Raw genomic sequence first — 87,526 nt, 5'->3', positions numbered from 1 at the left:
CTCTTTCGTGTCCGATTCCCGGCCGAAGCGGGCCCTCTGCGAAGCAGAAGATTTGTTACTGCGCTTTCCAGTTCTTCGCTTTCGCGTTTCCCTTTTCGGCGGTTCCAACCTTACCAGACTCTTTTTCGTTTCCGTTTCCGGTCCGAATTTGATTCCGGCGGCCTTTGGAGTGGCCTTTGCCTTTCGGCGTGTCCACTACTTTAGTCGATTTCCTGGTCAGCTCATAATCGAGCCAATGGGATCGAATTACGGCATGCCGAATTCGCACCCGCCAGGATGAGTCGAAAGTAGTGGTTGGTCGCTTCCGGATGCTCAGCCTCGGTCCGATGGACCGTGCCGACAGCAGTACCCGTTCAAGCGGCTCGGACTACGTTAGGTGTCCAACAGGGGTGAGTCAAGTTGCGCGGCGGCGTGGTGTGTGGGGTCGGTACAGGCTCACCGTGGGGTCTCCGTCGATCCAGAAGCGCCAATGGTGTGTGGCTCCGTCACCGCCCACGCCGGTGCGGGGTCCGTTGCGTACCTGGTCGCGTGGTGGTGGGGTGCCGTGCAGTACGGACAAAGGGGCACCCGGGTGGGCGATGGCGTCGGTGCCGTTCAGGCCTCTGTCGATGTCGAGGGCGGTAGCCAGACGGGCGGGGCCTTTGGCCAGTTCCCGGTCATTGCGGGCCGAGATTCGACGCTTACGGCTGAGCTCGGCACCCACCAGGACCTCGCCCGCCCGGAGCAGTACACCGCTCGCCACGCCTTCGGGGCCGCACACCAGGTTGAGGCAGTGCCACATGCCGTAGGTGAAGTAGACGTAGGCGTGGCCGGGTGGTCCGAACATCACGCTGTTGCGCGCGGTGCGGCCGCGGAAGGCGTGCGAGCCGGGGTCGATCTCGCCGGCGTACGCCTCCACCTCGGTGAGGCGGAGTTCGATGGGGCCGTCGGCCGTGATGCGTACCAGGGTCCGGCCCAGCAGGTCGGGTGCCACCTCCAGCACGGGGCGGTCGAAGAAGTCCCGCGTCAGCGGCGTACGGTCCAGACCCTCGATCATGGCGATCGAGGTTACCGGGAACCGACTACGGTCGTGGCGCGTATGTAGGGGTCAGACCAAGGAGGAGTAAATATGGGCTTCAAGCGGCTGCTCGCGAGCATGGGTGCCGGTGGTGCTTCGGTGGAGACGGAGCTGACCGAGCTCAACGTCGTGCCGGGCGGGGTCGTCCAGGGCGAGGTGCGGATCCAGGGCGGTTCCGTGTCACAGCAGATCGAGGGACTCTCGGTCGGTCTGCAGGCGCGCGTCGAGGTCGAGGGCAACGACCAGGAGATGAAGCAGGACATCGAGTTCACCAAGCTGCAGCTCGGTGGGGCGTTCGAGGTGCAGGCCGGTGCCGTGCACGTCGTTCCGTTCGGGCTCGAGATCCCCTGGGAGACGCCCATCACGATGTTCGCCGGTCAGCACCTGCACGGCATGAACATCGGTGTGACCACCGAACTGGCGATCGCGCGGGCGCTGGACTCCGGCGACCTCGACCCGATCAACGTCCACCCGCTGCCGGCGCAGCAGGCGATCCTGGACGCGTTCGGACAGCTCGGCTTCGGGTTCCGCAGCGCGGACATGGAGCGTGGTCACATCCGCGGCACGCGCCAGCGACTGCCCTTCTACCAGGAGATCGAGTTCTTCGCGCCGCAGCAGTACCGCGGGCTGAACCAGGTCGAGCTGACGTTCATCGCCGACGACCGCGAGATGGATGTCGTGCTGGAGATGGACAAGAAGGCGGGGCTCTTCAGTGAGGGCAGCGACTCCTACCGGGCATTCAAGGTCGATCTGAACGACTTCCGGGGTACCGACTGGGCGGCATACCTCAATCAGTGGCTCGCCCAGGTCGGCGGTCGGCGCAACTGGCTCTAGGGTCGGTGGCGAGACTCCAGAGCCGATCAGGAGAGGTGCTGACGTGACCGAGCCGAAGAGGCCGCCGCTGCCGCATGACTTCCATCCCGAGGTGCCTTCGTTCACGGTGGTGAGCGAGGATCTCGCTCCCGGGGCCGTGTTGGCGGCCGCCCAGGTGTTCGCGGCCGGGAACACTTCGCCGCAGCTGCGGTGGGAAGGGTTCCCCGCGGAGACCAAGAGTTTCGCCGTGACCTGCTTCGATCCGGATGCTCCGACGGGCAGCGGGTTCTGGCACTGGGTCGTGTTCGACATCCCGGCATCGGTCACGGAGCTGCCGGCCGGTGCGGGCAGCGGGAAGTTCGAGGGGTTGCCCGCCGGTGCCGTTCAGGTCCGTAACGACTACGGGTCGAAGGAGTTCGGCGGCGCCGCGCCGCCGGCCGGGGAGAACCACCGTTACGTCTTCACCGTGTATGCGGTGGACAGCGAGAAGCTGGGGCCTGGCAGTGATGTGTCGCCCGCTGTGGTCGGGTTCAATCTGCGGTTCCACACACTGGGTCGTGCTCAGCTGATCGGTGAGTACACCGGTCCCGCGTAGTACCCGGTGAGCTGAGAGTTCTCCTGCTGTTTGCCCTGCCCTGGTCCTGGAGAGATCAGGGCAGGGCATTTTTTTATTGCGTTGTCCATCCCGGCCCGCCCAGACAGAGTTGGTCCGGGCCTGCCAGGGGGCGGGCGGCACACGGGAGGTGGGCGAGATGCGGGACACGCTGGTTCTCAACGCGAGCTTCGAGCCGCTGTCGACGGTGACACTGAACCGTGCGGTGGTGCTGATTCTGCAGGACAAGGCTGTTGTCGAGCAGTCGCATCCCGATCTCCGCATGCGTGGTGCCGCCGTGGACATTCCGGTACCCCGGGTGATCAGGCTCTGCCGGTACGTACGGGTGCCGTTCCGAAGACAGGCACCGTGGTCCAGAAGGGGTGTGCTGATACGGGACCAGCACCGGTGCGCGTACTGCGGGCGAAGGGCGACGACCGTCGACCATGTGGTGCCGCGCGCCCAGGGCGGCCAGGACACCTGGCTCAATACGGTGGCGTCCTGTGCCGAGGACAATCACCGCAAGGCGGCCCGGACGCCGGAGCAGGCGGGAATGCCGCTGCTGCGGCAGCCCTTCGTGCCGTCGCCCGCGGAGGCGATGCTGCTGGCGATGGGGGCCGGTGAGCGGTCGGCGCTGCCGGAGTGGCTGGACCGGACCGCCGCATAGTCGGCGTAGGCCGCCTACGTGGATGTCGTATCGGAAGCCCGTCTCCGTGCGGAGGCGGGCTTCCGGGTTCAGCGGAGCACCAACTGGACGATGGCGGCCGTGCCGACCGCCACGATGAGGCCGCGCAGCACGGTGGCGCTGAGACGGCGCCCGGCCTTCGCGCCGATCTGGCCGCCGAGTGCGGAGCCGACCGCGATCAGTGCGACGGCCGTCCAGTCGAAGTCCGCGACGAAGAGGAAGAAGAGCGCGGCAACGCTGTTGACGACCGCTGCCAGCACGTTCTTGACGGCGTTGAGGCGCTGCATCGTGTCGTCGAGCAGCATGCCCATCAGGGAGAGGTAGATGATCCCCTGGGCGGCGGTGAAGTAGCCGCCGTAGACGCTGGCGAGCATCAGTCCGACGACGAGGAGCGGGCCGCCGTCGGAGCGGGCAGTGGTGCCGTTGAGCTCGCGGCGGCGCTGGACGGCTTTGCTGATGCGAGGTTGCAGAATGACCAGGGTGAGGGCCAGGGCGACCAGGATGGGCACGATGGTCTCGAACGCCGTGGAGGGCAGGGTCAGCAGCAGGGTGGCGCCGGTGAGGCCGCCGATGAGCGCGCCGATGCTCAGCCTGAGGACGCGGCGGCCCTGTCCCGCGAGTTCCTTGCGGTAGCCGATGGCGCCGCTGATGGAGCCGGGGATCAGGCCGAGGGCGTTGGAGACGGTGGCGGTGACCGGGGGCAGGCCGGTGGCGAGCAGGACCGGGAAGGTGATCAGCGTTCCGGAACCGACGACCGTGTTGATCGCGCCCGCGCTGATGCCCGCGCCGAAGACCGCGAGCATTTCCCAGATGGACATTCCGATTCCCCCGTGCATGATCAGTGCTTGGTGCACTGATCATGCACGATGGTATGTACGCGTCAGTCGACCGGGGGTTCCTCGCGGCGCTCCTTGCCGGTGTTGAAGCCGGGGACGCCGGTGCCGAGGTTTCCGAAGGCACCGCTGAGGCCCTTGAGAGCGTCACCGATCTCGCTCGGCACGATCCAGAGCTTGTTGGCGTCGCCCTCGGCGATCTTCGGGAGCATCTGGAGGTACTGGTACGAGAGGAGCTTCTGGTCCGGGTCGCCGGCATGGATGGACTCGAAGACCGTACGGATGGCCTGAGCCTCACCCTCAGCGCGCAGGGCCGCAGCCTTGGCCTCACCCTCGGCGCGCAGGATCGCGGACTGCTTCTCGCCCTCCGCGGTGAGGATCGCGGACTGCCGGGTTCCCTCGGCCTGGAGGATCGCGGCACGCTTGTCACGGTCGGCGCGCATCTGCTTCTCCATCGAGTCCTGGATGGAGGTCGGCGGCTCGATCGCCTTGAGCTCGACGCGGTTGACGCGGATACCCCACTTGCCGGTGGCTTCGTCGAGGACGCCGCGGAGGGCGGCGTTGATCTCCTCGCGGGAGGTCAGGGTCCGCTCCAGGTCCATGCCGCCGATGATGTTGCGGAGGGTGGTGACGGTGAGCTGCTCGATCGCCTGGATGTAGCTGGCGACTTCGTACGTCGCGGCCCGCGCGTCCGTCACCTGGTAGTAGATGACGGTGTCGATATTGACGACCAGGTTGTCCTGGGTGATCACCGGCTGGGGCGGGAACGGGACGACCTGTTCGCGGAGGTCGATCCGGTTGCGGATGGTGTCGATGAACGGAACGACGATGTTCAGGCCTGCGTTGAGCGTGCGGGTGTAGCGGCCGAAGCGCTCCACGATGGCGGCGCTGGCCTGCGGGATGACCTGGATCGTCTTGATCAGGGCGATGAAGACGAGCACCACCAGAATGATCAGGACGATGATGATCGGTTGCATCGTGTTCCTCGTGCCCTTCGGTTGCCAACAGATCGCGATGATCGGGGTCGGATCTCATGAGGTCCGGATCTCATGATGATCGACATCGAGTCTGGCAGACCGCGGTCCGCCGTGTGAGCGGTTCGGTCACATGACGACGGCCGTGGCACCGTCGATGTCCACGACATCCACCTGTCGGCCGGGTTCGAAACTCTGGTCTCCGTCGTAGGCGCGGGCCGACCAGATCTCTCCGGCCAGCTTGATCCGGCCACCGCTGCCGTCGACCCGTTCCAGAACGACAGCCTGACGGCCTTTCAGCGCATCGATGCCGGTGGCGAGTTGGGGTCGGTCGGCGCGGTGCCTGGCGGCGATCGGGCGGACCACCGCGATGAGCGCGACGGAGACGACCACGAAGACCAGGACCTGGGCCACGATGCCGCCGCCGAGTGCCGCGACGACTGCCGCGGCGACCGCTCCGACGGCGAACATCCCGAACTCGGGCATCGCGGTCAGGACGAGCGGAATGCCCAGCCCGACCGCGCCGATCAGCCACCACACCCACGCATCGATGTCCACCCGGTCATGGTAGGACCGCGAGTCCCTCGCCGACAGGGCTTCGATCAGGACATTCGGGGCACAGTGCGTTCAGGACAGCGGGAGGCCGTGTGCGGTGTACCGGTCGCCGGTGTGCTCCACGATGAGCGGCAGACCGAAGCAGAGGGAGAGGTTGCGGGAGCTGAGCTCGGTCTCCATGGGGCCCGCGGCGAGAACCTTGCCCTGGCGGATCATGAGGACGTGGGTGAAGCCCGGGGCGATCTCCTCGACGTGGTGCGTCACCATGATCATGGAGGGGGCGAACGGGTCGCGGGCGAGCCGGCCGAGGCGGCGGACCAGGTCCTCGCGGCCGCCGAGGTCGAGACCGGCGGCGGGCTCGTCGAGGAGCAGCAGCTCGGGGTCGGTCATCATGGCGCGGGCGATCAGGGTGCGCTTGCGCTCGCCCTCGGAGAGGGTGCCGAACCTGCGGTCGAGGAACTCGGTCATGCCGAGCCGGTCGAGGAAGGCGCGGGCCCGGTCCTCGTCGACGGCGTCGTAGTTCTCGTGCCACGTGGCGGTCATGCCGTACGCGGCGGTGAGCACCGTCTGCAGGACGGTCTGGCGCTTGGGCAGCTTCTCCGCCATGGCGACGCCCGCGATACCGATCCGCGGGCGCAGGTCGAAGACGTCGGTGCCGACGCCGCCGAGTTGTTCGCCGAGGATCGTGGCGCTGCCCTTGGTCGGGAAGAGATAGCTGGACGCGATGTTAAGGAGGGTGGTCTTGCCGGCGCCGTTCGGGCCGAGGATGACCCAGCGCTCCCCCTCCTTGACCGACCAGGAGACGTCGTCCACCAGAGCGCGTCCGTCGCGGACCACGGATACGTCCACCAGCTCCAGTACATCGCTCATGAGCGCGTTGTCTCCCCATGCAGTCTCGAGATCGTCGCGTGCCTGTGGGCACAGCTCCCAGGGAAAACCTACGCCACCCCGGGAGCGCTCCGGCTCCTAGGGCGTGGTTCGAAAGCCCCACCTGCCAGGCGGCGTCTGGCCCGCACACTCACCGCGTCGCCGGGTTCGCCCCGATACGCCCAGTATTGGGGCGACCCTTCGCCTTGCGATCGCACGCACCAGACGCCGCCTGGCCCGCCCTACGGGCCGACGGCGCTCCTTTCGAAACACGCCCCAGGTCCGGTTCCCTAGGCTGTTCCCATGCTTTCGGAACCACGCTCGGGGCTGCTGGCCTCATGGGGAAACGCGCTTCTGGCCGGACTTGTCTCACCGGACGACGCTGCGCTCGCGATTGTCGGAGAGGACGCGGTGCACCGCGTCGAGGGGCTGCCGGGTGAGGCGGGACCGGTCGGGCTCACGCTGGCACTGGGGCGGCTGCGCGGATTGGGAGTGACGGGCTTCCGGGTCGCACTGCCGGTGCCGGGGCATCCGCTCGGGCTCAGCGGCCCGCCCGAGTTCAATGCGCGGGCGCTGGAGGCGGAGGAGGCGGTGGTCGCGTCCGGTGCTCCGTACGGGCTGGTGCCCGAGGTGCGGGAGGCGGGGCCTGCCGGTGATCTGCACGTCGAGGTGGTGTGGCACTGCCTGCCGGTGCGGGAGGCGCCGCCGGCCGATGTGCCGTCGCTGAGTGAGGCGGAGCGGGAGCTCGCGGAGGCGTTGCGGGATGCGACGGCGGCGCTGTCGCGGCTCGATGTGGCCGGGTCCGGGCCGGTGGCGGAGGCGGCGCTGGATGCGTACCGGGCGCGGGCGGAGCGGGGGCGGGAGCTGCTCGCTCCGGGATATCCGCCGCGGGCGGTACGGGTGCTGGAGCTGGCGCAGCGGGTGGGGCTGCTGATCTCGCTCGCGTACGAGAACGGGCACGGTGGGGCGGTGAGCGCGTCGGAGATCGCGGCCCGGGGGGCGGCGCTGCGGCCGGTGGAGCGGGTGGCTCGGCGGGCGCAGGTGGCGGCGTACAACGCTTATGTGGAAGGGCGAAAACGGGGGTAAGGGCTGTCCCACGGCGGGGACTGGATCAGGGAGCGGCATCATGCGGCTTCGACCGCAAGGCGTCGGATGGAGTCGACGCGGAGCGGCGGTGACCGACGACAACGCCGCACGCGCAGTCGCAGGGCGTCGGGAGCCCGCCCCCTGTCGCGGGGCAGGCCGTAAGGTGCGGGGACGGGGCGTCCGGTGGCTCGTCCGTCCTCGATCGCCTGGACGGGCTTGATGGTGCCGGGCGGGCATGACTCGACCCGTTGCGGCTCGAGCCTCGGTGATGATGGGCCGTGAGTTGTGGTGTGGGGCAACATGGTTGATGCCGGACGGGTCCCTTTCGGGGCCGTCCGGCATCGGGGGAACCGGGGTGGTCAGCCGTTGTGGCCGACGTTACCGAAGGCCGGGTTGAGCAGGCCGATCACGTTCACCGTGTTGCCGACCACATTCACCGGGATGTGGACCGGGACCTGGATGACGTTGCCACTGACCACGCCCGGGGAGTGGGTCGCCACACCGTGGGCACCCGCACCGTGACCGGTGGCGGAGGCCGCGCCGGCGCCTGCGGCGATGATGCCGCCGGCGATCACGGTGACGGCCGCAGCCTTCTTCAGGTTCTTCACTTCAGGATCCTCCTCGCGTCGCTGCGGCCGGCCGCCGCAGCACGCCATGGAGAACGCCCTCGGACCCGACAGGATGCGCCGTACGGGTGACATACACCCGACAGTATGAATCTCAGTCCGGAGGGAACCGTTCCGCGCCCGCGCCGATCAGCCCGCCACCCCGTGGCGGACAGCCCAGAGCGCCGCCTGGGTGCGGTCCGCCAGATCCAGCTTCATCAAGATGTTCGAGACGTGTGTCTTGACGGTCTTTTCGGAGAGAACCAGGGACCGCGCGATCTCGCGGTTGGAGCGGCCGTCGGCGATCAGGCCGAGGACCTCCCGCTCCCGTTCGGTGAGGGTGCTCCCCCGGCCGGTCCCGGCGCCTGTGTCCTCCTGGGCGAGGAGAGCCCCGGCGACCTCCGACTGGAGCAGGACATGGCCCGCATGGACCGAGCGGATGGCGCCGGCCAGCGCTTCCGGGTCGACGTCCTTGTACACGTAACCGGAGGCGCCCGCACGCAGGGCCGGGACCACCGTCCGCTGCTCGGTGAAGCTGGTGACGATCAGCACCTTGGCCGGGTTGTCCAGTCCGCGGAGCTTGCGGAGCGCCTCGATGCCGTCGGTGCCCGGCATCTTGATGTCCATCAGCACCACGTCGGGGCGGAGTTCCTCGGAGCGGGCGACTCCTTCGGCGCCGTCGGCCGCCTCGCCGACGACCTCTATGTCGTCCTGGATCTCCAGGAACGTACGCAGACCGCGGCGGACCACCTGGTGGTCGTCGACCAGCAGCACCCTGATGATCTTGTCAGCCACCGGGGACCTCCATCTCGATCGTGGTGCCCTTGCCGGGCGCCGATTCAACGGTGAGCCTGCCGCCGACGCCGCTCGCGCGGTCCCGCATCGACACCAGACCCAGATGACGGCCCGCCTGCCGCGTCGCCGTGGGCTCGAATCCGCTGCCGTCGTCCATGATCCGCAGCACCGTGCCGCTGCCACGACGGGCGAGCGTGACGCAGACCTGCTCAGCGCCCGAGTGGCGCAGCGCGTTGTGCAGGGCCTCCTGGGAGACCCGGAGCAGCGCCTCCTCCTGAGCGGCGGGCAGGGCTCGTACACCGACGCTCTCGAAGGTGACCTTGGCGGTGTGGGCGCGGTCCAGGACATGGACCTGGGTGCGGAGGGTGGCGATCAGGCCGTCCTCGTCGAGCGCTGCGGGGCGCAGTTCGACGACGGCGGCGCGCAACTCGTCCACTGCCTCCGCGGCCAGCGCGGCGACCTGCTGGAGCTCGCCCTTGGCGCGGGCCGGGTCGCGGTCGACGAGGGCGGCGGCTGCCTGGGCCGTCAGCCGCAGGGAGAACAGCTTCTGGCTGACCGCGTCGTGCAGCTCGTGGGCGAGGCGGGAGCGCTCCTCGGCGATGGTGAGCTCGCGGCTGCGCTCGTACAGCCGGGCATTGGTGAGGGCGATCGCCGCGTGCTGGGCGAGGATCGACAACAGCTCTTCGTCCTGCGCGGTGAAGCCGCAGCCGCCCTGAGGTTTGGGGCAGCGCTTGTTGGCGAGGAAGAGCGCGCCGATGATCTCGTCGCCGTCCCTGATGGGCAGGCCGAGGAAGTCGGACATGTCCGGGTGGGCGGCCGGCCAGCCCTCGAAGCGGGGGTCCTTGCGGACATCGGCGAGGCGCTCCGGCTTCGCCTCGTGGAGCATCGCGGCGAGAATGCCGTGCTGCCGGGGCAGCGGACCGATGGCCTTCCACTGCTCGTCGCTGACGCCGTCGACGACGAACTGGGCGAAGCCGCCGTGGTCGTCGGGGACGCCCAGGGCCGCGTACTCGGCGTCCAGCAGTTCGCGGGCCGAGGCGACGATGGTCTTCAGGACGTCACGCACTTCGAGGTGCCGGCTCATGGCGAGCAGCGCGGCACTCACCGCTGCGAGGCCCGACGGTGGGCTGTGGCTCATGGCCTCACCGTACCGGCGGGGGTGAGGGTTCCGTATCGGCCTGTGGACGGCCGGTACCTAAGGCGTCGGCCCTAGGCCGAAGTGCCTTGCGGGCGTGCGGCTCGCGGACGAGGCGCGGGGCAGGGCGACGTTCCTACGTTGGGGGTGCCGAGGTCCATCGGTGATCGACTGGGTAACAAAGGGGACGGTTGGCATGCCTGTCGCGATGATCACGGGCGCTTCGAAGGGACTGGGGCGTGCGCTGGCGGCCGCGCTCGCTCAGCGGGGCTGGGATCTGGTGCTGGACGCCAGGACCGCGAGCGCGCTGGAGGGGACGGCGAAGGAGCTGGCGGCATGCGGGGCGCGGGTGGCGGCGGTACCCGGGGATGTCACGGATGCCGCACACCGCGGGGCACTGGTGGCCGCCGCCGGTGAGCTCGGCGGGCTCGATCTGCTGGTGAGCAATGCGAGTGCACTGGGTGCGGAGCCGCTCGTGCGGCTCGACGCGCTGTCGCTGGGCGGGCTCCGGCAGGCGCTGGAGACCAATGTGGTGGCGGCGCTCGGTCTGGTGCAGGGGACGCTGCCGCTGCTGCGGGCGTCGGCGGCGGGCACGGTCGTGGTGGTGAGTTCGGACGCGGCGGCGGAGCCATACGAGACCTGGGGCGGTTACGGGGCGTCGAAGGCGGCGCTCGACCAGCTGGCCGCGGTGCTGGGGGTGGAGGAGCCGGGGCTGCGCGTGTGGGCGGTCGATCCGGGCGACATGCAGACCGATCTGTATGCGTCGGCGGTGCCGGAGGACGAGAGTTCGCGGCCGCGTCCGGAGAGCGTGGTGCCCGCGTTCCTGCGGCTGCTGGAGCGTCGGCCGGCGAGCGGGCGGTATGCGGCGCCTGCGCTGACGGAGACAGGGGCGGAGCGGTGACCGCCCTGGACAGGTTGACGGTGCCTCCGGAGCTCTCGGCCCGGGTGCCGGCGGAGCAGCGCGGCGCGGGGCGTGACGACGTGCGGATGCTGGTGTCCCGGGGTCGGGAGGTGTCGCACCGTGCGTTCCGGGAGCTGCCGGGGCTGCTGCGGGCCGGGGACGTGCTCGTCGTCAATACGTCTGCGACGCTGCCCGCCGCGGTGAACGGGCGGGTCGGCGGTACGCGGGCGGTCGTGCACTTCTCGACGCGGGGTGAGGACGGGCGCTGGGCGGTGGAGCTGCGCCAACCCGACGGGACGGGGGCGACGGTGCTGCGCCGCGGCGGGCCGACGGGGACGGTCGTCCAGCTCCCGGGCGGCTCGCGGCTGGTGCTGCAGGAGCCGCTGGGTGGTGCGGCGGCGGGCGCCAGGTTGTCGGGCGCCAGGTTGTGGTGGGCGCGGGTGTCGACGGAGGTGCCGGGGCTGCTGCGGCGGTACGGGCGGCCGATCCGTTACGGGTATACGGAGCGGGACCAGCCGTTGTCCGCGTATCAGACGGTGTTCGCGGTGGAAGCCTCCGACGGGAGCGGTTCGGCGGAGATGCCGAGCGCGGCGAGGCCGTTCACGCCGCGGATGGTGGCCGCGCTGGTGCGTCGCGGGGTGCAGTTCGCGCCGCTGACGCTGCATACCGGGGTGGCGTCGGCCGAGGCATACGAGCCGCCGTACCCCGAGCGCTTCGAGGTGCCGCGGACTACGGCCTGGCTGGTCAACGCGGCGCGGGCGACGAGCGGGCGGGTGATCGCGGTCGGTACGACGGCGGTGCGGGCGCTGGAGTCGTCGGCGGGCGCGGACGGGGTGGTGCGGCCGGCGGCCGGCTGGACGGATCTGGTGGTGACGCCGCGGCGCGGGGTGCGGGCGGTGGACGGGCTGCTGACCGGGCTGCACGAGCCGGAGGCCTCGCATCTGCTGATGCTGGAGGCGGTCGCGGGGCGGGCCGCGCTGCAGTGCGCATATCCGGAGGCACTGCGGCACCGGTACCTCTGGCATGAGTTCGGAGACGTGCATCTCCTGCTCCCTGAACCGGAGTCTCACGCTATGAATTGCCGAAGCAACGATTGGTGAAGTTGTTACGCGGCCGATGTGAGGCCGCGCATAGGACCCACGTCACTTACGAAGCTGGCTAGTGGATACATAAGGGCCACATGGGCGGTTACGAGCGCGGACCGTCCTGTCCGGGCGCGCCCTTGATCCACTAGCCGGCTTCGTACGTCACACCTTTGCCACGGGATTTTGCGGCCGCTAAGAATTGCCCTCGTCCCCGACGGAGATGCGAACTGTCGCTTCCGTCTCGTCCTCCGTGAGGACTCCAGCGATTCGAAGAGGTACGACTGAATGTCCGCGTCCAGCATCACCAGCCGTATTCGCTGCCTGAACAAGACCCAGAGGCTCTCCGCGGTCGGCGTCTCCGCTGTCGCCGCCGCCGCTCTCTCGCTCTCCCTCGTCCCGGCCCACGCCGAGACTCCGGCCAAGCCGCAGAGCGAGCCGCAGGCTGCTTCCGCCGCTCCGGTGGCCTTCAGCCTCGACGCCGGTGCCCCGCAGGCCAAGGTCATCCAGGCCAGCCTCATCGAGCAGCACTCCACCGCCGAGCAGCTGGTGAAGGCCGCTGACGCGGTCAGGGCGAAGCAGGCCGCCGCCGAGAAGGCGAAGGCCGAGGCCGCCGCACAGGCCAAGGCAGATGCCGAGAAGGCGAAGGCCGAGGCCGCCGCACAGGCCAAGGCAGATGCCGCGAAGCGGTCCACCGAGGCCACCACGCGCTCCGTCGCCCGTACTCCGGTCTACGCCAACAACCTGGACGGCTGGATCTCCGAGGCGCTGGCCATCATGAAGGCCAAGGGCATCCCGGGTTCGTACGACGGTCTGCACCGCAACATCATGCGGGAGTCCACCGGCAACCCGAACGCGGTCAACGGCTGGGACATCAACGCCCAGAACGGCACCCCGTCCTGCGGTCTCCTGCAGGTCATCCAGCCGACGTTCAACGCGTACCACGTCCCCGGTACCTCGATGAACATCTACGACCCGGTCGCCAACATCACCGCCGCGGCCAACTACGCCGCCGACCGGTACGGCTCGATCGACAACGTCAACAGCGCGTACTGACCTTCGCGGCACGGCGCCGCGCACACGCCTACGACGAAGGGCGGCACCCGATCCGGGGTGCCGCCCTTCGTCCGCGTGCGCGGTGCCCAGGTCTACTTGCGCATGACCTCGGGCTCATGGCGGCGCAGCAGTCGCGCGACCGCGAAGCCGCAGATGATGCCGAGGAACAGCAGCACCGAGATGTTCATCCCCCACTGACCGGCCGTGTGCTCCCACAGCGGGTCGAGGTCGGTCGGGTTCTTCTGGTCCCACGGCGGCATCAGGTGCGCCAGGTCGAGCGTCGAGCCCGCGCCGGCGATGGCCCAGCGGGACGGCATCAGCCAGGCGAACTGCTCCAGGCCGGGCGATCCGTACACCTGGAAGAGGATGCCGGTGAAGACGACCTGGACGATCGCGAACATGACCAGCAGTGGCATGGTCTTCTCGGAGGTCTTCACCAGCGAGGAGATCACCAGACCGAACATCATCGAGGTGAAGCCGAGCGCGATGATCGTCACGCAGAGCTCGACGGCCGGCGGCATGATCAGACCCTCTTCGGGCAGATCACGGGTGGCGAAGCCGATGCCGCAGATGATGACGCCCTGGATGGCCGTGATCACGCCGAGGACGATCACCTTGGACATCAGATAGGCGGAGCGGGAGAGGCCGGTGGCCCGTTCCCGTTCGTAGATGACACGTTCCTTGATCAGTTCTCGTACGGAGTTGGCCGCACCGGAGAAGCACATGCCGACCGCGAGGATCAGCATGATCGTTCCGGCATCTCCGTTGAACCGGGACGGCGGCTTCGGCGGGGCCAGGCCGAAGTCGGCCGGGATGACCACACTGACGACGCCGAGCACCGCGGGCAGGATCACCATCAGACCCATGAAGCCCTTGTCGGACGCGATCACCGACACGTACCGGCGCATCAGCGTCCACAGCTGCGCCCCCCAGCCCTGCGGCTTCGGCGGGCGCATCTGCTGGGAGGGCGGCATGTGTACGGACTGTGCGGCGACGGCGTCGATGTCCGCGGCGTACATCTGGTAGTGCTGCGAACCGCGCCAGCGGCCGGCCCAGTCGTAGTCGCGGTAGTTCTCGAATGCGGAGAAGACGTCGGCCCAGGTCGTGTAGCCGAAGAAGTTGAGCGCTTCCTCCGGCGGACCGAAGTAGGCGACGGAACCGCCGGGCGCCATGACGAGCAGCTTGTCGCAGAGCGCCAGCTCGGCGACGGAGTGCGTGACGACGAGGACCGTACGGCCGTCGTCGGCGAGACCGCGCAGCAGCTGCATGACGTCGCGGTCCATGCCCGGGTCGAGTCCGGAGGTCGGCTCGTCCAGGAAGATCAGCGACGGCTTGGTGAGCAGTTCCAGGGCGACCGAGACACGCTTGCGCTGGCCACCGGAGAGCGAGGTGACCTTCTTGTCCTTGTGGATGTCGAGCTTGAGCTCGGCGAGGACCTCGTGGATCCGGGACTGGCGCTCGGCCTCGGTGGTGTCCGCGGGGAAGCGGAGCTTGGCCGCGTACTTGAGGGCCTTGGTGACGGTGAGTTCCTTGTGCAGGATGTCGTCCTGCGGGACCAGACCGATGCGCTGGCGCAGCTCGGCGAACTGCTTGTACAGGTTCCGGTTGTCGTAGAGGACGTCACCCTGGTTGGCGGGCCGGTAGCCGGTGAGCGCCTTGAGCAGGGTGGACTTGCCGGAACCCGAGGGGCCGATGACCGCGATCAACGACTTCTCCGGGGCACCGAACGAGACGTCCTTGAGGATCTGCTTCCCGCCGTCGACCGTCACCGTGAGGTGGCGGGCGGAGAAGGAGACCTCACCGGTGTCGACGAACTCTTCCAGCCGGTCGCCGACCACGCGGAAGGTCGAGTGACCGACACCGACGATGTCGCTCGGGCCGATCAGCGCGGAGCCGGACTTCTGGAGCGGCTGGCCGTTGACGTACGTGCCGTTGTGGGAACCGAGATCGCGGATCTCGAAGCGGCCGTCGGGTGTCGCGTGGAACTCGGCGTGGTGGCGCGAGACCTGGAGGTCGGAGACGACGAGTTCGTTCTCCAGCGCACGACCGATGCGCATGACCCTGCCCAGGGCCACCTGGTGGAACGTCGTCGGACTGCGGTCTCCGTAGACCGGCGGAGCCCCCGCGGCACCACCGGGTCCGCCCGCGACGGGCGGCCTGGCCGCGCCCTGCTGGTGCGGGACATGAGGCTGCTGCGGCGCGCCCTGCTGCTGCCAGGCCTGCTGCTGGAGCGCTGAGGGGTCCTGCTGCTGGCCCGGCCGGCCCGCGCCGCCCTGCTGGGGCTGCTGAACGGGGGCCTGCTGTGCGCCCGCGCCCTGACCGCTGTACACATCGGCGGCCGCGGCGGCGCCGCTGAAGCTCAGCCTCGGTCCGTCAGTGGCGTTGCCCAGGTGCACGGCCGAGCCCGGCCCGATTTCCATCTGGTGGATTCGCCGGCCCTGGACATAGGTGCCGTTGGTGGAACCGTGGTCCTCGATGAACCAACTCCGGCCCGCCCAGCTGATCGTGGCATGCCGCCACGAAACCCTGGCGTCGTCGATCGTCAGGTCGCCCTGTGGATCGCGACCGAGGGTGTATGGCCTGGACGGATCGAGCGTCCAGGTCCTTCCATTCAATTCCAGTACGAGTTCCGGCACTCCGCGCCCCACTAGTTGTCCCCCGAGTGACCCCCATCACAGGGAGTCCAGGGATGCTGAACATCGTGGGGAACTATTCCAGGAGCAGTCACCGCTACGAAAGTCGGGCGAGGTCAAGGCCGAATCGAGACCTGCTGCGACGCACCGTTGACAAGGCAGAAACAGGCTCGGAGAGTAGTAAGTGCCCACGAGTGCGTACGGATCATGAGTGACCAGGTCAACTCAGGTCATCTCGGCACTGATTGAGGGGGGCCGGATGGCGGGGTACGCACACGGGAGCGGCGGCAGTACGGGGCGTGTCCCGTGGGGGGACGTGGTGTTGGCGTCCGTCGCCTCGGTCAGCTGGGCGATGGCCGGGATGGCGGGGACGGCGGCCCTCGGGCTGCATCTGCTCGGGGCCGACTCGGCCGGGGCGCTGGGACCGATGACGGCGGCCGTCGTGGTGCTGGGAGCGGGCGGATCGGTCTCTCCGTCCGGCAATGTCGAGGCGTTCGGGCTGGACGACGCCGAGGCGCACACCGCTCTCGCCGTCACACCGCTCGGGGTGGGACTGGTCGGTGCACTGCTGCTCTCCCTCTTCTTCCTGCGGTCGCTGCGCGGGGTGGGAGCGGTCCTCTCCGGTGCCGAACTCGCGGTCCGTGCGGGGATGGTGGCGGTCATGTTCGTCGCCGTGCTCGGCGGGCTCGCCTGGGTGGGTCACGATGTCGCGACGATCGATGGCGGGGCGCTGGGCCCGGCCGGGGTGCCAGGGGCGGGAGGCGGCGGTCTGCCCGGTGGGCTCGGTGATCTGAGCGGTCTGTTGCCGGACCGGCTGGCGGATCTCGCACGGGCGCAGGCGCGGGTCGGGTTCACCGTCGACTCGTCCAGCTCCCTTGCGGGTGGGGCGTGTTGGGTTCTCGGAGTGCTGGTCATCGCCCTGCTCGCCTCGCGCCGCACCCCGTTGCCGTCCGCGCTGGCATGGGTGGACCGGACGGTGCGGCCTGCGGCTTCCGCGGTCGTGTCGGTGCTGCTCGTCGCGGTGGTTGCCGGGTGCGCGGCCGCGGCGTACGCGGCGATCGGCGACGCCCACCCGAAACGGATCGCGGGTGCCGCGCTGCTGGGGGCGCCGAACGGGGCGTGGCTCGCGGTGCCGCTCGGCCTCTTCGTGCCGTGGGACGGTCGGGCGACCGGTGAGCTGGCCAAGGTGCTGCCCGACCCGCTGGACGAGCTGTTACGGGTGTCCGCCGACGAGCCGGTGACGGTCGGGCGGCTGGCCGGGCTGGACGGCCGGGTCTGGCTGTTGGCGGTCGCCGCCGTGGTGATGATGCTGTACGCGGGGGTGCTGGCCGCGACCCGCACGCCCCGGGGGGAGCTGACCGCGGCCGGGTTCGTGGGACGGTGTGCCGTGCGGCTCGCAGGCGTAACGGCGTCGGCACTGGCGCTCCTGGTGTGGCTGACGCAGGTGTCCGCGGATGCGTCGCTTTCGGTGCTGGGCTTCGACACCTTCGGCGCCGGAATCGAGCTGCACGGGCAGACGGGGACGGCTGCCCTGCTGGGTGCGGTGTGGGGTGCGGGCGCGGGTGCGGTGGGGGCGGCGGTGGCCTGGATGGCGGGGGCGGTTCCGTCGGAGGCAGAGCCGACCGGCGGAGGCGGAGGCAGCGGTGACGGTGGGGGGCCCGGACCGTACACGCCGTCGCCGGTGTACCGGCCGTCGCACGACGAGACCAATCCATATCTGCGTCCGTATCCGGATCCGGCGAGGGACGGGATTCACGGTGCGCCGACAGTGGTGGGGCCGATCGGTCCGCCCGTACGACCGGCCGTGCCGCCACCGGGGCCCGGGCCAGGGCCTGGGGACGTGGATGGGTTGCCGCCGTCCGGCCGGCCGCCGGAGGCCGGCTGACCGCACGGTCCGCGACGGCCGGACGGACCCGGGAGCGCGTGCGGCCCGACGGCGCCCACCGGACCGGGCGCCGCATCATCCCGCCTTGAGGACATGCGGGACCGCCGGGCGGGCTCAGACCGACCGGCACGTGGGAGGCGGCGTCGCGGGGCTGGGTACGCACATCTGCCGCGTTGTCGTCCATCACCATGGCTCCGCCGTGGCTCAATCCTCCGCCTTGCAGCTGCACGCACCCAGCCCCGCTCCTTCCCCCACCCCTCAGTGTGCCGGTCGGTCTCAAGAGGAGCTCCCACCGCATCGAACACGCACCGTGCGGGGCTGCTCACTCCCGCCGTGGACAGGGGCCGGGCCGATCGGCCGGGGACCGTTTCCGCTGTCCGGTCCGCGGGACGGGGGTTCGAGGGCATAAGGGGGACCGATACGGTGGGAACACCATGAGCGCATCTCAGTCCCCTCAGTCCTCCCCGTCTCCCGAGCCCTCTGAGGCCCCTGAGTCCCGTCAGGGCACCGACACCCCCACCCTTCTCGTGAAGATCTTCGGGAAGGATCGTCCAGGAATCACCGCCGGGCTCTTCGACACGCTCGCCGCCTATGCGGTCGATGTCGTCGACATCGAGCAGGTCGTCACCCGTGGCCGCATCGTTCTGTGCGCACTCATCACCACCCCCACCGCGGGCGGTACCACCGAGGGCGACCTGCGGGCGACCGTGCACAGCTGGGCCGAATCGCTGAAGCTGCAGGCCGAGATCATCTCCGGTACCGGTGACAACCGGCCGCGTGGATCCGGGCGCTCCCATGTGACGGTGCTCGGACACCCGCTGACCGCCGAGTCGACCGCCGCCATAGCGGCCACGATCACGTCGACCGGCGGCAACATCGACCGGATCTTCCGGCTGGCGAAGTACCCGGTCACGGCCGTCGAGTTCGCCGTGTCCGGCACCGGAACCGCGGAGCTGCGGACCGCGCTGGCGACCGAGGCCGCCGGCATCGGCGTCGATGTGGCGGTCGTGTCCGCCGGGCTGAGCCGCCGGGCGCAGCGGCTGGTCGTCATGGATGTCGACTCGACGCTGATCCAGGACGAGGTCATCGAGCTGTTCGCGGCGCACGCAGGATGCGAGGACAAGGTCGCCGAGGTGACCGAGCAGGCGATGCGTGGCGAGCTCGACTTCGAACAGTCGCTGCACGCGCGGGTGGCGCTGCTGGCGGGGCTCGATGTATCGGTGGTGGAGAAGGTGCGCGCCGAGGTGCGACTGACCCCCGGTGCGCGCACGCTGATCCGCACGCTGAAGCGGCTCGGCTATCAAGTGGGCGTCGTCTCCGGCGGGTTCACCCAGGTCACGGACGACCTGAAGGAACGGCTCGGGCTCGACTTCGCCTCTGCCAACACTCTGGAAGTGGTCGACGGCAAGCTCACCGGACGGGTCGTCGGCGACGTCGTGGACCGGGCGGGCAAGGCCCGGCTGCTGCGCAGTTTCGCCGAGCAGGCCGGGGTGCCGCTGGCGCAGACCGTCGCGATCGGTGACGGAGCGAATGACCTGGACATGCTGAACACGGCCGGTCTCGGGGTCGCCTTCAACGCCAAGCCGGTCGTCCGCGAGGCGGCGCACACCGCGGTGAACGTGCCGTTCCTGGACACCGTGTTGTATCTGCTCGGCATCACCCGTGAAGAGGTCGAGGCGGCCGACGGTCTCGTCTGACCGATCCACCGCTCCGTGTACGCGGATGGGCCCGGCACCTCACCCGTGCCGGGCCCATCCGCGTACGACGTCGCGATCAGTCGTTCGGCGTCCAGTACTCGATCAACTTGCCCACGCCGTGCTCCACGCCCTTCCAGGAACCGGAGAACTCGACGACGGCGAACGCGGCGGTCGGGAATCCGCCGCGGGTCATCCGGGCCAGGGTGTTGCCCTCCGCCGATGAGGACAGGGCGTCGGCGAGAGCGTGCATCCCGGGGTTGTGGCCGATGAGGAGCAGGTTCCGGACCTCGTCGGGGGTCTCGTTGAGCAGGGCGATCAGCTCGCCGAGCGAGGCCTCGTAGAGCCGCTCCTCGTACACGGTCCTGGGACGCTGTGGCATCTCGTGCACCGCCAGCTTCCAGGTCTCGCGCGTCCTGGCGGCGGTCGAGCAGAGGGCCAGATCGACGACGATGCCGGAATCGACGAGTTTGCGGCCTGCCACCGGCGCATCCTTACGGCCACGCTCCGCGAGCGGCCGCTCATGGTCGGAGTCCTGCGACCATTCCGCCTTTGCGTGTCTGAGAAGGACGATCCTGCGAGGTGTATCGACGCTCATACACCTCAGCTTCGCATGAAATGTTCCGCCCGTCGCAGGGAGTTGAGGGGCTCCCCCGCCGCGGGTGCACGTCCTCAGCGTGCCAGCAGATCCACGATTCGCTGAAGCAACTGACCGATCGCCGGGTCGTCCGTCGCCGCGTGTGCCTGGCCGGATCCCACCATCATCAGCAGAAGGGAGGCGAACGCCACCGAGGGGAGCGCGATGGCCCACCACGGCAGCCGGACCTCGACGCCGGCCGACGCGGGGCGCGGGGATCGGGTGTACGTAGGGGCCGACATGTCCGCCTCCGTGGGTCATCGGTTCTGATACCTGAAACCTACGGATCCGACGGCGCCCGTCCCATCCGGTGATCCACCCACTTCACCCTGGCCCTGTCCCCCTAGGGGATGGTGGTGCTAGCCCCACCGTCCCCGGCGGAGGCATCGGGGCGTGGCCCTCGGGCAGGTGTCAGGGAGAGGCGATCGAAGCGATCACTCCGATGATCACCGTGATCAGGAGCATGACTCCGAGCACGAGGAGAAGTTTCTTCTGGCCGTTCTGGGGATTCGGCTCGAGCACTGGCATGGGACCAGTCTCGCATCTCAGCTTTCGTCCTCGATCGTCCGGTCCCGCCCGGCAAGAATTCCCGCCGCCATCTGCGGCACCATGAGGCCCGCCATCAGCGCGATCGGCAGCCCCCACCCGCCGCTGTGCTGGTAGAGCACGCCGACCAGCAGCGGGCCGGGGATCGAGATCAGATAGCCGGTGGACTGGGCGAACGCCGACAGCCGGACCACTCCGGCGCCGCTCCGGGACCGCATGCCGATCATGGTGAGGGCCAGCGGGAAGGCACAGTTGGCTATGCCGAGGAGGAGCGCCCAGGCCCAGGCGCCGCCCGCCGGTGCGAGGTAGAGACCGGCGTAGCCGATGAGGCCGCAGGTGCCGAGCACGACGACGATCGGGCCCTGGTTCCGCATCCGGGCGGCGGCCCGCGGGATGACGAAGGCGAGCGGCACGCCCATGGCCATGGTCACGGCGAGCAGCACCCCCGCCGTACCGGCGGAGACCCCTGCGTCGCGGAAGATCTGCGGCATCCAGCCCATGGTGATGTACGCGGCCGTGGCCTGGAGGCCGAAGAAGCAGGCGAGGGCCCAAGCGGTGCGGGAGCGGGTGATCCGCAGGGCAGGGGCGTCCTGGTGCTGCCGGCCGGCAGGCTGCCCCCGGGTGCCGTGCCGGTCCCGTACCAGCGGGATCCAGGGCAGGATCGCCGCCGCTCCGAGCACGGCCCAGATCCCCAGACCGGCCTTCCAACTGCCGCCGAGCGCATCGGTCATGGGCACGGTGACGGCCGCGGCGACTGAGGTGCCGAGGGCCAGCGCCATGGAGTAGAGCCCGGTCATGGAGCCGACCCGGTCCGGGAACCAGCGCTTGACGATCACCGGCATCAGGACATTGCTGACGGCGATGCCCATGAGCGCGAGGGCGCTGGCGGCGAGAAAACCGGCCGTGGAACCGACGAGGGGCCGGATCAGCAGTCCGGCCGTGATGGCGGCCATGCCGGCGCAGACGACCGCGCCGGGGCCGAAGCGACGGGCGAGGCGCGGCGCCATGATGCCGAAGACGGCGAAGCAGAGCGGCGGTACGGAGGTGAGGACACCGGCCACGCTGCCGCTCATGTGCAGCCCGTCCCGTACCTCTTCGAGGAGGGCGCCGAGGCTGGTGATGGCGGGGCGGAGATTGAGCGCGGTGAGGACGAGGCCGACGGCGACCAGGCGGAGGAGCCAGGGGGCGGGACCTGTGGTGGCCGGCCGAGCCGGGGCGTCCAGGGGAATGTTCGCCGCGGTGGTGTGCCTGTTCAGGGTCAGGCGCTGGCGCTGGGTCTCGTCGTCGGACATGGGGCCCATCATAGAATCATGGGATGATTGATTGTCCAATCGTCTGAGAAGCTTCGGGAACCTTCGGGAAACCCGCAGACCCGAGAATCCGCAGACCCAGGGAACCGAGCAAGGAGCATCATGGCGCTGACGTCTCCGCGACGTTCGGCACTCGCCGACCAGGTGATTGCCCAGCTGAGGAATCAGATCACCTCGGGCGAGTGGCCCGTCGGTTCGCGGATTCCGACCGAACCCGAGCTGGTCGAGCAGCTGGGGGTGGCCCGCAACACCGTCCGCGAGGCGGTGCGCGCGCTCGCGCACAACGGGCTGCTGGACATCCGTCAGGGGTCAGGCACCTATGTCGTCGCCACCAGCGAACTGGCCGGGGTGATGCACCGCCGTTTCGCCTCCGCCGACCCGCGCCATGTCGCCGAGCTGCGCTCGACACTGGAGTCGTCCGCGGCCCGGCTGGCGGCCGTCCGGCGCACCGAGCGGGATCTGAAGCAGCTGGACGCGCTCCTGGTACGCCGCGAGGAGACCTGGGCCGCAGGAGACGCGGAGGCGTTCGTGGCAGCGGATGCCACGCTGCATCTGGCCGTGGTCGCCGCCTCGCACAATGACGTACTGACGGCTCTCTATGCCGATCTGGGGGATCTGCTGCGCGACTATCTGCGGGTCGATGTCGGGCACGAACTGCGGCCGGAGAACCATATGGACCATGGGCGACTGGTCGAGGCGATCCGGGCAGGTGACGCGGAGACCGCGGCCGCCGAGGCGGCGAGCCACGCACTGAGCTGTCTGGTGGAACGGAGATGACCCCGAAGGGTGATCTACATTCGGCGGTGGGTGACCCAGGCGGAGGCGACTTCCTTCCAGCAGCGGTCGTCGAGCCGCACCGTCTGTCCGGGAGCGACGTCGACGGGTATGCCGTCCGCGTCGATGTCCCACCAGCGGCCGCATTCGGTGTGCAGCTGCACCCGGTCGATGGAGGGGTACGGGTTGTGGCAGTAGGCGACCACCTGGGAGCCCTGGACCGTCGTACGGCATTCGGCGCCGGAGGGGTCCGGGGTGGGGCCGGCTGGTGCGGACGCTCCGGCACCCACCCGCCCCACGACGGATATGCCGATGGGGGCGGCAACTGCGACGGCGACGGCCGAGGTCGCCAGCAGGGCCCAGGTTCGGCGACGTGTGGGGCGCACAGCGATCACCTCCGCAGCCTGACCAAAAGTCCGGTTCCTCCACATTCTGTGGTGCATCGACCGTCTTTTCGACTTGAGCGGGGGGGAACCGGGCGCAGACGCACGCCGGCCGCGCACCACCCGCTCGGAGGTGGTACGCGGCCGGTTCGTGCCGGGTCGTACGAGGTCAGGCACCCATCATGTGCACGCCACCGTCGACGTGGATGATCTCGCCCGTGGTCTTCGGGAAGAAGTCCGAGAGCAGGGCGACGACGCCGCGTCCGGCCGGCTCCGGGTCGGCCATGTTCCAGGACAGCGGGGAGCGGGTGTTCCACACGTCCGCGAGCTCCGAGAAGCCCGGGATGGACTTGGCGGCCATCGAGCCGATCGGCCCGGCGGAGATCAGGTTGCAGCGGATGTTGTCCTTGCCCAGGTCGCGGGCGAGGTAGCGGGAGGTGGCCTCCAGCGCCGCCTTGGCCGGGCCCATCCAGTCGTACTGCGGCCAGGCGAACTGTGCGTCGAAGGTGAGGCCGACGATCGAGCCGCCCTCGCTCATCAGCGGCTTGCAGGCCATGGCGAGCGACTTCAGCGAGAACGCCGAGACGTGCATCGCGGTCGAGACCGACTCGAACGGGGTGTTCAGGAAGTTGCCGCCGAGCGCGTCCTGCGGCGCGAAGCCGATGGAGTGGACGACGCCGTCCAGCGAACCGAGCTCCTCACGGACCAGGCCTTCGAGCCGGTCCAGGTGCTCGGTGTTGGTCACGTCCAGCTCGATGACCTTGGCGGGCTTGGGCAGCTTCTTGGCGATGCGCTCCGTCAGCGTGGGCCGGGGGAAGGCCGTCAGGATGACTTCGGCACCCTGCTCCTGGGCCACCTTGGCGGTGTGGAAAGCGATGGACGACTCCATCAGCACACCGGTGATGAGGATGCGCTTGCCGTCGAGAATTCCGATCATGGTGGTCAGTGACCCATGCCCAATCCGCCGTCAACGGGGATGACGGCTCCAGTGATGTACGACGCGTCGTCGGAGGCGAGGAAGCGCACTGCGGCGGCGATCTCCTCGGGCTGCGCGTAACGGGCCAGCGGCACCTGGGCGACGATGCCCTTGCGCTGCTCCTCGGTGAGCGCCTGAGTCATGTCGGTGTCGACAAAACCGGGCGCGACGACGTTGAAAGTGATGTTCCGCGAGCCGAGCTCACGCGCCAGCGACCGGGCGAAGCCGACCAGGCCGGCCTTGGACGCGGCGTAGTTGGCCTGCCCTGCCGAGCCGAGAAGGCCGACGACGGAGGAGATGAGGACGACACGGCCCTTCTTGGCGCGCAGCATGCCGCGGTTGGCACGCTTGACGACCCGGAAGGTGCCGGTGAGGTTGGTGTCGAGTACGGACGTGAAGTCCTCCTCGGACATCCGCATCAGCAACTGGTCCTTGGTGATACCGGCGTTGGCGACCAGCACCTCGACCGGACCGTGCTTCTCCTCGATCTCCTTGTATGCCTGCTCCACCTGCTCGGCGTCGGTGATGTCGCACCGGACGGCCAGGACCCCCGCTTCGGTGAGGACCTGGGGCGGCTCGCCCGAGCGGTACGTGATCGCGACCTTGTCGCCGTTGTCGGCGAAAGCGCGGGCGATGGCGAGGCCGATGCCCCGGTTTCCTCCGGTGACGAGAACCGAGCGGCTCAACGGATCACCCTTTCCATAGCGGTCTGGTACCTCGAAAACCTATCGGTACCGGGCGCTCTCCAAGGACTCGGCCCCTGACAGTGGCTTCCACGAGGCACTGTGGGGTTCCTACAGTCGGCAGCGGCCCGGCCTCATTCCACCATTCCGGGCGCGTGCACGGACAGGTCCTCTTCCCTCGCCGTCTCCAGTATCCGCTTGTCGTACGTGATCAGGGAGCAAAGGCTCCGCCGATGACGAGCGCACGCGCGACATGGATGGCATCGAGGGATCTCGGGGCCCCGGAGACGCCGGGGCACATGATCCCCGCCCGCCCGGACGGCGTTCCCGACCGGCTCCCGCACGACGAGCTGGGCGATGTCGTCGGCGCCGTCCGAATGATGTGAGCGAATCCGAGCCCAGCCGCGAGCACTCCGAACCTGCGAGGAGTCCTCGTCTCGCACCCACGCCGAATTCCCCGGCGAGAGGCGTACGGCCGTGCTTCACTTCCGTCTGGTGGATTCAACGACGTGAGCGAAAAGGGGAGGCCGCACATGGCCCATGCCATCGATCAGGGGTTTCTGGCCCTGCCGCTGCGGGCCCTCGCCGACGCGGCGCTCGCCCGGGCCCGCGCGCTGGGCGCCACGCATGCGGACTTCCGTTTCGAGCGGGTGCGCAGCGCCTCCTGGCGGCTGCGGGACGCTCGGCCCTCCGGGACCTCGGACACCACGGATCTCGGGTACGCGGTGCGGGTGGTGCACGGCGGGGCGTGGGGGTTCGCGTCCGGGGTGGATCTGACCATGGACGCCGCGGCGAAGGTGGCGTCCCAGGCGGTCGCCATGGCGAAGCTCTCGGCGAAGGTGATCGCGGCGGCGGGCTCGGACGAGCGCGTGGAGCTGGCGGACGAGCCGGTGCACGGTGAGCGGACCTGGGTGTCGGCGTACGAGATCGACCCGTTCTCCGTACCGGACGAGGAGAAGGCGGGGCTGCTCGCCGAGTGGAGCAGCCGGCTCCTGGGCGCCGAGGGCGTCGCGCACGTGGACGCCTCGCTGATGACCGTCCACGAGAACAAGTTCTACGCGGATACGGCCGGCACCGTCACCACCCAGCAGCGGGTGCGGCTGCACCCGCAGTTCACCGCGGTCGCCGTGGACGGCACGACGGGTGAGTTCGACTCGATGCGGACCATCGCCCCTCCGGTGGGGCGCGGCTGGGAGTACCTCACCGGAACCGGCTGGGACTGGGATTCCGAGCTGGAGCGGATCCCGGGGCTGCTCGCGGAGAAGATGCGGGCTCCGAGCGTCGAGGCGGGGACGTACGACCTGGTGGTCGACCCGTCGAATCTCTGGCTGACGATCCATGAGTCGATCGGCCATGCCACCGAGCTGGACCGGGCGCTGGGGTACGAGGCGGCGTACGCCGGGACCTCGTTCGCCACCTTCGACCAGCTGGGCAAGCTGACGTACGGCTCCCCCGTGATGAACGTGACGGGCGACCGGACCGCCGAGCACGGACTCGCGACCATCGGGTACGACGACGAGGGTGTCGAGAGCCAGTCCTGGGGCTTGATCAAGGACGGGACGCTGGTCGGCTACCAGCTCGACCGGCGGATCGCGAAACTGACGGGTCTCGGCCGGTCCAACGGGTGCGCGTACGCGGACTCACCGAGCCATGTCCCCGTGCAGCGGATGGCGAACGTGTCGTTGCAGCCGGACCCGGGCGGCCTGTCCACCGAGGATCTGATCGGCGGGGTGGAGCGCGGCATCTATGTGGTCGGCGACCGGTCCTGGTCGATCGACATGCAGCGCTACAACTTCCAGTTCACCGCGCAACGGTTCTTCCGCATCGAGAACGGCAAGCTGGCCGGGCAGCTGCGCGACGTCGCGTACCAGGCGACGACGACGGACTTCTGGGGCTCGATGGAGAAGGTCGGCGGCCCGCAGACGTACGTCCTGGGCGGCGCCTTCAACTGCGGCAAGGCCCAGCCGGGTCAGGTCGCGGCCGTCTCGCACGGCTGCCCCTCCGCCCTCTTCCGAGGCGTGAACATCCTCAACACGACGCAGGAGGCGGGCCGATGAGCAGTCACCACGGATTCGGCCGGGGGTCCGGGGGTCGTCCCCCGGGGCAGCACAGTCTCAACACGACGCAGGAGGCGGGCCGATGAGCAGTCACCACGGATTCGGCCGGGGGTCCGGGGGTCGTCCCCCGGGGCAGCACAGTCTCAACACGACGCAGGAGGCGGGCCGATGAGCCGCATCAGCAAGCCGTACGAGATCGTCGAGCGCGCGCTCGAACTGGCCACCGCCGACGGCTGTGTCGTCATCGCCGACGAGGAGTCCTCCGCCAATCTGCGCTGGGCGGGCAACGCGCTCACCACGAACGGGGTGACCCGGGGGCGGACCCTGACGGTCATCGCGACCGTCGACGGCGCCGAGGGGGCCGCGTCCGGAGTCGTGTCGCGGTCCGCCGTCACCGCCGAGGACCTGGAGCCGCTGGTGCGGGCCGCCGAGGCGGCCGCGCGTGGCGCAGGTCCGGCGGAGGACGCGCAGCCGCTGATCACCGATGTGCCGTCATCGCCCGATTTCACGGACGCGCCGGCCGAGACGGGTTCCGACGTGTTCGCGGAGTTCGCGCCGTCGCTCGGTGACGCCTTCGCCCGCGCCCGGGCCGGTGGCCGTGAGCTGTACGGCTTCGCGCACCACCAGCTGACCTCGACGTATCTGGGCACATCGACGGGGCTGCGGCTGCGTCACGACCAGCCGAACGGCACGCTGGAGCTGAACGCCAAGTCGCCCGACCGGTCGCGTTCCGCGTGGGCGGGCCGTGCCACCAGGGACTTCAAGGACGTCGACCCGGCCGAGCTGGACGCGGAGCTGGCGCAGCGGCTCGGTTGGGCGGAGCGCCGTATCGAGCTGCCCGCCGGGCGGTACGAGACGCTGCTGCCGCCGACCGCCGTGGCCGATCTTCTGATCTATCAGCTGTGGTCGTCGACGGCCCGGGATGCCGCCGAGGGCCGAACGGTCTTCTCGAAGCCGGGTGGCGGCACCCGGCTCGGCGAGAGGCTGTCCGAGCTGCCGCTCACGCTGCGCAGCGACCCGAACGCGCCGGGGCTCGAGTCGGCGCCGTTCGTGATCGCCCATGCATCGGGCGACGGTGCTTCGGTCTTCGACAACGGTCTGCCGCTGTCGAGGACCGACTGGATCCGCGACGGCCGGCTGGACCGTCTGACCACCACCCGGCACACGGCGGGGCTCACCGGGCTGCCGGTCGCCCCCGCGATCGACAACCTGGTGCTCGACGGCGGCGGTGAGCGGTCGCTCGACGAGATGGTCGCGGCGACGACCGGCCGAGCCCTGCTGCTGACCTGCCTCTGGTACATCCGGGAGGTCGACCCTGCGACGCTGCTGCTGACCGGGCTGACCCGCGACGGGGTGTATCTCGTGGAGGACGGCGAGGTGGTCGGCGAGGTGAACAACTTCCGGTTCAACGAGTCGCCCGTCGACCTGCTCTCCCGGGCTTCCGAGGCCGGCCGCACCGAGAAGACGCTGCCGCGCGAGTGGGGCGACTGGTTCACCCGGGCCGCGATGCCGGCGCTGCGGATCCCGGACTTCAACATGAGCTCGGTCAGCCTCGGCGTGTGACCGCCATAGACTGGCCGCGGAATCAATCGAAACCGTGCAAGGAGAGAAACGACCGTGACGGACATCGTCGACGAGCTGAAGTGGCGCGGGCTGTTCGCCCAGTCCACTGACGAGGACGCATTGCGTAAGGCGCTCGCGGACGGTCCCGTCACGTTCTATTGCGGCTTCGACCCCACCGCGGCGAGTCTGCACGTCGGCCATCTGGTGCAGGTGCTCACCATGCGCCGGCTCCAGCAGGCCGGGCTGCGGCCGCTCCCCCTGGTGGGCGGGGCCACCGGTCAGATCGGTGACCCGAGGCCGACCGCCGAGCGCACGCTGAACGACCCGGAGACGGTCGCCAACTGGGTGTCGCGGCTGCGGTCCCAGATCGAGCCGTTCCTGTCCTTCGAGGGCGAGAACGCGGCGGTCATGGTCAACAACCTGGACTGGACCGCGGGCATGTCCGCGATCGAGTTCCTGCGGGACATCGGCAAGCACTTCCGGGTCAACAAGATGCTCACCAAGGACTCGGTCGCCCGCCGGCTGGAGTCGCAGGAGGGCATCAGCTACACGGAGTTCAGCTACCAGCTGCTGCAGGGCATGGACTTCCTGGAGCTGTACCGGCGGCACGGCTGCACGCTGCAGCAGGGCGGCAGCGACCAGTGGGGCAACCTCACCGCGGGTATCGACCTGATCCACCGCCTGGAGCCGGGCGCCGAGGTGCACGCGCTGGCCACCCCGCTGATGGTGAAGTCGGACGGGACCAAGTTCGGCAAGTCCGAGAGCGGGGCCGTCTGGCTGGACCCGGAGATGACGACGCCGTACGCGTTCTACCAGTTCTGGCTGAACGTGGACGACCGGGACATCTCGCCGTACATGCGGATCCTCAGCTTCAAGAGCCGTACCGAGCTGGAGGAGCTGGAGCAGCTCACCCAGGAGCGCCCGCAGGCCCGGACGGCGCAGCGCGCGTTGGCGGAGGAGCTGACGACGCTGGTGCACGGCGCCGAGCAGTGCGCGGCGGTCGTCGCGGCGTCGAAGGCACTCTTCGGCCAGGGTGAGCTGGGCGAGCTGGACGAGGCGACGCTGAGCGCCGCGCTCTCCGAGGTGCCGCACGCGCAGGTCACCGAGCTCGGCCCGCTGGTGGACCTCCTGGTGGAGGTCGGGCTGGCGCCGAGCAAGTCGGGAGCCCGCCGCACGGTCAAGGAGGGCGGGGCCTACGTGAACAACGTCAAGGTCGCGGACGGCGAGGCCGCACCGGCCCGTGAGGAACTGCTGCACGGGCGCTGGCTGGTGCTGCGCCGGGGCAAGAAGAACCTCGCGGCCATCGAGGTCATCGCCGGCTGACCGGAAACGGACGCGCACTGCGGCCGGGCACGCGAGATGCGTGCCCGGCCGCAGTGCGCTGTACGCGTGCCGGATCAGGCCTTCTGTCTGGTGCCGCGCATCGATGTCCAGAGCATGTCGCCGACACCGACGACGACCACGGCGCCGATCAGCTGCAGCAGGTGGCGCGTCCAGTCGATGCCCTTGGTTTCATTGACGCCGATCCAGGTCGCGACGGTATTACCGAGGACGCTGCCGATGATGCCGAAAACGGTCGTCAGCCAGAGTGGGATGTTCTGCTTGCCCGGCAGGATCGCCCTGGCGATCACACCGAGGACCAGACCCACGATGATTGCCCACAACCAGCCCATGTCGCCTCCTCACGCGGCGCGCTGTCGCGCATGTGCGCCCAGTCTCAGCCCATCGGTGGTGCTCCGCATGCCGGACGGGTCCGTCCGTGCCACGGGGGGCGGTTGTGCGTGAATACGGCGTGCCCCGGTCTCGAACCCGTCGGAGACCGGGCGTACCGTGGGAGCGGCTCGCGGAGAGCCCGGGGAAGGGTGGTGGAACGTGATGTGGAAGCAGAGCGGGGCGGAGGTCTTCCGGATCACGGGAGCGCGGCAGAGCCTCGCGGACGATGTGCGTGGCAGGCAGCGCCGCTATGTGATTTCGATGTCCGTACGGACGGTCTCGGTGATCTTGGCCGCAGTGCTGTGGAACATCGAGCGGCCTGTGGCCATCGTGGCGCTCGTCCTGGGTGCCCTGCTTCCGTACGTCGCCGTCGTCATCGCCAACGCGGGCCGGGAAACGCCCCCTTCGCTGCCCTCGACCTTCGTTCTGCCGCCCGCGCGGCCGATGCTCGATGCCGCCCCGGTGGCCGGTCCCGCAAAATCCGGACCGGCGGCCGACCGGGCCCGCGATGGGGCGGAACCGCATGAGCACAGTTGAGCGCACAGCACACCTGTGGCCTCAAGAAAAGCTCAGACCAATCGTGCAGTTCAGTGCACCGCACCCCGGTCCGCGTGACATACTGCCTACGCGCTCCGCATCCCCCGTCGGAGCGACAGACCGACGCCGGGCAGCTCCCCCCGTGGCTGCTCGGCGTCGCTTTTTCTCCGGCTCTCGCAGGGCCCTAGGGTTGAGTCCGTGAACTCCCCCGAACATGCCGCCGAGAGCGCTGCCACCGCACCGATCTGTTCCGCCAAGGGCTGCCGTACGGCAGCCGTATGGGTGCTGGCCTGGAACAATCCGAAGCTGCACACCCCCGAGCGCCGTAAGACCTGGCTGGCCTGCGACGAGCACCGGGAGCATCTCTCCTCGTTCCTGGGGGTTCGAGGTTTCCTGAAGGATGTCATGACACTGGCGGAGTGGGAGTCCTCTACCGAGGGGCGCTGAGGACCGTTCGCCGCTGCGGCGGGGCTAGGGCGTGTTTCGAAAGTAGCGTCGCCTGGCAGGCGGGGCTTTCGAAACCCGCCCTAGCCGCCGATCGCCGACATCGGGCGGTCGGGCTGCAGGAACGACGGGTCGTCCAGACCGGATCCGGCCTTTTTCCCCCACATCGCGACACGCCAGAGCCGGGCGATCTCCTCGTCCGGGGCATCGGACCGCAGCGCGCCGCGCAGATCGGTCTCCTCGCGGGCGAACAGGCAGGTCCGCACTTGGCCGTCGGCGGTGAGCCGGGTGCGGTCGCAGGCCCGGCAGAACGGGCGGGTGACGGAGGCGATGACGCCGACCCGGTGGGGTCCGCCGTCGACGAGCCAGCGCTCGGCGGGGGCGGAGCCGCGCTCGTCCTCTCCCTCGGCGGTGAGGGCGAAGCGGGTGCGCAGCGAGGCGAGGATGTCGTCTGCCGTGATCATGTCGTCGCGCTTCCAGCCGTGCTGGGCGTCGAGCGGCATCTGCTCGATGAAACGGAGCTCGTATCCGTGCTCCACGGCCCAGGCGAGCAGGTCGGGGGCCTCGTCCTCATTGAGCCCCGGCATCAGCACGGTGTTGACCTTGACCGGGGTGAGGCCCGCGTCGTGGGCGGCTTCGAGGCCTGCCAGCACGTCGTGGTGGCGGTCGCGGCGGGTGAGGGTCTTGAAGACGTCGGGGCGCAGGGTGTCCAGGGAGACGTTGACCCGGTCCAGTCCGGCGGCCCTGAGGGCGGCTGCCGTGCGCTTCAGTCCGATGCCGTTGGTGGTCAGGGACATCTCGGGGCGGGGGGTCAGCGCCGCGCACTGCTCGACGATGGAGACGAGGCCGGGGCGCAGCAGCGGCTCGCCGCCGGTGAAGCGGACTTCCGTGATCCCCAGCTGGGTGACGGCGATACGGACGAGCCGGACGATCTCGTCGTCGCTCAGCAGGTCCGGCTTGGCCAGCCATTGCAGTCCCTCTTCGGGCATGCAGTAGGTGCACCGGAGGTTACAGCGGTCGGTCAGCGAGACGCGCAGGTCGGTGGCGACCCGGCCGTAGGTGTCGATGAGCATGGTGGGCCCCCTCCCCCGGTGGATCCCGGTTGTGGATCTGACTTCTTCGAGACTACGCGAGACCTGCGACACGCAGGTGGCCCGATTGCCACGAGGTGCGGCGCGGCCGCGTCGTAGGACTCTACGACGCGGCCGCGGGAACAGCGTGGTGCGGGGCTCGAACGGTCGGTCTCGTTCCTTCTCGTCAGTGGGCGCCGACACCGGTGAGGGACTTGACCTCCAGCTCGGCGTACTTGCCCTTGTCCGGCTCCTCCTTCGAGAGGAGGGAGCCGAGCCAGCCGAGCAGGAAGCCCAGCGGGATGGAGATCAGGCCGGGGTTCTCCAGCGGGAACCAGGCGAAGTCGACGCCCTTGAACATCGATGTCTTCGCGTTGCCGGAGACGACCGGCGAGAACAGCACCAGGATCACGGAGCAGGCCAGACCGCCGTAGATCGACCAGAGGGCACCCTGGGTGGTGAACCGCTTCCAGAAGAGGCTGTAGAGAAGGGTCGGGAGGTTGGCGGAGGCGGCTACCGCGAAGGCGAGAGCCACCAGGCCGGCGACGTTCATGTCGCGGGCGAAGGCGCCCAGGATGATCGCGACCGCGCCGATGAGGACGGTGGCCCAGCGGGCGGCCCGCATCTCCTCCTTCTCGGTGGCCTTCCCCTTGCGGATGACGTTGGCGTAGATGTCGTGGGCGAAGGAGGACGAGGAGGCGAGGGTGAGGCCCGCGACGACGGCAAGGATCGTGGCGAAGGCGACGGCCGAGATCACGGCGAGCAGCACCGCTCCGCCCGTCGTGCCGACCCCGCCGAGGTATTCGGCGAGTTGCGGAGCCGCGGCGTTGCCGGCCGGGTTCTTCGCCCTGATCTCGTCCGGGCCGATGAGCGCCGCGGCGCCGAACCCGAGCGCGATCGTCATCAGGTAGAACGCGCCGATGATGCCGATGGCCCAGTTCACCGACTTACGGGCGGCCTTGGCGGTCGGCACGGTGTAGAAGCGGATCAGGATGTGCGGGAGTCCGGCGGTGCCGAGGACCAGGGCGATGCCGAGGGAGAGGAAGTCCAGCTTCGAGGTGCCGGTGGCGCCGTACTTGAGGCCGGGCTCCAGGAACGCCGCTCCGTGGCCGCTCTTCTCGGCGGCCGTGCCCAGCAGGTCGGAGATGTTGAAGTCGAACTTGAGCAGCACCAGGAAGGTCATCAGGAGGGCACCGGCGATGAGCAGGACGGCCTTGACCATCTGTACCCAGGTGGTGCCCTTCATGCCGCCGATGGTGACGTACACGATCATCAGGACGCCGACCAGGGCGACGATGAGGATCTTTCCGGCGTCGCTGGTGATGCCGAGGAGCAGCGAGACGAGCACGCCCGCGCCCGCCATCTGCGCCAGCAGGTAGAAGATCGAGACGACGATGGTGGAGGCGCCCGCGGCGGTACGGACCGGGCGCTGCCGCATCCGGTAGGCGAGGACGTCACCCATCGTGTAGCGGCCGGAGTTGCGCAGCGGTTCCGCGACCAGCAGCAGGGCCACCAGCCAGGCGACGAGGAAGCCGATCGAGTAGAGGAAGCCGTCGTAGCCGAAGAGGGCGATGGCGCCGGCGATACCGAGGAACGAGGCGGCGGACATGTAGTCGCCGGAGACCGCGAGCCCGTTCTGGAAGGCGGTGAACTGGCGGCCGCCCGCGTAGAAGTCGGAGGCGCTCCTGGTCTGCCGGCCGGCCCAGACGGTGATGCCCAGGGTCGCGGCGACGAAGACCGCGAACAGCGTGATGATCAGCGGCCGGTGCTCGGCGGTGGACGAGGCGGCGAGCTGGATCACGGGGTGCGAGTGGTACGCGGCGCTCATGCGTCGGCCTCCATACGGGACTTGATGGCCTCGGCCTTCGGGTCGAGCTTCGTCGCGGCGTGCCGCGCGTAGAACCAGGCGATGAGGAAGGTGGTGGCGAACTGGGCGAGACCGAACACGAAGGCCACGTTGATGTTGCTGTACACCTTGGTGCCCATGAAGCCGCCGGCGTAGTTCGACAGCAACACGTAGAGCAGGTACCAGAGCACGAACGCGATGGTCAGCGGGAAGGCGAACGAGCGGTGCGCGTGGCGCAGTTCGGCGAACTCCGGGCTCTCCTGGACCTCGACGAACCGTTCTGTCGTGGGCTGGGCGGGGCCGGTGTCCGGACCGGCTTTGGGCGGCGATGCATCGGTAGCCACGGATTCTCCTCGCGACGCGGGTGCGGTGGTGGGGGTGGTGGGTTTCACAACGGAACCTCGATGTCGGGGGGTTGGTGGTGCGACTCCCCTGACAACGGCACGGGGGGCGCGGCGAAGCGGTTCACCGCGCGTTACTGCTCCTCCACTTCGCCCGATCGGCAGCACACTTCGAACTGAATGTCGTCAATTCATTGATGTGCAGGATGATCAGCGATAACTTCACCGTTCATGCACACGTCCGGACACGCCTCGTGTCCGGCCGGCTGACACGGATGATGTGGAGACCCCATGGCGCATCTGGGATCCAGGCGGACCCGCGCACTGACGCTGCCCGTTGGATTGGCCCTCACTGCCTCGCTCGGCTTCCTGCCGATGAGTGCCGCCTCCGCCGCCCCGTCGGACGGACTGCCCACGGCGGCGGTCTCGACGGACGGCCCGAAGCTGTCGTACGTCGTCAACACCACCCCCGTACACAGCACGGGCGTGGTGCGCCGAGCGATAGCCGAGGCCGGCGGGACGATCGTGACGTCGTACGACCGTATAGGCGTGATCGTCGTCCACTCCTCGAACCCCGACTTCGCGAAGACCATTCGCAAGACCCCGGGTGTCGAGTCGGCCGGTGCCACCCGCACCGCCCCGCTCCAGTCCGTCGCCACGACCGAGGAGGGCAGCACCGAGCTGCTGACCGCCGAGGAGGCCGCCAAGGCCGCCGCGGCCGCGGGCCCGGGCCAGGAGCCGCTGGAGCCCAACCAGTGGGACATGCGCGCCATCCAGGCCGACGAGGCCAGCAAGATCAATGACGGCAGCCCCTCGGTCACCGTCGGCGTGATCGACACAGGTGTCGACGACACCCACGTCGACCTCAAGGCGAACTTCTCCAAGGAGCAGTCGGCCAACTGTGTCGGCGGCGTGGCGGACAACTCCGAGGGTGCCTGGCGCCCTTACCCCAACGGCAGTGACCACGGCACGCACGTCGCCGGTACGATCGCCGCCGCCCGCAACGGCATCGGCGTCACCGGTGTCGCCCCCGGTGTCAAGGTGGCCGGCATCAAGGTCAGTGAGCCCGGCATCGGCTTCTTCTACACCGAGGCGGTCGTCTGCGGCTTCGTCTGGGCCGCCGAGCACGGCATCGAGGTCACCAACAACAGCTACTACGTCGACCCCTGGTACTTCAACTGCCAGGACGACCCGGACCAGAAGGCTCTGCTCGACGCCCTCACCCGCGCCACGAAGTACGCCGAGCGCAAGGGCGTCCTCAATGTCGCCGCGGCGGGCAACGAGAACTACGACCTGGCGTCGCACGAGATCCTCGACACGTCGAGCCCGAACGACACCACCTCGGGACCGCGCACCGTGGACCCGCACAAGTGCTTCGACATCCCGACCCAGCTGCCGGGCGTCGTCACGGTGTCCGCGACCGGCGTCAAGGGCTTCAAGTCGTACTACTCCAGCTTCGGTCTGGGCGTCGCTGACGTGTCCGCCCCCGGCGGCGACAAGTGGCAGATCCCGGCCACGCCGGACGCCAACGGCCGTGTGCTCTCGACGGTTGTGAACGGCCAGTACGGCTACAAGCAGGGCACCTCGATGGCCACCCCGCATGTCGCGGGCGTCGCCGCCCTGCTGAAGAGCACGCACCCGAAGGCCACGCCCGAGCAGCTGCAGGAGATGCTGAAGGCCCAGGCCGTCAACCCGGGTTGCCCGTCCAAGGTCTACAACTCGGCCGGTCAGCTGATCGACGCGACGACCTGCAAGGGCGACAGCCAGGTGAACGGCTACTACGGTCACGGCATCGTCAATGCCCTGAACGCCGTCAAGTAGTCGGCTCCGCACCTCTGCGCGACCGGGGCCGGACGGGAAGCACTTCCCGTCCGGCCCCGTCGTCGTAGCCGGCACGTAGTCGGCAGGCGTAACGAGCGGCAAGGGCCGGGCGTCCCCGGCCCCTGCTTCCGCCAGGTGGCACTCAGTGCCATAGTGCGGACATGACACACGTACAGAGTTCCGGTACGGAGCAGGCCTGGGCCGCTCTCGGCGGTGACCCCGCGCTTCTTGGCCGTATCGGATTCGGTGGACCCACCGGTGCGCTGCCCGCGCGGCTGCCCGTCCTGGAGCTGGCCCGCTCCACTGTCGCGGTCTGTTCGCTGGCCGCCGCCGAACTCGCCGCGCGCCGCACGCGGGGCGGCGCCGGTCCCGTACCGCAGGTCCGGATCGACGACGGGGCGGTGGGCACGGCGTTCCTCAGCGAGCGGCATCTGCGGATCGACGGGCGCGCACCGACGACGTTCGCCCCGCTGTCCCGGTTCTGGCGGACGGCCGACGGCTGGGTCCGCACCCACGCCAACTACCCGCACCACCGCTCCCGGTTGCTCACCGCGCTCGGTCTGCCCGACGACACCGGGGTGGACACGGTGGCGGCCGTGCTCGCCGAGCGCCGGTCGGTGGAGATCGAGGAGACGGTGTACACCGCGGGCGGTCTGGCCGTCGCGCTGCGCACCCCCGAGGAGTGGGCGGCGCACGAGCAGGGCGCCGCGATCGCCGCACGCCCGCTGCTCACGCTCGAACGGACCGAGGGGCCGGGGCCGGTGGCGCCGCGCCGCCTCTCCCCGCTGTCGGGTTCGCCGCTGCTGCCCGCCGCCGGGCTCCGGGTCCTGGACCTGACGAGGGTGCTCGCCGGTCCGGTCGCCACCCGCACGCTGGCGCTGCTGGGCGCGGACGTGCTGCGGATCGACGCGCCGCAACTGCCGGAGAGTCAGGACGCCCACAACGACACCGGATTCGGCAAGCGGTCGGTCTCCCTGGACCTGCGCGACCGGGCCGGGCGGGCGACGTTCGAGGAACTGCTCGCCGACGCCGATGTACTGGTGACCGGATACCGGCCGGGCGCGCTGGAGGCGTACGGCCTGACTCCGGAGGCGCTCGCCGTGCGCCGTCCCGGTCTGGTCCTCGCGCAGGTGTCCGCGTGGGGCCGGTACGGGCCGTGGCACGAGCGGCGCGGCTTCGACAGCCTGGTGCAGGTGGCCACCGGCATCGCGACGCTGGAGGGAAGCGCGGGAGCACCGGGCGCGCTGCCGGCACAGGCCCTCGACCACGGCACCGGGTACCTGCTGGCGGCGGGGGTGCTGCGGGCGCTGTCCGAGCAGCACGACGACGGCGGCTCGCGTCTGCTGCGACTGGCGCTCGGGCAGACGGCGCACTGGTTGTGCACAGGCCTGTCGGAGCAGTCGGCCGACGGCGCCGCGGAGACGTACGACCCGGAGAAGTACCTCGGCATCACGGACAGCGAGATGGGACGCCTGCGGTACGCCCTGCCGCCGGTTTCCTTCGCGGGCGGCCCGGCGGACTGGTCGCGCCCGCCGGGCCGGCTGGGCGCGGATTCCCCGGTGTGGAGTGTCACCGCGGCTGCCACCAGCGGCACCCACTGACCGGGACGGGCCCGGCGGACATGTCTCGTGCGCCGGGCCCGCCCCGGTCGATGCCGGGGTCCGCTACGGCTTGATGAGAACCTTCAGCGCCGTACGCTCGTCCATCGCCCGGTAGCCGGCGGGGACCTCGTCGAGGCCGATGGCGAGGTCGAAGACGGGCGACGGGTCGATCGTGCCGGACAGGACGTCGGGGAGCAGTTCCGGAATGTACGCACGCACGGGGGCGACGCCGCCGCGCAGGGCGATGTTCCGGTCGAACATGACGCCGAGGTCCAGCCCGGTGCCGCTGCCGTGCGGCACGCCGACGTAGCCGATCGAGCCGCCGTCGCGGGTGATCCCGACGGCCGTACGCATCGACTGCTCCGTGCCGACGGCCTCGATCACGGCATGCGCGCCCGCGCCGCCGGTCAGTTCCCGTACGGCGGCGACGGCCGCCTCGCCGCGCTCGGCGACGACGTCCGTGGCGCCGAAGCCGCGGGCGATGTCCGTACGCGTCTGGTGGCGGCCCAGCGTGATGATCCGCTCGGCGCCGAGCCGCTTGGCGGCCATGACGCCGCACAGACCGACCGCCCCGTCACCGACGACCGCGACCGTGGAGCCGGGCTTCACGCCTGCGCCGACGGCCGCGTGGTGGCCGGTACCGAGCACGTCGGACAGGGCCAGGAGCGCCGTGAGCAGCCGGTCGTCGGACGCGGCGGCGGCCGGGAGCTTGACCAGTGTGCCGTCGGCGAACGGGACGCGGACGGCCTCGCCCTGGCCGCCGTCGGAGCCGACCGAGCCCCAGAAGCCGCCCTGCGGGCAGGACGTCATCAGGCCCTCGGCGCAGTACTCGCAGGTGCCGTCGGACCAGACGAAGGGGGCGACGACCAGGTCGCCGACCGCGAATCCAGCGACCTCCGAGCCCGCCTCCTCGACGATCCCGAGGAACTCGTGGCCGATCCGCTGGCCGGGCTGCCGGGCGGACTCGCCACGGTACGCCCACAGGTCGCTGCCGCAGATACAGGCCCGCAGGACCCGCAGCACCACATCGGTGGGCTGCTGGATCGTCGGGTCCGGCACCTCCTGCACGCGTATGTCGTGGGGGGCGTGGATGACGGTGGCGCGCATGGGCGGGTCCTTGCTGATCTCAGATGCTGATACTCCGCTCACGGTACGCCCCAGGGGCGACAGCGGCCCATTTCGCACCCGGTGCAAGCGCTCCGACGGTCAGCAGGAACTGCGCCGCGATGTAGGTGAGCATGATCCAGAAGTCGGGGGCCGGCAGCTGGGGCAGGTCGGCGATGCCGGTGGCGATCAGCGCGTCGGAGAGCAGGAAGAGCGCCCCGCCGACGGCCGCGTACCGGCCGAAGGTACTGGACCGGTAGGCCATCGCGGTGAGCAGCAGGCTGTACCCGGCCATCGGGATCCTCAGGTCCGCGGGCAGCCCGCCCCAGAGCAGGACGAGGAAGCCGGCCAGGACGACCGCGTACGCGACGCCGAGCGGCACGGAACTCCGGGCGCGCCCGAAGAGCCAGAGATAGCAGACATGACCTGCGGCGAAGGAGCCCATACCGATAAGGAAGGCGGCGTCGGCGTCCGCCAGCAGGAATGTGTCGCCGCCCCAGCCGAAGAGCAGCGCGGCGATCAGCAGCCGGGGGCCGCGGCGGGCGGCGGCGTACCCGGCGAGCAGCGGCATGAGCAGCGGCTTGGCGACGAGGTGGGCGATGCCGGCATCGGCGAGGAGGCCGAAGAGATCGACGGCGGAGGCGACGAGGAAGGCGATGAGCAGGGGGCGTACGAGGCGTGCCCGCGGATCAGCGGCCGTGGCGGCGCTCATCCGGTGCGACCGGGTGCGGGGACGGCGACGGCGGAGACCTCGGGCGCCGGCTGCCACCCCGGCCCGCGGAAGACTCGCCCGGCCCGCTCGCGCCAGCCGCCTGCCGCCCGTACGTCCCGGGCGATCGCGGCGTACTCGTGCGTCGCGACGCGCAGCGGGTTGTAGGTGGCGATGTTTTTGGTGAGCCCGTAGACCGGCCGCTCGGTCTCGGCGGTGAATGAACCGAAGAGCCGGTCCCACAGGATCAGGATGCCGCCGAAGTTCCGGTCGAGATAGCCGCCCTGGGACGCGTGGTGCACCCGGTGGTGGGAGGGCGTGTTCAGTACGTACTCGAAGGGCCGGGGCAGCTTGTCGATCCGTTCGGTGTGGACCCAGAACTGGTAGACGAGATTGGCCGAGGAGCAGAACGCCAGCGCCGCCGGATGGACCCCGCACGCGATGAGCGGCACATAGAACGGCCAGACGGTCAGCGAGGTCCAGGGCTGGCGCAGCGCGGTGGTGAGGTTGAACTTCCGGCTGGAGTGATGGACCACATGGCAGGCCCAGAGAATCCGGATGACGTGGTGGCCGCGGTGGGACCAGTAGTAGAGGAAGTCCTGCGCGAGCAGCATCAGCAGGACCGTCCACCACAGGACGGGGACACGGAGCGGGGTCAGCTCGTAGACCGCGGTGTAGATCGCCACGATGGGCACTTTCCACAGCAGGTCGAAGACGAGGCTGCCGAGCCCCATGGTGACGCTGGTGACGGCGTCCTTGGTCTCGTACCCGGCGGCGTCCTCGTCGGGGTGGATGCGGTGGCTGACCATTTCGACAACGGTGAGCAGGACAAAGGCCGGTATGGACCACAGCACGACATCGGGGAGGTTCGGCTCCATGCAAGCACCGTAGAGCTGCCGGTCGGTCCGGGACTAGACGTAGTTACCAACAAGTATGTGAGACGCGATGTCAGCAACCTTTGGCACCTTCTGCCAACAAGACCGTCGCACGATTCCGCTCATGTGCCCTCGGGCGGGATCGGTGTGGCCTGGTGGTAGTACATCTGCCACGTCGCGCTCGCGCTCCGCCTGCGCCAGAGGGAGCTCCGTCGTGCCCGGTTTCCACCGATCACGGTCTCGTAGGTGAGATGCACCAGCCCGGGTGCCAGCAGGACACCGGTCATGTCCGACGGCTCGTAGCGCGGGCCTCGCCCTGCCGCACCGTCCAACTCGGGCAGCTCGGCCAGCATGTCCTCGTACGTCCACCGCCGGCCCGAGGCGCCTACCTCCACGAAGTCCGGATCCAGCAGCTGCCGGGCCTGCGACCGTGACGTGCGCACGTCCGGGTCCATCAGTCGCAGCTCGCCCGCGATGGCTTCGCGTACCTCATCCGTCTCTCTGCTCATGCGGCATCTTCGCCCAGGTGACCTGCCCCTTCGCAACCGAGTTGCCCACTAGACCCCCACCGCCCCCAGCAACGCCCCCGCCCCATAGGTCACCGCCATCGCCACCGCTCCCCCACCCATGTTCCGCAGTACCGCGCGCCCCACCGCCGCGTCGCCCAGCCGTGCGCTCCACCACCCCGTGAGCGCCAGCGCGGCCAGGACCGCCAGGACCGTGACGATGAGGCGTACCGACGACGGCGGCAGCACGATCGCCAGCAGGGGCAGCAGTGCGCCCACCGTGAACGCCAGGAAGCTGGCGCCCGCCGCGTGCCAGGGGTTCGTCAGGACGTCCGGGTTGATGCCCAGCTCGACTTCCGCGTGGGCACGCAGCGCGTCGCGGTCGGTGAGCTGGAGGGCGGCCTCGCGAGCAACTTCGTGACTGAGGCCCTTGCCCTCCAACAGGCCGGTCAGTTCGACGAGTTCCGCCTCCGGGGTCTCCTTCAGCTCCCGTTTCTCCGTGGCCAGCGCAGCCTGCTCAGAGTCGCGCTGGGTGGAGACCGACACGTATTCGCCCGCCGCCATCGACATCGAACCGGCCAGCAGCCCGGCCAGGCCCGCTGTCAGCAGGGCGCCGCGGTCGTCGGTGGCTCCGGCGACACCGACGACCAGGCCCGCGGTGGAGACCACGCCGTCGTTGGCTCCGAGGACCGCGGCGCGCAGCCAGTTCAGCCGCGCGCCCAGGCCGTTGCCGTGCGACTCGTCATGCGCCTGGGTAACCGTCACCCGGGGATGCTCTCACCCCGCCCCGTCACCAGACGCGGACCGACCCGCCCGGCGCGAAGGCCGGACTGGTCGCATCGGCCGGGACCTCCGTGAGGGGCTCGGCGATCTCCTCGACCGTCGGGCCGACGGTTGCGGCGATACGGTCGAGCGCGACCAGGTCGAAACCGTAGACGCGGGCCGCGTTGCCGCCCACCATCGCCGCGATCTCGTCGGGCGGGAGTCCGGCGTACGCGATCCGCAGGCCCTCCCGCGAGTAGGGGGCGGTGCCCTCGTCGTGCGGGTAGTCGCTGCCCCACATGATCTTGTCGAGGCCGATCCGGTCGCGCAGCGGCACCTCGTGGGGACGCATGAAGCTGGCGCCGACGAAGCAGTTGTCGCGCCAGACCTCGCCGGGGCTCGCCCCCATCGAAGCGGCAAGCCCCGCACCGAACTTGGACTCTGCGGTTGCTGCCCGGCCGGCCGCCGCGACCAAACGGCCGTGGTAGTAGTCGAGCATCTCGACGACGCCCGGGATCCAGCCCGAGCCCTGTTCGGTGAGGACCAGTTTCAGCCCGGGGTGGCGGCGGAATGCCCCGCCGAAGATCAGATGCCACAGTGCGCGGTGGGAGAACCACGTCGTCTCCACCATGAAGACGGCGCGGGCCGCCGGCTCGTCTCCGAGCGGCGGGGAGGCCGACCCTCCGTGATGGTTCACCGGTACGTCCAGCTCCTCGCAGACCGCCCAGAGCGGGTCGTACACCTGGGAGTACAGCTCCGGGATGCCGCAGCCGGGCGGGGTGCCGGGCAGCAGGATGCCGCCGGTGAGCCCCGCCTCCCTGGTGCGGCGGACCTCGCGGACCGCCTCCGCCGGGTCGCCCAGGAGGATCTGCGCGACACCCGCCCGCCGGCCGGGCGCGTCGGCGCAGAATTCGGCGAGCCAGCGGTTGTGGGCGCGCAGGCCCGCCCAGCGCTGTTCGAACTCCACCGGTGAGGGTGCGGGGGCCATCAGGGAGGCGGAGGGGAAGAACGGCGGAATCGTGTTGGGGAAGACGACCTCCGCGACGATGCCGTCCGCCGCCAGTTCGGCGAGGCGGCGCCCGGAGTTCCAGTTACGGTCGGCGGTGTCGGCGAGGAGGTCCTCGTACGGATTGACATAGTCGGCCGCCCAGGCGTCGAAGTCGTCGTGGTACCTCTTCTCCAGGTACGGCTTGTAGTCGAGGAGGTCGGCGCCCGCGTGGCAGTCGGCGGAGATGACCGTGTAGCGGTCCATGTGCCGGCCCATCACCGAACCCCCAGGACCGGGAAGTCGTGGTCCGTCAGCCAGTGCCGGCCGGCCTCGCGCGAACGCGCCCAGGACGCTTCGACCGCTGCCTGGTCCGCGGGCTGGCCGAGGTCGTCGGGGGTCGGGCCGATGCGCCGGGCGATCGGCGCGAGCTTCGCCGTGTCGAAGCCGAAGACCTCAGCGGCGGCGAGGCCCAGCATCCTGCGGGTCTCGGCGACCGGTATGTCGTGGAAGGTGGTGCGCAGCCAGTTCGCGGTGTTCGGCCAGGTGCCTTCGGGGTGCGGGAAGTCGCTGCCCCACAGGATGTTGTCGACGCCGATCTCGTACCGCTGGGCGAGCTCGCGGCGCTTGGTGTTGGTGGCGCAGATGAAGACCTGGCGGTCCAGGTACTCATGCGGGGGCCGCTTCAGTTCGGCGAACGGTGAGAGTTTCTTTCCGCCGTGGGCGCCGAGGTAGAGCCGGTCCATGAACCAGAGGAGGTTCGGCAGCCACCAGCAGCCGGACTCGGCGACGCCGAACCTCAGCCCCGGGTGGCGCTCGAAGGCGCCCGACCAGAGCAGGAACCAGAGCGGTCGGGACGGCCACCAGGTGACCTCGGAGACGTAGATGCCGAGGTGGTCGCCGTACTCGTGGCGCGGGGCCGCGCCGGAGTGGGTGACGACCGGCATCCCCGTTTCGGCGGCGGCCGCCCACACAGGGTCGTAACGACGGTCGTGGTACGGGGCCTTGTCCACCCACATGGCGGGGATCATCAGCGCCCCGAGCCCGGACTCCTTCGCACGGTGGATCTCGGCAACGACCCGGTCGACGTCGCCGGTGACGGGCAACAGGGCGACACCGCAGTGCCGTTCGGGGTTCTGTGCGACGAATTCGGCGAGCCAGCGGTTGTGGGCCTGCGCGCCTGCCATGCCGAGTTCCGGGTCCTGGTCGCCGGAGAGGCCGAGGCCGACGCCGAACGGGGCGGCGGTCCGGCTGTCGACGGCGTCCGCGTCGGGGAAGACGACCTCGGCCGCCACCCCGTCTCCGTCCAGCTCCTTGAGACGCCTGGTGGCGTCCCAACCTCCCCTCAAACCTTCCTCGTTGTCGTGGAACCACTTGTCGGCGAAGGCTTCGTTGCGTACGCCGAGGCGGGTCATCTCCTCGCGCCGGCGCTCCCGCCCGGCGAGGAAGTCGTCGAACTCCCGGTGGAAGCGGGCGTCCAGATAGGGCCGGTACTCCTCGGTGGGCAGCCCGGCGTGGCAGTCGGAGGAGATGATCAGATACGGGTCGGTCATCGCTCGCCCCTCAGTCGAGTATGAAGCTCTCCAGGTACGACGGATTCGCCCGGTCGAGCATCGACTGCGACCTGGCGCGGATCTGCCGGTCGCTGTGCTCGCTCGGCGGCAGCATCCAGAATCGGTCGGCGCGGATCCCGTCCACGACGGCCCCCGCGACCTCCTCCACGGGTGTGAACTCGACCTCGTGGCCCGCCGCCCGCATGGCTGACTCCCACTGGTCGAGGCTGCGGTACGGGGTCCGGCGCGGCCGCTCCTTGGCGTACCGCTCGGGCCGGTTGCGGTGCGACTCCCACAGTCCGGTACGGAGCATGTGCGGGCCGGGGAAGAGCACCGAGGCGCCGACCACCGCGCCCTCCGCCTTCAGATGCGCGTACAGGGACTCGGTCATGGTGACGACGGCGGACTTGGTGACCGCGTACACGGAGGCGGTCGGCAGGGGTGCGATCCCGCCGTCGCCGGAGGACGTGTTGACAACGCGGCCCGGCTCGCCTCCCTCGATCATCCGGGGCACAAAGGCCTGGATGCCGTGGAAAACGCCCCACACATTGACCGCGAACGCCCACTTCCAGTCGTTCGGCTCGTGCTCCCACATCCGGCCCTCGGCGCCGGAGCCGACTCCCGCGTTGTTGCACAGCACATGGACGGAGCCGAAGGTGTCGTACGCGTCGTCGGCGAGCGCCTGCACGGAGTCCCGCTCGCTGACGTCGACCACCCGGGCCAGCACCCGCGCACCGTCCTCGCGGAGCTCGCCCGCCGCCTTGTCGAGCGCGCTCTCCTCCACATCGGCGAGGACGACGTTCAGCCCCTCGGCCGCGAACCTGCGGGCCATGGCGAGCCCGATGCCGCTCGCCGCCCCGGTGACGACGGCGACCTGCCCCTGCTCCAGCCTCATCGGACGCTCCCCTGCGGCGGACCGTCGTGGATCTGCTGCGGGTCGTCGTAGCGCTGGTGGATGTACGGCAGCAGCGCCTCGGCGCTCACCCGTTCGACGGCCCTGCCCTGCTGGTCGCTGGTCTTCTCGCCGAGGGTCAGATCGATCAGCCGGCGTACGGGAAGGTCGGCGACCGGGTCGTACACCGACTCGCGCAGCACCACGTCGCCGGAGAGCCGCTCCAGCTTGCGGACCCTCTCGTGGCGGGTGCAGTGGATGAGGACGGGATCGGCGTCGAAGCCCTCGCCGTCCACGGCGGGCAGGAACTTGAAGTAGAAGTCGAGCTTCTCCGCCGGTTCGGGCAGCGGCAGCTGTTCGGCGACCGCGCCGCGCACCTCGACGAACGCGATGCCGTGCCGGACGAGCGCGGCCCGGACGACGAGTCCGTCGCGCTCGACGGTCACCTCGCCCAGCTTCTTCGGTTCGCCGAAGACCTCGCGGCCGCCGATCAGCGCCCGCTCATGGGTCATCGGCATGACGAGCGGGTACCAGCCCTCATGCCCGTCGTGCACGGCGGCGACGGCGACGGAGCCCGCGCCGAGCGGATAGCCGGGCAGATCGACCTTGCTGATGTTGGCGCGGACGAGCGGGCGTTCGGCGGGTTTGAGAGGCGGTGGGAGGACGGCCGCCACCGCGTCGGGGTCGCTCTCCCAGACGGCGACCACACCGGTGGACCAGATGTCGGGGAGGCTGGAGCGGGCTGTGCGGGCTGCCGCGATCTCGGCGTCGGTGCGCGCGCCGTACCGTACACGTGCCATGGACGTACCACCCTTCTCGGTTGTCCGTGCCGGGTTCTGTAACACAGTTACACCGGGCTGGATGAAGGGTAAATAGACGTGCACGTAACGGAGTCCGGAAAGCTGGGAGCACTGTGCCGCGATCGTCGCTGACCCGTGAAGAGGTGCTGGAGGCCGCTGCCGCCCTGGTGCGGCAGCACGGCCCGGAGGCCCTCACGATGCGCAAGCTGGCCGCCGAGCTGGGCACGGCCGTCACCTCGATCTACTGGCATGTCGGCAATCGCGAGTCGCTGCTCGACGCCCTGGTGGAACGCACCGTCCAGGAGATGGGTGCCATCCGCCCCACCGGCCGGACCCCGGTGGCCAGGATCGTGTCGGTCGCCCGGGGGCTGCGCCGCGAACTGCGCGCCCGGCCCCATCTGATCGCGATGGTCCACGAACGCGGGCTCACGGAACGGATGTTCCTGCCCGCGCAGCAGACGCTCGTCCACGAGGTGCACGCCGCGGGGCTGCGCGGGGCGCGGGCCGCCGACGCGGTGCGGGCGGTGCAGTTCCAGACGGTCGGCTTCCTGCTGGTCGAACGCAACCGGGAACGCTCCCCCCTACAGTCCCCCGGTGAGGGTGAACTATGGGGTGCGGCCTCCGCGGAGCACGACCCGGCGCTGGCCCGGGCGCTGGCCAGGCCCGCCGATCAGGACCGGCTGTTCACGGCGTCCGTGCGGGCGCTGGTGAACGGGCTGCTGGCGGGAGGCGGGACGTAGTGCCCCTCCCGGCAAGCTGTGCCCCGTCGCGCCGCCCGGCACGCCCGCTCGCCGCGTTGGCAACTCGGTGGCATCCATCGTGGAAGTCAGGAAGGCTGGCGCGCATGTTTTCGGTAGTGCAGAGCGTGGCGATTGACTGTGCGGATGCTTACGGGCTGGCCCGGTTCTGGAGCAGGGTGACTGGCCATCCACTGCATCCGGAGGACAAACCGGGTGATCGGGAGACTCAGGTGCTGCTGGCGGAGGGCCCGGTGCTGTACTTCAACCAGGTGCCCGAGCCTAAGAAGATCAAGAACCGCATCCACCTGTGTGTGCGCCCTGAGACTTCGCGTGAGCAGGAGGTGGAACGGCTGCTGGGGATCGGTGCCACCTTTGTCACCGATCACCGGAATCCCGATGGCTCCGGCTGGGCAGTCCTTGCCGACCCCGAAGGCAATGAATTCTGCGTTCTTCGCGGCGAGTCCGACCGAGCCGCGATGAATTCCTGAAGCTCACGCGCCATCCTGGCCGGTTTCGTATGACAGCTGGTCACGACCACTTCAGGACGGGCTCGAACTGCGGGAAGTCGCCACGCTGCCCGGCCGGGATCACGATCGACATGAACTTCTGTCCCTGCTCGACCGCCAGGTGCAGCTTGGTGGTCAGGCCGCCCCGTGAACGTCCGAGGCCGTGGTCGTCCGGTTCGGTGGCGATGCAGCCGGGCGGTTCCTTGTGCAGGTCCCCCTTTTGCGCGCCCCAGGGCGTGTTTCGAAAGGAGCGTCGTCCGCCCGGCAGACGGGACTTTCCAAACACGCCCCAGGAGCCGCAACGCCGGACCGGTCGAACAGAAGGCTCCCGAATAGGGGAGTGTCAGTAGCGGCCCGTATTCTCTGTGACCATGCTCGACGACCGCCAGACCGCAGCACCGTGGCCGACCGCCTACCCGCAGGGGTACGCGGTCGTCGACGTGGAGACCACCGGACTCGCCCGCGACGACCGGATAATCTCCGCTGCCGTCTACCGGCTGGACGCGCAGGGCAATGTCGAGGACCACTGGTACACCCTCGTCAACCCGGAGCGGGACCCCGGCCCCGTCTGGATTCACGGTCTGACCAGTGATGTCCTGGACGGTGCCCCGCTCTTCCCGGAGGTCTCCGCCGCCCTGTCGGAGCGTCTCGCGGGCCGGGTCCTGGTCGCGCACAACGCCGCCTTCGACTGGTCGATGCTGGCCCGGGAGTACGCCCGCGCGGCGGTCGTCGCCCCGGTCGAGCAGCGGCTCTGCACGATCGCACTCTCCAAGGAGCTGCGGCTGCCGCTGCCCAACCACAAGCTGGAGTCGCTGGCCGCGCATTTCGGAGTCGTGCAGCAGCGTGCGCACCACGCGCTGGACGACGCCCGGGTGCTGGCCGAGGCGTTCCGGCCGAGTCTGCATGCGGCCGCGCGCGACGGGGTGCGGCTGCCGCTGCTGGAGTGCCGTCCACTGACCGAGTGGTCGGACTCCCCGGTGACCCCGAGGGTCGGCTATCAGCCCTCGTACGGCAGCCAGAACAGCTGGCGACCTTCCCGGAAGCGGTCCGCCTGCCCGTATCCGAACCCCGGGCGGTACGACAAGGACAAACCGCTCATGCAGGGCATGCGTGTGGCGTTCTCCGGGGACACCTCCATCGACCGTGAGCTGCTGGAGGACCGGGCGGTCGAGGCCGGGCTGCATGTGGCGACCGGCGTCTCCCGGCTGACCAGCCTGCTGGTCACCAACGACCCGGACGCGGCGACATCGAAGACGGTGAAGGCCAAGGCGTTCGGCACGCCGATCGTGGACGAGAGCGCCTTCACCCACCTGCTGAGAGATGTGGCCGAGGCGCCGGCGAAGACCGGGGCGCCCGTGGCTGCTGCTCTGCCGACGCCGTCATCGGAGTGAACCGGGGGCGACTCGCCCGTCCGCCGCTCGCCGCCCGGCGTCCCCGCGTCCCACCCTGTGGCGCATGGCACGTTGTGAGGTTTGCGGAAACGACTACAGCATGTCGTTCGAGGTGCACGCGCAGGGCGCAGTGCATGTCTTCGACTGCTTCGCCTGCGCCATTCACCGGATGGCACCCATCTGTGAGCACTGCCGGGTCCAGGTCATCGGCCAGGGTGTCGAGGTCGACGGGCACTGGTTCTGCGGGGGGCACTGCGCTCGCGCCGAGGGGAAGGTGGGCATCGTCGACAGAGTCTGAGCCCCGGCCGCGTGACACCGTCCGCCACCCCCTCCGCGATGCACCCCATGACGCAGTTGTACCGTCGTGGGGTGTACCGCTTCCTGTTGACCCGGCAGTGGCTGATCCTCGCCCTCCTCGCCCTCGTCCTCATTCCCACGATGGTCGAGCTGGGTTTCTGGCAGCTCCACCGGCATGAGCACCGGGTGGCGCAGAACTCCCTGATCTCGCACAACCTGAAGGCGAAGCCGGTTCCGGTCGCCACGCTCACCTCCCCGGGTCACACGGTCCCGCGCTCCGACTACTGGCGTGCGGTGACGGCCACGGGGACGTACGACACGAAGCACGAGGTCGTCGTGCGCCGCCGGACGTCCACCGACGGCAGCGTCGGCTTCCACGTACTGATCCCGCTCGACCTCAAGGGCGGCGGTACGGTCCTGGTCAACCGGGGCTGGATCCCCACCGCCGACGATCAGCACGCCTTCCCGGACATCCCGGCCGTGCCCACGGGCGAGGTGACCGTCACGGGACGGCTCAAGGCCGACGAGACGACGGGCACCAGCGGCATCAAGGACCTGTCGGACCTGCCGGACCGCCAGGTGATGCTGATCAACAGCGCCCAGCAGGCCAAGGCGCTCTCCCGGCCGGTCCTCGGCGGCTACATCGAGCAGACCGCCCCCGAACCGCCCGGCGACGTTCCGGAGCTGATCGAGGCGCCGGACGACAGCTCCATCGGTCCGCACATGGCGTACGCGGTCCAGTGGTGGCTGTTCGCCGCTGGTGTCCCTGCCGGATACGCGGTGCTGGCCCGGCGCGAGAAGCGCGACCGGATGGAGGCCGCGGCCAAGGCCGGGGCAGCAGGCGATCCGGAGCCGGAACAGCCGGAGAAGCCCGCGCCCGCGACTGCCTGAGCAGCCCTGCCCGGCAACGGCCCGCCGCCATGTCCACGAGCCGGTGATGTCGGGCCTGTGGCCGCCTGTGGGACATCGGCTGCTTAGCGGACCCCCGGTGCGGGAACACGGCAGAACGTGACCCCACGCATCGAGGACTACGCCCTCATCGGCGATCTGCAGACAGCCGCCCTGGTCGGCAGGAACGGTTCTGTGGACTGGCTCTGTCTGCCCCACTTCGACTCGGGCGCCTGTTTCGCCGCCCTGCTCGGCGACGAGGACAACGGCCACTGGCGCATCGCTCCGAAGGGCGCGGACGCCTGCACCCGGCGCGGCTACGTGGGCGACTCCCTCGTCCTGGAGACGTTCTGGGAGACCCGCACCGGCACCGTCAAGGTCATCGACTTCATGCCGCAGCGCGACCGTGAACCCGATGTCATGCGGATCGTCGAGGGGGTCAGCGGCACCGTCGACATGGCCTCCGTGATCCGGCTGCGCTTCGACTTCGGCTCCATCGTGCCGTGGGTGCGCCGCGCGCGGGGCCACCGGGTGGCGGTCGCCGGACCCGACTCGGTCTGGCTGCGCAGCGAGCCGCCGGTCAAAACGTGGGGCCAGGAGTTCTCCACCTGCTCGTCGTTCACCGTCTCCGCGGGCGAGCAGGTGGCGTTCGTACTGACCTGGCATCCCTCGCACTCGCCGCGCCCCGATCTCGTCGATCCGCACGAGGCGCTGAAGAACACCCTGTCCGACTGGGCCGATTGGTCGGCCCGCTGCAAGTACCGGGGCCCGTACCGGGAGGCCGTGATCCGCTCGCTGATCACCCTCAAGGCGCTCACCTTCGCGCCGACCGGCGGCATCGTGGCGGCCCCCACCACCTCGCTGCCGGAGGAGATCGGCGGCGTACGGAACTGGGACTACCGCTTCTGCTGGCTGCGGGACTCCACCCTGGCGCTCAACGCGTTGATCTCGGCCGGCTATCTGGAGGAAGCCGCCGCCTGGCGGGACTGGCTGCTGCGTGCCGTCGCCGGGGACCCGGCCGACCTGCAGATCATGTACGGCCTGTCGGGCGAACGACGGCTGCCCGAGGCGGAGCTGCCGTGGCTGCGCGGATACGGGAACTCCAGCCCGGTCCGGATCGGCAACGCGGCGGTCCGGCAGCGGCAGCTCGATGTGTACGGAGAGGTCATCGACTCGCTCCGACTGGCGCGTGAAGCGGGCATGGCCGACCAACCGCACGCCTGGAGCCTGCAGCTCAGCCTGCTCGGCTTCCTGGAGTCCGCCTGGCGCGAGCCGGACGAGGGGCTGTGGGAGATCCGCGGCCAGCGCCGCCACTTCGTGCACTCGAAGGTGATGGCCTGGGTCGCCGCCGACCGCGCGGTGCGCACCCTGGAGTCCAACCCGTCGCTGGCCGGGGACGCCGACCGGTGGCGGGCGATGCGCGACGCCGTGCACCGGGAGGTGTGCGAGAAGGGGTACGACCCGGTGCGGAACACCTTCACGCAGTCGTACGGCTCCCGGGAGCTGGACGCCGCGACGCTGCTGATCGCCCGGACCGGCTTCCTGCCGCCGCACGACCCGCGGATCGTCGGAACGGTCGACGCGGTCCGGGCCGAACTGGGCAGCAACGGGCTGGTCCGCCGCTACAGCACGGACGGCGGCTCGATCGACGGGCTGCCGGGCGGCGAAGGGGCGTTCCTGGCGTGCTCGTTCTGGCTGGCGGACGCGTTGCGCCTGACCGGGCGCACCGAGGAAGCCACGGAACTCTTCGAGCGGCTCCTCGCGCTGCGCAACGATGTCGGGCTGCTCGCCGAGGAGTACGACACCGTGGCACGGCGGCAACTGGGCAACTTCCCGCAGGCGTTCAGCCACATCGGACTGGTGGGCACCGCCATTGCTCTGGCCGGGTGCGACATGCTGGAAGCCGACGCGGCAGGATAGGGCCCATGGATCTTGGGCTGAAGGACCGTGTGTACATCGTGACCGGCGCGACCCGGGGGCTTGGCCATGCCACCGCGCGGGAGCTGGCGGCGGACGGCGCGAAGGTGATCATCACCGGGCGGGACGGGAAGCGGGCCGAGGCGGCCGCCGCCGAACTGGGACCGGACGTGGTCGGCGTGGCCGCCGACAACGGGGAGCCCGGCGCGGCGCGGCGTCTGGTGGACGCCGCCCATGAGCGGTTCGGGCGGCTCGACGGCATCCTGATCAGCGTCGGCGGACCTGCGCCCGGATTCGTCGCCGACAACACGGACGAGCAGTGGCAGTCAGCGTTCGACTCGGTGTTCCTGGGCGCGGTACGGCTGGCGCGCACGGCGGCTGCGGCGCTCGGCGAGGGCGGGGTCATCGGCTTCGTGCTCTCCGGCTCGGTCCACGAGCCGATCGCCGGGCTGACCATTTCTAACGGTCTGCGTCCGGGCCTGGCCGGGTTCGCCAAGTCCCTGGCCGACGAGCTCGGCCCACGGGGCATCCGGGTGGTGGGCGTGCTGCCGTCCCGGATCGACACGGACCGGGTGCGGGAGCTGGACGCGCTGTCCGGCGACGCGGAGGCTTCGCGCACGGCGGCCGAGGCGCGGATTCCGTTGCGCCGGTACGGTACGCCGGAGGAGTTCGGGCGGACGGCGGCGTTCCTGCTGTCGCCTGCGGCGTCGTATCTGACGGGGATCATGGTGCCGGTGGACGGCGGGTCGCGGCACGGGTTCTGACGGGACCGGAGTCACCGGGGCCGTCCGGCGGCCGTTCTAGTGCCGCGACCGGCAAGGTTTGCCCCGTCGCGACGCCCGGCACGCGCGCTCGCGGCGTTGGCTAAAAGCCCAGGTAGCTCCTTCCCCAAGCTCTCAACTTCGTTCGAGCAGGGGAGACCCCACCCAAGGGCTTCCGGCCGCCTTGCGATCACACGCACCGGCCGCCGCTCCTTGACGGGCAAACCTTGCCGGTCGCGGCACTAGTCCTCGGCCTCCCCGTGCCAGGAGTGCAGGGGAAGGCCCCTCATCGGGCTCGATTCTGCCGCTGCCGGACGCCCCCGCCCTCAACTCACCCGTTCCGCACGGTGCTTGACGGCCCTCAGCCGTACTTCCGCCGGCAGTTCCGCCAGGCCCGCCGATTCCCTCGCGTGAGCCAGGGCCTCGTCCGTGAGGCGGCCGAGAGCCTCATCCGGTGCCGCGTGCGGTTCCATCAGCAGTCGGATCCGAGCCTGCGGCGTGCTGCGCCGGCCGACCAGCATCACCTGGGCGCGCGCCACCCCGTCCAGCGTCCCCGCCTCCGCGGCGAGCACGCCCTCCAGAGCCCGGCCGCGCAACAGCGCCCCCTCGCCGTCGCCGCTGTCGACCAGCACCTCGGCGAGGCGGGCACGGCGGAGCTGGGCGAGGAACCACCACAACGCGAGGACGACGAGGACCGCGAGGACCACGAGGACGGTCGGCCACCACCAGCCGTCGGTCCGCCAGCGGTCCCGGTCGGCCCTGCTGAGCAGCACATCGGTCCTGCCGTGCCACGGCCACCAGGGCGGCACGGAAAGGCCGAGCCCGGCGGCGAGCACCGCGCCGCCGCCGCAGATCAGCACCAGCCCGGCCAGTGCGAGCAGTACCCGGTTGACGGTCCTGAGCACCTCGGTCACCCCTTCTTCGCCGGACGGCGGACATACACGGACAGGCTCGGCGGCTTCGCCAGGCCCAGTTCCTCGATCCCCGCACCCAGCACGGTGTCCAGGTCGGCCCGCACGTCGTCGAGTTCGCGGAAGTGCGACACGGCACGCACCGCGACCTTGGCCCGCCCCATCCGGACCCGCACCGACTGCACGCCGGACACCTCCACGGCCCGGTCGCGCAGGACCAGGGCGGCGGCGGTCCGGTCGAGCCCGGCCCGTACCCCCGGACGGTCGCGGCGCATCGGCAGCACGTCGCGCAGACCGGGCGTGGCGGCGAGCACGATCAGCCACACACCGATCGCCATCGCGAGCGCGGCACCGGTCACCACCCACACATTGTCCAGCGGCCGCTCCGCCAGGTCGTCGGCGAGCGCGCGGCGCCAGTGCATGGCCGGGTGATGGGCCCGTACCGCCGCCACGTCGTACAGCAGCAGGCCGGATCCGCCGAGGATCACCAGCGCGAGGAGCCCGGCCGGGATGCGGCGCGCGGACCAGAAGCGGCGGGCGCTGCCGCCGCTGCGCTCCTTCACCGGCGCCGGGTCGTACGCCGCGGCGGAGGCGGACTGGTCGAGAGCCAGTCCGCCTCCGCGTTCCACGGGGTCGCCGGTGGGCGGGCGCCGTGTGCTGTTCTCCGGCTCCTGGGGCTCCGTCATCGGATCCTCCCCTGTGTCGCGGCGCTCGCTCCCGCGGGGTGCAGACGCTCGACCTGTACGGCCACTTCGGGCACTTCCATCCCCGCCAACGCCTTTACCCGTTCGATGACGTGCCGACGCACGGCACCGCACTGGCGGCCGATGTCAGTGGGATATCCGAGCTCCAGACTGACCCGTACCCGGGCGGTGTCACGGTGCACCGTGACCGTGGCGCGCGGCGAGGCACCCTCCCGCGGCGGCTCGATGACAGCCTCCTTCGCCGCCTGTGCGGCGATCTTCGCGACAACCCGGTCGGCGATCCGGGTCTCGCCCCGTTCCGAGGCAGGAACCCGGCCGAGCACCCCCGACAACGCCGTCACCGCCGTCGGTCGCCGCGCTCGCGACTCCGGAAGAAGTCGCCGGGTTCCAGATCGCCGTCCAGGAATCGACCGGCGACGTAGCCGATCGCTCCCAATGCGGCGACAAGCAGAAAGGCCCCGAATCCGCCGAAGTACCCGGCGAATGCGAGTGCCATGCCGGCCACCATGCCGACCACAGCCATGCTCATCGTGCGCTCCTCAACTGCCTCGGGTCGGAGGCCTACTGGAGACGTGGCTCGGAACGGTCCTCTTCCTCCTCGTCGGGCAGCTTCACATCGCTGACCGCAATATTGACCTCGACGACCTCGAGGCCCGTCATCCGCTCGACCGCCGCGATGACGTTCTCCCGTACGTCGCGGGCGACATCGGCGATCGACACGCCGTAGTCGACGACGACCTCCAGGTCGAGGGCGGTCTGCGACTCGCCGACCTCCGCCTTGACGCCGCGGGTGACCGATTTGCCGCCGCCGGGGACCCGATCGCGCACCGCGCCGAAGGTACGGGACAGGCCGCTGCCCATCGCGTGGACACCGACCACGTCGCGCGCCGCCATACCGGCGATCTTCTCGACCACACCGTCCGCGATGGTGGTACGGCCGCGGGTGGCGGGATCTCCTCCGCCGCGCTTGGTCAGCGGACTCTTCCTGGCGTCGTCCCCCGTCGCACTGTCGGGGTTCTCGGGCCGGTTCCGCTGCGGGGTGTCGGTCATCGCCACTCTTCCCTTCGGGGCAGGGTTGGACTTCCTTGCCCACACTAAGTGCGCTTGCCCCGTCTCGCGCCGTGGATGCGGCAGGCTGAGGCAATGACGACGGCTGACAGCCCGCACAGGGCCGACGGGTGGACGGCGGCGGTACGGCAGAGGCTCGGCCTGGGCAGACTGCTCCCGCTGGGTGGTCCGGCGGACGGTGCGTGGATCGCAGAGCGGGCCGTGATCTCGGTGCTGCGGCGCTCGGTGGGCGCATCGGAAACCGGCCCGGTGCTCGGGCACGTACGGATCACCGTGGCTGACCCGGACGCGGCCCCGGACCCGGCGCTGCCGTCGCCGCCGAGCGCGCTGCCGCCCGGGCCGCTGCGGATCGAGGCGACCATGTCGGCGACGGCCGACCGGCCGCTGCCCGCCGCCGCGGCCGCCCTGCGCTCGGTCCTGCTGACGGCGGCCGTGCAACGGCTCGGCCTGGTGGTCGGCGAGGTGGATCTACAGGTGACGGAGCTGCTGGACACGGTCCCTGACCGGACGGCCCCAGCGCCTGCCGCGGTGCGCGGGGCGGAGCCGGAAGGCGCGGCCGGGACGGCGGCGGCCGCGGTCCCCGGTGTCGCGAAGCTGACCCGTGTGCTGGGCAGCGCGGTGCACACGGCCGCGGACCATGTGCGGGTCGAGCTGGCGACGGACGCGAACCACCGGGCGCTCGATGTGGCGCGGGCGGTGCGGACGGCGGTGGCGGACGCCGTGGACGGACATCCACCGGTGACTGTGCTGGTCACCTCGGTGGTGGAGGCGGGATGAACGGACCGGCCGCCGCGGTGGTGGACGCGGAGCCGGTCGGTCTTAGTCCGTGAGACCCGCGAGGTCGCGGAGACGGCGGCCCTGGGCCGCGCGCTCGGCGGTGCGCTGGTCCTCGTACGTACGCGAGACCGCACCGCTCAGCAGCGCCTTGGTCTCGACGACGGCGTCACGCGGGGCCGCCAGCAGCGCCGCGGACAGTTCACGGGTCGCCGCGTCGAGCTCGTCGGCGGGGACCACGAGGTTGGCGAGACCGGTGCGCTCGGCCTCCTCCGCGTGGACGAAGCGGCCGGTGGCGCAGATTTCGAGCGCGCGGGCATATCCGACCAGGTGCACCAGGGGGTGCGTGCCGGTGAGGTCAGGGACCAGACCGAGACTGGTCTCACGCATGGCGAACTGCACGTCCTCGGCGACGATCCGCAGATCGCAGGCGAGGGCGAGCTGGAAGCCGGCGCCGATCGCATGCCCCTGGACCGCCGCGACCGACACAATGTCGTTGCGGCGCCACCAGGTGAACGCCTCCTGGTATTCGGCGATGGTCGCGTCGAGCTCGGACTCCTTGCCGCGTGCCAGGTCGAGCAAGGACGGCTCACCGTCGAACCCCTCGGGGCTGAACGCCTGCCGGTCGAGCCCCGCGGAGAAGGACTTGCCCTCACCACGGAGCACGACGACCCGCACGCTGCCGGGCAGCGCCCGTCCGGCCTCTGTCAACGCCCGCCACAGAGCGGGGGACTGAGCGTTGCGCTTGGCCGGATTGGTGAGGGTCACCGTGGCAACCGCGTCATCGACGGTGAGTCGTACGCCGTCCTGGTCGAGCACAGAGTCGAACGAGGTCATGGGGCGCCTCCGGGTCGGGTGCAGTCAACATGTCGCTAAGTGACTGAACAGTAACCACCCGGTCGGCCACATGGTCGACCGGGTGGCCACCGCCCGAAACTGGTGAGCCCTCGGGGCACGCCCGTCCTGCGACGCGTCCCGATCCGCCTAGTGCCCCTCCCGCCCCAAGGGCGGCAGACGGCAGTTCGACGACACGGCGTGAGGCCGTCAGGCCGTGGCAGCCTTCTTGCCCCGTGTCGCTCCGCCGCGTCCCCGCAGCGTGACTCCGGACTCGCTGAGCATCCGGTGGACGAATCCGTAGGAGCGGCCGGTCTCTTCGGCCAACGCCCGGATGCTCGCACCGGAGTCGTACTTCTTCTTCAGGTCTGCCGCGAGCTTGTCGCGCGCGGTGCCGGTCACCCGGCTGCCCTTCTTCAGAGTCTCGGCCACCCGTGCCTCCTCATGGGAAGTGCGCTCTGGATTCTCATGATCACCCCTCGCGGGCTTCCTGGCCACCCATTCGGCAAGGTCCGTACAACCGGTTTCGCACCCCGGGAATACGTCTTCACGAGCGGAATCTCGCATTCTGCCGGGCTTGGGGGGCGGTCCGGCGCGGAGTTGAGACGAAAAGCCAGGTCAGGGCCGTATGAGGGGAATCGGCCCCACATGGGTGCGCCCGGCAGGTATCTGCCGGGCGCCGCGCCGAGGTACGAGAGGTCCTCACGCAGATGATGGATCACGCGTAGGCCGAATGATCCAGTCGGAGTGGATCAGCCGGCAGCGGGCAGGGAAACCGCCCGGACCGCAGGAATCAGGCCAGGGCGACCAGGTCCCGGTAGTCCGCACCCCACAGGTCCTCGACGCCGTCCGGCAGCAGGATGATCCGCTCCGGCTGGAGCGCCTCGACCGCACCCTCGTCGTGCGTGACGAGGACGACCGCGCCCTTGTACGTGCGCAGCGCGCCGAGGATCTCCTCGCGGCTGGCCGGGTCGAGGTTGTTCGTCGGCTCGTCGAGGAGCAGCACATTGGCGGAGGAGACGACCAGGGTCGCGAGCGCCAGACGGGTCTTCTCACCGCCGGAGAGCACGCCGGCCGGCTTGTCGACGTCGTCGCCGGAGAAGAGGAACGAGCCCAGCGTCTTGCGGACCTCGACGAGGTCGAGATCCGGGGCGGCGGAGCGCATGTTCTCCAGGACCGTGCGCTCCGGGTCGAGGGTCTCGTGCTCCTGGGCGTAGTAGCCGAGCTTGAGCCCGTGGCCCTCGATGACCTCGCCGGTGTCGGGCTTCTCGGCACCGCCGAGGAGCCGGAGCAGGGTGGTCTTGCCCGCACCGTTGAGGCCGAGGATGACGACGCGGGAGCCCTTGTCGATGGCGAGGTCCACATCGGTGAAGATTTCGAGCGAACCGTAGGACTTGGACAGCCCCTCCGCCATCAGAGGGGTCTTGCCGCACGGCGAGGGTTCGGGGAAGCGCAGCTTGGCGACCTTGTCGGAGACCCGGACCGCCTCCAGGCCGGAGAGCAGCCGCTCGGCGCGCTTGGCCATGTTCTGCGCGGCGACGGTCTTGGTCGCCTTGGCGCGCATCTTGTCGGCCTGCGAGTTGAGCGCGGCAGCCTTCTTCTCGGCGTTCTGACGCTCACGCTTGCGGCGCTTCTCATCGGCCTCGCGCTGCTGCTGGTAGAGCTTCCAGCCCATGTTGTAGATGTCGATCTGCGAGCGGTTGGCGTCGAGGTAGAAGACCTTGTTGACGACCGTCTCGACGAGGTCGACATCGTGGGAGATCACGACGAAGCCGCCGCGGTAGGTCTTCAGGTAGTCGCGCAGCCAGACGATGGAGTCGGCGTCGAGGTGGTTCGTCGGCTCGTCGAGGAGCAGGGTGTCGGCGTCCGAGAACAGGATGCGGGCCAGCTCGACGCGGCGGCGCTGACCGCCGGAGAGCGTGTGGAGCGGCTGTCCGAGCACCCGGTCGGGCAGGCTGAGCGCGGCGGCGATGGTGGCGGCCTCGGCCTCGGCGGCGTAACCGCCCTTGGTGAGGAACTCCGTCTCCAGCCGCTCGTACTTCTTCATCGCCTTCTCGCGGGTGGCACCCTTGCCGTTCGCCATCCGGTCCTCGTTCTCACGCATCTTGCGCAGGATCTCGTCGAGCCCGCGGGCGGACAGGATGCGGTCGCGGGCGAGGACGTCGAGATCACCGGTGCGCGGGTCCTGCGGGAGGTAGCCGACCTCACCGGAGCGGGTGATGGTGCCGCCGGCCGGCGCGCCCTCGCCGGCGAGGCACTTGGTGAGAGTGGTCTTGCCCGCTCCGTTGCGGCCGACGAGGCCGATGCGGTCGCCCTTGGCGATACGGAAGTTGGCGGACTCGATGAGGATGCGGGCGCCGGCACGCAGCTCGATACCGGAAGCGGTGATCACGGAAAAACTCCAGGGCGGGTTGGACGGCGGACGGGACGACTTCAGAGTCTCGACTCGACGCCGCTACTCATGCACAAGGAGAATTGCCATACGGGCCATTCTACTGGCGGTGTGCAACTGCTTTTCCGCATGCTCCTACGGCATTTGCCGATCACTCGCCCGGGACGCCCTTTGGCGCCGCCCCCCTGACTCCATCCGGCAACCAGAACAGGCATAGCGGTGTGAACTATCCGATACTCGGCGCAGTGCGGTGAGGCAGCCGCGGCCGGACCGGAGAGTGGTGACCCCATGCAGTTCGACGACGACGCCGATCTGGACACGTCCGAGGTCAGCGACGTACGCGGCAGCCGGATCCCGGAGGGAAGGGCGACGGTGGGCGGCGGTATCGCCGGTCTCGTCGCCCTGATCGCGGCGCACGAGTACGGCCACCATGTGCAGAACCAGACGGGGACACTCAGCCGCTCGCAGGACGGCCGTACGGGCTCCAGCAGCAACGCCGTGAAGGTGGAACTACAAGCGGATTGCTACGCCGGGGTCCGGGCGCACCACGCGACGGCCACGCCGGACAAGTCGACCGGGCGGCGGCTGATCACCTCCCTGTCGCAGGCGGACATCCAGGACGGACTCGACGCGGCCGCCGCGGTGGGCGACGACCGGATCCAGGAGAAGTTCCAGGGCAGGGTCACGCCGGAGTCCTGGACACACGGCTCGGCGGCGCAGCGGCAGCAGTGGTTCACCACCGGTTTCCGCAGCGGCGACATGGCCGACTCCAACACCTTCCGGTGAGCCGGCCGCGCGGACCGGTCCGTTGCCGGTGACCGACGGAATACTGAGACGCAGATCACCATGGAGAGCGAAAGAGGTGAGCGCCATGGCGGGCGCACCGGCCGGGGTTCCGACGATCTATCCGACGATTCTGTACGACGACGCGAAGGCCGCGATCAGGACGCTGACGGAGGGTCTGGGTTTCACCGAGGAAGCGGTGTACGAGGGCGAGAGCGGCACGGTGCTGCACGCGGAACTGTCCTGCGGCAATGGCAGGGTGATGCTGGGCTCCAAGGGGCGCGGGGGGATCTTCGCCAAGGCGATGACGGATGCCGGACCGAGCGGGGTGTACGTCGTGGTGGACGAGGTCGATGCGCACCATGCGCGGGCCGTGGAGTACGGGGTGGAGATCCTGATGCCGCCCACGGATCAGGACTACGGGTCGCGCGACTACATGGCGCGTGACGCGGAGGGCAATGTGTGGAGTTTCGGGACGTACGCCCCGGGGTCCGCGGACTGACCGCGTCCGCGTCCCCGGGCGCTCTCCCTGATTCCTACGCGCCGCCGGTGTGCACCTGGAAGGCGGCCCGGCGGACGGCCTTGGCCAGCGCGGGATCCGGATGGGCGGCGGCCAGCGCCACCAACACCTGGACGGTGCGCGGGTGGCCGACGGCCCGGACCTCGTCCAGCAGCGCCGGGACCGTGCCCTGGACGGCGGAGTCGAGATGACGGACCAGCAGTGCCGTCTCGCCGTGGTCGGAGACGGCCGCCGCGGTGTCGACCCAGAGCCAGGTGGCTTCCTCACGGCTGAGGACCTCCTGGGCGTCCTCCGGGTCGGCTCCGTCGTACTCGGCCAGCCAGAGCAGCGCGTACGGGCGCAGCGATGGGTCGGTGACGACGGAGCGCACCACCGGCTCGGCGGGGGCCCCGACGACCCGGAGTGCCTCGAAGGCGAGTCCGCGCAGCAGCGCGTCCTCGCCTCGGGCAACGGCGAGCAGTTCGGCGACGGCGCTGCCGACGGGACGGGCGGCCAGCCAGGCGCGGTATTCGGCGCGGGCCGGTCCGGGGGTGAGCCGGGCACAGCCGAGCAGCATGTCGGCGGCGGACTGCTCGATGTTCCCGGCCGGGCTCTGGGCGGCGACGCAGATCTGTTCCAGCTTGACCCAGACCGCCCAGTTGCCGAGCGGGGTGAGGGTGGCATGACCGGCGCCGAGCGTGAGTGCGCCGACGGCGGCCAGTCCCTCCAGTGCCCAGTCGAGGAGCAGCGCGACCAGGGCGGCGGGGTGCGCGGTGAGAGCGGGTTCCTCCGGTTCGGCCGGCACCTCCGACCCGTACGGCACCTCCGACCCGTACGGCACCTCGCAGCGCTCCTCGTGGAGTTCGGCGACGCGCTGGCCGAGGAGGTCGAGGAGGGCGGGCACCGTGACCGGGCCCGCCGAGAGCTGCAGGAGGGAGAGCACCTGGGGTACAGCCTCGACGGCTTCGGCGACCGCGGTGGACTCGATGCCCTCGGGCGCCGGGTGGACGAGCGACCACGCGTCGAAGAGCGCCACCCAGCCACGGAGCACGGCGGAGTCGTCGCGGTCCCAGGCGCGCAGCCGCCAGCCGGGGCGTGCGGTCTCGCCGTGGAGTTCGACGAGGCCGGCCAGGCGGGCCCGGTCCCAGCCGGAGCGGACCTGCGCCGGGGACAATTCCAGTGCGGTCGCAGCCCGTTCGAGAGCGTGGGCGGCGAGCGGGGCCGTGCCGGGGCTCGCGCCGTCGGCGGCCCAGCGGGCGATCCGTACGGCGTCGGCGAGCGCGGCCCTGGCCTCGCGGGCCAGTTCCGCACGGGGCGGGGTGCCCTCGGGCGGGCGGGGGACCGGCCGGGTGCGCCGGGTGGTCACGGCCTTGCGGGCGGTGGCAAGGGGTCGCGGGCGGACAAGTCGCAGTCTGGAGTCGCGCGGGGTACGGGACGTCACGGGGAGCAGTCTTGCCCCTGACGGCCCGAAAGCCCAAACGGAACCCGGATTCGCGGCGGAAGGTGACTGCGGGCCCGGACGGCACCAACCCGCCGGTCCCCTCGCATCAGCTCACATCAGGGGCGTGAGGAAGCGCCGCAGAGCCTCTTCGTAGCGGGCCGGATCGGCATTCCACATCGCCGCATGCGGAGCCTGCGGTACGGGATGCAGGGCGACCAGGTCGGGACGGCGCTCGGCGAGCTCCCGGCTCGGCTGCCAGGGGGCCACGGTGTCGGCGGGGCCGTGGAAGATCAGCGTCGGGGCGTGCAGGGCCTGCGGGAGGGAGGCGTCGAGGAGCCGGGAGCCGCGCAGACCGGTCTGGCCCTGGGCGGCGCGCAAGGCGAGCGGCAGCAGCGGGGACGGGACGCCGCGGGCGGTGGCCAGGGCACGCAGGGTGGCGGCCCAGTCGAGCACCGGGGAGTCCAGGACGAGGCCGCAGATTCGCCTGCGGAGCGCGGAGTTGACGGCCGCGTGCAGGGCCATGGAGGCGCCGGTGGACCAGCCGTGCAGGACGACCTTCTCGGCGCCGTACCGCACGGCGAAGCGGACGGCCGCGTCCAAGTCGCGCCATTCAGACTCGCCGAGGTGGGCGAGTCCGTCCGGGGAGCGCGGGGCTCCGGGGTCGCCGCGGTAGGCCAGGCCGAGGACCGGAAGCCGCAGCCCGTGCAGGAAGTCCATGATGTTCATGGGGTGTTCGCGGGTGGTGCCGAGGCCGTGCACGGTGATGACCCAGGTGTCCCGGGGGCCGGGCACGAACCAGGCGGGCAGGATGCCGAGCTCACCGGGGATCTCGACGTCCTCGTAGTCGAGGCCGAGGGCCGTGCCGGGGTCGCCGCTGTACAGCGCGGGGGTGATCCGGACCTGGGCGCCGGGTTCCAGGCTGCCGTCGTTGATGCGTTCCAGTCTGCGTACGACGGCGTCGGGGGCGTGCGATGCCTGCTCGATCACCGGGCCGACGACGGCCTGGACGCCGTCGCCCACCAGTCCGTACGTACCGGGCCGGAGCGCGGCGAAGGAGCGGGTCAGTGTGACCTGCCCGGCCGCCGTGGCGTGCACGGTGAGCTTCCGGTCGGCGGGGAGCGGGCGTCCGGACGGAGCCCTCAGGGCGGCGCCGCCGGCGTACCGGCCGGCGACGACCGCTGCCGCGCCGACGCCGAAGAGGGTGGTGACGGCTGCTGCCGCCGCTGTTGCCGGGCGCACTGCTTCAGTGTCGGGGGGTGTGCCGCGCCCTGCCAGTGGACAGGGGCCGTCCGGTGGCTCGCCGGCGCTCCCGGTCAGCCGGGTTGTCCGTACCCCTTCAGAGCGTCCTGCACGTCGCGCAGCTGAGCGAGGGAGAGCAGGGATGGGGTGTGGCCGGGTACGGAGCTCGCGGTGAGCCAGAGCCTGCACATCCATTCCAGCTGGGCGGTGCGGTCGTAGGCCTGGTCGAGGGTCGATCCGTAGGTGACGGTTCCGTGGTTGCGGAGCAGACAGCCCGTGCGGTCACGCAGGGCGGCCAGCATGTGCTCGGCCAGCTCCTGGGTTCCGTAGCGCGCGTAGGCCGCGGTGCGGACGGGGCCGCCGAGCATGGCGGCGGCGTAGTGCACCAGCGGGACCTCGGGGACGAGGGTGGAGACGGCCGTGGCGTGCACGGCGTGGGTGTGCACGACGGCGGCGGCGTCGGTGTTGCGGTAGACCGCCAGGTGGAGCGGGAGTTCGCTGGTCGGGGCGAGGGCGCCGAGCACCTGGTTGCCGTGGAGGTCGACGGCCACGGTGTCGCCGGGGCCCAGCCGGTCGTACGGCACACCGCTCGGGGTGACCAGGACGAGGTCGCCGACCCGCGCCGACACATTGCCCGAGGTGCCGACCACCAAGCCCTCCGCAGCGGTCCTGCGGGCGGTGGCGACGACACCGTTCCAGGCCTGCTCGATCGCGTCGCGTGCGTCGTTCGCATCGCGCCCGTTATGCCCGTTGTGCGCGTCCTCGTGATGCTCACTCATGGGGGAATCCTGTCAGCGGGGCCGGCACGACGGGAGACGTCGGGTGATCCACATCTCTTTTCCGAGGTTTCCGGACCTCGGATCACAGGGCGTGAAGCGAGGCGGAAGGGGCGAAATCCAGCCACGACAGGCACTGCGCCCCCACGCCGGCTGTCGGTGGCCCGACAAAAAGAATGACTCAACTCCGTTTGGAGTCACCACAGGGCCCCGTCCAGTTCATCTCCCGTTCACCCAGGTTGCCTACGTTCCACGTGCCAATGACGTCGAACGATTGCCTGGGTAAATGGAACACATCACGCTGCTCCTCGCGATTGTGATCGTGACAGCTCTAGTGTTCGATTTCACGAACGGTTTCCATGACACCGCGAACGCGATGGCGACCACCATCTCGACCGGTGCCCTCAAACCCAAGACAGCGGTGGCCATGTCCGCCGCTCTCAACCTCGTCGGCGCCTTCCTGTCGGTGGAGGTCGCCAAAACGATCTCCGGCGGGATCATCAACGAGGACGGGCTGCGGACAGAAGTCATCTTCGCGGCCCTCGTCGGCGCCATTCTGTGGAATCTGCTCACCTGGCTGGTCGGCCTGCCGTCCAGCTCGTCCCACGCACTCTTCGGCGGCCTGATCGGCGCCGCGGTGATGTCGGCGGGCTGGTCCTCGGTCGACGGCGGAACCGTCGTCACCAAGGTGCTGCTGCCCGCGGTCGCCGCCCCGGTCGTCGCGGGTGTCGCCGCGCTGCTGGCGACCAGGCTGACGTACCGGATCGGCGGCGGGAACCGCAACGAGGCCCAGGAGAAGGCCACCGCCAAGGGCTACCGGGCCGGCCAGATCGCCTCGGCGGGACTGGTCTCGCTCGCCCACGGCACCAACGACGCGCAGAAGACCATGGGCATCATCACCCTGGCCCTGGTCACCGGTGGCGTCCTGTCCCCCGGCTCGAACCCGCCGATCTGGGTCATCGTCTCCGCCGGTCTGGCCATCGCACTCGGCACCTACCTGGGCGGCTGGCGCATCATCCGCACCATGGGCAGCGGCCTCACCGAGCTCAAGCCGCCACAGGGCTTCGCCGCCCAGACCAGCGCGGCCACGGTCATCCTGGCCTCCTCGCACCTCGGCTTCTCCCTCTCCACCACCCAGTCCTGCTCCGGCGCCGTGATGGGTGCGGGTCTGGGCCGCCCGGGCGGTGTGGTCCGCTGGTCCACCGCGACCCGGATGTTCGCCGCCTGGGGTCTGACCCTGCCGGCCGCGGGTCTGGTCGGCGCGGGCGCGGAGTTCCTCACCAGGCAGGGCACCTGGGGTGTCGTCGCCGTCGCCGTCCTGCTCATCGCGGGCTCCGGAGCGATCTGGCTGCTGTCCCGGCGCAAGCCGGTCGGGCACGGCGATGTCGCGCCCACCGGTGAGGTCGCCGAACCGGCGGGTGTCATCACCACCGCCATCGCGGCCGTCACCCCGCCGCCGCCCGCCGGGACGGCTGCGGTCGCCACGGCAGTGGACACGACCACGGACCTCAAGACCACCATCCCGGCCCAGCCCGGAACCGTCGCCGCCGATCCGGCGCGGCCCGCCACGGTGTAAGGACAGATCACCATGAACATCGACTGGGCAGCTCTCGGCTCCGTCTTCGGCGTCTCGCTCGTCGTCACCGTCGCGCTGGTGGGCCTCTTCACCCTGGGCATCGTCGGCCTCTCCAAGCAGCCGGAACCGGCCGCGGAGGGTGGCTCCACCGGAGGCTCCCTGGTGCTCGCCCGCGTGGGCGGGTACCTCTGCTTCGGGCTCTGCGCGGCCTCGGTCGCGTACGGGATCTATCTGATCGTCGCCTGAGCCCCTTCCCGCACTCCCCCATCGGGCCGGACACACCTCGCGTGTGTCCGGCCCGATGTGCGTCTGCGCACACTGCACCGCCGCAGGTCAACGCCAGGTTGACGGGCGTTCGCGGAGCGTGGTGGACTGCCGGAGCCATTTACGGCGACAGCAGAGGAAGCCGGTGTGAATCCGGCGCGGTCCCGCCACTGTCACCGGGGAGCGGTCCCCCACACCGGAAGTCACGGCCCGCGCATGCGGGCTGGAAGGCCGGGGGAACTGCGGATCCGGGAGCCAGGAGACTCTCGCCGCCGGTCACGTCGAACCAGGGCGCGGACCCTGAGTGAGGACATATCGCCATGCCCGGCTGCCGTGCGTCCGCCGTTTCTGTGCCGCTCTCACCAGGAGCCGGCTGTACCGAGGTCCTTCGAGGCAGCACGGCCGGCTGAGCCGTGCGAGCCGACCGCATCTTCGCGTACGGCGCCGCCGCCGGCCTGATCGGCGATCTGCTGCTCGGTGATCCCCGCCGGGGGCATCCGGTCGCCGCCTTCGGGCGGGCCGCGGCGGGCGTCGAACGGCGTCTGTGGCGCGACCACCGCGGGTGGGGCGCCCTGCACACCCTGGTCTGCGCCGGAGGCGCTGCCGGTGGAGCCGCGCTGGCCGCCCGTGCCGTACGCCGTCATCCCGCCGCCTCCGTCGCCCTGACCGCGGCCGCCACCTGGTCCGTCGTCGGCGGCACCTCGCTGGGTCGCGAGGCGCGCGCCATCGGCGGCGCGCTCGCCGCCGGTGACATCGAGCTGGCCCGGGAGCGCCTCCCCCATCTGTGCGGGCGCGACCCGCACTCCCTCGACGGGCCGCAGATCGCGCGCGCCGTGGTGGAGTCCGTGGCCGAGAACACCTCGGACGCGGTGGTGGGTGCCCTCGTGTGGGGCGCGCTGGGTGGCGTGCCCGGACTCGTCGCCTTCCGTGCCGTCAACACCCTCGACGCGATGGTCGGGCACAAGTCGCCCCGCCATCTGCGCTACGGCTGGGCCTCGGCCCGCCTGGACGACGTCGCGGGCTGGCCCGGCGCCCGGCTCACCGCCGCGCTCGCCGTGGTTGCCGGGGGGCAGCCACGTCGAGCGCTGCGGGCCTGGCGGGCGGACGCGGGCAGGCATCCGAGCCCCAACGCGGGTCCGGTGGAGGCCTCGTTCGCGGGGGCGCTCGGCGTACGGCTCGGCGGGACCCTCGCGTACGGCGGGCGTGTCGAGCACCGGCCGGTACTGAACGGCGCGACCGGCCGTGCGGTGGAGACCGGGGACATCGAGCGCGCGGTGCGGCTGTCGCGCCGCGTGGGGGTACTGGCCCTCGGCGTGTGCGCGGCGGGCCGGCTGATCGCAGGACGGTGGTCGCCCCCGGGGCGGCGTGCGGCTGCGGGACGGAGCGGGAAATGAGCGGCGGACTGCTGGTCGCCGGAACCACGTCGGACGCGGGCAAGAGCGTCGTCACGGCAGGCATCTGCCGGTGGCTGGTGCGCCAGGGCGTGAAGGTCGCGCCGTTCAAGGCGCAGAACATGTCGCTGAACTCGTTCGTCACCCGCGAGGGCGCGGAGATCGGACGCGCGCAGGCGATGCAGGCGCAGGCCGCCCGGGTGGAACCGACCGCGCTGATGAACCCGGTGCTGCTCAAGCCCGGCGGCGACCGGTCCAGTCAGGTCGTCCTGATGGGCAGGCCGGTGGGCGAGATGAGCGCGCGCGGCTACCACGGGGGGCGACAGGAATCCCTGTTCGGTACGGTCGTGGACTGTCTGGAGCAGCTTCGGGGCACCTATGACGCCGTGATCTGCGAGGGGGCGGGCAGCCCGGCCGAGATCAATCTGCGGCGCACCGACATCGTGAACATGGGGATCGCGCGGGCCGCGGGGTTCCCCGTCATCGTCGTCGGTGACATCGACCGCGGTGGCGTCTTCGCCTCGTTCTTCGGCACGACGGCGCTGCTCAGCGCCGAGGACCAGGCGCTGATCGCCGGCTATCTGGTCAACAAGTTCCGCGGCGACGTGTCGCTCCTGGAGCCGGGTCTTGACATGCTGCACGGGCTGACCGGGCGGCGGACGTACGGAGTACTGCCGTTCGCCCACGGCCTGGGCATCGACGAGGAGGACGGGCTGCGGGTCTCGCTCCGCGGGGCCGTACGCGAGTCGGTCGTCGCACCGCCGCACGGCGAGGACGTGCTGCGGGTCGCGGTGTGCGCCGTGCCGCTGATGTCGAACTTCACCGATGTGGACGCGCTGGCCGCCGAACCGGGTGTCGTGGTGCGGTTCGTGGACCGGGCGGAGGAGCTGGCCGACGCGGATCTGGTGATCGTGCCGGGCACGCGCGGGACGGTGAAGGCGCTCGCCTGGCTGCGGGAACGGGGGCTGGCCGACGCGCTGCTGCGACGGGCGGCGCAGGGGCGTCCGGTGCTCGGCATCTGTGGCGGGTTCCAGGTGCTCGCGGAGCAGATCGAGGACGAGGTGGAGTCGCGGGCGGGGCGGGTCGACGGGCTCGGACTGCTGCCGGTGCGGATCCGGTTCGACCGCGAGAAGACCCTCGCCCGGCCGGTCGGTACGGCGCTCGGGGAGCCGGTGGAGGGGTACGAGATCCACCACGGGGTCGCCGATGTGCGGGGCGGCGAGCCGTTCCTGGACGGGTGCCGGGTCGGCGCGGTGTGGGGGACGCACTGGCACGGGTCGCTGGAGAGCGATGCGTTCCGGCGGCGGTTCCTGGGGGAGGTCGCGCGGACGGCGGGACGGCGGTTCGTGGCCGCACCCGACACGAGTTTCGGGGCGTTGCGGGAGGAACAGCTGGATCGGCTGGGGGATCTGATCGAGGAGCACGCCGATACGGGGGCGTTGATGCGGTTGATCGAGGCGGGGGTACCGGAGGGACTGCCCTTCGTGGGCCCTGGGGCGCCGGAGGTGCCGGCGGCCCGTGGGGCCGGGGTGGCTGGGGGGTTGGCGTGAGGGGGACGCCTGCGGCGGGCTCTGTTCCCCCGCCCGCACCTTCCCGTGACCGGGTGTCCGGCCCGGGCCCCGGTCCTCAGGTGCCGGACGGGCTGAGCAGTCGCCCGGAAGCGCTGGACAGCGGGCCGGGCGGGCTGGGTGGCGGGCCGGAACGGGTCACCGGTTCTTGGATGGATGACGTCGTCAAGGAGGCTTTGTGAGTACCCCGTATCCCTTTACTGCCATCGTCGGGCAGGACGATCTACGGCTCGGACTGTTGCTGAACGCCGTATCGCCCGCTGTCGGTGGTGTGCTCGTGCGTGGGGAGAAGGGGACCGCCAAGTCCACCGCCGTGCGGGCGCTCGCCGCGCTCATGCCCGAGGTCGATGTCGTCTCCGGATGCCGGTTCTCATGTGACCCGGTGTCGCCCGATCCGGCGTGTCCCGATGGGCCCCACGAGGCCGGCGGCGGCGTGTCGCGGGCGGCGCGGACCGTGGAACTGCCGGTGGGCGCCTCCGAGGACCGGCTCGTCGGGGCGCTCGACATCGAGCGGGCGCTCACCGACGGGGTCAAGGCGTTCGAGCCGGGGCTCCTCGCCGACGCGCATCGCGGAATCCTGTACGTCGACGAGGTCAACCTGCTCCATGACCACCTGGTGGATCTGCTGCTGGACGCGGCTGCCATGGGTGCCTCGTACGTGGAACGCGAAGGCGTCTCCGTACGGCATGCCGCGCGGTTCCTGCTCGTCGGAACGATGAACCCCGAAGAGGGCGAGCTGCGGCCGCAGTTGCTCGACCGGTTCGGGCTGACCGTCGAGGTCGCCGCGTCACGCGACACCGATCAGCGGGTCGAGGTCGTGCGGCGGCGGCTCGCGTACGACGACGATCCGGCCGGGTTCGCCGCCCGGTGGGCCGAGGAAGAAGGGGAGTTGCGGGAGCGGATCGCCGCCGCGCGGGCGCTCCTTCCGCACGTGGTGCTCGGGGACCGCGCGTTGCGGCAGATCGCCGCCACCTGTGCGGCCTTCGAGGTCGACGGGATGCGCGCCGACATCGTGATGGCCCGCACCGCGACCGCGCTGGCCGCGTGGGCGGGACGTACCGACGTGCTCGCCGAGGACGTCCGGCAGGCCGCCCTGCTGGCGCTCCCCCACCGGCGCCGCCGCAATCCGTTCGACGCGCCCGGTCTCGACGAGGACAAGCTCGACGACACGCTGGAGCAGAACAGCGGTGAAGGGGACGGGCGCGGGGACGACCCCGATCCGGACGGGCCGGGTGGAGGTGGGCAGCCCCCGCGGGGAGACGGGCCCGACACGCCGCCGCAGCCCGAGGCGCGGAACGACGACACGCCCGGACTGCCCTCGCAGGGGCGGCCGACCGACGGCGCCGAGCAGCGGCCCGTACGTGCTGCCGAACCGTTCCGCACGAAGGTGCTGAGCGTGCCCGGGCTCGGCGAGGGCGCGGCGGGGCGGCGGTCCCGGGCGCGTACCGAACACGGGCGTACGACCGGGGCGCGGCGGCCCGAGGGGGCCCTGACCAGACTGCATCTCGCCGCGACCGTGCAGGCTGCCGCCCCGCACCAGCGTGCGCGCGGACGGTCGGGCCGGGGGTTGGTGGTGCGGCGGGATGATCTGCGCCAGGCGACCAGGGAGGGACGCGAGGGAAACCTCGTACTTTTCGTCGTGGACGCGTCCGGGTCGATGGCCGCACGGCAGCGGATGAGCGCCGTGAAGGGTGCGGTGCTTTCGCTGCTGCTGGACGCGTACCAGCGGCGGGACAAGGTCGGTCTGATCACCTTCCGCGGCAGGGGCGCCGACGTGGCACTGCCGCCCACCTCGTCCGTGGACGCAGCCGCCGCGCGGCTGGAGACGCTGCCGACCGGTGGGCGCACCCCCCTCGCGGCCGGACTGCTGAAGGCCCATGACGTCCTGCGGGTGGAGCGGCTGCGCGATCCGTCGCGGCGGCCGCTGATGGTCGTGGTGACGGACGGACGGGCGACCGGAGGCCCGGAGCCGGTGGCCCTGGCGGCGCGGGCCGCACGGCTGCACGAGGCCGAGGGCACGGCGTCCGTCGTCGTGGACTGCGAGTCGGGGGTCGTTCGGCTCGGGCTGGCCGGCTCCCTGGCCCGCGATCTCGGGGGCACTGCCGTCACGCTCGACGAGCTGCGGGCCGACTCGATCGCCGGGCTCGTCAGGGATGTTCAGGGAACCAACGGATCCAACAGGAGGGCCGCCTAATGCCGCAGGGACAGCCGACCAACGTGCCGGACGACGGGCTGACGACGCGTCAGCGCCGCAACCGTCCGCTGCTCTTCGTCCATACCGGTATCGGCAAGGGCAAGTCGACGGCCGCATTCGGGCTCGCGCTGCGCGCCTGGAACCAGGGCTGGCCGATCGGGGTGTTCCAGTTCGTCAAGTCGGCGAAGTGGAAGGTCGGGGAGGAGAACGCGCTGAAGGTCCTCGGCGCGAGCGGTGAGGGCGGCACGGTCGCCTGGCACAAGATGGGCGAGGGCTGGTCGTGGGTCCAGCGCGGCCTGCACGGTGACAACGCGGACAACGCGGAGAAGGCGCGCGAGGGCTGGGAACAGGTCAAGCGCGACCTGGCCGCCGAGACGTACAAGCTGTACGTCCTCGACGAGTTCGCGTACCCGATGCACTGGGGCTGGATCGACACCGACGAGGTGGTCGAGGTGATGCGCAACCGTCCGGGGACGCAGCATGTGGTGATCACCGGGCGCAACGCCCCGGAGAAGCTCGTCGAGGCCGCCGACCTGGTGACCGACATGTCCAAGGTGAAGCACCCGATGGACGTCGGCCAGAAGGGCCAGAGGGGCATCGAGTGGTGACCATTCCGCGACTGGTGATTGCCGCGCCGGCCTCCGGCAGCGGCAAGACCACCGTGGCGACGGGACTGATGGCGGCCTTCGCGGAGCGCGGCCTCGCCGTGTCGCCGCACAAGGTCGGGCCCGACTACATCGACCCCGGCTATCACTCGCTGGCCACCGGGCGGGCGGGGCGCAACCTCGACGCGTACATGTGCGGGCCGGAGCTGGTCGCTCCGTTGTTCGCGCACGGGGCGCGTGGGTGCGACCTGGCGATCGTCGAGGGGGTGATGGGGCTGTACGACGGGGCGTCCGGAGAGGGCGAGCTGGCGTCGACCGCCCATGTCGCGAAGCTGCTGCAGGCACCGGTGGTGCTGGTCGTGGACGCGTCGTCGCAGTCGCGGTCGGTCGCCGCGCTGGTACACGGCTTCGCCTCGTGGGATCCCGAGGTACGGATCAGCGGGGTGATCCTCAACAAGGTCGGCTCGGACCGGCACGAGTTGCTGCTGCGGGAGGCGCTGGACGAGTCCGGCGTGCCGGTGATGGGGGTGCTGCGGCGGGCCGAACAGGTGGCCACGCCCTCGCGCCATCTGGGGCTGGTGCCGGTGGCCGAGCGGCGGGGCGACGCGGTGGCCGCCGTCGCGGCCATGGCGGCGCAGGTGCGGAGCGGGTGTGACCTGGATGCGCTGATGGCGTTGGCGCGGTCGGCACCGCGGACGCCTGCCGCGTCGGGGGCGTGGGATCCGGTGGAGGCCGTGCGGCAGGCGGGTGGAGGCAGGGACGCCGACGGCGAGGGCGGCCCGCGTCGTCGCCGGCCCGTCGTCGCCGTGGCCGGAGGGCCCGCCTTCACGTTCTCCTACGCCGAGCACAGCGAGCTCCTCGCCGCCGCCGGGGCCGACGTCGTGACGTTCGATCCGTTGCGGGACGAAACGCTGCCCGAGGGCACCCGCGGGCTCGTCATCGGCGGGGGGTTCCCGGAGGTGTACGCCCCCGAGCTGTCCGCCAACGAACCGCTCCGCAAGGCCGTTGCCGATCTCGCCGCCGCCGGTGCTCCCCTTGCCGCCGAGTGTGCCGGGCTGCTCTATCTCTCGCGTTCGCTCGACGGACTGCCGATGTGCGGGGTGCTCGACGCCGACGGCCGGATGTCGAAGCGGCTGACACTCGGCTACCGGGAGGCCGTCGCGCTCACCGACAGTCCGCTGGCCGCGGTCGGCACACGGCTGCGTGGGCACGAGTTCCACCGCACGGTGCTGGAGCCGGGCGCCGGCGCCTCCCCCGCCTGGGGGATGCATCTGCCGGAGCGGCGCGTGGAGGGCTTCGTGCAGCAGGGCGTCCATGCCAGCTATCTGCATACGCACTGGGCCTCGGCGCCGGGCGTCGCGCGGCGGTTCGTCGACCGTGTCGAGGTGTGACCCACCCCGTGGTTCTGCTCGTCGTCGGGGTCGGCGCGGGCCGTGGTGCGCCGGCCGGTGAAGTGCTGGAGCTCGTCTCGTCCGTACTGCACGAGGCGGGGCTTTCGCCCGGCAGCATCGTGGAGTTGGCGACCCTCGACACGAAGGCCGAGGAGCCGGAGATCGTAAGAGCGGCTGCGCGGCTGGGCGTTCCCGTGCGTGGGTACAGCGCGGAGGAACTCGCCGCGGTCGCCGTGCCGAACCCGTCGGGCGCCGTGCTCGCCGCGGTCGGTTCGGCCTCGGTCGCGGAGGCGGCGGCTCTCATCAGCGCCGACGAACTCCTCGTACCGAAGCGGAAGTCGGACCCGCCGGGGCGGATGGGGAAGGTGACCTGTGCGGTGGCCCGGCGGGCTTCGCCCGCGCATCCGGATCCGACCGTTGCGTCGAGTGCGGTGCCGGGCACATAGTCATCCTGCCGTCGCTCCATCCCCATCGTCATGAACTCGCCCCCCACACCCTCTGGAAGTCATGCACACTCCCCTTGAGAGACCCGATGTCAACCGCTCTGACGGACAGCACGATCTGCGGCACCACGGTGACGCGGAGGTCCGCGGCCTGGATCTGACCGATCTCGCCGTCAACGTACGCACCGATACGCCCCCGGCCTGGCTGAAGGAGCGAATATCCGCGTCCCTCTCCACGCTCGCCGCCTACCCGGACGGGGGCCGTGCGCGGGCCGCGGTCGCGGAACGGCACGGGCTGCCGGTGGATCGGGTCCTGCTGACGGCGGGTGCGGCGGAGGCGTTCGTGCTGATCGCGCGGGCGCTGCCGGCCCGGCGGCCGGTCGTCGTACATCCCCAGTTCACTGAGCCGGAGGCGGCGTTGCGCGCGGCCGGGCACACGGTGGGGCGGGTGCTGCTGCGCGCGGAGGACGGTTTCCGGCTGGATCCGGCGGCCGTGCCCGAGGAGGCGGATCTGGTGGTGGTCGGCAATCCGACCAACCCGACGTCGGTCCTGCATCCGACGGCCGCACTGGAGAAACTGGCGCGCCCCGGGCGGACGTTGGTGGTCGACGAGGCGTTCATGGACGCGATACCGGGCGAGCGCGAGGCGCTGTGCGGACGTACGGACGTCCCGGGCCTCGTCGTGCTGCGCAGCCTCACCAAGACATGGGGGCTGGCGGGGCTGCGGATCGGTTACGTGCTGGCTTCCCCGGAGACCATCGGCGCGCTCCAGAAGGCGCAGCCGCTGTGGCCGGTGTCGTCCCCCGCGCTGGCGGCGGCCGAGGCGTGCATGGAGCCGCGGGCGCTGGTGGAGGCGGCCGCCGCGGCAGACCGTATCGCGGTGGACCGGGCCCATCTGATCGCCGGGCTCATGGAGTTCGCCGAGGTGCGGGTGGCGGAGCCTGCCGAGGGGCCGTTCGTACTGGTGCGGCTGGAGCGGGCGGCGGAGGTGCGGGAGCGGCTGCGGGCGCTGGGCTTCGCGGCGCGGCGCGGCGATACGTTCCCGGGGCTCGGTCCGCAGTGGCTGCGGCTGGCCGTGCGCGACCGCGTGACGACCAACCGTTTTCTGCAGGCGCTCGATCAGGCGCTCCAGGTACTCGCCTCCCCCAGGAACCGCTGACGGGGAGCGGCGCTCGCCCCTGCGTGAACGCCGCTCCCCATGCCCCCTGATTTCCCCCTGTCCCGCCCCTCGGACCGGGTCGGTGTCAGTCCTGGGCGCGCCTGCGTGCCACGACCGTCGCGCCCGCGCCCAGCGCCAGCAGGAGCGCCGCTCCGCCCGCGAGGTACGGCGTCGCGGAGCTGCCACCGGTCTCCGCGAGGTTCGTGTCGACCGCAGCCGGGGCGTGGTCGGTCCCGGTCTGCGGCTTCACCTCGCCGTCGGTGCTGCCACCGCTGTTGCCTCCGCCGGAGTTGCCCCCCGCGGGCTCGGTGGGCTCGGCGCTGGGAGCGGCTGCCTTCGGGGTCTCACAGGTCGCCTCGGCGAGCGTGACCTCGCCCTCGACGTCGGCGACATTGAGCTTGAGCGGGTTGACCGACACCTTCAGCTGCAGCGCGGTCGCCGCGGCGGTACGTGACGTGGTCTGCGTCTTGGACAGGTCGAGGACGACCTCGCCGACGCCGGGCACCGCCACCCGTGTCGTGCCGCCCGCCGTCAGCGTGACCTTCCGGCCGAGGACCGTGACATGGCCCAGCACATTCGATTCGGCAACGGGCTTGTGACCCACTGCGCAGACAGCCTTGGAGGTGACCTTCTCGACCTCGATGAGCGAGAGCCGCGGCAGTCCGGGCACATGGACGCGGGCCTTCGCCAGGTTGCTGTGGCCCTCGGCCCTGTGCTCGTCGACGGTCGCGTCCGCCGTGGCCACGTCGGCACGCAGCACGTCGACCGGGCGGCCCTGCGACACGCCGTCGAGGCGCACGCTGAGTGCGGTCTCCTCGGCGCTCGCCGGTGCGTGCACCTCGTTGAGCGTGGCCTTCAGCGGCACGTCGACCGTCTTGTTCAGGAGTGAGACGTCGAGTGCGGTGCGGAGCACGACCGCGCTCGCCTTCCCGCCGCCGGTGGTCGTGGTGGCCCCGGTGGCGTGCGCCGGGACGGCAACCAGCAGGGCGACGGGCGCGGCGGCGACCGCCAGTGCGGCGAGGCGGAAGGTGTTGCTGTTCAAAATGGTGGAACCCCCACAAGAGACATGGAGCCACCGGCGCCGTCCATGGGGGACATCGCGGGCACCGGTGGCCTCGACTCCGTGAATCTTTTCGTACAGAGGGTGAACCGGCAGTAACCCGAGGTGAGTTCACCCCAAAGGGGGGTTCCCGTATCCGTATTCGAATATCCCGGCACGTGCGCCCCTCGGTGTCACCCGATCCGCTGAGCGTGTGCGAGGTGCCGGACGACTGCGCCGGGGTGTGCGCTGAGGTGCTTCAACGAGCGCCAGCGCCGTCCGGTCACTGGCTGTCAACGCACCGCCGGGGCGGCATCAGCCGATCACACGGCCGTTCAGCACCACATGGCGCGGCGCCGCCAGCACCCGTACATCCGCCCGCGGGTCCGCCTCGTACACCACCAGATCCGCCGGGGCGCCCTCCTCAAGACCCGGCCGCCCGAGCCAGGTGCGCGCACCCCAGGCTGTCGCCGAGAGCGCCTCGCGGGGCGGGATGCCCGCCGTGACCAGTTCGGCGACCTCCGCCGCCACCAGGCCATGGGCCAGCGAGCCGCCCGCGTCGGTGCCGACGAAGACCGGCACGCCCGCGTCGTACGCCGCGCGCACGGTGTCGTAGCGACGCTCGTACAACCGCCGCATATGCGCCGACCAGCGCGGGAACTTGGCTTCGCCACCGGCCGCGAGGTCCGGGAACGTGGCGATGTTCACCAGCGTCGGGACGATCGCGACGCCGCGCTCGGCGAAGAGCGGGATGGTGTCCTCGGTCAGTCCCGTCGCATGCTCGATGCAGTCGATCCCGGCCTCGGCGAGATCGACGAGGGCGGCCTCGGCGAAGCAGTGCGCGGTGACCCGGGCGCCGAGCCGGTGCGCCTCGGCGATGGCCGCCTCGACCTCGCCGCGCGGCCAGCAGGCGGCCAGGTCACCGGCGTCCCGGTCGATCCAGTCGCCGACCAGCTTGACCCAGCCGTCGCCGCGCCGCGCCTCCTGCGCGACGTATGCGACGAGGTCGCCGGGCTCGATCTCATGGGCGTAGTTCCGGGTGTACCTGCGGGTCCTGGCGATATGACGTCCGGCCCGAACGATCTTGGGAAGGTCCTCGCGGTCGTCGATCCACCGGGTGTCGGAGGGCGATCCGGCGTCCCTGATGAGCAGCGTGCCGGCCTCCCGGTCGGTGAGCGCCTGCTTCTCGCTCGTGGCGGCGTCGACCGGGCCGTGGTGATCGAGCCCCACGTGGCAGTGGGCGTCCACGAGGCCCGGCAGCACCCAGCCGGTGACGGTCTCCGCCGCGTCCGCGCCGGGCGGCCGCTCGTACGAGATCCGCCCGTCGGCGGCCCACAGCTCGTCCCGTACGTCGTCGGGACCGACGAGTACCCGCCCCTTCACATGCAGCACCGGCTGCACCGTGTGATCTCTCATGACAGCACTGTACGAGGCGGCCGATGGCGGCCTCGGTACTCTCGACGGAAGCGCTGTTCGCACGCCGAACCGCAGGCCGACCCGATCCGAAGAGAGCACCACCGTGACGCACCCCTTCCTCGACCTCGCCCCGCTCACCGCCGCACACTTCGCCGCCATCGAGCGGCGGGTGGCCGGCCTCCTCGCCACCGAGCAGGACGTCGTCATCATGCAGGGCGAGGCGCTGCTTCCCCTCGAAGGCTGCATCCGGGGCGGTGCCCGGCCCGGTTCGACCGCACTGAACGTGGTCACGGGGCCGTACGGGCAGACCTTCGGGAACTGGCTGCGCGACTGCGGTGCCAATGTCATCGATCTGGCGGTGCCCTTCCACACGGCGGTCACCGCCGACCAGGTCGCGCAGGCGCTCGCCGCGCACCCGGAGATCGACTTCGTCTCGCTGGTCCACGCGGAGGCGGCGACCGGCAACACCAACCCGGTCGCGGAGATCGGTGAGGTCGTCCGGGCGCACGGGGCGCTGTTCATGCTGGACGCCGTCGCCTCGGTGGGCGCCGAGCCGCTGCTGCCGGACCTGTGGGGCGTCGACCTGTGCGTGATCGGCGCTCAGAAGGCGATGGGCGGCCCGGCCGGGGTGTCGGCGGTGTCGGTGAGCGAGCGCGCCTGGGAGCGGATCGCCGCCAACCCCGAGGCCCCCCGTCACTCGTATCTCTCGCTCCTGGACTGGAAGGAGCGCTGGATCGACGGCGGCCGGAAGGCGCTCCTGCACGCCCCCGCGCAGCTGGAGATGCTGGCCCTGGAGGCGTGCGTGGAGCGGATCGAGACGGAGGGTCTTGAGGTGCTGATGGCACGGCACGCGGCGGCCGCCGCGGCGACGCGGGCGGGCGCGGTGGCGCTCAGTGGTGGCCTGGCGCCGTACGTGCACGAGGCACGGGACGCGGCGCCGGTCGCCACGACGCTGCGCGCCCCGGCGGGGATCGACGCCGCCGGGCTGGTCGCCAAGGCACTCGCGGCCGACCCGTCGCTGCCGCTGATCGCGGGCGGCGGGGCGCTGTCCAAGGAGATGATCCGGGTCAATCACTACGGTGTGGACGCGACGCGGGGCGCGGTGCAGTCCTCGCTCGCGGCTCTGGGGGCGGCGCTGGCCGACGCGGGCCGGCCGGTCGACTTCGAGGCTGCCCGCAGGGCCGTCTCGGAGGCCTGGCCGAACGTGTAGATCCGGTCGGTTCCGGCGACGGACCGGACGTATCGGTCTCTTCGATGCGGGGAGCTGCCTGTTCCGGGCGGCTCCCCGCATTTTTCTGTCCACTCGAGCACGACCACCGGACCCCCCGACGTGGCCCGCCCCGCGTCATGCTCCCTGGCGGGTGCCCGGCCCGGACGCCTACTATGTGAGACCTGATCACATCCGCTGGCGATCTCGGGGGAGACCATGTGCGGGACGGTCTCGGCATCACCCTCACCCACCCGGCGCCATCCTGCCGGGCCTGCCGCATACGGCCTGCTCGCCCCCTCGTCGCCCATCGCCCGCACAGTTCCCGTACGGCCCACTGCGACACGTCAAAGACACTCCCCCGGGGCGTAGTTGACGAGCTGTACGGCGCGGCCGTGGCTCACGGGACAACGCACCCATGACCTCTGGAGTACGCAGCAATGCACCGTGGAGTTGAGCTGACCGCCTATCTCGTCAACGAATCCCGGGCCCGACAGCCCGATCTCGCCGAAGATCCGCTGGCAGCCGCATGGATCCCGGACAGTGACCGGTCGGCGGTGCGTGCCCTGTGGGACGAGTTCGCCGACGTCGTGTATCCGCACGACGACCTGGTCGTGTCGCTGCGCGGACGGTACATCGTGGAAACCCTCGCAACCGCGCTGCGCAAGGATCCCGACACGGTGCTCGTGGTGTGCGGTGCCGGCTTCTCCTCCTACCCGTGGCTGCTTCCCTTCAACGTGGCGCTGGAGGTGGACCTGCCGGACATGATCGAGGCGAAGCAGCGGCGCGTGGCGAAGCTGGTGGCGTCCGGAGTACTGCCGGAGCGCAATGTCCGGCATCTGCCGGTGGACCTCGGCAGCCGGGCCGGACGGGACGAACTCTCGTCGCTGGTACGCGAACTGGCCGACGGTCGGCCGGTGGCGTACGTGGCCGAAGGGCTGGTCTTCTATCTGTCGCCGGAGGCCGCACGCGCAGTGGTCAGCCTCGGCGCGGACTTCGACTCGTGTGCGGTCACTGCCGTCAGCTACTGGCCGGCGGCGGCCGCGGGCAGCCAGGTGCTCGCCGATCAGCGGGACTGGTTCCGGAGTCGCTCGGTCCCCGAGGAAGCCGCCTATCTCACCCATGACGAGCTGACCTCGCTGCTCGGCACAGAGATCGAGGACCGTGGGCCCGAGGACCTGCAACGCCGGTATCTCGACCGGGTGATCGTGCCCGAGTCCGACCTGATTCCCGAGTACGTCGCCGTGTCGTGGAACGTTCCCGTAGAAGTCGGAGCAGCCGGATGACCGACGTGCTCCATCTCCAGAGCAGGGCGTACCCGCTGCACCACAGCCTGCCCGTCCTCGCTCTGGAGTCCGTCACCGTGCCCGGTCACGGCGAACTGCGGCCGTTCACCGGAGAGCTCGGAACGCTCGCGTACAACCCGGACTTCACGATCGAGTTGGACCTGACCGGGCTGATCACTGCGAAGATCACCCTGCCCGGAACCGAGATCGTCGGCTGTCATGCGCGGATCCTGAGGGCGGGCAGCATTCTGGTGGCCTACGCCTTGCGCCATGACGTGGACCTCCGGCAACTGTCCCTCCACGAGCTCGATGCGTTCGACGCGCGGATCAACCGGGAGCTGCGCGAGGCGGACTCCTCCCTTCTCACGGCGGTACTCACCGCCGCGGTACGCAGCGGGCTGATCAAGGACCTCGTCCTGCGGCCGGATCTCGCCCTCAGCGGGGAGCAGGCACCGGTGGACCGCCGGTCGGCGCGGTACAACTGCCATTTCGTCACCCCGGCCCCGCCCTGGCAGCCCGATCCACGCGTTCCCACGCTCAGCTCGGGACCGGCCTGCCGTGTGCTCCTGCCCTACACCTACGCCTGGGACGCCGATCCGGGGACTGAGCTGCTCGATCTGCTGACCATGACGGAACCCACGGATATCGCGGTGGCACAGCAGTCGCTGCTCGTCGGTGCTCTGGTGGGCGGCCGCCGGATACTCGCGGACCTGGCCGCCGGCAAGGCCAGGAGCGTCGACGTCCATGCGTTCCGCCGGTTTCTCGACGGCGTCTGGTCGGACTACCACCATCTCGACAGTTACCGCATCGAGTCCACTCAGAACCACCGGTCCACCTACCTGGCCGCCCGCGAGTCCATCGCACTGGACGGCACCCACGAACGAGCCGACAAACTGCTCGGCTATGTGGGCAGTTCGCTGCTGGCCGCGTCGTCGCAGCGTGCCGAGGCCCTGGACACCCGCCTCAACCGTGTCGCCGCCTCACTGGCCATGGTCACCGCGGCGGCCTTCGGTCTCGATGCCGTGGGGTTCCTCCTGCCCGATGTCTCCTTAGGGATCCGGATCTCCGCCGTCGCCGGTCTGATCACGCTGACCGCGGCCGGGGTAATCGCTGTCGTCCTCCCGCGCCGCGCCCGGAGGGCACCCGCGGATGCGGAACCCGAGCCCGCGGACCCGCCGCCGGGCCGCCCGCCCGCCGGAGAACCACGCCCCCGCCCGGGGCGCCGCATCGTGCTTCCTGCACCTCGGCCGTCCCCTCTCGCTCTCCCCGACGATCGCCCGGACGGTGCTCCTCCGCATCCGTCCGGGGCCGGCAGCGGCCCGCCAGGGCTCTGAGCGGAGGCTGCGCCGCCGCGGTCCCCGCCCACCGGCACAATCGGGTGGACCCGGCGGTCCGGCAGCGGCGAGAGTGAGGCCATGACTTCACTTGTACGACACGTCACCATCGACTGCGCCGACGCCTACAGGCTCGGCAGTTTCTGGGCCGAGGTACTCGGTGCGCAGCTGTCCGACGAGGACCGGCCCGGTGATCCGGAGGCACTCGTCGAAACCCCCGGCGCCGCACTGCTGTTCATTTCGGTGCCCGAGCCCAAGGCCGGCAAGAACCGCGTCCACCTGGACATCCAGCCACAGGACCGTACCCGTGACGAGGAGGTCGAGCGACTGCTCGCCCTTGGCGCCACTCTCGTCGGCGACCACCGCAAGCCGAACGGCCGGGGCTGGGCGACGCTCGCCGACCCCGAGGGCAATGAGTTCTGCGTGGAGTGCAGCGCCGCGGAAAGGGCCACGCTGACCGCGACCCGGCTACCGGTCACCGCGGATGACGTGACCACCGCGGTCCAGCTCTCGCTCGCCGCGCTCCGTGAGGTTCCGGAGGATCACTGGCGGGCGCCCGCCGGGACGCTGGAATGGGACTCCTGGGAGACCGTGGAGCATCTGAACGACGATCTCTTCGCGTACGCAGCCCAGTTGGGCCCGAAGAAGCCGCCGCTGGACCGTGATGTGCCGTACCGCTGGGGAGCCGACCGCAAGGGCGGTCCGGCCAACGCGATCTTCGCCAACCCCGATGCCGGTGCGGTCGGTCTGCTGCAGACCCTGGAGGCGAGCGGGGCACTGCTGACGGCGATGGTACGGACGACCCTGGCGGATGTCCGCTCGTACCACGCGTACGGGATCTCGGACCCGGAGGGCTTCGCCGCGATGGGAATCGTGGAGACCCTGGTGCATACGCACGATGTCGTTCGGGGCCTGGACATCTCCTGGGCGCCGCCCGCCGATCTGTGCGACCGCGTACTGGCCCGGCTGTTCCCGGACGCCCCGGACGACGCCGACCGGTGGACCGTACTGCTCTGGTCCACCGGCCGCGCCGAGCTGCCCGGTCGTCCCCGGGTCACGTCGTGGAAGTGGCGCAGTGCGCCGCTGGAGGAGGCCGGCCAGGAGCAGTAAGAAGCCGCTCGGAGGCCGTCCCGGGGTGGCTGCCCCTGCGGCCCGGCGACGTGATCTCCTTCGATCTCCTGACTGGGATCGCACCATGACGGACCTGGGGTGACTGCTCGCAACGAGGGCCCTGGACGCGGACCCGTCGGTCAGGCTCCAGGGGGACCTGCTTCAGTGTCCGCGTCAAAGATGTTCAAGAACGCTGTGCCGTCCCCGTCCCGTCGGGTCGGGGCAGGGGCAGCTCTGCCCAGATGACCTTTCCCTGGGGGTTGTAGCGGGTGCCCCAGCGGTCGGCCAGTTGTGAGACGAGGAACAGGCCGCGGCCTCCTTCGTCCATTGCGGTGGCGTACCGCAGGTGGGGTGAGGTGCTGCTGCTGTCGGCGACCTCGCAGGTCAGGGTGCGGTCGTGGAGTACTCGTATCGTGACCGGTGCGGAGGCGTGCCGGATGGCGTTGGTGATCAGCTCGCTGAGTACCAGTTCCGTCGCGAACGCGAGCTCGGGCAGGCCCCAGTCGTCAAGTTTCTCGGCCACGGCGGCGCGCATCCGCGCCACGGCGGCAGGGTCGAACGGTACGTCCCAGTCGGCGACGTGGTCGCGCGGGATCGCCCGTGTGCGGGCGATGAGCAGCGCCACGTCGTCCTTCGGCCGGCCGGGCAGGAGTTCGTCGAGCACTGCTTGGCAGCTTTCCTCCGGTGACCGGTCGGGGTGGGAGGCCAGTGCCTGGCGCAGCAGCTCTATCCCCACGTCGATGTCCCGGGTGCGGTCCTCGATGAGTCCGTCGGTGTAGAGGACGAGTTGTGTGCTCTCCGCGAGCTCGAGTTCCGCGGTCTCGAACGGCATACCGCCCAGTCCCAGGGGCGGGCCGGCCGGCAGATCGGGGAAGGACACGCTGCCGTCGGGTTGGACCAGGGCGGGCAGGGGGTGTCCGGCCCGTGCCATGGCGCAGTGGCGGGAGACGGGATCGTAGATCGCGTACAGGCAGGTGGCGCCCGTGATCCCGGCGCCGGGGGTCGTTTCTACTTCTTCCTCTTCCTGGTCGATGCGCCCGACGAGGTCGTCGAGGTGGCCGAGGATCTCGTCGGGCGGCAGGTCGAGTGTGGAGAAGTTGTGCACGGCGGTGCGCAGCCGTCCCATGGTGGCGGCTGCGTGCAGGCCGTGGCCGACGACGTCCCCGACGACCAGGGCCACCCGGCTGCCCGGGAGCGGGATCACGTCGAACCAGTCGCCGCTCACTCCGGAGAGTGCGGGCAGGTAGCGGTGGGCGACCTCGAGGGCGCTCTGTTCGGGCAGGGCTCGTGGGAGCAGGCTGCGCTGCAGGGTCACCGCCATGGCGTGTTCGCGGGTGTAGCGGCGGGCGTTGTCGATGCTGACCGCTGCCCGGGCGGCCAGTTCTTCGGCCAGGGACAGGTCGTCCTCCTCGAACGGCTGGGGTTTCTCCGAGCGCCAGAAGTTGACCATGCCCAGGATGACGCCCCGCGCCTGGAGGGGGACCGTGATGAGTGAATGGATGCCGTAATCGACGATCATCCGTGACCGCTCCGGGTCCTGGGCGAGCCAGCCGGGTGCGGCGGCCAGGTCGGGTACCAGTTCCGGCTGGCCGGTGCGGAATCCCTGTGCCTGCGGGGTGGAGGGAAGGAAGCTGATCAGGTGACCGGTTTTGTAGAGGGGGTGGTCGTCACGGATGCCGTGGATGGTGGCGCGGCGCATGTCGGTGTCCGCACCTGTCGGCTCGTCCCCGTGCATGACCGGGTCGGCCAGATCGACGGTGGCGAAGTCGGCCAGCCGGGGGACCGCGATCTTCGCCAGTTCCTCGGCCGTACTCACGACGTCGAGGGTGGTGCCGATGCCGAGCCCGGCGTCGTACAGCAGCCTCAGGCGCTCGCGGGCGATCTCCGCCCTGCCGGACAGCGCCCGCAGCTCCGTGGTGTCGCGCAGGGTCGCGACCGTCCCTTCGGGGCCACCGTGACGATCCGTGAGCCGCTGGTTCACCGCGAGCAGCCTGTCCCCCGCAAGGTGTACCTCGTCCGTGGCCGGGCGGCCCGAGGTCAGCAGCTCCACCGTGCCGGGATCGAGGCTGGGCAGGTCCGGGATGTGCTGCCCCTCGGCGTCGTGCGGCAGATCCAGCAGCCGCCTGGCCTCGTCGTTCGCCAGGAGCAGTCGGCCGTCGCTGCCGACAATGAGCACACCTTCGCGCACGGCGTGCAGCACCGCGTCGTGATGCTCGTACATGCGAGTCATCTCGGCGGGGCCCAGACTGTGGGTCTGCCGCTGCAGCCGCCTGGCCACCAGCGCCGTCCCGACCGTGGCCACGGAGAGCGCGACCGCTCCCGCGACGAGGATGATCGGAATCTGCCGGGACACCATGCCGGTCACTTTCTCGACCTGCATGCCCGCAGACACCAGACCCACGACCTTGTGCCCGTGATCGAAGATGGGGACGGTCGCCTGGACCTCGTAGCCGAGCGGGTCCTCGATGCTCTCGACGTACACATGGCCGGCCAGCGCCGGTCCGATGGTGGCGACGGCCTTCTTCCCGATCAGCTCCGGCCGGGGATGCGTGTAGCGGATCCCCTTTGTGTCCGTCACCACGATGAAGTCGACGCCGGCCACTGTCCGCGCCGCCTCGGTGCGCGGCTGGAGCACCCTGGAAGGATCGGGGGCCTTCAGTGCGGCCAGGATGCCCGGTGAGTGCGCGAACGTCTGCGCGACGGCGACCGAATGATGTTTCGCCTCCGCGTAGCTGTCGCGCTGGGACTGCAGTACGAGCGCCAGCACCGCGGCCGCAACGAGCAGCACCACCACAGCCACTTGCAGAGCGAAGACCTGCCCTGCAAGGCTCTGGGGGTACTTGCCCGTGAGTGACCGAACCTGTCCGCTCCGGAATCGGCCGAGACGATGTACCACATTGGCCTTTTTAACACCGTAAGCACGAATTAACACCGTAAGCACGAAGATGCGTTCGCCAAGGCCTGCGGGGTCCCTTCGGACTGCCCTGGGCGCGGCTGGTTCTCCGGGCGCCGAGGAATCAGCCTGGCATCCCTGCGGGCTCAGCCGGCGAGCACGTCCAGGGCCCGGTCCACGTCGGCCTGCGTGTTGTAGAGATGGAAAGCCGCGCGCAGACCGCCCGCCCGGTTCGAGACCATCACCCCGGCCCGCGCCAGCTCCGGTTCCCGCCCGCCGAGTCCGGGCACGGCCACGATCGCGGACTCCCCCGGCACCGCCTCGTACCCCAGCCCGGCCAGCCCCGCCCGCATGCGGGCCGCGAGCCCGGTGGCGTGCGTGTGAAGGGCGTCGATGCCGACCTCGCCCAGCAGCGCGAGGGAGTGCTCGGCACCGTGGTACGACAGAAAGGCGGGCGGTTCGTCGTAGCGGCGGGCGGTCGGGGAGAGCCGCTCGACCGGGCCGTACGTACTGCTCCAGGGGTCATCGGAGGCGACCCACGCGGCGGAGACGGTCGGCAGGGTGCGCTGCGCCTCCTCGGTGACGGTGAGGAACGACGCGCCCCGCGGGCAGAGCAGGAATTTGAAGCCGCCGGTGACGGTGTAGTCGTACGCCCCGGCGTCCAGCGGCAGCCAGCCGGCCGACTGGGTTGCGTCGAGCAGCGTCCGGGCCCCGTGGGCGGCGGCTGCCGCGCGTACCGCGTCCAGATCGGCGATCCGGCCGTCGGCGGACTGCACGGAGGAGAAGGCGACGAGATCGGTGCCGGGCCGTACCGCGTCGGCCAGCCCGTCCAGCGGGACGTAACGCATCTTGAGATCACCACGGACCGCGAACGGGCTTACGACGGAGCTGAACTCCCCTTCGGGCGCCAGGACTTCGGCCCCCGTCGGCAGCGACGCCGCGATCAGCCCGACGTGCACGCAGACCGAGCTTCCCGTCGCGACCCGGTCGGCGTCCACACCGGCGAGGCGGGCGAAGCCGGCCCGGGCCGCGTCCACCGCCTCGAAGTCGCCGGAGCCGGCCCTGCGGCCCGTGGCAGTCGCCTCGGCGAGCGCCTTCACCGCATCGACGGTGCGCCGGGGCAGCAGCCCGCAGGTGGAGGTGTTGAGGTAGGCGGTCTCCGGCGCGAACTCGTCATCCACCGTACGGCTGAGCGAAGTAGTCTCCATTCGCCCAGCCTGAAGCCCTCTTGACTCATCGTCAATTACCAGGAGTCGAGGGGAACTCTTGAGCAATGCTCATGTATGCGGTTGAGCGAGGCGCCGGGCGATGGTGCCGACCTGCGGGCTCAGGCGTTGCTGCCCGTCTGCGGGACCTCGCAGACACCGTCGGCGTCGCACGCCGCGGCGTCCCCGTCGATCGCAGTCAGCGGCCGGTCCTTCCACGCCTGTTCGAGCGCCTGGGCGAAGACCTCGGCGGGCTGGCCGCCGGAGATCCCGTACCGCCGGTCGAACACGAAGAACGGCACCGCGTTGGCCCCCAGCTCGGACGCCTCGCGCTCATCGGCCCGCACCTCGGCCGCGTACGCCTCCGGATCGGCGAGCACGGCACGCGCCTCGTCGGCGTCGAGTCCGGCCTCAACGGCCAGCTCGACCAGCACCTCGGCGTCGAAGACGGACCGCTCCTCGGCGAAGTTCGCCCTGTACGCAATCGTCAGCAGCTCGTCCTGGCGGCCGTGGGCCTTGGCGAGGTGGAGCAGCCGGTGGATGTCGAAGGTGTTGCCGTGGTCGCGGCCCTCGGTCCGGTAGCCGAGCCCCTCGGACTGCGCGTTGGCCGCGACGTTCGCCTCCATGGCCTGCGCCTCTTCGCGGGTGCGCCCGTACTTCCGCGCCAGCATGTCGATCACCTGCTGGGTGTCGTCCTTGGCCCGGCCCGGGTCGAGCTCGAAGGACCGGTGCACGACCTCCACCTCGTCGCGATGGGTGAACCCCGCCAGCCCCTTCTCGAACCTGGCCTTGCCGATGTAGCACCAGGGGCAGGCGATGTCGCTCCAGATCTCGACGCGCATGACTCTTCTTCTCTCCAGGGTGTCGGGGCGGACCGCGGGTTGCCCACGGCAGCGCGGAAGCACCCTCCGCGCCCCTGGTGAACGCCGGCACGGACCCGGTCATTCCCGCGTCGCCGCGCGGAGCGTGTCGAGGAGTACCCGCCCGTCGCGCCGCTCCGTCCGGCCGTCATTCACATCCCGCACGCGCCGGCGGTCGTCCGCCGGGGTCAGGGGCCGACCGCGAGGCGCAGCACCAGATGAATGCCGTGGCGCGGGTGCGCGGGGTCAGGGGTCCAGCCGTGCCGGACGTAGAAGGCCTGGGCGCGGGTGTTGTGCACGAAGACCTCCAGTCGGGCGCTGTCCACTCCGGCCCGCTGCCAGGCGTCGACGCAGGCGGTGTGGAGTGCGGTGCCGATTCCCGTACGCCAGTGGGCCGGCGCGACATGGAGCTGAGTGAGCGTCATGTCGCCGTCGCGTAGGGCGTAGGCGGCGACGCCGGCGAGGGTGCCGTCCCGCTCGGCGCAGAGCACGGTGGCGTCGGGGCGGTCTATCGCACGGGACCAGCCCTCGCGGCTGCGCCCGATCTCCGCGGCGCCCGCGTACTCCTCCTCCGGGAGGTGCCCCCGGTAGTAGGTGGCGCGGGCCTCGGTGTGCAGCTGGACGATGGCGTCGAGATCGGCGGGCGTGGCAGTTCTGATCATGCGGGGAGGGACGCCACCGGGCGGCCCGTGGTTGCCCCAGGCCGCACTGGCGGGTGGGGCCCTCCGGGGTGACCGGTTCCGTCCTCAAGCGCCGGACAGGCTTGATTTTCGGCGCCGTGCCCCGGGGGCGCCGCCGCGCTGTCCGGTGGCGGGGCGGGTGGGGCCCCTCCGGGGCGTCTCCTCGGGACTGGCGCGGAAACCGGCAACGCGGACGAACCCGGCACGTACGCCAGCCCCTGCGGGGACTCCCCTGCACGGCCCCACCC

Annotated in this window: 86 protein-coding genes, 2 pseudogenes and 1 riboswitch; of the genes and pseudogenes, 41 read left to right on the top strand and 47 right to left on the bottom strand. The window is 70.6% G+C overall.

The window, feature by feature from the left end; genetic code table 11:
- The coding region (locus AB0N06_RS19775) for a hypothetical protein (RefSeq protein WP_366135973.1) at positions 1–280 on the top strand (280 nt) is incomplete at its 5' end.
- A gap of 114 nt (positions 281–394) precedes the next feature.
- On the opposite strand, the gene AB0N06_RS19770 is transcribed toward AB0N06_RS19775, so the two are convergent.
- Positions 395–1,036: a DNA-3-methyladenine glycosylase gene (locus AB0N06_RS19770; protein ID WP_366135972.1), complete on the bottom strand. Its 642-nt coding sequence runs from the start codon at positions 1,034–1,036 to the stop codon at positions 395–397.
- Between the two features lie 72 nt (positions 1,037–1,108).
- On the opposite strand from AB0N06_RS19770, the gene AB0N06_RS19765 reads away from it, so the two are divergent.
- The 3 genes from AB0N06_RS19765 to AB0N06_RS19755 all read left to right on the top strand — a co-directional run bounded on the left by AB0N06_RS19765 (position 1,109) and on the right by AB0N06_RS19755 (position 3,129).
- Positions 1,109–1,891, top strand: a complete 783-nt coding sequence (locus tag AB0N06_RS19765; RefSeq protein ID WP_366135971.1) for a sporulation protein — start codon at positions 1,109–1,111, stop codon at positions 1,889–1,891.
- A 43-nt stretch (positions 1,892–1,934) separates the two neighbouring features.
- Complete coding sequence (locus AB0N06_RS19760) at positions 1,935–2,465, top strand: YbhB/YbcL family Raf kinase inhibitor-like protein (RefSeq protein WP_358862195.1); 531 nt, start codon at positions 1,935–1,937, stop codon at positions 2,463–2,465.
- A gap of 157 nt (positions 2,466–2,622) precedes the next feature.
- Complete coding sequence (locus AB0N06_RS19755) at positions 2,623–3,129, top strand: HNH endonuclease (protein WP_327247129.1); 507 nt, start codon at positions 2,623–2,625, stop codon at positions 3,127–3,129.
- Positions 3,130–3,197: 68 nt separating this feature from the next.
- Here AB0N06_RS19755 and AB0N06_RS19750 read toward each other — a convergent pair whose 3' ends face one another.
- The 4 genes from AB0N06_RS19750 to AB0N06_RS19735 form a co-directional block, all read right to left on the bottom strand.
- Positions 3,198–3,965 carry a sulfite exporter TauE/SafE family protein gene (locus tag AB0N06_RS19750; protein WP_366135970.1) on the bottom strand — a complete coding sequence of 256 codons (768 nt, stop codon included), beginning with the start codon at positions 3,963–3,965 and terminating at the stop codon, positions 3,198–3,200.
- 62 nt (positions 3,966–4,027) lie between these two features.
- Positions 4,028–4,957 (bottom strand): SPFH domain-containing protein, encoded by a 930-nt coding sequence (locus AB0N06_RS19745; RefSeq protein WP_030920228.1) that lies wholly within the window; start codon positions 4,955–4,957, stop codon positions 4,028–4,030.
- Positions 4,958–5,083: 126 nt separating this feature from the next.
- On the bottom strand, positions 5,084–5,512 hold the full coding sequence (locus AB0N06_RS19740) for an NfeD family protein (protein ID WP_266987230.1): 429 nt from the start codon (positions 5,510–5,512) through the stop codon (positions 5,084–5,086).
- Positions 5,513–5,581: 69 nt separating this feature from the next.
- A complete protein-coding gene (locus AB0N06_RS19735) occupies positions 5,582–6,379 on the bottom strand; it encodes an ABC transporter ATP-binding protein (RefSeq protein ID WP_366135969.1) in 798 nt (265 codons plus the stop codon).
- Between the two features lie 300 nt (positions 6,380–6,679).
- On the opposite strand from AB0N06_RS19735, the gene AB0N06_RS19730 reads away from it, so the two are divergent.
- Entirely contained in the window at positions 6,680–7,462 is a 783-nt protein-coding gene (locus tag AB0N06_RS19730) for a hypothetical protein (protein WP_366135968.1), read from the top strand.
- A 359-nt stretch (positions 7,463–7,821) separates the two neighbouring features.
- On the opposite strand, the gene AB0N06_RS19725 is transcribed toward AB0N06_RS19730, so the two are convergent.
- From AB0N06_RS19725 to AB0N06_RS19715, 3 genes are all read right to left on the bottom strand, one after another.
- Positions 7,822–8,070 (bottom strand): chaplin, encoded by a 249-nt coding sequence (locus AB0N06_RS19725; protein WP_366135967.1) that lies wholly within the window; start codon positions 8,068–8,070, stop codon positions 7,822–7,824.
- A 147-nt stretch (positions 8,071–8,217) separates the two neighbouring features.
- Positions 8,218–8,862: a response regulator transcription factor gene (locus AB0N06_RS19720; RefSeq protein ID WP_366135966.1), complete on the bottom strand. Its 645-nt coding sequence runs from the start codon at positions 8,860–8,862 to the stop codon at positions 8,218–8,220.
- Positions 8,855–10,000: a GAF domain-containing sensor histidine kinase gene (locus AB0N06_RS19715; protein ID WP_366135965.1), complete on the bottom strand. Its 1,146-nt coding sequence runs from the start codon at positions 9,998–10,000 to the stop codon at positions 8,855–8,857. Before AB0N06_RS19715 ends, AB0N06_RS19720 begins: the two co-directional genes overlap by 8 nt.
- A gap of 193 nt (positions 10,001–10,193) precedes the next feature.
- On the opposite strand from AB0N06_RS19715, the gene AB0N06_RS19710 reads away from it, so the two are divergent.
- The 3 genes from AB0N06_RS19710 (at position 10,194) to AB0N06_RS19700 (ending at position 13,036) form a co-directional block, all read left to right on the top strand.
- Entirely contained in the window at positions 10,194–10,898 is a 705-nt protein-coding gene (locus AB0N06_RS19710; protein ID WP_366135964.1) for an SDR family NAD(P)-dependent oxidoreductase, read from the top strand.
- Entirely contained in the window at positions 10,895–11,998 is a 1,104-nt protein-coding gene (locus AB0N06_RS19705) for an S-adenosylmethionine:tRNA ribosyltransferase-isomerase (protein WP_366135963.1), read from the top strand. Before AB0N06_RS19710 ends, AB0N06_RS19705 begins: the two co-directional genes overlap by 4 nt.
- A gap of 270 nt (positions 11,999–12,268) precedes the next feature.
- Complete coding sequence (locus AB0N06_RS19700; RefSeq protein ID WP_366135962.1) at positions 12,269–13,036, top strand: transglycosylase SLT domain-containing protein; 768 nt, start codon at positions 12,269–12,271, stop codon at positions 13,034–13,036.
- A gap of 92 nt (positions 13,037–13,128) precedes the next feature.
- Here AB0N06_RS19700 and AB0N06_RS19695 read toward each other — a convergent pair whose 3' ends face one another.
- Complete coding sequence (locus AB0N06_RS19695) at positions 13,129–15,684, bottom strand: FHA domain-containing protein (RefSeq protein ID WP_366135961.1); 2,556 nt, start codon at positions 15,682–15,684, stop codon at positions 13,129–13,131.
- Positions 15,685–15,928: 244 nt separating this feature from the next.
- On the opposite strand from AB0N06_RS19695, the gene AB0N06_RS19690 reads away from it, so the two are divergent.
- Together AB0N06_RS19690 and serB are read left to right on the top strand one after the other, a co-directional pair.
- The gene (locus AB0N06_RS19690) at positions 15,929–17,554 is read left to right on the top strand and encodes a streptophobe family protein (protein ID WP_366135960.1); all 1,626 of its coding nucleotides are present in this window, start codon (positions 15,929–15,931) and stop codon (positions 17,552–17,554) included.
- Between the two features lie 434 nt (positions 17,555–17,988).
- On the top strand, positions 17,989–19,251 hold the full coding sequence (gene serB, locus AB0N06_RS19685) for a phosphoserine phosphatase SerB (RefSeq protein WP_366135959.1): 1,263 nt from the start codon (positions 17,989–17,991) through the stop codon (positions 19,249–19,251).
- Positions 19,252–19,327: 76 nt separating this feature from the next.
- On the opposite strand, the gene AB0N06_RS19680 is transcribed toward serB, so the two are convergent.
- The 4 genes from AB0N06_RS19680 to AB0N06_RS19665 all read right to left on the bottom strand — a co-directional run bounded on the left by AB0N06_RS19680 (position 19,328) and on the right by AB0N06_RS19665 (position 21,723).
- Positions 19,328–19,846, bottom strand: coding sequence for a histidine phosphatase family protein (locus tag AB0N06_RS19680; protein ID WP_366135958.1), 519 nt, complete (start codon positions 19,844–19,846; stop codon positions 19,328–19,330).
- Positions 19,847–19,920: 74 nt separating this feature from the next.
- Positions 19,921–20,127 (bottom strand): hypothetical protein, encoded by a 207-nt coding sequence (locus AB0N06_RS19675; RefSeq protein ID WP_366135957.1) that lies wholly within the window; start codon positions 20,125–20,127, stop codon positions 19,921–19,923.
- 169 nt (positions 20,128–20,296) lie between these two features.
- Positions 20,297–20,413: an SGM_5486 family transporter-associated protein gene (locus AB0N06_RS19670; RefSeq protein WP_366135956.1), complete on the bottom strand. Its 117-nt coding sequence runs from the start codon at positions 20,411–20,413 to the stop codon at positions 20,297–20,299.
- Between the two features lie 17 nt (positions 20,414–20,430).
- Positions 20,431–21,723: an MFS transporter gene (locus AB0N06_RS19665; protein WP_366135955.1), complete on the bottom strand. Its 1,293-nt coding sequence runs from the start codon at positions 21,721–21,723 to the stop codon at positions 20,431–20,433.
- A gap of 120 nt (positions 21,724–21,843) precedes the next feature.
- Between AB0N06_RS19665 and AB0N06_RS19660 the strand changes: the two genes are divergently transcribed.
- The gene (locus tag AB0N06_RS19660; protein WP_366135953.1) at positions 21,844–22,518 is read left to right on the top strand and encodes a FadR/GntR family transcriptional regulator; all 675 of its coding nucleotides are present in this window, start codon (positions 21,844–21,846) and stop codon (positions 22,516–22,518) included.
- A 14-nt stretch (positions 22,519–22,532) separates the two neighbouring features.
- Here the strand turns inward: AB0N06_RS19660 and AB0N06_RS19655 are convergent, their stop codons facing one another.
- The 3 genes from AB0N06_RS19655 to fabG form a co-directional block, all read right to left on the bottom strand.
- Positions 22,533–22,901 (bottom strand): hypothetical protein, encoded by a 369-nt coding sequence (locus AB0N06_RS19655; RefSeq protein WP_366135952.1) that lies wholly within the window; start codon positions 22,899–22,901, stop codon positions 22,533–22,535.
- Between the two features lie 166 nt (positions 22,902–23,067).
- Entirely contained in the window at positions 23,068–23,835 is a 768-nt protein-coding gene (gene fabI, locus AB0N06_RS19650) for an enoyl-ACP reductase FabI (RefSeq protein WP_366135951.1), read from the bottom strand.
- A 5-nt stretch (positions 23,836–23,840) separates the two neighbouring features.
- Complete coding sequence (gene fabG / locus AB0N06_RS19645; RefSeq protein WP_037691571.1) at positions 23,841–24,560, bottom strand: 3-oxoacyl-[acyl-carrier-protein] reductase; 720 nt, start codon at positions 24,558–24,560, stop codon at positions 23,841–23,843.
- 230 nt (positions 24,561–24,790) lie between these two features.
- Between fabG and AB0N06_RS19640 the strand changes: the two genes are divergently transcribed.
- From AB0N06_RS19640 to tyrS, 4 genes are all read left to right on the top strand, one after another.
- Positions 24,791–24,943 (top strand): hypothetical protein, encoded by a 153-nt coding sequence (locus tag AB0N06_RS19640; protein ID WP_366135949.1) that lies wholly within the window; start codon positions 24,791–24,793, stop codon positions 24,941–24,943.
- A 147-nt stretch (positions 24,944–25,090) separates the two neighbouring features.
- A complete protein-coding gene (locus tag AB0N06_RS19635; RefSeq protein WP_366135947.1) occupies positions 25,091–26,614 on the top strand; it encodes a TldD/PmbA family protein in 1,524 nt (507 codons plus the stop codon).
- A gap of 168 nt (positions 26,615–26,782) precedes the next feature.
- On the top strand, positions 26,783–28,177 hold the full coding sequence (locus tag AB0N06_RS19630) for a metallopeptidase TldD-related protein (RefSeq protein ID WP_366135946.1): 1,395 nt from the start codon (positions 26,783–26,785) through the stop codon (positions 28,175–28,177).
- 54 nt (positions 28,178–28,231) lie between these two features.
- Positions 28,232–29,500: a tyrosine--tRNA ligase gene (gene tyrS, locus AB0N06_RS19625; RefSeq protein ID WP_366135945.1), complete on the top strand. Its 1,269-nt coding sequence runs from the start codon at positions 28,232–28,234 to the stop codon at positions 29,498–29,500.
- 74 nt (positions 29,501–29,574) lie between these two features.
- On the opposite strand, the gene AB0N06_RS19620 is transcribed toward tyrS, so the two are convergent.
- On the bottom strand, positions 29,575–29,850 hold the full coding sequence (locus tag AB0N06_RS19620) for a GlsB/YeaQ/YmgE family stress response membrane protein (RefSeq protein WP_358860917.1): 276 nt from the start codon (positions 29,848–29,850) through the stop codon (positions 29,575–29,577).
- A gap of 202 nt (positions 29,851–30,052) precedes the next feature.
- Here AB0N06_RS19620 and AB0N06_RS19615 point away from each other — a divergent pair, with 202 nt between their 5' ends.
- Complete coding sequence (locus AB0N06_RS19615) at positions 30,053–30,427, top strand: DUF3099 domain-containing protein (protein ID WP_366135979.1); 375 nt, start codon at positions 30,053–30,055, stop codon at positions 30,425–30,427.
- A gap of 198 nt (positions 30,428–30,625) precedes the next feature.
- Positions 30,626–30,874 carry a hypothetical protein gene (locus AB0N06_RS19610; protein WP_366135944.1) on the top strand — a complete coding sequence of 83 codons (249 nt, stop codon included), beginning with the start codon at positions 30,626–30,628 and terminating at the stop codon, positions 30,872–30,874.
- Positions 30,875–30,954: 80 nt separating this feature from the next.
- On the opposite strand, the gene moaA is transcribed toward AB0N06_RS19610, so the two are convergent.
- The 3 genes from moaA to AB0N06_RS19595 all read right to left on the bottom strand — a co-directional run bounded on the left by moaA (position 30,955) and on the right by AB0N06_RS19595 (position 34,131).
- Positions 30,955–31,944 carry a GTP 3',8-cyclase MoaA gene (moaA, locus tag AB0N06_RS19605; protein WP_366135943.1) on the bottom strand — a complete coding sequence of 330 codons (990 nt, stop codon included), beginning with the start codon at positions 31,942–31,944 and terminating at the stop codon, positions 30,955–30,957.
- Between the two features lie 184 nt (positions 31,945–32,128).
- Complete coding sequence (locus tag AB0N06_RS19600) at positions 32,129–33,769, bottom strand: cation acetate symporter (protein WP_366135941.1); 1,641 nt, start codon at positions 33,767–33,769, stop codon at positions 32,129–32,131.
- Positions 33,766–34,131 (bottom strand): DUF485 domain-containing protein, encoded by a 366-nt coding sequence (locus tag AB0N06_RS19595; protein ID WP_366135940.1) that lies wholly within the window; start codon positions 34,129–34,131, stop codon positions 33,766–33,768. Before AB0N06_RS19595 ends, AB0N06_RS19600 begins: the two co-directional genes overlap by 4 nt.
- Positions 34,132–34,419: 288 nt before the next feature.
- Here AB0N06_RS19595 and AB0N06_RS19590 point away from each other — a divergent pair, with 288 nt between their 5' ends.
- Together AB0N06_RS19590 and AB0N06_RS19585 are read left to right on the top strand one after the other, a co-directional pair.
- The gene (locus tag AB0N06_RS19590; RefSeq protein WP_366135939.1) at positions 34,420–35,949 is read left to right on the top strand and encodes a S8 family serine peptidase; all 1,530 of its coding nucleotides are present in this window, start codon (positions 34,420–34,422) and stop codon (positions 35,947–35,949) included.
- A 161-nt stretch (positions 35,950–36,110) separates the two neighbouring features.
- Positions 36,111–37,550, top strand: a complete 1,440-nt coding sequence (locus AB0N06_RS19585; protein ID WP_366135937.1) for a CoA transferase — start codon at positions 36,111–36,113, stop codon at positions 37,548–37,550.
- 63 nt (positions 37,551–37,613) lie between these two features.
- On the opposite strand, the gene AB0N06_RS19580 is transcribed toward AB0N06_RS19585, so the two are convergent.
- From AB0N06_RS19580 to AB0N06_RS19540, 9 genes are all read right to left on the bottom strand, one after another.
- Positions 37,614–38,657: a zinc-dependent alcohol dehydrogenase family protein gene (locus tag AB0N06_RS19580; RefSeq protein WP_366135936.1), complete on the bottom strand. Its 1,044-nt coding sequence runs from the start codon at positions 38,655–38,657 to the stop codon at positions 37,614–37,616.
- Between the two features lie 19 nt (positions 38,658–38,676).
- Positions 38,677–39,366: a lysoplasmalogenase gene (locus tag AB0N06_RS19575; protein ID WP_366135935.1), complete on the bottom strand. Its 690-nt coding sequence runs from the start codon at positions 39,364–39,366 to the stop codon at positions 38,677–38,679.
- A complete protein-coding gene (locus tag AB0N06_RS19570) occupies positions 39,363–40,241 on the bottom strand; it encodes a sterol desaturase family protein (protein WP_366135934.1) in 879 nt (292 codons plus the stop codon). The genes AB0N06_RS19575 and AB0N06_RS19570 overlap by 4 nt, the downstream gene beginning before the upstream one ends.
- 119 nt (positions 40,242–40,360) lie before the next feature.
- On the bottom strand, positions 40,361–40,747 hold the full coding sequence (locus AB0N06_RS19565; RefSeq protein WP_366135933.1) for a DUF4440 domain-containing protein: 387 nt from the start codon (positions 40,745–40,747) through the stop codon (positions 40,361–40,363).
- A gap of 48 nt (positions 40,748–40,795) precedes the next feature.
- The gene (locus AB0N06_RS19560; protein WP_366135932.1) at positions 40,796–41,509 is read right to left on the bottom strand and encodes a VIT family protein; all 714 of its coding nucleotides are present in this window, start codon (positions 41,507–41,509) and stop codon (positions 40,796–40,798) included.
- Positions 41,510–41,534: 25 nt separating this feature from the next.
- A complete protein-coding gene (locus tag AB0N06_RS19555; protein WP_366135931.1) occupies positions 41,535–42,758 on the bottom strand; it encodes an amidohydrolase family protein in 1,224 nt (407 codons plus the stop codon).
- Between the two features lie 11 nt (positions 42,759–42,769).
- Positions 42,770–44,044, bottom strand: coding sequence for an amidohydrolase family protein (locus AB0N06_RS19550; protein ID WP_366135930.1), 1,275 nt, complete (start codon positions 44,042–44,044; stop codon positions 42,770–42,772).
- 10 nt (positions 44,045–44,054) lie between these two features.
- Positions 44,055–44,939, bottom strand: a complete 885-nt coding sequence (locus tag AB0N06_RS19545; protein ID WP_366135929.1) for an SDR family NAD(P)-dependent oxidoreductase — start codon at positions 44,937–44,939, stop codon at positions 44,055–44,057.
- Positions 44,936–45,736, bottom strand: a complete 801-nt coding sequence (locus tag AB0N06_RS19540) for an acetoacetate decarboxylase family protein (protein WP_366135928.1) — start codon at positions 45,734–45,736, stop codon at positions 44,936–44,938. The genes AB0N06_RS19545 and AB0N06_RS19540 overlap by 4 nt, the downstream gene beginning before the upstream one ends.
- Before the next feature lie 113 nt (positions 45,737–45,849).
- Here AB0N06_RS19540 and AB0N06_RS19535 point away from each other — a divergent pair, with 113 nt between their 5' ends.
- Both AB0N06_RS19535 and AB0N06_RS19530 read left to right on the top strand, forming a co-directional pair.
- Entirely contained in the window at positions 45,850–46,476 is a 627-nt protein-coding gene (locus AB0N06_RS19535) for a TetR family transcriptional regulator (protein ID WP_366135927.1), read from the top strand.
- A gap of 104 nt (positions 46,477–46,580) precedes the next feature.
- Positions 46,581–46,964 carry a VOC family protein gene (locus AB0N06_RS19530; RefSeq protein WP_366135926.1) on the top strand — a complete coding sequence of 128 codons (384 nt, stop codon included), beginning with the start codon at positions 46,581–46,583 and terminating at the stop codon, positions 46,962–46,964.
- 40 nt (positions 46,965–47,004) lie between these two features.
- Here the strand turns inward: AB0N06_RS19530 and AB0N06_RS19525 are convergent, their stop codons facing one another.
- Positions 47,005–47,268, bottom strand: coding sequence for a hypothetical protein (locus AB0N06_RS19525; RefSeq protein ID WP_366135925.1), 264 nt, complete (start codon positions 47,266–47,268; stop codon positions 47,005–47,007).
- A 79-nt stretch (positions 47,269–47,347) separates the two neighbouring features.
- On the opposite strand from AB0N06_RS19525, the gene AB0N06_RS19520 reads away from it, so the two are divergent.
- The 5 genes from AB0N06_RS19520 to AB0N06_RS19500 all read left to right on the top strand — a co-directional run bounded on the left by AB0N06_RS19520 (position 47,348) and on the right by AB0N06_RS19500 (position 52,239).
- Positions 47,348–48,373 (top strand): DEDDh family exonuclease, encoded by a 1,026-nt coding sequence (locus AB0N06_RS19520; RefSeq protein ID WP_366135924.1) that lies wholly within the window; start codon positions 47,348–47,350, stop codon positions 48,371–48,373.
- 64 nt (positions 48,374–48,437) lie between these two features.
- The gene (locus AB0N06_RS19515; RefSeq protein WP_366135923.1) at positions 48,438–48,671 is read left to right on the top strand and encodes a hypothetical protein; all 234 of its coding nucleotides are present in this window, start codon (positions 48,438–48,440) and stop codon (positions 48,669–48,671) included.
- A 71-nt stretch (positions 48,672–48,742) separates the two neighbouring features.
- Positions 48,743–49,561, top strand: a complete 819-nt coding sequence (locus AB0N06_RS19510) for an SURF1 family protein (RefSeq protein ID WP_366135978.1) — start codon at positions 48,743–48,745, stop codon at positions 49,559–49,561.
- Between the two features lie 117 nt (positions 49,562–49,678).
- Positions 49,679–51,478 (top strand): glycoside hydrolase family 15 protein, encoded by a 1,800-nt coding sequence (locus AB0N06_RS19505; RefSeq protein WP_366135922.1) that lies wholly within the window; start codon positions 49,679–49,681, stop codon positions 51,476–51,478.
- Positions 51,479–51,483: 5 nt separating this feature from the next.
- Complete coding sequence (locus AB0N06_RS19500; RefSeq protein ID WP_366135921.1) at positions 51,484–52,239, top strand: SDR family oxidoreductase; 756 nt, start codon at positions 51,484–51,486, stop codon at positions 52,237–52,239.
- A 323-nt stretch (positions 52,240–52,562) separates the two neighbouring features.
- On the opposite strand, the gene amaP is transcribed toward AB0N06_RS19500, so the two are convergent.
- From amaP to AB0N06_RS19475, 5 genes are read right to left on the bottom strand one after another with little or no spacing between them, the layout of a single operon-like run.
- On the bottom strand, positions 52,563–53,150 hold the full coding sequence (gene amaP, locus AB0N06_RS19495; RefSeq protein WP_366135920.1) for an alkaline shock response membrane anchor protein AmaP: 588 nt from the start codon (positions 53,148–53,150) through the stop codon (positions 52,563–52,565).
- Positions 53,147–53,833, bottom strand: a complete 687-nt coding sequence (locus AB0N06_RS19490; protein ID WP_366135919.1) for a DUF6286 domain-containing protein — start codon at positions 53,831–53,833, stop codon at positions 53,147–53,149. The genes amaP and AB0N06_RS19490 overlap by 4 nt, the downstream gene beginning before the upstream one ends.
- Positions 53,830–54,183, bottom strand: a complete 354-nt coding sequence (locus AB0N06_RS19485) for a hypothetical protein (protein WP_366135977.1) — start codon at positions 54,181–54,183, stop codon at positions 53,830–53,832. The genes AB0N06_RS19490 and AB0N06_RS19485 overlap by 4 nt, the downstream gene beginning before the upstream one ends.
- A gap of 5 nt (positions 54,184–54,188) precedes the next feature.
- Positions 54,189–54,380, bottom strand: a complete 192-nt coding sequence (locus AB0N06_RS19480; protein ID WP_358860894.1) for a hypothetical protein — start codon at positions 54,378–54,380, stop codon at positions 54,189–54,191.
- Between the two features lie 32 nt (positions 54,381–54,412).
- A complete protein-coding gene (locus AB0N06_RS19475) occupies positions 54,413–54,901 on the bottom strand; it encodes an Asp23/Gls24 family envelope stress response protein (protein WP_366135918.1) in 489 nt (162 codons plus the stop codon).
- 93 nt (positions 54,902–54,994) lie between these two features.
- Here AB0N06_RS19475 and AB0N06_RS19470 point away from each other — a divergent pair, with 93 nt between their 5' ends.
- The gene (locus AB0N06_RS19470; protein WP_366135916.1) at positions 54,995–55,696 is read left to right on the top strand and encodes a hypothetical protein; all 702 of its coding nucleotides are present in this window, start codon (positions 54,995–54,997) and stop codon (positions 55,694–55,696) included.
- A 42-nt stretch (positions 55,697–55,738) separates the two neighbouring features.
- Here AB0N06_RS19470 and AB0N06_RS19465 read toward each other — a convergent pair whose 3' ends face one another.
- The 3 genes from AB0N06_RS19465 to AB0N06_RS19455 all read right to left on the bottom strand — a co-directional run bounded on the left by AB0N06_RS19465 (position 55,739) and on the right by AB0N06_RS19455 (position 58,919).
- Positions 55,739–56,530, bottom strand: a complete 792-nt coding sequence (locus AB0N06_RS19465; protein WP_366135915.1) for an enoyl-CoA hydratase/isomerase family protein — start codon at positions 56,528–56,530, stop codon at positions 55,739–55,741.
- Between the two features lie 207 nt (positions 56,531–56,737).
- Complete coding sequence (locus tag AB0N06_RS19460) at positions 56,738–56,959, bottom strand: helix-turn-helix domain-containing protein (protein WP_037691626.1); 222 nt, start codon at positions 56,957–56,959, stop codon at positions 56,738–56,740.
- Between the two features lie 361 nt (positions 56,960–57,320).
- Positions 57,321–58,919: an ABC-F family ATP-binding cassette domain-containing protein gene (locus AB0N06_RS19455; RefSeq protein WP_366135914.1), complete on the bottom strand. Its 1,599-nt coding sequence runs from the start codon at positions 58,917–58,919 to the stop codon at positions 57,321–57,323.
- A 288-nt stretch (positions 58,920–59,207) separates the two neighbouring features.
- Between AB0N06_RS19455 and AB0N06_RS19450 the strand changes: the two genes are divergently transcribed.
- Entirely contained in the window at positions 59,208–59,705 is a 498-nt protein-coding gene (locus AB0N06_RS19450; protein ID WP_366135913.1) for a neutral zinc metallopeptidase, read from the top strand.
- An 85-nt stretch (positions 59,706–59,790) separates the two neighbouring features.
- Entirely contained in the window at positions 59,791–60,204 is a 414-nt protein-coding gene (locus AB0N06_RS19445) for a VOC family protein (RefSeq protein WP_366135912.1), read from the top strand.
- A gap of 34 nt (positions 60,205–60,238) precedes the next feature.
- Here AB0N06_RS19445 and AB0N06_RS19440 read toward each other — a convergent pair whose 3' ends face one another.
- The 3 genes from AB0N06_RS19440 to AB0N06_RS19430 all read right to left on the bottom strand — a co-directional run bounded on the left by AB0N06_RS19440 (position 60,239) and on the right by AB0N06_RS19430 (position 63,660).
- Positions 60,239–61,567: a hypothetical protein gene (locus AB0N06_RS19440; protein ID WP_366135976.1), complete on the bottom strand. Its 1,329-nt coding sequence runs from the start codon at positions 61,565–61,567 to the stop codon at positions 60,239–60,241.
- 186 nt (positions 61,568–61,753) lie between these two features.
- Positions 61,754–62,881 (bottom strand): hypothetical protein, encoded by a 1,128-nt coding sequence (locus AB0N06_RS19435; RefSeq protein ID WP_366135911.1) that lies wholly within the window; start codon positions 62,879–62,881, stop codon positions 61,754–61,756.
- 74 nt (positions 62,882–62,955) lie between these two features.
- Entirely contained in the window at positions 62,956–63,660 is a 705-nt protein-coding gene (locus AB0N06_RS19430) for a class II aldolase/adducin family protein (protein WP_366135910.1), read from the bottom strand.
- A 283-nt stretch (positions 63,661–63,943) separates the two neighbouring features.
- On the opposite strand from AB0N06_RS19430, the gene AB0N06_RS19425 reads away from it, so the two are divergent.
- The 8 genes and pseudogenes from AB0N06_RS19425 to cobC form a co-directional block, all read left to right on the top strand.
- Positions 63,944–65,233, top strand: a complete 1,290-nt coding sequence (locus tag AB0N06_RS19425; protein WP_366135909.1) for an inorganic phosphate transporter — start codon at positions 63,944–63,946, stop codon at positions 65,231–65,233.
- A 12-nt stretch (positions 65,234–65,245) separates the two neighbouring features.
- Positions 65,246–65,479, top strand: coding sequence for a hypothetical protein (locus tag AB0N06_RS19420; RefSeq protein ID WP_366135908.1), 234 nt, complete (start codon positions 65,246–65,248; stop codon positions 65,477–65,479).
- Between the two features lie 152 nt (positions 65,480–65,631).
- A riboswitch (cobalamin riboswitch) is annotated at positions 65,632–65,763 on the top strand.
- Positions 65,764–65,910: 147 nt separating this feature from the next.
- Positions 65,911–66,891 (top strand): cobalamin biosynthesis protein, encoded by a 981-nt coding sequence (locus AB0N06_RS19415; RefSeq protein WP_366135907.1) that lies wholly within the window; start codon positions 65,911–65,913, stop codon positions 66,889–66,891.
- Positions 66,888–68,638, top strand: a pseudogene (locus AB0N06_RS19410) (cobyric acid synthase). Before AB0N06_RS19415 ends, AB0N06_RS19410 begins: the two are co-directional and overlap by 4 nt.
- A complete protein-coding gene (locus AB0N06_RS19405) occupies positions 68,635–70,650 on the top strand; it encodes a putative cobaltochelatase (protein WP_366135906.1) in 2,016 nt (671 codons plus the stop codon). The pseudogene AB0N06_RS19410 and the gene AB0N06_RS19405 overlap by 4 nt, the downstream one beginning before the upstream one ends.
- Positions 70,650–71,258 (top strand): cob(I)yrinic acid a,c-diamide adenosyltransferase, encoded by a 609-nt coding sequence (cobO, locus tag AB0N06_RS19400; RefSeq protein WP_366135905.1) that lies wholly within the window; start codon positions 70,650–70,652, stop codon positions 71,256–71,258. The genes AB0N06_RS19405 and cobO overlap by 1 nt, the downstream gene beginning before the upstream one ends.
- Positions 71,252–72,646 carry a cobyrinate a,c-diamide synthase gene (locus AB0N06_RS19395; RefSeq protein ID WP_366135904.1) on the top strand — a complete coding sequence of 465 codons (1,395 nt, stop codon included), beginning with the start codon at positions 71,252–71,254 and terminating at the stop codon, positions 72,644–72,646. The genes cobO and AB0N06_RS19395 overlap by 7 nt, the downstream gene beginning before the upstream one ends.
- A 17-nt stretch (positions 72,647–72,663) precedes the next feature.
- Positions 72,664–74,248, top strand: a pseudogene (gene cobC / locus AB0N06_RS19390) (Rv2231c family pyridoxal phosphate-dependent protein CobC); the annotation flags it as partial.
- Between the two features lie 85 nt (positions 74,249–74,333).
- Here cobC and AB0N06_RS19385 read toward each other — a convergent pair.
- Positions 74,334–75,290, bottom strand: a complete 957-nt coding sequence (locus AB0N06_RS19385; RefSeq protein WP_366135903.1) for an SCO1860 family LAETG-anchored protein — start codon at positions 75,288–75,290, stop codon at positions 74,334–74,336.
- Positions 75,291–75,602: 312 nt separating this feature from the next.
- A complete protein-coding gene (locus tag AB0N06_RS19380) occupies positions 75,603–76,679 on the bottom strand; it encodes an amidohydrolase family protein (protein WP_366135975.1) in 1,077 nt (358 codons plus the stop codon).
- Positions 76,680–76,806: 127 nt separating this feature from the next.
- Here AB0N06_RS19380 and AB0N06_RS19375 point away from each other — a divergent pair, with 127 nt between their 5' ends.
- The 4 genes from AB0N06_RS19375 to AB0N06_RS19360 all read left to right on the top strand — a co-directional run bounded on the left by AB0N06_RS19375 (position 76,807) and on the right by AB0N06_RS19360 (position 81,640).
- Positions 76,807–77,913: an aminotransferase class V-fold PLP-dependent enzyme gene (locus AB0N06_RS19375; RefSeq protein ID WP_366135974.1), complete on the top strand. Its 1,107-nt coding sequence runs from the start codon at positions 76,807–76,809 to the stop codon at positions 77,911–77,913.
- 437 nt (positions 77,914–78,350) lie between these two features.
- A complete protein-coding gene (locus AB0N06_RS19370) occupies positions 78,351–79,196 on the top strand; it encodes a class I SAM-dependent methyltransferase (RefSeq protein ID WP_366135902.1) in 846 nt (281 codons plus the stop codon).
- Positions 79,193–80,530 (top strand): hypothetical protein, encoded by a 1,338-nt coding sequence (locus AB0N06_RS19365; RefSeq protein ID WP_366135901.1) that lies wholly within the window; start codon positions 79,193–79,195, stop codon positions 80,528–80,530. The genes AB0N06_RS19370 and AB0N06_RS19365 overlap by 4 nt, the downstream gene beginning before the upstream one ends.
- Before the next feature lie 81 nt (positions 80,531–80,611).
- Positions 80,612–81,640, top strand: coding sequence for a VOC family protein (locus AB0N06_RS19360; protein ID WP_366135900.1), 1,029 nt, complete (start codon positions 80,612–80,614; stop codon positions 81,638–81,640).
- Between the two features lie 184 nt (positions 81,641–81,824).
- Here AB0N06_RS19360 and AB0N06_RS19355 read toward each other — a convergent pair whose 3' ends face one another.
- The 4 genes from AB0N06_RS19355 to AB0N06_RS19340 all read right to left on the bottom strand — a co-directional run bounded on the left by AB0N06_RS19355 (position 81,825) and on the right by AB0N06_RS19340 (position 87,260).
- The gene (locus AB0N06_RS19355; protein WP_366135899.1) at positions 81,825–84,440 is read right to left on the bottom strand and encodes a SpoIIE family protein phosphatase; all 2,616 of its coding nucleotides are present in this window, start codon (positions 84,438–84,440) and stop codon (positions 81,825–81,827) included.
- A gap of 239 nt (positions 84,441–84,679) precedes the next feature.
- Positions 84,680–85,741, bottom strand: a complete 1,062-nt coding sequence (locus AB0N06_RS19350) for an aminotransferase class V-fold PLP-dependent enzyme (protein WP_366135898.1) — start codon at positions 85,739–85,741, stop codon at positions 84,680–84,682.
- A gap of 119 nt (positions 85,742–85,860) precedes the next feature.
- Positions 85,861–86,580, bottom strand: coding sequence for a DsbA family oxidoreductase (locus tag AB0N06_RS19345; protein ID WP_366135897.1), 720 nt, complete (start codon positions 86,578–86,580; stop codon positions 85,861–85,863).
- A gap of 206 nt (positions 86,581–86,786) precedes the next feature.
- Positions 86,787–87,260, bottom strand: a complete 474-nt coding sequence (locus AB0N06_RS19340; protein WP_366135896.1) for a GNAT family N-acetyltransferase — start codon at positions 87,258–87,260, stop codon at positions 86,787–86,789.
- Positions 87,261–87,526: the final 266 nt, after the last annotated feature.

Origin of the sequence: Streptomyces sp. NPDC051020 (assembly GCF_040683105.1) — a bacterium.
GTDB lineage: Bacteria > Actinomycetota > Actinomycetes > Streptomycetales > Streptomycetaceae > Streptomyces.
Note: the sequence above shows the minus strand (reverse complement) of the source record. Positions and strands in the feature narration are given on the sequence as shown.

Bases quoted from the DNA above. Each gene is read 5' to 3' on its own strand.
- AB0N06_RS19755 (WP_327247129.1), top strand. From the start codon at position 2,623: ATGCGGGACACGCTGGTTCTCAACGCGAGCTTCGAGCCGCTGTCGACG.
- AB0N06_RS19540 (WP_366135928.1), bottom strand. From the start codon at position 45,736: ATGGCACGTGTACGGTACGGCGCGCGCACCGACGCCGAGATCGCGGCA.
- AB0N06_RS19420 (WP_366135908.1), top strand. From the start codon at position 65,246: ATGAACATCGACTGGGCAGCTCTCGGCTCCGTCTTCGGCGTCTCGCTC.
- AB0N06_RS19465 (WP_366135915.1), bottom strand. From the start codon at position 56,530: ATGACCTCGTTCGACTCTGTGCTCGACCAGGACGGCGTACGACTCACC.
- AB0N06_RS19365 (WP_366135901.1), top strand. From the start codon at position 79,193: ATGACCGACGTGCTCCATCTCCAGAGCAGGGCGTACCCGCTGCACCAC.
- AB0N06_RS19660 (WP_366135953.1), top strand. From the start codon at position 21,844: ATGGCGCTGACGTCTCCGCGACGTTCGGCACTCGCCGACCAGGTGATT.
- AB0N06_RS19450 (WP_366135913.1), top strand. From the start codon at position 59,208: ATGCAGTTCGACGACGACGCCGATCTGGACACGTCCGAGGTCAGCGAC.
- AB0N06_RS19730 (WP_366135968.1), top strand. From the start codon at position 6,680: ATGCTTTCGGAACCACGCTCGGGGCTGCTGGCCTCATGGGGAAACGCG.
- AB0N06_RS19470 (WP_366135916.1), top strand. From the start codon at position 54,995: ATGACGACGGCTGACAGCCCGCACAGGGCCGACGGGTGGACGGCGGCG.
- AB0N06_RS19445 (WP_366135912.1), top strand. From the start codon at position 59,791: ATGGCGGGCGCACCGGCCGGGGTTCCGACGATCTATCCGACGATTCTG.
- AB0N06_RS19515 (WP_366135923.1), top strand. From the start codon at position 48,438: ATGGCACGTTGTGAGGTTTGCGGAAACGACTACAGCATGTCGTTCGAG.
- AB0N06_RS19550 (WP_366135930.1), bottom strand. From the start codon at position 44,044: ATGACCGACCCGTATCTGATCATCTCCTCCGACTGCCACGCCGGGCTG.
- AB0N06_RS19665 (WP_366135955.1), bottom strand. From the start codon at position 21,723: ATGTCCGACGACGAGACCCAGCGCCAGCGCCTGACCCTGAACAGGCAC.
- AB0N06_RS19500 (WP_366135921.1), top strand. From the start codon at position 51,484: ATGGATCTTGGGCTGAAGGACCGTGTGTACATCGTGACCGGCGCGACC.
- fabI (WP_366135951.1), bottom strand. From the start codon at position 23,835: ATGATCGGAATTCTCGACGGCAAGCGCATCCTCATCACCGGTGTGCTG.
- AB0N06_RS19585 (WP_366135937.1), top strand. From the start codon at position 36,111: ATGACACACGTACAGAGTTCCGGTACGGAGCAGGCCTGGGCCGCTCTC.
- AB0N06_RS19480 (WP_358860894.1), bottom strand. From the start codon at position 54,380: ATGAGCATGGCTGTGGTCGGCATGGTGGCCGGCATGGCACTCGCATTC.
- AB0N06_RS19490 (WP_366135919.1), bottom strand. From the start codon at position 53,833: ATGACGGAGCCCCAGGAGCCGGAGAACAGCACACGGCGCCCGCCCACC.
- AB0N06_RS19620 (WP_358860917.1), bottom strand. From the start codon at position 29,850: ATGGGCTGGTTGTGGGCAATCATCGTGGGTCTGGTCCTCGGTGTGATC.
- AB0N06_RS19565 (WP_366135933.1), bottom strand. From the start codon at position 40,747: ATGAGCAGAGAGACGGATGAGGTACGCGAAGCCATCGCGGGCGAGCTG.
- AB0N06_RS19545 (WP_366135929.1), bottom strand. From the start codon at position 44,939: ATGAGGCTGGAGCAGGGGCAGGTCGCCGTCGTCACCGGGGCGGCGAGC.
- AB0N06_RS19425 (WP_366135909.1), top strand. From the start codon at position 63,944: ATGGAACACATCACGCTGCTCCTCGCGATTGTGATCGTGACAGCTCTA.
- AB0N06_RS19630 (WP_366135946.1), top strand. From the start codon at position 26,783: ATGAGCCGCATCAGCAAGCCGTACGAGATCGTCGAGCGCGCGCTCGAA.
- serB (WP_366135959.1), top strand. From the start codon at position 17,989: ATGAGCGCATCTCAGTCCCCTCAGTCCTCCCCGTCTCCCGAGCCCTCT.
- AB0N06_RS19770 (WP_366135972.1), bottom strand. From the start codon at position 1,036: ATGATCGAGGGTCTGGACCGTACGCCGCTGACGCGGGACTTCTTCGAC.
- AB0N06_RS19345 (WP_366135897.1), bottom strand. From the start codon at position 86,580: ATGCGCGTCGAGATCTGGAGCGACATCGCCTGCCCCTGGTGCTACATC.
- AB0N06_RS19735 (WP_366135969.1), bottom strand. From the start codon at position 6,379: ATGAGCGATGTACTGGAGCTGGTGGACGTATCCGTGGTCCGCGACGGA.
- AB0N06_RS19360 (WP_366135900.1), top strand. From the start codon at position 80,612: ATGACTTCACTTGTACGACACGTCACCATCGACTGCGCCGACGCCTAC.
- AB0N06_RS19370 (WP_366135902.1), top strand. From the start codon at position 78,351: ATGCACCGTGGAGTTGAGCTGACCGCCTATCTCGTCAACGAATCCCGG.
- AB0N06_RS19340 (WP_366135896.1), bottom strand. From the start codon at position 87,260: ATGATCAGAACTGCCACGCCCGCCGATCTCGACGCCATCGTCCAGCTG.
- AB0N06_RS19635 (WP_366135947.1), top strand. From the start codon at position 25,091: ATGGCCCATGCCATCGATCAGGGGTTTCTGGCCCTGCCGCTGCGGGCC.
- AB0N06_RS19675 (WP_366135957.1), bottom strand. From the start codon at position 20,127: ATGTCGGCCCCTACGTACACCCGATCCCCGCGCCCCGCGTCGGCCGGC.
- AB0N06_RS19475 (WP_366135918.1), bottom strand. From the start codon at position 54,901: ATGACCGACACCCCGCAGCGGAACCGGCCCGAGAACCCCGACAGTGCG.
- moaA (WP_366135943.1), bottom strand. From the start codon at position 31,944: ATGCTCATCGACACCTACGGCCGGGTCGCCACCGACCTGCGCGTCTCG.
- cobO (WP_366135905.1), top strand. From the start codon at position 70,650: ATGCCGCAGGGACAGCCGACCAACGTGCCGGACGACGGGCTGACGACG.
- AB0N06_RS19530 (WP_366135926.1), top strand. From the start codon at position 46,581: ATGTTTTCGGTAGTGCAGAGCGTGGCGATTGACTGTGCGGATGCTTAC.
- AB0N06_RS19745 (WP_030920228.1), bottom strand. From the start codon at position 4,957: ATGCAACCGATCATCATCGTCCTGATCATTCTGGTGGTGCTCGTCTTC.
- AB0N06_RS19570 (WP_366135934.1), bottom strand. From the start codon at position 40,241: ATGGAGCCGAACCTCCCCGATGTCGTGCTGTGGTCCATACCGGCCTTT.
- AB0N06_RS19590 (WP_366135939.1), top strand. From the start codon at position 34,420: ATGGCGCATCTGGGATCCAGGCGGACCCGCGCACTGACGCTGCCCGTT.
- AB0N06_RS19575 (WP_366135935.1), bottom strand. From the start codon at position 39,366: ATGAGCGCCGCCACGGCCGCTGATCCGCGGGCACGCCTCGTACGCCCC.
- AB0N06_RS19555 (WP_366135931.1), bottom strand. From the start codon at position 42,758: ATGGACCGCTACACGGTCATCTCCGCCGACTGCCACGCGGGCGCCGAC.
- AB0N06_RS19710 (WP_366135964.1), top strand. From the start codon at position 10,194: ATGCCTGTCGCGATGATCACGGGCGCTTCGAAGGGACTGGGGCGTGCG.
- AB0N06_RS19765 (WP_366135971.1), top strand. From the start codon at position 1,109: ATGGGCTTCAAGCGGCTGCTCGCGAGCATGGGTGCCGGTGGTGCTTCG.
- AB0N06_RS19680 (WP_366135958.1), bottom strand. From the start codon at position 19,846: ATGAGCGTCGATACACCTCGCAGGATCGTCCTTCTCAGACACGCAAAG.
- AB0N06_RS19750 (WP_366135970.1), bottom strand. From the start codon at position 3,965: ATGTCCATCTGGGAAATGCTCGCGGTCTTCGGCGCGGGCATCAGCGCG.
- AB0N06_RS19700 (WP_366135962.1), top strand. From the start codon at position 12,269: ATGTCCGCGTCCAGCATCACCAGCCGTATTCGCTGCCTGAACAAGACC.
- AB0N06_RS19615 (WP_366135979.1), top strand. From the start codon at position 30,053: ATGTGGAAGCAGAGCGGGGCGGAGGTCTTCCGGATCACGGGAGCGCGG.
- AB0N06_RS19690 (WP_366135960.1), top strand. From the start codon at position 15,929: ATGGCGGGGTACGCACACGGGAGCGGCGGCAGTACGGGGCGTGTCCCG.
- AB0N06_RS19580 (WP_366135936.1), bottom strand. From the start codon at position 38,657: ATGCGCGCCACCGTCATCCACGCCCCCCACGACATACGCGTGCAGGAG.
- AB0N06_RS19640 (WP_366135949.1), top strand. From the start codon at position 24,791: ATGACGAGCGCACGCGCGACATGGATGGCATCGAGGGATCTCGGGGCC.
- AB0N06_RS19715 (WP_366135965.1), bottom strand. From the start codon at position 10,000: ATGAGCCACAGCCCACCGTCGGGCCTCGCAGCGGTGAGTGCCGCGCTG.
- AB0N06_RS19350 (WP_366135898.1), bottom strand. From the start codon at position 85,741: ATGGAGACTACTTCGCTCAGCCGTACGGTGGATGACGAGTTCGCGCCG.
- AB0N06_RS19430 (WP_366135910.1), bottom strand. From the start codon at position 63,660: ATGAGTGAGCATCACGAGGACGCGCACAACGGGCATAACGGGCGCGAT.
- AB0N06_RS19670 (WP_366135956.1), bottom strand. From the start codon at position 20,413: ATGCCAGTGCTCGAGCCGAATCCCCAGAACGGCCAGAAGAAACTTCTC.
- AB0N06_RS19600 (WP_366135941.1), bottom strand. From the start codon at position 33,769: ATGAGCGCCGCGTACCACTCGCACCCCGTGATCCAGCTCGCCGCCTCG.